The organism is Geodermatophilus saharensis, from assembly GCF_900188205.1.
Lineage (GTDB): Bacteria > Actinomycetota > Actinomycetes > Mycobacteriales > Geodermatophilaceae > Geodermatophilus > Geodermatophilus saharensis.
Window position 1 is genome coordinate 1 of record NZ_FZOH01000012.1, and the last position, 102,045, is coordinate 102,045.

The following is a 102,045-nucleotide window of genomic DNA, read 5'->3' on the forward strand; positions in this document are numbered from 1 at the left end:
CTGGTTCGCCGGGCATGGGGTCACCATCGAGCGGGTGCTCACCGACAACGCCATGAGCTACCGCCGCGGCAACGCCTGGATCACCGCCTGCACCGAGCTGGGCATCGTTCGGCGGTTCATCCAGCCCGGCCGCCCGTGGACCAACGGCAAGGCCGAACGGTTCAACCGCACCCTGCGCACCGAGTGGGCCTACGCCACCGGCTGGACCAGCAACGACCAGCGCACCACCGCCCTGGACGCCTGGCTGAGGCACTACAACACTGCCCGCAGCCACTCCGCCCTCGGAGGCCACCCACCGATCAGCCGACTGGCCGCGTGAACAACCTGTCCGGTCACGACACCTAGCCGTACCGGGCTCCAGCGTCAGACCGCGGCGGTCCCGATGAGCCCCTTGCGGGTGACGAGCGCGGCGAGCTGCTCCTCCGAGAGCCCCTCGGTGCCCTCGGGACGGCGCGGCACCACCATGTAGCGCGACTCCGCGCTGGCGTCCCACACCGAGATCCGCGTCGTCTCGGGCAGCTCGAGCCCGAACTCGCGCAGCACGCCGCGGGGGTCGCGCACCACCCGCGAGCGGTAGGCCTCGCTCTTGTACCAGCCGGGCGAGGGCCCCAGCAGCGCGATCGGGTAGCAGGAGCACAGCGTGCAGACGACGACGTTGTGCTCGTCGGCGGTGTTCGCGACGACCTTCAGCCGCTGCTCCTGCAGGCCGCCGGCCATCGACAGGCCCACCTCGCGGATGGCCTCGTTCGCGTCGGCGAGCAGCCGCTCGGCGAACCCCGGGTCGACCCACGCGCGGGCGGTGATCCGGGCCCCGTTGGCCGGCGAGCCACCGGCCAGGAACTCGTCGATCCGCCCGTCGATCTCGCCCTCGTCGAGCAGACCCCGGCTCTCCAGCAGCGCCTCCACGTGGCGCACCCGGGCCGAGATGACCGAGCTGGGATGGTCGCCGCTCATGCGGGCTCCTCGATCGGGGTCAGGTAGTCGGACCACAGCTCCACGGTGACCGTGTGGTCGCCGGAGCCGAACAGGTCGGCGGCCGCGAACCGCACGTGCCACACCGGCTGGGGAGTGCCGGCGCGGCCCCGGGCCCGGTCGTCGGCCAGCGGGTGCCGCCCGGCCTCCTCGACCAGGACACCCACGGCGCCACGCACGTACCGGGGCAGCCGGGTGTGGCCGTCGGGGTCGGCGGTGCGGGCGCGCACCCGCACGCCGGGTGCGAGCTCAGTCATGCGGCACGTCCAGCTCGTCCGGCGAGGCGACGCCCTTCTCCGCCAGCAGCGTGGTGATCGCGGTGATCCAGCGCTCGTAGTAGGAGGCGGCGAGGTACTCCTCCGGCGGCATCCGCTCGATCGCGTCGCGGAACTCGTCGAGGTTGTAGACGCCCCGCTTGATCAGCGCGCCGTTGAGGGCGAAGACGTGGGCCTCCCAGTCGGCGTGGAACGGCGGCTCGTCCGGTTCCTCGGCGATCGCCGGGAACCCGGCCATCCCACCAACGTCGTTGATGCGGCTCACCCGCCCTTCCTACCGCGCCGGGACGCTCACCCGACAGGCGAGTCGCCCACCGGGCGCGGCGATCCGGACCGGCCCGGCTAGGCGGAGGACCCCCGCGGCTGGGGTGCCACCGGCGTGATGTTCGGGTTCAGCCGGAACAGGTTCCCGGGGTCGTAGCGGGCCTTGAGCAGGCGCAGCCGGTCGAGGTTCGTGCCGAAGGAGGCCCGCACCTTCTCCGGCGGGTCGTCGGTGGCGAGGTGGTTGACGTAGCCGCTGCCCTCCATGTGCGGCTCGGCCGCCGCCCAGTGCGAGCGGAGCCAGTCGGTGTGCCGCCCGGACTCCCCCGCCTCGGTCCACTGCGCGATGACGTCGACGTCCCACTGCACGCGACGGGCGGCGAACGCGGTGTCCCCCGCCGGGACCCGGGCCGCCGCGCCGTGCACGTGGAAGAAGAGGATGCCGCTCAGCGGTGAGCTGAAGTCGGCAGCGGCCGCGACGACGGCGTCGATCAGGCCGTCGTCCAGCTGCTCGGTGAACGCCGAGCGCCAGTAGCGGTGCAGCCCGTGGACGCCGTTGGGCTGGTCGAGCATCGACTGGCGCGCCACGTACGGCATCGGCGCCACGAGGTCGGCCAGCGGCGGACCGAACTCCCGGGCCGGCCGCAGCACCCGCTCCCCCTCGTCGAGCGGGCCGTTGTAGCCGAGCAGCATCGCGATCACCGGGACCCCGGCCTGGGGGTCGGTGAGCAGCGCGCAGTACGCCTCGGCCTCGTCGGGCAGCGTCGGGCAGAAGTCGCGGTAGAAGCGGAGCACCTCACCGGCCCGGTCCAGCGGGTGCACCACCATGCCGCCGAGCACCTCGGGCACCGGGTGCAGCCGGAAGCGCAGCGACGGGACGACGCCGAAGTTGCCGCCGCCACCGCGCAGCGCCCAGAACAGGTCGGGCTCGTTCTCCGCGTCGACGGTGCGCAGCTCGCCGTCGGCGGTGACCACCTCGGCCGACAGCAGGTTGTCGACCGACAGGCCGTGCGTGCCCATGAGCCAGCCCAGGCCACCGCCGAGCGTCAGCCCGGCGACCCCGGTGCTCGAGACCGTGCCCCCGGTGGTGGCCAGCCCCGCCTGCTGCGTCCGCTCGTCCAGCTCCCGCCACAGGACGCCCCCGCCGACCTGCGCGGTGCGCGCGCCGGCGTCGACGGTGATCTCCTCCAGGAGCGACAGGTCGACCACCAGGCCGCCGTCGTTGGTGCCGTAGCCGGGGGCGCTGTGCCCGCCGCCGCGGACGGAGAGCAGCAGCCCCTCGTCCCGGGCGAACCGGACGGCGCGCTGGACGTCGGTGGCGTCGCGGCAGCGGGCGATGGCCGCCGGCCGGCGGTCGACGTTGCCGTTCCACACCTGCCGCGCCGCGTCGTAGCCGTCGTCGCGCGGGCGGAGCAGGGGCCCCTGCAGATCGGCGGCGAGCGCGGTCAGGGCCCCGTCGCGCACGGGTCCCGGCCGGCCGGTGTCGGTGATCGCCATGGTGCCTCCTCCGCGACGCGGGGCTCCCTGCCTCGGCACGGGCACCCTGGCAGCGGTGGCCGCCTCCCGGACAGGGCCGGAAGCCCCCGCCGGTCCCCTCGGCCCGGGTCCCTCACTCCTCCAGCGTCGCGAGGAAGCGGGTGAAGCGGGGGTCGTCGCGCACCGCCGCGGCGAAGTCGCGGACCTCCGCCTCGACGAGGGCAGGGACGTCGACGTCGCCGAACCCGGTGAACTCCGCCTCGGTGAAGCCGGCGTCGCGCAGCGAGGTGCTGACCTCGTACCAGTCGACCAACGCCCGCGCGTCCCACGAGTCCAGACCGAACTGGTACTGGCGGCGCACGGCGTCGATCCACGTCACGTCCTGCCCGTAGCCGTGGAACTGGTCGACGATCCGGCTCAGGTCCCAGCGCGGGTCGCGACGCCGGGCGACGACGGCGACCCGGGCCGCCAGGTCGGGCAGCAGGACGCAGCCGTGCAGCGCCGCCCCGTCGCAGAAGACGATCTGCTCCGCCCGGCTGTACACCGTCAGCTGTTCGTACAGCGAGTGCCGCTCCGGGTGCAGCACGGCGTACCCCTCGCCCCGCAGGTACTCCTCGAACAGCGTCTCGCCCATCGGCCGCCCGAGGCGGCCCGGCAGCGCCGAGCGGGACACGTACACGCGCGTGGCCCCCTCCAGTCCCTCCGGGACGGAGTGCGGGAACGAGAAGCCGCGCACGAACTCGACGAAGGTGTCCGGCGGGTTGCGGCACAGGCCGTAGCCGTACATCTGCTCGGGGACGAGGACGTGCGCCAGACGCACGGGCGAGTCGAGCAGCAACACCCGGTCCATCGGGATGCCCAGCCCCGTGAGGGTCTGCTCGACGAAGCCGCGCTTCCCCAGCAGGTCGAGCCGTCCGTAGCCGGGGTGGAAGGCGACGTGGGGGTCGAGCCCCCGGACCTGCTCGTGGGCCCACAGCCGCCCGAGCGACTCGAGCAGGAAGTGGCCGAAGTGCCCGTGGAGCAGCCCGCCGTACAGGACCGGGACGCGGAACTCGGGCAGTCGGGAGCCCGCGGTCAACGCCAGGGGGTCCGCTTCCTCCTGCTGCGGCTCGCCGGTGTCGAGGTGCACGGCCTCGGGGAGCAGGTGCCGGGTCCGGCCGTCCAGCAGACCCCCGCTGAACGCCCGGTCGCGTCCCGGCACGAGCGGGACGGAGACGACGTCCCGGTGGACGGTGATCCGACCGTCGAGCTCCGAGGGCACGGCACCGGCGTGGTGGAGCCGGCCGGCCAGCCGGGCGCGCACCGCGTTCGCCCGCGGGTGCGCCCACAGCAGCCGCGGGTCCCGGGTCGCCAGCCGGTGGCCGCGTGCGGCCAGGCGGCGCGCGCGGGCGACCGCGCGGCGGGCAGAGAGCCGATCGGTTCGCCCGCGCATCGCCGTCGCGCCCCCCTCACCCCGGACCCCCGTCGGGGAGGTGGACGCTAACAGCGGGCGCAGCCCGCGGCGTGCCGAGACGATCGGCCGGTGGTGCTTGTCGTGTTCCGGGCCGGGTTCGTACAGTTCCAGCGGTGGAGGCCCCCCGCGCCCGCCGAGCCGTCCTCAGCCGTCAGATCCGGCAGGAGCGCGGTTCGCCGGCGGTCGGCGTCTCCGACCGACCCCGGGGAGTCGCCGGAACCGGTCCCTCACCTGCCGACCTGGCCGCCTACCGCAGCGCCGTCGACGACGTCGTGCAGCGGCTCGAGCACGACGGAGCGGTTCCCGCGCCCGACCGGGTCGCCGAGCACCCCGAGGTGCGCGCCGTCCTGGACCTCGTGCCGGGCGGCACGGACGACGTGCTGGCGCGGATCGCCCAGGAGGTCGGCGCCTTCCGCCCCAGTCCCCGCTCCAACGCGCGCACCCCGGCGACCCTGCTCAAGATCCTCCTGCTGCAGCAGATCGACGTGCTGTGGTGGTCCTCGGTCCGCCCCTTCACCGACGACGCCGACGTCCTGGGCTCGCCGGAGATGGCCTGGCTGCCGTCGCTGCGCCGGCGGCGGCAGCTCGCCTTCCGCTACCGGGTGTGCGCCACGCACTTCCCGGCGCGGGCCCGCAACCACGCGGTGCACCGCTGGGCCCCGGGCCGGGAGCCGGTTTCGTCGGGGCTGAGCTACCCCGTCGCCCGCCCGGCGATGGTCGCGCTGCTCAACGAGGTCGCCGACCGGTTCGCCCAGGCCGCCGGGCCCTGGCCGGGCAGCCTGTGGGTGAACTGCATCGTCCGCAGCACCGCCGTCCAGCAGCGGCTGCGGGCGCTCGGGTACTCGGCGCTGCTCCCGAGTGCCCACTGCACCGGTCACGCCGCCGACATCGAGATGGCCTGGCTACGCCGGCACGGCGTGGCCGCCGCCCTGGAGGACGTCCTGACCGCCTACCGGACCGAGGGAGTGCTCAACGTGATCGACGAGGGCCAGGCCTGGCACGTGTGCCTGAACCCCGCCGTGGTGGACCGCTACGAGCGCCTCGCGCCGCTGACGGCCGGCCCGGCGGGGAGCCGCTGATGTGCGGCATCGCCCTGGTGCTCGGGGAGGGGGCCGAGCGCGAGCAGGCGCTCTTCGCCTCGATGCTCGCCGCGATCTCCCCCCGCGGCGAGGTCGACGAGGTCCTGCACGACGACGCCGCCCTGCTGGGCACCTCCCGGCTGCGCATCGTCGACCGCGAGCACGCCGTCCAGCCCTGGACGTCGGAGGACGGGCGCTGGGCGCTGTGCTTCAACGGCGAGGTGTTCAACCACGGCGACCTGCGGACGCAGCTGCACGCCGAGGGCCGGCGCACCCGGTCGGAGAGCGACACCGAGGTCGTGCTCGAGACGGTGCTCGCCTGGGGCGAGGACGCGCTGCTGCGCATGCGCGGCGAGTTCGCCTTCGCGCTCATCGAGCGCGACAGCCGCCGGGTGTTCCTCGCCCGCGACCCGGTCGGCGTCAAGCCGCTGTACTGGGCGCACGCGGGTGGCCGGCTGCACGTGGCGTCGGAGGTCAAGGCCCTCGTCCCGCTCGGCGTGCGGGTGCACGAGGTGCCCCCGGGTCACTGCGGCTGGGCCGCACCCGACAGCCCGCCGGACCTGCACCCCTACATCGACCTCTACCGGCTCGGTGAGGGCCAGCCCGAGCTGGCCGACGTCGACGAGGCCGCGGCGGCGGTCCGGACGACCCTGACCGACGCCGTCCGCATCCGGGTCGACACCGACCTGCGCGTGGGCGTGGTGCTCTCCGGCGGTCTGGACAGCTCGCTGACCCTGCTGCTGGTGCGCGAGCTGCACCCCGACTGCGTCGCCTTCACGGTGGGCGCGGAGGGCAGCGAGGACCTCGCCTACGCCCGCAGGCTCACCGCCGACCTCGGCGTGGAGCACGTCGTCGTCCCCGTCCGGCCGCGGGAGCTCGGCCTGGGCGACGTGCGGGAGGCGATGCGGGTCTCCGAGCTCACCGAGTACGGCGACATCATCAACGCCGTCGTCTCCCAGCGGCTGTTCGCCGCCGTGCACGAGGCGGGCGTCAAGGTGGTGCTCACCGGCGACGGCTCCGACGAGCTCTTCGGTGGCTACGCCATGTACCACCGGATCGGTGACGCCGACCGGCGCCGGCTGTTCCTGCACAAGATCGCCCACCTCAGCCGCACGGAGCTGCAGCGCGTCGACCGCACCTCGATGGGCCACCGGGTGGAGGCGCGGGTGCCCTTCCTCGACGTCACCATGCTCGATCTCGCCATGCGGATCCCGCAGGAGCTCAAGCACCGCGACGGCTACGAGAAGTGGATCGTCCGGCACGCCTTCGCCGACGTCCTCCCCGACTACGTCCAGGCGCGGCACAAGAACCCGATGTCGCACTCCAGCGGGCTGCACGAGCGGATCCGGCTGTTCCGGCCGCTGTTCCCGCGCCTCTACCGCTCCCTCGGGTACGACTGCGCCGCTCCGCTGCAGCGGGACTTCTCCGAGGTGCTCCGGGAGCACGACTACGACCTCGACGCCGCCGTCGACGCCGCCCGGACCCCGCGCGACCTCACCCCGGCCGAGCACGCCCGCGACCTCGCGGGGGCGCTGCGCTGGAACCTCGCCTCGCTGGTGCGCCGGCCGGCCCGCACGACCGGCCCCTGACCGGTCCGCTCGTCAGCCGCCGCGCAGTCCCCGGCGCAGCTCGTCGGGGCTCACGTTCACCTGGAAGTGCATCGCGTCCTTGACCGACCGCCACCGCCCGCCCCAGGCGAGCACCGGCAGACCGTCGACCGTGGTGATCGCCTCCACGGCGGCGACCTGCTGCGGCGTGAACGCGGTGTCGGCGCGTCCTGCCTTCACCTCGGCGCACCGCTGGTCCTGGGTCGGCTGCGCCGAGAAGCGGACCACGGGCCGGTCCGGGGTCACGCGGTAGGGGTTGCACGAGGGGTCGATGTCGGTGGCGATGCCGTAGGCGTGCAGCGAGGGCCCCGACCCGCCGGTGATCGGCCGGTTGACGTAGTTCCACACGCTGCGCGGCCGGTAGCCGGTGGCGGTGAGCGCCCGCTCCAGCGCTCGCCACGCGTCGACCGTGTAGGGGTGCACCGGCGTGGCGCGCAGGCCGAACAGCTGCAGCGGGACCATCCGGACTGTCTTCTCCGCCAGGTGCTCGGCCCACGCCCGGCGCAGCCAGGTCGTCGACCGGGCGACCCGGGTGGCGGCGGGCGGCCCGGCCGGCCCGGCGGCGAACAGCCGGTGGAGGGCCGGGCGGACGACGCCGTCCCGGATCCGCCGCCACTCCTGCGCCAGCGCCGTCTCGTGCCGGGCGATCGGCGTCCCCCGGCGCTCGGGGTGCAGCGCGGTGAAGACCAGGTCGGTGAGCGCGTTCTCGTCCCGGGTCCCCAGGGCGAACGCCGCGGCGATCGCCTCGGGCCAGCGCCGCGCGGCGAGGGCGGCGCGCAGCTGCTGGTCCGGGCCCGGGGCCGGCCCCTGCGTCTCGCGCTCCTCCGCGGCGGCCTCCCAGGCGGCGTCCCGCTCCGGCGGCACGGCCGTCGCCGCGGGCAGGAGCCCGGCCGCACCGCGACCCCGGCTCCCGCCGTAGAAGTACCGGGCACCGGCCCGACGCCGCGCCAGCCGGCCGTCGGCCCGCCGGGTCACCCGGGCCAGGTGGAAGTGCGGCCGCGGCCGGGCGTCGTGGACGACCGTCCAGCCCGGTCCGAGGGCCCGGGCCCGGCGCACCGCGAGGGCCCGGGCGTGCGCCCGCGAAGCGCACCAGAGGTCCTGCCGGTCCCTCCCGTCGACGACGCGGGGAGCGGCGGGCGGGGACGACGTCCGGAGCACGGGAACTCCTCTCGGGCGGTGCGGCGGTCAGCCGAGGGCCAGGTCGCGGCGCGCGGCGGGCCGCACCGGGACCACCGGGCGCGGCCGGCGGTCGTGGACCGGGAGCGCGGTGACCCGTGGGGCCGCCCGGTCGGTGACGACGCCGATCGCCTGGGCGCTGGTCAGCCACTCCTCGGAGTCCTCGGCGACCTGCAGCAGCAGCGCCTCGAACTCGGTCCGGCCGCTCTGCAGGACGTGCGGCTGGGCCAGCCAGCGCAGGATCTCCCGGCCGGTGACGGCCATCCGCTGCCGCGGCGAGGTCATCAGCGGCTCGTGGAAGTAGCGGGTGAGGACCTCCTCGACGACGTCCCAGGCGTTGTCGGCTCCGAAGACGCGCTTGACGTCGTCGGCGTCGAGGATGCGGAACGCCTCCTCCAGCAGCTGCATGACCTCGACGCGCAGCACGTTGATGTTGCCGTAGGACACGAACTTGAGGTTGTTGCGCAGGTCCAGGCCGGCCCGCCGGACGACGGCGATGCTGCCGAACGTCGGGTCGTTGGCGCGGTCGCGGATGACGTCGGAGATGCGCTTGTCCCGCCAGTACTGGGCGACGTGCCGGTTGAACAGCGTGAACAGCGGGTGGAACTCCCGGTTCGGGCGGGCGTCGCCCGGCGGCACCTTGGCGCCGTAGCCGAACGCCCGCCGGTAGGCCGCCGCCCGCTCGTGCCGGGTGCCGCGCAGCACCTCGCGGCGGTCGAACTGGTAGAGCCCGTAGGCCCCCGGGCCCGCCGACAGCCGGACGGCGCCGTTGCGGAACAGCTCCCGCAGCTTGCGGACGACGCGGAACACCCCGACGCGTTCGTGCTGGTAGATGTAGTAGAGGTCGCCGATCGCGATGATCCGCTCGGAGGTGACCGTCTCGTCGTAGTGCTCGACGCCCTGCGGGATGCGGGTCTGCCCGAACTGCCGGGCCGCCTCCGGGCCGAGCCCCACCAGCTGGGCCAGGCCGCTGTCCGGCGGGATCGGTGCGGCCTTGTCGGCCTCCTCCGCCTGGCGCATGTAGTCGTCGATCTGGTCGACGAGGGCGTCGGCCAGCCGCGGGGTCTCCAGCAGGTCCACCCCGAGCTGGTCGATCGCGTCCTGCCGCAGCTGGGCGAACCGGTCCAGGAGGGCCTGGTACTGCGCTTCGGTGGCCATCAGTTCACCTGCCTCACGTCACCGGCCGCGCTGGGGTTCCTCGCGGCCGATCGCGGGTCGAACACGAAGGCGTGCGGTCCCTGGGGCCCGACGACGCGCACGTAGTCCTTCTGGAACCCCTTCTCGGGGTACTCGGTCTCACCGTCGGTCGTGCGACGCAGCACCTTGAAGTGGACGGGACCGACGGGCAGGTCCAGGGGCTTGGACCAGTAGCGGCCGTCCGCACCGCGGTACAGGCGGATCTCCCGCTCCCAGTCGCCCAGGCGGGTGCCACTCCCCCTGATGACGTAGGCGGGTGGGCTCTTCGTGTTCGGTGCCACGCTCGCCGATCCGGCGACGACGTCGTCGAGGTGACGACGCAGTGACTTCAGGGCCTCCTGGACGCGCACGGAGTGGATCCCCAGGTCGCTGCCCGGCTGGTCCTCCTCGTCGTCGACGGCCTGGGCCACCAGGTCGCACAGCTCGGTGGCGGCCGGCAGCAGGGCTCCCGAGATCGCCAGCTTCCCGCCGTCCTTGACCAGGCGCGGACCCTCCTGTGTCGCGAAGTCCACGATCCAGTCCAGCAGGTCCTCGAGGAGGATCGAGCCGCCGCAGATCGGGATGCGGAACGTCCGGCGCTCGTCGGCGTCGATCAGCACCGAGTCCAGCGCCGCGCGCAGCTCGTCGACCGAGCCGGCCACCACGGACAGCTGGCGCTCGAGCTGGACCAACTGGATGCCCAGGAAGGGGTTGCCCTCGCCTCCGCCGAAGAACCGCTTGTCCCGCTCCCAGCTCGTCCTCAGCGACACCAGGTCGTCGACGATGATGCGGAAGCTGGTCAGCTGCTGCTCCTCGTCGGCGTTGTTGACCCGCTCGTCCGACCCCGACTGGCCGAGACCGAGCCGGTCCCGGAGGTCCCCGAGCCGACCGAGGACGTCGTCGGGGTCGGTCACCGAGGCGTCCTCAGGACCCAGGAGGACCCGCCAGAGGTGGTCCACGCGCGGGACGCGGGGTCCGCCCAGCTTGCCGAGTTCGTCGACCAGCTCGCGGAACTCGGTCTCGATGACGCTCTTCAGCGCGGCGCAGACCTCCTCGTCCGTGGTCTCGAGGAGCGGTCGCAGGTCGTGCAGCAGACCGACGGAACGGGTGAGCGACTCCCTGGCCCGCACGTGCAGGCTGGCCTGCGCGCCGACGACGCCGCCCTCGAGCTCGCTGTGGAAGCTCGCGATGTTCGGGCGGCGGCGGTAGAGCACGCGGCCGTGCTTCTCGTAGGGCTCGAAGGCCTGCTCCAGCGCGGACAGGACGCCGTCGATGCGACCCGGCCGGCGCCGCCAGCCCAGGACGTCGCCGATCACGCGGTCGACGGAGTCCTGGAGGTCGCCGCTGCCGCCGTCCTCCCGCTCACGGGCCGGTGCGGTGGCCTGCGTCTGCACGGGGTAGGCGAGGAACTGCCGCAGGGCGTCGGTCAGCTCCTTGTCCCCTCTCCCGTTCCCGGCTGCTGTCGTCATCCCGTCCTCCCCGGCGTGTGTACGTAGACCGGCCCGGCCGAGGCGCGGTCGGCGAGCTCCTGCCAGCACCGGCACTGCGCCTCCTGCAGCGCGGTGACCCGCGGCCGGCACCGGTCGATCCCCTGCCGCACGACCCGCACCCAGGCCGGCCACTCGCGGCCGCGGTGCCGCAGCGCCGTGACCGGTTCGAGCGCCTCGTAGGAGACGACGTCGTCGCGGAACCGCTCGCCCAGCGCGGTCAGCGCCGTCTGCGCCGCGGCCAGCCGGCGCTGGACCTCCACGAGGTCGAGCCGGTCGGCGGCCTCGGCGGCCAGCAGCAGCGCGTGGTGGGCCTCCTCGGCCCGCCCGGTCAGGTCGTCCACGGCCCCGCCGAGCCGGTCGACCACGGACAGGTCCGCCGGGGCGTCCTCGCGCAGCGTCAGCGCGAGCGAGCGCAGCTCGGCCCGGAGCTGCTGGCAGCCCCCGGTGAGGTCGGCGAGCGCGGCCGGGACACTCATCGCCCTCACCGCCGCGCGAGGTCGCGGTAGAAGTGCCGGGTGATGACCTCCGGCGTCGCCAGCCGGCGGTCGAAGGCCAGCCGGGCGGCGCCGATCAGGAACCGCTCGGGCAGGATGCCCGGGTCGATCCCGCGGGCCAGCCGCCCCGCCGCCTCCTCGATCATCTGCTGCTCCTTGGGCGCGAAGCGGACCACCTGCGCCAGCGACCGGCGGCCGAGCGTCTCGTAGCGCCGGAAGCACATCGTGTCGACGACGAGGCGCACCGCGTCGTCGGCCGACTCCAGCACCGCCTTCGGGTAGGGCGCCGCCGGCCGGCCGTAGGCACGCCGCCACGCCCGCCGCGAGCCCTCGGCCTCCTCGGGGAACCCCATCCGCGACAGCAGCTCGGCGCTGAGGAACAGCCGCAGGTACGGCGTCGGGTGCACCGCCGTCGGGTTCCAGGTCCAGACGCTCGCCGGCGCGCGGGCCAGGATGTCCATCAGCGAGGCGACGACGGCCGGGCCGCCCAGCAGCAGGCCGCACAGGTCGGCGAAGGTCTCCCGGTTCCACCGCCGCCACACCCGCGCGACCTGCGGCGGGTGCCCCGCCTCGACCAGCCGGCGCTCGACGGTCTCCGGGACCACCCGCGCGAGGCCGAGCTCGTTCTGCAGGTTGTGGCTGACCTCGTGCAGGACCGCGCCCAGGGTCCACGGGTTCACCAGCCGGTGGTAGGGCAGCTGGATCTGCGGGAACGGGTTGCGCTGGAACCCTAGCCGCCGCAGCCGGACGTCGCGCCGGAAGGTGGCCGGGGTGGGCCCGGACTCCATGCTGCACATCGGCGCCGGCTGCGGCACCGACTTGGCGGTGCCCAGGCCGAGGAAGGCGTCCTGGTAGCAGTCCAGGGCGATCCGGTCGCAGCCGAGCAGCCACTCGCCGAATCTCCCCTGCCGCTGGCCGAAGAAGACGGTGTAGAAGTCCCAGACCCGCTCCACCGCCCGCACGTGCTCGTGGGCCACCTCGCCGGCGGTCACGAGCGCCCGCAGCCGCTCCGGGGTGGGGTCGGTCCGCGCCTGGTCGGCGAGGCCGGCGACCTTCCGGGTGATCGTCAGCAGCGGCTCGCGCAGCCGGGTGATGAGCGCGTTGACCGCCTCCACGTGCCCCTGGGTGGGGGCGGCGTGCCCGCTGCCGAACTCCTCACGGGTGAAGGGGCGCAGGGCCAGGGTGTGGCGCTCGAGGTTGCGCGCCTGTGCGCTGGTCCACCGCGCGAGGACCGCGGGCGGCCGCGGCGGCGACGGGCGGGGTGCACTCCCCCGCCCGCGCTGCGTCGCCGCTGCGGCTGGCGCGCTCATGACCACGCTCCCTGACTGGACCCGGTGGGGTGCTCCTCAGCACCGGCACCAGCGCTGTCCGTTGACGACGATCGACCCGCCCGGGACGGCCGGCGGACGGCCCGGCCCCATCCCGTTCGCCTGCCGGGCCCGGCGCCGGGCGTCGGCGATCCACGCCTGGTCGGCCCGGCGGGCCCGCTGCACCACCCGGCGACGCCGGTGCGGGTCGCGCAGCGCCCGCGAGGCGTGGTGCGCGAAGCGGCGGGTCACCAGGTCCAGGGAGACCGGGGCCCCGCGCGAGTACCGGCCCGCCACGTCGGCCGTCGTGCGGCGGACGACGTGCGGGAGCGCCTGGACGTAGGGCTTGGCCGCCGGGCTGTTCCACAGCTGCCGGCCGAGCTGCACCGCCCGCTTGGTCAGCTCGGGGACCCAGCGGGCCGCCGCGGGCGCGAGCCGCGCCGCGAGGGCGGGCAGCGCGCCGAAGAAGGCCTCGGCCTCCGCCTCGGACTCCGTCTGGGCCGCCATGGCCGCCAGGTGCTCCATGAGCCGGATCTCGGCCGCCGGTGAGGCCGCCGACCCGTACTCGAACTCGGGCTCGCCGTAGAACTCGTCCTCGGGGTCGCCGTAGAGCTCGAGCTCGCGGGCTGCGGGGAGCAGGTCCTCCATCGTCATCGACATCGCCGGTCTCCTCGGACGGTCGTCAGCCGGTCAGCGCGCCGCGGCGGGCGCGGGGCGGCTGGGTGATCCGGCGGACGGCCCGCTGGTTGCGCTGCGCCGCACGGGCGGCGACGCGCGGCTGGGTGAGGGCCCGCCGGGTCTGGGTCTGCACGACGCGGCCGACGGTGCTGCGCGTCACCGGCTGCCCGCGCCGGGCACGGCGCACCAGCGGGCGGACGGTCGCGCGGGTCACCGCGGTGGGCAGGATCGTGACGATCGGCTGCGTGCCCTGCCGGCGGCGTGCCATGCGGGTGAGGATGCTGTTGACCTGCACCAGCTTCGGCACGATGTCGGGGACCAGCCGCTGCAGGACGGCCTGCTCCCGCGGCGTGATCATCATGACCGTCGCCGCTCCGATGAGGGCCTCGGCCTCGTGGGTCGACGGCGTCCGGGCGGCCGCGGCGGCCATCGTCTGGGCGATCGCCTCGTTCTTCGTCATCGGTGCGGCCGGGGACTCGTCCTCGTACTCCAGCTCGTACTCGAGTTCGTCCTCGTACTCCCCCTCGTACTCGCCCTCGCGGCGGCGGGCGCGCCGGCGGCGACGGCCGAACAGGCCGCTGATGGCGCTCATGGCGCCCGGCAGGAACTTCGCCGCCAGGGGCAGCGCCTTGGCGGCGAGGGGTGCGGCGGCGGCCAGCAGCGGCAGGAACTGCTCGTCCTCGAACTCCGCCTGACCGGTCCCGGCCGCGCCGAGGACCTCGTCCTCGAACTCGTCCTCGTACTCGTCCTCGAACTCGCCCTCCCCCAGGCCGAGCGCGCTGCCGAGCCCCTGGACCAGCCCGCCGAGGAAGTCCTCGCCCTCGTCCTCGAACTCGTCCTCGAACTCCCCGAGCGGGCCCTCGGCCGACGGCTCACCGAACAGCTCGTCCTCGAACTCGTCCTCGGGTTCGCCCATGAGTTCCGGGTCGAGCGTCTCGAACCCGACCTCTCCGTCCTGCGAAACGCTCATGAGGCCCTCCCTCATCGTGCACTCCTGGCCCCCGCGACGTTAGGGAGGGAATGGCACCGGCCCCATTCACACGTTCCCGGGTCACGTGTCCCGGTGTCACGTCTCCGGGCGTCGCGCGTCCCGGGGTCGCGTGGACGGGGGACGCGGGTCGCCGTCGGCGAGGAGCCGGGCGACCATGGCGGCGCGCGAGTTGACCTCGAGCTTGGTGAACACCCGCCGCAGGTGGGTGCCCACCGTCCACTCGCTGATGTCGAGGACCGAGGCGATCATCCGGTTGGTGCAGCCGCGGGCGACCATGCGGACGATCTCCTCCTCGCGCGGGCTCAGCGACACCCCGGCCGGCTGCGCCGGCGCGTCCACGACGGTGACCTGGCAGTCCAGGCCGTCGACGTCGAACCGGACGACCAGCCCGCCCTCGGGGGCGGGCCGGTGGCGCAGGATCTCCCGGACCGTGCGGCGCAGGTCGTGCACGGCGCGGTCGACGGCGTCCTCGGCCTCGGAGAGCGGTCCGCGCGCGGCCGCCGCGAGGCCGTCAGCGGACTCCCGGGGCGCCGCCGTCCGGCTGGTCGCTGCGGTCGCTGGCACCCCGGCCTCCGTTCCCCCGGCCCGGTCGGATCGGGCCGACCGTAGACCCGCACGCGCGGTGCACTCGTGTCACACGTCCTGAGGACTGCGGCACCGGCGGCGTCTCCCGACCATTCCGCGCGCCATTCCCGGGGGCAGGGGAAATGGCCGGGCGCAGCTGTCTGCGCCGGTGCGGGCGGCCCCTGGGGAGGATGCCGCCCGCACCGTCACGGCAGCGTCACCGCGGCGTCACGGCTCCCCGCGGGCCGGAGGGACGCGTCGGGTTCAGCCGCCACAGCCGGTACGGCCACGGCAGGTCGTAGACGAGGACGTAGGCGGTGTACGGCGCCAGGGCACGACGCGCGCGTGGATCCCCTGCGACCGCTCGCCGGAGCGCCAGGAGAGGGACCACGAACGCGCACAGGCCGACGAAGCCGGCGCGGGTGCTCCGTCGACCGGAGAAGGCCCCGTTTCAGGTCTCGTTGCCGGCATCGCCGGCGTGCCGATGAAGGCGTTGCCCGCCACGGCGGCCGCGCCCGTGCAGGCGCTCGCCTGGAGGACCGATCGCCGCCTCACGCCGTCCCCGATCCCGTACCGGCCCGCGTGTGCACCGGCTCCTCCGCCCGCCTCCTCAGCGCCTCGTTCATCGCCGCGAAGGCGGGCAGCGTGCCCCGGGTCGAGCGACGCAGCGACCATCGGGACGAGGACGCCGCGGGAGGTCTCCTCCTGGACGAGCCGGGTGCCGCCTTCCTGCGGCTGCAGCACGAAGCCGTGCTCGGCGTCCATCAGCCCGGGCAGCACGAGCCTGCCGCGCCACCGCAGCTCGCGGCCGGGAGCGGCCTCGACGATCCGGGGCCGCAGGGTCATCGTGCGGCCGCCGACCGGCTGCATCCTCAGCGTCAGCCGGCGCCCCGGACCGACGATCCCCTCCGCCGCCACGATGAACGGGTTCCACCGGGGGTGGGCGGCGAGATCCGTGAGCACCTCCCACACCCGTTCCGGCGCCGCTCGGATGTCGACCTGTGCGCACAGCCGTCGGGACACGACGTTCTCCCTCGTGGAGTGGGGGTGGTACGGGGGATGTCGTCCACCGCCGGTGCACCGGGGCGGGAGGGGGCGGTCACGAGGACCTCGCCGACAGGACGGGCGGATCCGCCGTCTCCCCGGTGGGCTGCGACCGGCGCGCCCGCAGCCGCCGCAGCCCCCAGAGGACGGCGGCGTCGCAGAGCGCCAGCCCGACCAGCGCGGGGACCGTCATCGCCCATCCGGTGCCGTCCCCGGCGACGACGCCCCACAGCAGCTTGCCGCCGGCCATCGCGTTGAGCAGCACCAGGCCCCAGACCACCGACCGCCGCCAGAAGGCCAGGCAGTAGACGGCAAGGGCCAGCGGGGCGAGCGTCGCCTGCACGACCTTCCCGAGGTCCCAGGTGCCGGTGAGCCACTCCCGTTCGAAGTCGAGGAACTCCAGGATCTGCGGGTCGGGCCGGGCGGGTGCCGGGAACCAGAAGACGCTGGTGGCCAGGGCGACGAGGGTGGCGGCGATGCCCCAGCCGCTGCGCCGGTGGGCGAACCAGGCGAGCGGGATCAGGAAGAGCGGCCGGATGTACCAGCTCAGCGGGTTGGCGTGGCGGTCGAAGGCCCAGTCGCCGAAGTCGGCGAGGAGCTGAGCGACGTCCATGACGATCTCCTAGGAGTGGGTCGGTGCAGGTGCGCGGGAGTCGGTCACCGGTGCGGCCGAGGGAGGGCCGGCGGGCAGCCGGAAGGCCAGGACCAGCAGGGCGACGGCGGCCAGGCTGACCGCGGCGAGCGTGGTCGACTGCAGGACCTGGTCGGCGGTGGTCGGGAGCACCGACACGTGCAGCTGGTGGTAGAGCTGGTGCGGCAGGTCCAGCACGACCACGGCCAGGCCGGCGGCACGGGCGACCCACACGACCCCGGTGAGCAGCGCGACGAGCGCGACGGTGGCGACGGCGAGGTTGCCGAGGCCGACGTCGCGCAGCAGGTGCTCGTTGTAGGGGCCGTCCGGGCTGACCCAGTGGTGCCCCATCCCGGGGAAGTCGGCGTAGAAGGACTCCGGGAACGCGGCCTGCCAGAGGCCGATCACCAGCCCGAAGAGGACGAACCAGCCCAGCAGGGCCTTGACGGCGAGACGCACGGGGGCCTCCGGGAGGAGTGGGGATCCGACGGAGGGACCGTCGGGCCCGGCCCTTGACGGATCGTGGGCGTCGACTTGACGGGGGACGGCGGCGAGGGGCGGGGACGCGGCCGTCGCACGGCAGGATGGTCCGACGGCGGACCTGGCGGGGCCGGGAGGCGGTGGGCGGTGCAGTTCGACATCCTCGGGCCGCTGCAGGTCCGCGACGCGGGACGACCGCTGGCCCTCGGGCGGCCGAAGCAACGCGCCGTCCTGGCGATCCTGCTGCTCGACGCGGGCAGGGTGGTCCCGCTCGACCGGCTGGTCGAGGAGCTGTGGGGCCCGCAGTCGCCGCCGCAGGCCCTCGCGTCGGTGCAGGCCTACGTCTCCCACCTGCGGCGGCTGCTGGAACCGCAGCGCGCACCCGGCGCCCCGGCGACGGTGATCCTGGCCCAGGCGCCCGGCTACCGCATCGTGGTCGACCCCGGCGACCTCGACGCCGCTCGCTTCGAGGCCCTCGCGCGGACCGGGCAGGACCTCCTGCAGCGAGGGGAGGCACCGCGCGCCGCCGAGACGCTGAGGGAGGCCCTCGGGCTGTGGCGCGGGCCGGTCCTGGCCGACTTCGCCGACGCCCCGTTCGTGCGGGTCGAGCGGACCCGGCTGGAGGACCTCCGGCTGACCGCGCTGGAGGACCGGCTCAGCGCCGACCTCGGCGTCGGCCGGCACGCCCGGGTCGTCGCCGAGCTCGAGCAGCTGACCGGCGAGCACCCCTTCCGAGAGCGCCTCCAGGGCCTGCGCATGACCGCCCTGTACCGGTGCGGACGGCAGGCCGAGGCGCTGCAGAGCTACCAGCGCTTCCGCGTGCGGCTGCGCGAGGAACTCGGCCTGGACCCCGGCCAGGCGCTGCGGGACCTCGAGCGGGACGTCCTCTGCCAGGCCCCGCACCTGGACCGGACGGCGGCGTCCCGCGCGGTACCGGACGTCGCCCGTCCCGTCGTCGTCACCCCGGACGCCGAGGTCCCCGTTCCGTCCGGAGAGCTGGTCGGGCGGGACGCCCACCTGCGGGTGGTCGACGAGGCGCTGGCCGGGACGGCGAGCGGCCGGGGGCGGGTGGTCCTCGTGGCGGGCGAGCCCGGGATCGGCAAGACCCGACTCGCCGAGGAGGCGGCACGGCGGGCCCGCGGCTCCGGCGTCACGGTGGCCTGGGGCCGCAGCGACCAGGACGCCGGGGCCCCGCCGTTCTGGCCCTGGACACAGGTGCTCCGCGACCTGCTGGGGGACGGGCCCGCCGGACCCGCCACGGCGGAACTGGACGTCGACACGGTGGAGCTGTCGCCCCTGCTGCCGGAACTGGCCGACGGTGGACCGCGGGCCGCCGCTCCCGTGGTCGATCCGGAGACCTCCCGCTTCCGCCTGTGTCGAGCGGTCACCGCGACCCTCCTGCGGCTCGCCCGGAGACGGCGGCTGCTGGTGGTGCTCGACGACCTGCAGTGGGCGGACGCCGCCTCACACCGGCTGCTGGGCCACCTCGCCACGGCGGTGGCCGACGCCCCCGTCGTCGTGCTGGTGACGTACCGGGACCGGGACCTCGACGGCGCGGAACCGCTCGCCGACACACTCGCCGAGCTGGCGCGGGCGGCCCCGGTGGACCGGCTGGAGCTGACCGGCCTGGAGGTCACCGACGTCGCCCGGGTCATGGCCTCCCACGCCGGCACGGACCCCGACGGCGAGCTGGCCCGGCGGATCCGCGACCGCACCGGCGGCAACCCCTTCTTCGTCCTGGAGGTGCTCCGCCTGCTCGGCGCCAACGGCTGGCCCGACCGGACCCCGGCCGAGGCGGCGGCGCTGGTCGCCGAACAGATCCCCGCCGGCGTGCGCGACGTCCTCCGTCGACGCCTGGGCCGGCTGCCCGACCAGACCCGCACCGTCCTGCTGGTCGCTGCGGTCGTCGGTCAGGAGTTCGACCTCGACGTCGTGCGCGCCGTGACCGGGGTGGACGACGACGACGTCCTCGGCTCCCTGGAGCTCACCGTGTCGGCCGGACTGGTCGTCGAGGACCCGGCGAGGGTGGGCCGCTTCCGCTTCGCCCACGCCCTGGTCCGCGAGGCCGTCTACGGCGAGATCAGCCGGGCACGGCGGGCCCGGCTGCACGCCCGCGTGGGGCAGGCGCTGCTCGACCACCGTGGCGGCGACGCGGACTCCGTCCTGCAGACGGCCCACCACTGGTGGCTGGCCGCACCCGTGGTGGGCGCCGAGCAGGCGATCCCCCACGTGGTGGCGGCGGCGGAGCTGTGCCTCGAGACCTCCGCGCACGAGGACGCCGAGCGGCAGCTGCGCCGCAGCCTGGAGCTCCTCGCCACCACCCCGGCGTCCGACCACCGCTCGGCCACCGAGCTGCCGATCCAGCTGCGCCTCGGTTCGCTGATGGTCCAGCTGCGCGGCACCGGCATCGAGGCGGCCTGGGCCTGTTTCACCCGGGCGCGCGAGCTGGCCGAGGAGCTGGGCGACAGGGCGGCCCTGCTCGCCGCCTGCCGCAGCCTCTACGAGGTGGCCTTCGCCCGGGCCGACCACTCCGCAGCCGCCGCCCTGGCCGAGGTCATGCTGGACATCGCCCGGATCAGCAACGACCCGGCCGTGCTGGTCGTGAGCCACCTGTCGTTGGGGCGCACCCTCTGGTGCCAGGGCCGGCTGATCGCCGCCCGGGGACACCTGGAGACGGCGCTGCGGGAGTCGACCTCGGTGGACCAGCCGCGCGAGTTCCTGCCGCCCCGTGTGCCGTTGCACCTCCAGCTCGCGGCGGTGCTCGCCCCCCTCGGCGAACCCGACGCGGCAGCACGCCTCCTGACCGTCGCGGTGGAGGAGGCCGAGGAGGGGTCGCCGTTCGCGCACGTCATCGCCGCCACCGGCGCCGCCCTGGTCACCGCCCTCGGACGCGACCTCCCGTCAGCGCGCGCGTGGGCCACCGAGGCGCTGGATCTCGCCGAACGCTGGCGCATCCCCACACCCGGCGGGTACGCGGCCGTGGTGCTCTCCTGGATCCAGGCGCTCGAGGGCGGTCCCGGGGACGCGATCGCCGACCTGCGCCGCCACCTGCACCGGATCGAGGCCGGAGGCGCCCAGCACCTGCTCGCGTGGGGGCTCGGCCTGCTGGCCGAGGCCCAGCTGCGCACCGGCCGGCCCGCCGAGGCGCTGCGCCTGCTCGACGACGCCCTGGCCCGGGTCGACCGCACCGGCGAACGGCTCTACGAGTCCGAGCTGCACCGCCTCCGGGCGCTGTCCCTGGCCGCGCTGACGCCACCGCGGACCGAGCAGGCCCACCGGGCCCTGCAGCGGGCGGCGGCCGTCGCCCGTGACCAGGGATCCCCCGTGCTGCTGCGACGCGCCCTGGAGACCCGCCGCACGGTCGCGCTCGACGATCACAGCGGCAGCTGCGACCACCCCGCCGCGCAGCCCTGACCCTGCTCCCGGGGGACGAAGCCGGCCCCGGCGAGCAGCGCGGCGACCCGGCGGTCGGCGGCGGGCGGTGCGGTCAGCTCCTCGACACCCGCCGCCCGGAGCCGGTCCGCGACCTCGCACACCAGCCGGCGTCCGAGGTGCGGGTCCCGGTGGGCCGCCGACACGGCCAGGCCACACAAGCGGGCCGTGGTGGGGTCCACCGATCGGACCACCACCACCCCGGCGAGACCGCTGGCCGTGGTCGCGGTCAGGTCGCACAACCCGTACCACTGGCAGGTGGCGTCGTGGTCGTCGAGGCGGCAGTCCGGCAGCAGCCGTGCGGCCTCCCCCCGCTCGGGCTCTGCGTCGAGCCGCCGGAAGACGATGCCGGCCGGTGAACCGCGGGCGGTCATCGTGCCTCCAGAGGGCCGGGTGTCTCGACCCCGACGGTGCCCGCGCGGTTTGCCGTCCGCTTGACACGGCGCACGCGCGACGGGGCAACCGGCCGTCAAGGCCCGGTGGCGACGCTCGTTCCCGCCAACCAGACGTGACGGAGGGATGTGCGATGACCAGCGTGCTCGTCACCGGCGGCACCGGACTCCTCGGGCGACGGGTGTGCCGCGCCCTGACCGCCGACGGCCACACCGTGCGGATCCTGAGCCGGGGTCCGGCCGAGCCGCCGCCACCGGGGGTGGACGTGTCCGTGGCGGACCTGAGCACCGGAGCGGGCCTGGCGGCGGCGGTGGCCGGCGTCGGCGCCGTCGTCCACTGCGCCACGGACCCGCGGGCCTCCCGGGCGGTCGACGTGGACGGGACCGAGCGCCTGCTGGAGGCGGCACGTCGGGTGGGCCGCCCGCACGTCGTCCACGTCTCCATCGTGGGCGTCGACCGCATCCCCACGGGCTACTACCGGGCGAAGCTGGCCGCGGAGGCGGCGATCGCGCGGTCCGGGCTGCCGGCGACCGTGCTGCGCGCCACCCAGTTCCACGAGTTCGCCCTCGACCTCGTCGACCGCGTGGCGCGGCTCCCGCTGGTGCCGGTCCCGCGGGGGGCGCGGATCCAGCCCATCGACGTCGACGAGGTCGCCCGGCGGCTCGCGGACGCGGTGGCGTCCGGGTCGGCGACCCGGCTGCCCGACATCGGCGGACCGGAGGTCCTCCCGGTGGCCGACCTGGTCCGGGAGCGCCTCGACGACGCCGGACGCCACCGGCCGGTGCTGGAGCTGCCCCTGCCCGGTGCCGTCGCGGCCGCGCTGCGAGCCGGCGCCAACCTCGCTCCCGGCAACCGCTCCGGCGGTCGCACCTGGCGGGAGTTCCTCGACGGCCGTTCCCCGTCCCGGCTCCCGGAGGGCTGACCACCATGGACACCAGCACCGACGTCCTCGTCGTCGGCGCCGGCCCGACCGGGCTCACGCTGGCCTGCGACCTGCGGCGCCGCGGCGTGGACTGCAGGGTCGTCGACCGCGCGCCGTCGCCGCACACCCGGTCCCGGGGGAAGGGCCTGCAACCGCGCAGTCTGGAGGTCCTCGACGACCTCGGGGTCGTCGCGGCCGCCCTGGCGGCCGGCCGGACCCACCACCACCTGCACCTGTACTCGGGGGGCCGGCCCGCCCTGGACCTGGACGTGCCCGCACGCCCGCCGCAGCCCGGGGTCCCGTACCCGAACCTGGTCGTCCTGCCGCAGTGGCGGACCGAGCAGGTGCTGCGGACGCGGTTGTCGGAGCTGGGCGGCGCCGTCGAGGCCGGGCGGGAGCTGACCGGCCTGGACCAGGACGACGACGGGGTCACCGCCGTCGTGACCGACGGCCCGACCGGCGCGGTCGAGCGGATCCGGGCGGCCTTCGTCGTCGGGTGCGACGGCGGGAGCAGCCGGGTGCGGGCGCTGGTCGGCATCCCCCTGCTCGGCGACGACCACGAGGAGCACTTCGCCCTGGGTGACGTCCGGATCGAGGGCCTGCCCGACGACGGCTCGTCGTTCGCCTGGTTCGACGACGACGGCTACCTCGCCGCCGATCCGCTCGACGGGACGGGGACCTGGCAGGTCCAGACCGGTGTCCGGCCCGACGCCTCCGGCGACCTCGAGACGGCGTCCCCGGAGCTGTTCCAGCACCGGTTCGCCGAGCGGGGCTTCGGGCACGTGCGGGTGAGCGAGGCCACGTGGCTGTCGGACTTCAGCCCCCGCGTGGCCATCGTCGACCGCTACCGGGCCGGGCGGGTGTTCCTGGCCGGCGACGCCGCGCACGTGCACAGCCCCGCCGGCGGGCAGGGCATGAACACCGGGATCCAGGACGCGTACAACCTGGGCTGGAAGCTCGGAGCCGTCCTCCGAGGCCGCGCCGGCGACTCCCTCCTCGACACCTACGAGGAGGAGCGGATGCCCGTCGCGCGTGCGGTGCTCACCGGCAGCGACCTGGGCCACAGCGTCTTGTTCTCCCCGGGTCCGGTCACGACCTTCGTCCGGGACCGGGTGCTCGTGCCGGCCCTCCGGCTGCCGGTGGTGCTGGACCGGCTCCTCGACGGCGTGGCCGAGCTCGACGTGGGCTACCGGGGCGGCTCGCTGGCCGGCGAGGCGGGCACCGTGGTCCTGGCCGGCGACGGGGAGGCACCCGGCCCGGTCGACGCCGTCCGGTTCCGTCGCGGCCCGCGCGCCGGCGACCGGGCACCCGACGCCGAGGGACGCTCGGGCGACGGCGGCGCGCCGACGCGGCTGTTCGACCTCTTCCGGGGCCCGCGTTTCACGCTCCTGCTGTTCGACGGCCCCGCCACGACCGACGCCGGGTACCGGCGGCTGGCCGCGACGGCACGGCAGGTGGAGTCGGCGCTCGGCGACGACGTCCGCGCCCACGTCGTGGTGCCCGGGGACCGCAGGCCCGACGCGCTCGGGGACGTCGACGTGCTCCTCGACCCGGACCGCGACGCCCACCGCCGCTACGGCGCCGCGGCGGAGTCGCTGTACCTGGTCCGGCCCGACGGGTACATCGCCTTCCGCAGCCAGCCGGCGACCGCCGGCCCCGTGCTGCACCACCTCGACTCCGTGGTGCGGCTGTACGCACCGGCCTGAACCGGCGGCTGTCCCCGGGCTCGGGGACCCTCCGGCCCGCACCGGCGGCCGTCCTCCGCGGAGGACGGCCGCCGGTGGCGGTCAGTGGTAGGCGTGGACGACGGCGTGCCCGCGGCCGCGGCCCGTCAGCCACCGGTTGACCGGGGTGGTGACCAGGAAGGCGACGGCGAACGCGCCGGCCGGCGACAGCCAGAACAGCGCCGAGGACAGGCCGGCCGCCATGGCCCCCGGCACCGACACCACGACGGCGTTGTCATCTCGTCCTCCTCGGTCGATGCCGCCCGTTGCACCCCCCAGGGGGTGTACGCGTCGACCACTCCGGGCACGAACGACGACCGCCGCCCCACCCGGTGGGTGGAGCGGCGGTCGGGACGGGCAGACGTCAGGAGCGGGCCTGGTCCAGCTCCTCGGCGGAGGGCAGGCCGAGCCGGCGGAAGAGGTCGTTGTCGAGGTCGAGGAAGCTGGTGATGTGCCGGATCCGGCCGTCCTCGATCTCCAGCACGTGCAGCGCCCAGGGCGCGTGGCCGCCGTCGGCGGTGGGCCGGTACTGGGCCACCGCGGGGCTGCCGTTGGCCTCGATCTGCAGCAGCCGGGACCCCCGGCAGCCGCTGCCGGGGCCCAGCATCCAGGTGCCGATGTCGGCGGCGCTGCCCAGCCACATCTCGAACGGCGGCATGTGCTGGGTGGCGTCCTGGTGCAGCAGCTCGACGAACGCGTCGATGTCGTAGCGCTCGAACGCGTCGAGGTAGCGGGCGAGCAGCTCGCGGTGGTCGGCGTCGAGGGGCCGCTCCTCGGGGGCGCCGCCCATCGCGGCCAGGGTGGCGCGGGCCCGCTGCAGCGCGCTGTTGACCGAGGCGACCGTGGTGTCGAGCAGCTCGGCCACCTCGTCGGCGTGCCAGCGCAGCACGTCGCGCAGCAGCAGCACGACGCGCTGGCGGGGCGGCAGGTGCTGCAGCGCCGCCACGAAGGCCAGCCGCACCGACTCCCGCGCCACCGCCCGCTCGGCGGGGTCGCCGTCCTCGGGGAGGACCTGCCGGTCGAGGACCGGCTCGACCCAGGCCTCGGCCGGCCGCTTGGCGGCCAGCGAGGCCTCCACCGGCGACCAGGACTGGCCCGAGAGGTCCATCGGCAGCGCCCGGCGCTGCCGGCCGGAGAGCTGGTCGAGGCAGACGTTGGTGGCGATGCGGTAGAGCCAGGAGCGCAGCGAGGAGCGGCCCTCGAAGTCGGCCAGGCTCTTCCACGCCCGGACCAGCGTCTCCTGCACCGCGTCGTCGGCGTCGAAGCCCGACCCGAGCATCCGGTAGCAGTACCCGGTCAGCTCGCGCCGGTGCTCCAGCAACCGTGGGTCGATCTCACCGGACACCCCGCTCAGCACGCTGGTCACTCCGGGCTCCCTCCCTGGTCGGCACCCCCGTCGGCGTCCTCCGTCGGCGAGGCGTGCAGTCCACCACGGGGTACCGACCGAACGGGAGACCCGGAGTGCGCTCCCCGCCCGTCCGGGCGGGGAGCGCACCCAGCTCACGGCAGCAGCGGCTGACCGTCGCGCACGAGGCGCCAGTTCTCGACGGCGAAGTCCGCCGGGTCGATGACGCCGGTCGACTGCGCGCGCTCGATGAGCAGCTGGCGGATCTCCTGCTGCTCGTTGTAGACCACGGGCGCGGTCGAGATGCCCGGGAAGCCGCCCCCACCCGAGCGCCGGTAGTTGTTCACCGCGACGACGAACCGGGCGTCGTCGGCCACCGGCTGCCCGTCGTACGACAGGCCCACGATCCGCGACCCGACCGGCCGCGTGACGTCGACGTCGTAGGTGACGCCGGACAGCTGGTCGTAGTTGTAGTCGGGGATCCCGTTCGGGGCCTCGGGGACCACGGCGTTGGTCAGCGTCGCCGGGTCGACCGCGCCGGTGGCCGGCGCCGGCTCGTAGTACCGGGCCGAGTACTCGAGGTACTGCCGCACCTGGGCACCGGTCAGGGTCACCGCCTCGAGGGTGTTGTCGAAGACGTAGAGCCCGGCGATGTCCCGGACCGTGACGTCACCGGCCGGGAAGGTCGCCGTCCGGCTGAACGGCGCGGCGATCGACAGCACCGGCAGGTCGGCGTACTCCGTCCCCTCGAGCGCGGCGTCGACGGTGTCGGTCTGGACGTCCTGGACGAAGTCGAGGATCGGGGTGTCCGCCCAGGGGCTGGTGGCCGCCGACAGGGCCTGCGCCGAGGTGGCGACGACCTGGTTGACGTAGCGGACGGTGGTCTCGTGCGCCTGCGCGGTCGCGGCGAGCACCTCGGGGTCCTCGGGGTGGTCCTTGGTCCGCAGCGCCTCGGCCGTGACGCCGGTGACGTCCCACTGCCCGCGGGTCTTGGCCAGCGCGACGTCGACCCGGCTGACGGTGGCACCCCAGCGGTAGGGCTGGGTGAGCACGACGTCCTCGCCGGTCACCTCGTTGCGCACGGTCTGCGACGGCTTGTCGAGGTGGGTGTGGCCGACCACCATCGCGTCGATGCCGGGCACCGTGCGGGCGATGACGTCGGTCGGGTTCTCGGTCGGGGCGGCGTCGGGCCCGTAGGAGGACGTCCCGCCCACGCCCGCGTGCGACAGCACCACGACGACGTCGGCCTGCCGGTCGACGATCGGCACCCAGTGCTCCGCCGCGGTGACCATGTCCTGGAACTCGACCCGGCCCTCGACGTTGGCGCGGTCCCAGATGGCCGAGCCGGGCGTGGTGAGACCCAGGATGCCGACGGTCACCGGCTTGTGACCGGGCACCTGCACCTTCTGCAGGGTGTAGGGCGGCAGGTACGGCTCACCGGTGGCGGCGTCGAGGACGTTCGCGCCCAGCACCGGGTGGTCGACGTCGTCGGTGTAGGCCTGCAGCAGGTCCAGCCCGTAGTTGAACTCGTGGTTGCCCACGACCTGGGCGTCGTAGCCGATCGCGTCGTAGGCGGCGGCCATCGGGTGCTCGGCGCCGGTCTCGGTGACCGGCTCCTGGCGCGCGTAGTAGTAGCTCAGCGGCGTGCCCTGCAGGAAGTCGCCGTTGTCGACGACGAGGACGCGCTCGTCGCCCTCCTCGGCGCGCACCTGGTCGACGACCGAGCCGACCCGCGCCAGGCCGGTCGCGTCCCCGGAGCGCTCGGTGTAGGGCGCGTTCTTGAAGTAGTCCCAGTCCTGGACCCGGCCGTGCAGGTCCGTGGTGGCCAGCAGGGTGATGTCGAGCTCGTCGGACGGGCCGGGCGGCGCGGCCGCCGCGGGCGTCGTCGCCCCGGCGGCCACGGCCAGCACGGCCACCCCGGCCGAGAGAGCCCAGTTCCTGCGTCGTTGCATGCGGTTGTCGTCCCCTCGCGTTCTCGCGCCCGGCGGTCGCGGGCGCCGGGGGACGGTAACCGGTGACGGATGGTTCCGTCACGCCTCCGGCGTGTTACTGGTAGGTGATCAGCTGGGGACGCGGGGAGACCTGGGCGATCGTCTCCTCCGGGGTGAGCATCGGGACGTCCTCGTCGTAGAAGTTCTTCCAGCCCCAGTTCAGCCCCTGCGGGCCGACGCCCTGCAGCACCCGCCAGGTGTCCTGCTTGGCCGGCTGCGAGCCCTGCCCGTCGACGTGCACCATGACCGCCAGCTCGTCGCGGGACAGGTCGACCTGCGCGCGGTCGGGGATCATGTCCACCCGGAACTGGTGCAGGACCAGCAGCTTCTGCGGCAGCCGCTTCTCGCGGGTGAGGTCGGCCAGCCAGGTGACCACCCGGTTGACCTCCTCGATGCCGACCGAGCCGATCTGGGTCAGGTGCACCTCGTTCGGCGCGAGCCGCCACTCCGGGTCCAGGGCCAGCCCCACGTACGGCAGCTCCAGCAGCGGGCGGTACAGCTCGGCCTGGCTGACGAAGTCGGCGCGGCCGGGCTGCAGGTCGATCACGACGTAGAGGCCCGCGGCGCCGGCGGCCTCCACCCAGGGCCGCAGCTCGTCGACCGGGGTCTCGAAGGAGTAGTCGTTGCCGTCGGTGGGGAACGCCGAGGCCACCGTGGCGATGATCTCGAAGGACGGGACGACGGTGGCGTCGGGCACGAGGGCCTCGTAGGGGGCGGCGTGGTCGCGGGCCCGCTGGATCGACGCCTGCACGTCCTGCTCCCCCAGCACGCCGAGCGAGGCGGTGCCCGGGTGCCCGTAGAGGGCCACCATGAAGTGCTCCGGGAACAGCAGCTGCCCACCGCCGGGCAGCTGCGTGCCGGTCGCGGCGGTCTCCAGCTTCCAGTCCAGCCCCTCCTCGGCGCCGAAGGCGGCACCCAGGGCGACGACGGTGTCCGCGCCGGCCACCGCCTCGACGACGTCCCCGGAGGAGCGCGGGTCGGCCTGCCCCTCGGTGACGTGCACCCGCGCGCCGGCGGCCCGGGCGGTGGCGACGCCGGCCAGCGCGGCGGGGTCGCCGTCGGCGAGGACCACGGTGGTCTCCAGCGGCTCGCCGCGCTCGACCTCGGGCAGCTCCCCGGAGGCCTCGCCGCCGGCCGGCTCCCCGGAGGCCTCGCCGCCGGCCGGCTCCCCGGCGTCCTCGGGGCGCAGCGCGGCGGGCGCGTCCGGCTCGAGGGCGGCGACGGCGGCGGCCTCACCGCCGGCGGGCACCGGGTCGGCGTCGGCGAGGTCGAGGCCGGTGGCCGCGGCGACGGCGTCGGCGGTGGCCGGGACGGACACGACCTCGGCGTCCCCGGGCGCGGTCTCGGTCCCCACCGCGAGGACGGTGCCGGCGCCCAGCCGGTCGAGCTCGGTGGCGACCGCGTCGTCGGAGCCCTCGCCCTCGGGGTCGAGGAGCAGCGGGACGCCCAGGCCGACGGCCGCGGACGAGGCCAGCAGCGTGGCCGCGGTGTCGCCTGCGGGGGCGACCACGGCGACGCCGGACTCCTCGAACAGCGCCCGGCTGGCGCTGACCGCGGCGGCGACGGGCTCGGCGTCGGCGACCACGGTCAGCCGCTCGCCGGGGGCGGCGGTGGCGGCCTTCGCCGGCTCGGCGTCCCCGCCGTCGGCACCGCCGCCGGAGGAGGTGCACCCGGCGGCGAGCAGCAGGGCGCTCAGGGCGAGGGGGGCGGCCCGATGGCGCACGCGCGGCACCTCCGTCCGCCGGGCACCCGGTCGCGGGGAGCGCGACGGCGGCGGCGCGCCCGGCGCCTCGACAGTAGCGACGTCCTGGACACCGCCGCCCGCCGCCGGGACGATCGGCGCTCGACATGGACGGAGACGGAGCGGCTGGGGCAGCGGTTGTCGGGCCAGCCCGACAGCGGATCGACCGGGTGACGGGATCGGCCGGCCGGCGGCGCGTCGGCAGGCTCGGGTCATGACCAGCGAGACCCTCGTGATGCCCACCGCGACCGCTCCCTACCGCTCCCGCGTGGCGCGCCAGACCCTGCTGGACTCCGGCTACGCGCTGCTGTCGCTGCCGATCGGCGTGTTCGCCTTCACCCTCGTCGTCACGGGCGTGGCGGTCGGGGTCGGCACGCTGGTGATCTGGGTCGGGGTCGCCGTCCTCGCCGGGACGCTGCTGGCCGCCCGCGGCCTGGCCACCGCCGAGCGGGCGCAACTGCCGGCGGTGCTGGGCCGCCCGGTGCCCCGGCCGGCCTACCTGATGCCCGACGGCGGCCGGGTGCGCCGGCTGCTGACCCCGCTGCGCGACCCGCAGTCCTGGCTCGACGCGCTGCACGCGGTGCTCCGGCTGCCGGTGGCGGTGCTGGCCTTCTCGGTCACCGTGACGATGTGGGCGCTGGCGCTGGGCGGGCTGACCTACTGGGCCTGGGACTGGGCGCTGCCCGACCCGTCGGCCGACCCGGAGAACTCCGACCTGCTCGAGCTGCTCGGGTTCGACTCCTCCCCGGCCCGGCGCATCCTGCTGTACGTGGCGCTGGGCGTCGTGGCCGCGGTGCTGCTGCCCGTCGTGGTCCGCGGCGTCGCGCTGCTGCAGGCCCAGCTCGGCCGGGTGCTGCTCACCTCCCGGGCCGCCACCCAGGCCGAGATCGGCCGGCTCTCCCGCGGCCGCGACGCCGCCGTCGCCGCCGAGGCCGTGGCGCTGCGGCGCCTGGAGCGCGACATCCACGACGGCCCGCAGCAGCACCTGGTGCGCCTCGGCATGGACCTCTCCCGGGCGCAGCGGCAGCTCGACCGCGACCCCGCCGCCGCCCGCACGACGATCACCGAGGCCGGCGTCCTGGCCCGCGAGGCGCTGGAGGAGCTGCGCGCGCTGTCCCGCGGCATCGCCCCGCCGGTGCTGGCCGACCGCGGCCTGGCCGCCGCGCTGGCCGCGGTGGCCGCCCGCTCGCCGGTACCGGTCGAGATCGCCGTCGACCTGCCGGAACAGCGCCTGGCCCCGGCCACCGAGAACACCGCCTACTTCGTCGTCAGCGAGGCGCTGGCCAACGTCGCCAAGCACAGCGGGGCGCGGGTGTGCCGGGTCGAGGTGGGCCGGTCCGGCGACCTGTTGCGGGTGGTGGTCGAGGACGACGGCGCCGGCGGTGCGCTGACGGTGCCCGGCCACGGCCTGGCGGGGCTGGCCGACCGGCTGCGCGCGGTGGACGGGGTGCTGACCGTCGACAGCCCGCCCGGCGGTCCGACGCGCACGGTCGCCGAGCTGCCGTGGGCGTGAGCGAGGCCGGCCGGCCGCTGCGGGTGGTGCTCGCCGAGGACTCGGTCCTGCTCCGCGAGGGGCTGGTCCGGTTGCTCGAGGAGGCGGGCACCACCGTGGTGGCGGCGGTCGGCGACGGCCCGTCGCTGGTGCGCGCGGTGAGCCAGCTGCGGCCGGACGTCGCCGTCGTCGACGTGCGGATGCCGCCCACCCACACCGACGAGGGGCTGCGCGCCGCCGTCGAGGTGCGCCGGGCGGTGCCGGGGACGGCGGTGCTGGTGCTCTCGCAGTACGTCGAGGTGGCCTACGCCGACGAGCTGCTGGCCGACGGCCGCGGCGGCGCCGGCTACCTGCTCAAGGACCGGGTCACCGACCTCGACCAGCTGCTGGCCGCGCTCGACGACGTGGTCGCCGGCGGCACGGTGCTCGACCCGCAGGTGGTGGCCCAGCTGTTCGCCCGCCGCCGCGCCGACGACCCGGTGCGCCGGCTGACGGCGCGCGAGCGCGAGGTGCTCGGGCTGATCGCCGAGGGGCACTCCAACACCGCGATCGCCCGGGTCCTGGTGGTCACCCCCGGCGCCGTGGAGAAGCACACGCAGCGGATCTTCGCCAAGCTCGGCCTGGCCCCCGACGAGGACCGCAACAGCCGGGTGATGGCGACGCTGGCCTACCTGCGCGGCTGATCGGCCAGCGCCTGCTCGACGTTGGCCACCATCCGCGCCAGCCCGGCCACGACGGCGGCGTACTCCTCGGCGGTCAGCCCGTCGGCCACGCGGCGGCGGAACGCCCCCACAGCGGCGGCCAGCCGCTCGTGCGCCGTCCGCCCGTCCGCGGTGAGCGCGAGCGTCCCGGCGTCGTCGGCCAGCCAGCCGCGGGCGGCCAGGTCGGCGAGCGCGGCGTCGAGGTCCCGCGGGCCGGCGAAACCGGCCAGCGCGGTGTGCAGGTCCGCCCGCGGTACCGGGCCGCCGGCCACCGACTGCAGCAGCTGCCAGTGCCGGCGGGTCAGCCCCTCCCCCGCGACGACGCCGTCGAGGCCCCGCTCGAGCAGCTCGTCGAGCCGCCTGACCCACCACCCGACCGGCCGCCGCTCCTGCACGCGGGCATCGTGGCACCGCAGAACACGGTCGCGGGGCGTCGTCCCCGCCCAGTAGACAGCAGGGGTGACCGACGCCGCCGACCTGCGCCCCGCGACCGCCGAGGAGTGGCCGGCCTTCGGCCGCGCCCTGTTCGACACCTTCGGCGAGGAGCCGCCGGGCTCGTTCCTCGAGAGGGTCCCCGTCACCGCCGAGCTCGACCGGTCGCTGGGCCTGTGGGAGGGCGACCGCGTGGTCGCCACCTCGGGCGTCTACACCCGGGAGCTGACGGTGCCCGGCGGGGTCGTCCCGTGCGCCGCGGTCACGTGGGTGAGCGTGGCGCCGACGCACCGGCGCCGCGGCGTGCTGACGGCGATCATGCGGCGCCAGCTCACCGAGCTGCACGAGCAGGAGCGGGAGCCGGTCGCGGCGCTGTGGGCCTCGGAGTCGTCGATCTACGGCCGCTTCGGCTACGCCCCGGCCACCTGGCGCGGCGGCCTGTCCGGCGACGTCGCGCGGATGCGGCTGCGGCCCGACGTCGACCTGGGCACCGGGCGGGTGGCGCTGGTCGGCGTCGACGACTACCGCGCGGCCGTCGTCGGCCTGCACGACCGGCTGCGCCGCTCGGTGCCGGGCAACCTGGCCCGCGACGAGCGCTGGTGGGGCCGGCTGCTCGAGGACGACCCCGGCCAGCGCCGCGGCGCCACCGAGCGCCGGTACCTGCTGCACACCGAGGCCGACGGGGCGGTCACCGGCTACGCCGCCTACCGGGTCAAGGCGCACTGGACCGACGACGGCCAGCCCGACGGCACGGTCGACGTCGAGGAGCTGCGCGGCGCCTCACCCGCGGCGCACGCGGCCCTGTGGCGGTTCGTGCTGTCGCTGGACCTGGTGCGCACCGTGCGCGCGTCGACCGCCTCGCCCGACGAGCCGCTGCGGCACCTGCTGGCCGAGCCGCGGGCGCTGCGTTCGCAACCCTTCGACGCACTGTGGGTCCGGCTGGTCGACGTCGGCCGCGCCCTGGCCGCCCGCCGCTACCCCGCCGTGGTCGAGCTGGTCATCGAGGTCCGCGACCGCACCTGCCCCTGGAACGACGGCCGCTGGTGGCTGCGCGGTCACCCGGCGGGGGCGTGGTGCGCCCGCACCGAGGCCGACGCCGACCTCGTGGTCGACGTCGAGGCGCTGGGCGCGGCCTACCTCGGCGGGGTGTCGCTGGCGACGCTGCAGGCCGCCGGCCGGGTGACCGAGGTCAGCCCGGGCGCGGTGACCCAGGCCGCCACGGCGTTCCGCTGGCCGGTCACCCCGTGGTGCCCGGACGAGTTCTGATCGACCGAGCCAGGAGCCGGACCACTCCTCGGTCGGTGGAGCTCACTCGATCGGCACCTCTCGGGCCCGTTCGTACTCGGTCTTGACCGCCTCGTAACCGTCGGCGAGGGACAACGTCATCAGGCCGACCACGAAGACCCCGATCAGCGGGATCTCGGGCAGCAGGACCCGCCACACCGTCAGCCCACGCTCGAAGCTCAGTGCTGCAGACCCGGTCTGGGACGCACGCACGTCCTCCGTGATCGCCGAGGCGAGTGGTGCGAGGCGGAGGCTGAGCCATGCACCCGCGACCACCAAGCAGGCCTGAGACACCAATCGGCAAGCCCGCAGCCGACGTTCAGCGAGGCGGCCGTACGCGCCCCAGATGGCAGGAGGCGTTCCACCACCATCCGCCGACGGCCGCGGCCATCTGCGCTTCGACAGCGGCCACTCGGCCGGGAGCCCAGCCAACTGCTCGGCGGTCACGGTGATGAGCGGGCGGCCGCGGCCCTCCTGCCAGCGTCTCGTGTTGCAGACCGCCGCCCAGCCGCAGACGAGGGCCAGCAGCCCGCAGAACGCGGAGAAGAGGCCGAAGAGCCACGGGTTCACGACGCGCCAGGCGTCGAGGGCTCGTACAGAGGGGGAGGAACTGGCCGGGGAGGCAGCAGGCCGCACAGAAGGAGCAGGAAGACGCCCACACTGGTGAGGAGCGGGAAGGCGACGTAGAGCAGGAGCCCCGCCAGGGCGGGCATCACGACAGCCTGCTGAGGTCGCAGGGCCTGCAGGAGAGAGAGCCACCCCAGGGGGACCGACGACAGACCGGCGGCCAGGGTCCACCAGGAGACGGCTCGGAGGAGCTGTTTTCCCGGCTCGTTGAGCATCGGCGCGGAGTCCGGGTGCCCGTGACACGCCCAACCCACTGCCTTGGCGAGCTGCCGCCTCACGACACCTCCGGGCGAAGCGGTTGCGGAACGAGCCGAGTATCGCCGGCGAGCGGGGGTCCGTTGGGGATGTACGCACCGCACCGCGCCGCGCCGGACGCCCGGTTTGCTACGGGGTCGACCTCCTCACGAGTCGTGCCGCAGCGCTGTCCGCCACCGCTGGGTGACCGGACCGGTCCGGGCTAGACGACGTCGCCGCGGGTCGGGAGGCCGCCGGCGGGGCGGTGGCGGTTCTGCTCGTAGTCGGAGATCAGCCCGATCCGCCGGACGTGCCGCTCGTCGCCGCTGAACGGGGTGCGGAGGAACTCCATGACCAGCGCGGTGGCCTCCTCGACGGAGTGCTGCCGGGCGCCGACGGAGACGACGTTGGCGTCGTTGTGCTGGCGGGCCAGCTGCGCGGTCTCGGTGTTCCACACCAGCGCGGCGCGCACGCCGGGCACCTTGTTGGCCGCGATCTGCTCGCCGTTGCCCGAGCCGCCGATGACCACGCCGAGGCTGCCCGGCTCGACCACCACGCGCTCGCCGACCTCGATGCAGAACGGCGGGTAGTCGTCCTGCGGGTCGTAGTCGAAGGCGCCGCAGTCGACCGGCTCGTGACCGGCCTCGGTGAGCGCCTGCTTGAGGTGCTCCTTGAACTCCAGCCCGGCGTGGTCGGTGCCGACGAAGACGCGCATGGGCCGAGTCTGTCAGGGTCGGCCCGTGGCGGTGCTCGGGGTCGACGGCTGGCGCGGGCGGTGGGTGGGGGCGCTGCTCAAGGGGCGGTCGGTCCGCCTGCTGGACCTGCCCGACGCCGCCGCCGTCCTCGCCGTGCCCGGCGTGGAGGTGGTCGCCGTCGACATGCCGATCGGCCTGTCCGACGACGGCGTGCGCGCCTGCGACGTCGCCGCCCGCCGGCGGCTGGGCCGGGCCGGCAGCTCGGTGTTCCCCGCCCCGGTGCGGGCGGTCCTCGGCGCCCGCGACTACGCCCATGCCCGCGAGCTGTCGGTCGCGGCGACCCGCGGGCGATCACTGTCGGCGCAGTCCTTCCAGCTGACGCGGGCGATCCGCGACCTCGACGACGCCCTCGGGGAGCCGGCCGACCCTCGAGTCCACGAGGTGCACCCGGAGCTGGCGTTCCGGCAGCTCGACGACCGGGTGCGCGACCCCAAGTCCACGGCGCGGGGCCAGGGACAGCGGCTGCGCGCGCTCACGCCGGTGATGGACGTCCTGGACGCGCTGTCCGAGGCACCGGAGGGCGTGCCCGCCGTCGACGCGCTCGACGCCTGCGCGGCCGCGTGGTCGGCGCGGCGGGCGTCCGACGGCGCCGCGGAGTGTGTCGGCGACGGGTCGACCGACGCCCGCGGCCGGCCGATGCGGATCTGCTGGTGAGCTTCACCGAAGTCGCCGACGGCGTGTCGGCCCCGTCCCGGGTCCCGCCCCGAGCGTGCGAGGGGTGGGGAGGACGGGGTCCTTCCGCTCGTCGTCGACACCCGCTCGTCCCTGGCCGAGGCCGCCGACCTCGCCGCCGCCGTCCGGCGGGTGACCCCCCACCCGTGGACGGTCGTGAACACCCACGCCCACTACGACCACTGCTTCGGCAACGCGGCGTTCCGGCCGGCGACGGTGTGGGGCACGCGCGGCTGCGCGGCCGCCCTGCGGGCCACCGGGGAGGCGCAGCGGGCGGCGCGGGTCGCCGAGCTGCGCGCCGCCGGCGACGACGACGCCGCCGAGCAGGTGCGGCGCGCGCCGCTGGACCCGCCGGACGCGCTGGTCGACGACGTGGCGGTGCTCGACGTCGGCGGGGTCGAGGTGGTGCTGCGGTTCCTCGGTCGCGGGCACACCGGGCACGACCTCGTCGTCGAGGTGGAGGACGGGACCGTGTTCGCCGGCGACCTGGTCGAGGAGGGCGCCCCGCCCGCCTTCGACGACGCCTTCCCCACCGAGTGGCCGGCGACGCTGGGGCGGCTGCACGCGCTCGCGCGGGGTGCGGTCGTCCCGGGGCACGGCGCCGTGGTCGACGCGGACTTCGTCGGGGCCCAGCGGGAGGAGCTGCTCGCGGCGCTGGCCGCGGTCCGGGCCGGGGACCTGCACCGGGGGCCCTACGACGCGGCGACGATGCGGGTCGCCGCCGCCCGGCTGCGCTGAGGCCCGTGCACTTCCGCGGATGTGCCCGCACCGGCGTGCACTTCCGCGGAAGTGCACCGGGCAGATCCGCGGAAGTGCACGGAGGGAGTCAGCGGCGGGTCAGCTGCAGCGCGTCGGCGGGCACCGAGGACATGTCCGGCCCGGAGGTGCGGGTGCGCTTGAGCTCCCAGAAGTCGGGGAGGTTGGCCAGCAGCACGGCGCCGTCGAAGGCGCGGCCGGCGTCCTCGCCGGTGGGCACCTTGCTGATGACCGGGCCGAAGAACGCGACGCCGTCGATGTGCATCACCGGCGTGCCGACGTCGTCGCCGACCGGGTCCATGCCCGCGTGGTGGCTCTTCTCCAGCGCCTCGTCGTACTCGGTGGAGCCGGCCGCCTCGGCGAGCTCGGCCGGCAGGCCGACCTGCTCCAGCGCCGGGGCGATGATCTCGTCGAGCTCCTTGCCCTCGTGGTGCCGCAGCGCGCCCATGGCGGTGTAGAGGTCGCCGAGGACCTCCTCGCCGTGCTTCTCCGCGGCGGCGATCGCGACCCGGACCGGGCCGATCGCCTGCTCCATCATCTGCTGGTACTCCTCCGGCAGGTCCCGCCCGCGGTTGAGCACCGACAGCGACATGACGTGCCAGTGCAGGTCGATGTCGCGGACCTTCGCCGCCTCGAGCACCCAGCGGCTGGTCAGCCAGGCCCACGGGCACAGCGGGTCGAACCAGAAGTCCACCCGGGCCTTCGTGGGGGCGCTCTGCACTGCCTCGGTCATCGCGGGAACCCGCCCTTCGTCGTCGTCCGGCCGCCGGCCGCGGCGGCCCGTCCACCGCTCGCAAGTGCCCCGGCCGGGCGGTTGTTCCCCCGTCGCCGCCGGGCGTGTCGGACGGCCGTGGGAAGCTGCCGGGCGTGGCCGTACCCAACCTGACCCGCGACGACGCCGCCGCGCGCGCCCGCCTGCTGGCCGTCGACAGCTACGACCTGGCGTTCGACCTGACCGACGGCGAGGGGCGCCCGGGCGCCGGGACCTTCCGCTCGACGACGACGGTGACCTTCACCTGCCGCGAGCCCGGCGCCGGCTCGTTCGTCGACCTGGTCGCCGACACCGTCCGCTCGGCCACGCTCAACGGGGTGGAGCTCGACGTCTCCACCTACACCGAGGAGGGTGGCCTGCCGCTGCCCGACCTCGCCGCGGACAACACCCTCGTCGTCGACGCCGACTGCCGGTACTCCAACTCCGGGGAGGGCCTGCACCGCTTCCAGGACCCCGAGGACGGCCAGGTCTACCTCTACACGCACTTCGAGCCGGCCGAGGCCAAGCGCGTCTTCGCCTGCTTCGACCAGCCCGACCTCAAGGGCACCTACACCGTCCACGTCGTCGCGCCGTTCGACTGGCAGGTCGTGTCCAACACCGGCGACCGCACGATCGAGGCCGGTCCCGGCGGGTCGCAGCTGGTGCACTTCGGCGCCACCAAGCGGCTGTCGACCTACCTGTTCGCGCTGGTCGCCGGCCCCTACGCGCGGGTCACCGACGCCTACGAGGACATCCCGCTCGGGCTGTACTGCCGCGCCTCGCTGGCCGAGCACCTCGACCCCGACGAGCTGTTCCGGGTCACCAAGCAGGGCTTCGAGTTCTTCCAGCGGGTCTTCGACTACCCGTACCCGTTCGACAAGTACGACCAGCTGTTCGTGCCGGAGTTCAACGCCGGGGCGATGGAGAACGCCGGCGCGGTGACCATCCTCGAGGACTACGTCTTCCGGTCGCGGGCCACGCGGGCCACCTACGAGCGCCGCGCGGAGACGGTGCTGCACGAGCTCGCGCACATGTGGTTCGGCGACCTGGTGACCATGCGCTGGTGGGACGACCTGTGGCTCAACGAGTCCTTCGCCACCTACATCTCCACGCTGTGCCAGGCGGAGGCCACCGAGTACACGACCGCGTGGACCACCTTCGCCAACGCCGAGAAGGCCTGGGCCTACGCGCAGGACCAGCTGCCCTCGACCCACCCGATCGCCGCCGACATGGTCGACGTCGCCGCCGTCGAGGTGAACTTCGACGGGATCACCTACGCCAAGGGCGCCTCGGTGCTCAAGCAGCTGGTGGCCTACGTCGGCCGCGAGGAGTTCCTCGCCGGCATCCGCCGGTACTTCCGCACCCACGAGTACGGCAACACCACGCTGGCCGACCTGCTCGACCCGCTGTCGGAGGCCACCGGCCGCGACCTCACCGAGTGGTCCCGGCAGTGGCTGGAGACCAGCCAGGTCAACACGCTGCGCCCGGTGGCCGAGGTCGGCGGCGACGGCCGCTACACCTCCTTCGCCATCGAGCAGACCGCCGTCCCCGAGCACCCCGTGCTGCGCCGGCACCGGCTGGCCGTGGGCCTCTACGACCGCGGTCCCGAGGGGCTGACCCGCACCACCCGGGTGGAGCTCGACGTCGACGGCGGGCGGACCGAGGTGCCCGACCTGGTCGGCCACCCGGCCGCCGACCTCGTGCTGGTCAACGACGACGACCTCACCTACGCCAAGCTGCGGCTCGACGAGCGCTCGCTGGCCACGCTGCGCGAGGCGATCGGCACCCTCCCCGACTCGCTGCCGCGGGCGCTGTGCTGGTCGGCGGCGTGGGACATGACCCGCGACGCCGAGCTGCCCGCCCGCGAGTGGGTGCAGCTGGTGCTGGCCGGCATCGACGCCGAGACCGAGATCAGCGTGGTGCAGTCGCTGCTGGCGCGGGTGCAGTCGGCGCTGACCTCCTACGCCGACCCGGCCTGGGCCCCCACCGGCTGGACGGCGCTGGCCGACAAGGCGCTGCAGGAGCTGGAGTCGGCCGAGCCGGGCAGTGACGTGCAGTTGCAGTGGTCGCGCACCCTGGCCGCCGCCGCGCGGACCGAGGAGCACGCCGCGGTGCTGCGCGGGCTGCTCGACGGGTCGCGGACGGTCGAGGGCCTGGCCGTCGACGCCGACGCGCGCTGGGCCTTCCTCAACGGCCTGGTCGCGATCGATGCGGCCGGCGACGCGGAGATCGACGCCGAGGCCGAGCGGGACGCCACCGCCACCGGCGCCCGGCGGGCCGCGACCGCGCGGGCGCTGCGGCCGACGGCGGAGGCCAAGGAGGAGGCGTGGAAGCGGGCCTTCCACGACCCCGACGTCCCCAACGCCGTGCACGAGGCGCTGGTGGCCGGGTTCTGGCACCCCGCGCAGCGCGAGCTCACCGCCGGGTACGTCGACCGCTACTTCGCCGAGATCGGCCCGATGTGGGAGCGCCGCCCGGGTGAGATCGCGAAGAACGCCGTCCAGTACCTGTTCCCGCCGGTGGTCGAGGAGCGCACGCTGCAGGCCGCCGACGCCTGGCTCGGGCAGGACGGGCAGCCCGCGCCGCTGCGCCGGCTGGTGACCGAGGGCCGCGACGGCATCGCCCGCGCGCTGCGCGCCCGGCAGCGGGACGCCGCCGCGAACTGACCCGCACGGCCACGAGGGCCCGGGAGGACGGCGTCCTCCCGGGCCCTCCGCCGTGTCCCCCGCAGGTGCCTTTGTCGCGACATTGGCAGCTCCGCCGCCCGGGAACGGGAGCCTTTGTCGCGATGAAGGCACCTCCGCCGCCCGGGAACGGGAGCCTTCGTCGCGATGAAGGCACCTCCGCCGCCCGGGAACGGGAGCCGATATCGCGATAAAGGCAGCTCCGCCGCCTGCGGGCGGGAGCCGGGGCGGGGCAGGAACGGCGGGAGCCCGGCCGGACGGTGTCCGGCCGGGCTCCCGGCGTCGGTCGGGGCGCTCGCCCCGGGTGTCAGTGGGTGCGCGCGCTGCGCGGGTGGCCCGCCTGGTCGGACAGCTGCCGCAGGCCGTTGACGATGCCGCCGACGAGGTCGCCGGAGGCGAACGAGTTCGTCATCGACAGCACCGCCAGGGCACAGGCCCGGTCGGGCAGCCGGCGGGCGGACGCGGGGCCGGTGACCACCTCGATCACCCGCTGCCCCGGCGAGACGGCGAGCAGCACCGAGTTCGCCGGGTCGCCGCCGCGGGCGTGCAGCTCCTCGGCGCGGATGCGGGTCTTCGGGCCGAGGTCGCCGATCCAGAGCGTGAAGCGCAGCCCCGTCTCGCGCGAGGCCATCGTCAGCGCCTCGTCGAGCCGGGCGAGCTCCCGGTAGCTGAAGATCGTGTCGTAGCCCTCGTCGGCCCGGTTGGGCGCGGTGTCGACGGTGCCCGTGTCGTGGGCCTCGGCCTGCAGGACGCGGGTCATCGCCGGCCTCCGGAGTGGGTCGTGGGGTGGGTGCGGCTCATCGGGTCACCAGGTCCCGCGCGCGCCGCCGAGCGGGCCGACGGCGGCAGGTGCGGGCGAGGAGTCCGAGGCGATCACGTGGGAACCGATGGTCGACCCGTGGTCCGGGGACCCGGCCGCCGTCGCCCCGTGCGCGGTCGCGACCCCCGCGCCGGGGCCGTGCCCGTCGCCGGAGCCGATCGCCGCGGGCTCGCCGTACAGCGAGGACCCGACCGCCTGGGTGTCACCGTGGCCCGCGGCGTGCGTGGGGGCGTTCGCCGGCTGCGGCTCGTACCAGACCGGCTCGTGGTCCCACGGCTGGCCCGGCTTGTACCGGACGCCCTGGCGCTTGCGTCCGCCCGGCAGGTAGGTCAGCGCCCACAGCAGGAGGTACACGGCCAGCGGCGCGACGAGGAAGACGAGCAGGGTCTCGACGACGGTCACGACCCGGAATCTACCGCCCGGGGTGATCACCTATGCGTCGGCGTCCCAGCACGGCGGGTGCCGGTGCGCCCACGGCCGGGCCTGCTCCAGCTGCGCGGCGAGCGCGATCAGCGTGACCTCGTCGGCCGGGCGCCCGACGAGCATCGTGCCCACCGGCAGGCCGTCGTCGGTCCAGTGCAGCGGCACGCTGACGGCGGGCTGGCCGGTGACGTTGTAGAGCGCGGTGAAGGCGGCGTAGCGCTTCTGGCGCTCGAAGTCGGCCGCGCCGTCGCCGTCGGCGTCGAACCAGCCCAGCGGTCGCGGCGTCATGGTGGTCACCGGCGCGAGCAGGACGTCGAAGGCGTCGGTGGCCTGGACGTAGCGGCGGGAGAACAGCCGCAGCGCGGTGAGCGCCTCCATCGCCGACTGCGCCGTCTGGGCCAGCCCGCGGGCGCGCAGCTCCCGGGTGAGCGGCCGCAGCTCCCCCGCCCGCTCCGGCGGCACCGGCAGCAGCGTCCCCGACAGCGACCACACCCGCTCGAAGGCGCCCAGGACGTCGGGGGTCAGCAGGCCGCCCGGCACGTCGGTGACCTCGTGCCCGAGCGACCCGAGCAGCCGCGCGGCGTCGTCGAGCGCGGCGGCGACCTCCGGCTGCACCACCGCGCCGGGCATCGGGGACTCCAGCACCCGGCCGATCCGCAGCCGCCCCACCGGCCGGTCCGCGGCGCCGAGGAACGTCTCCCCCGGCGGCAGCGGCGGTGCCCAGGCCGCGTCGCCGGTGACCGGCCCGGCCATCGCGTCGAGCAGGGCCGCGGCGTCGCGCACGGTCCGGGCGATCGGGCCGTTGGTGCCCAGCCCCGTGACGTCGCTGCCGAACGGCGCGTTGCTCACCCGGCCGCGGGCCGGCTTGATGCCGACCAGGCCGTTGACGCTCGCCGGGATGCGGATCGAGCCGCCGCCGTCGCTGCCCTGCGCGACGGGCAACATCCCCGCGGCGACGGCCACCGCCGCCCCGCCGCTGGAGCCGCCGGCCAGCCGGGCGGGGTCCCAGGGGCAGCGCGCGGGGCCGACGAGGTCGTTGTCGGTGTAGCAGGGGAACCCGAACTCCGGCGTGCTCGTCTTGCCCAGACTGATCGTCCCGGCGGCGGCGAGCTTGGTGACGACGGCGTCGTCGACGGTGGGGACGAAGTCGGCGAAGACCGTGGAGCCGAACGTGGTGCGCACGCCGGCGGTGTTGTTGAGGTCCTTGATCGCGGTCGGGACGCCCAGCAGCGGCGGCAGCTCGCCCCCGCGCCGCGCCACCCGGTCGGCCCTCGCGGCGGCGGCCAGCGCCCGCTCGGGCGTGACGGTGACGAAGGCGCCGAGCCCGCCGTCGAGCGCCTCGATCCGGGACAGGGCGTGCCGCACCAGCTCGGTGGGGCTCACGTCCCCCGCCCGGACGGCGGCCGCCTGCTCCAGTGCGGTGAGGTCGTGCAGCTGCGTCACGGGGGGCGACGCTAGCCGGGGCCGGTACACAGGACCCGTGGACCTCACCCGCGCCGCCGCCGAGGCGCTCGACGACGCCGACCCCCTCGCCGGGTTCCGCAGCCGCTTCGCCGGCACCGACGACGACGGCCCCGACCGGCTGCTCTACCTCGACGGCAACTCGCTGGGCCGCATGCCGCTGGACACCCCGGCGGCGCTGGCCCGGATCGCCGAGGAGGAGTGGGGCCGCGGGCTGGTGGGCTCGTGGGCGTCGTGGATCGACGTCGGCACGCGGGTCGGCGACGTCATCGGCACCGGCGTCCTGGGGGCCCGGCCCGGCGAGGTGCTGCTGGCCGACTCCACGTCGGTCGACCTCTACAAGCTGCTCGTGGCCGCCGCCGACGCCCGCCCCGGCCGCGACGTGCTGGTGTGCTCCGCCGACGACTTCCCCACCGACCGCTACGTCGTCGCCGGGGTGGCCGCCGCCCGCGGGATGACCGTCCGCGAGGTGCCCGCCGACGTCGACGAGGGCCTCGACCCGGCGGTGCTGGCCGGCGCGCTGGACGAGCGGGTCGCCGTCGTCGTGCTGTCGGTGGTGGCCTACCGGTCCGGGGCGCTGGCCGACGTCGCGGCGGTCACGGCGACCGCGCGCGAGGCCGGCGCGCTGGTGCTCTGGGACCTCTCGCACGCGGCGGGAGCGGTGACCCTGGACCTCGCGGCCACCGGCGTCGACCTCGCCGTCGGCTGTACCTACAAGTACCTCAACGGCGGGCCCGGGGCGCCGGCCTTCCTCTACGTGCGGCGGGAGCTGCAGGAGCAGCTGCGGCAGCCGATCTGGGGCTGGTTCGGTCAGCGCGACCAGTTCGCGATGGGCCCGGCCTACGACCCGGCACCCGGCATCGACCGCTTCGGTGTCGGCACCCCGCCGGTGCTCGCCGCCGCGGCGGTGGAGGTGGGCGCCGCGCTGGTGGCCGAGGCCGGGATCGACCGGCTGGCGGCCAAGGGGCGGGCGATGACCGACCTGCTGGTGGCGCTGGCCGACGCCTGCCTCACCCCGCACGGGACGGTGCTGGCCAGCCCGCGCGACCCGGCCCGCCGCGGGTCGCACGTGACGCTGGCGCACCCGGCGGCGTGGCAGCTGACCCAGGCGCTGGTCGACCGCGGCGTCGTCCCCGACTTCCGCACTCCCCACCGGGTGCGGCTGGGCCCGGCCCCGCTGTACACGCGGTTCGTCGACGTCTGGGACGCCGTCGACCGCTTCCGTGCCCTGCTCGAGGACGGCGCCTGGCGCGACTACCCGCAGGAGCGCTCCCGCGTCACCTGAGCCGTGCACTTCCGCGGAAGTGCACGGGAGGGTCCGGGCACTTCCGCGGAGGTGCCCGGGTCAGACGGCGTCGGGGGCGACGCCGATCGGGTTGCGGTCGGGGAACAGCCCCGCGGCGACGACGGCGCGGCGCACCGGGACGAGCAGCTCGGCCAGCCGGTCGCAGCCGGTGTCACCGAGTGCACGCCAGGGCCCGACGGCGAGACGGTCGGTGTCGGCCTCGATCGCGGTGGTCATCGCCAGCCCCTCGGCGCTCAGCTCCGCGCCGTCGAGCCAGCCTCGGTCGGTGAGCTCGCGGGCGGCGGCGTGCCACGCGTCGTCGTCCCACCCGCGGGCGCGCTGCAGCCACTCCCGGTCGACCCGCCCGGCCGCCGCCACGAGCACGTGCGCGGCCGCACCGGACACCTCGCGCTGCAGCAGCGCGGCGTTGTGCCCGTCGCCGCGGTGCTCGCGCAGCGTCGTCACCGCCTGCCACAGCACCAGGTGCGGCCGGTCGGGCCAGGGCAGGCCGGTGTTGGCCGCGGCGAGCGGGCGCCCGGGCAGGTCGACCGCCTCGGCGGCCCCCCGGGCCAGCGCCGCGGCCTCCGCCGCCTCGGCCGAGTCCACCCACTCCCCCAGCACCCGGCGCACCACGGCGTCGACCGCGGCCAGCCGGGCCTCGAGGGCCTCCGCCGGGGTCACCGCCGACCACACGTCCGGGACCCGGCGGGCGACGAAGGCCGGGGCGAAGTTGTAGAAGGTCGCCGTCACGACCTCGGGCCCGACCGGCCCCAGCGGCGCCGCGCGCAGCGCGAAGTACGTCGCCCAGAAGCCGGTCACGCCGGCCTCCTCGGCCGCCGAGCGGGTCTCGTCGGCGAAGTAGGTGACCGCGTGCAGCGGCTCGGCCAGCGCCCACAGCCGGCGGGCGGTGCCCGCAGACGTCATGCCGACACGCTCTCGGGGACGCCGAGCCACTCCCGCCAGCGGGGGTCCACCGTCCGCGCACCGAGCAGCCGCCACGCCGCCCCGCTGGGCGTGCGGGGCGGGTTCGGCAGCTTCCAGCCGAGCTCGGCCAGGGAGCGGTCGGCCTTGGTGTGGTTGCACCGGCGGCAGGCGGCGACGACGTTGTCCCAGGTGTGCGTGCCGCCCCGGCTGCGGGGCACCACGTGGTCGATGCTGGTCGCCGAGCTGCCGCAGTAGACGCAGGTCTGCCCGTCGCGGGTGAACACCGCCCGGCGCGACAGCGGCACCTGCGCCGGGTAGGGCACCCGCACGTACCGGGTCAGCCGGACGACGACGGGCACCGGCAGGCTCACCCTCTCGGCGTGGACGACCTCGGCGGCGGCGTCGACCGGCACCGCCTTGTCGGCCAGGACCAGCACGATCGCGCGGCGGCTGGAGACCACGCACAGCGGTTCGTAGGTGGCGTTGAGCAGCAGCGTGGCCGACGTCGTGCCGGACGAGGGCACGGGCAGCCGGGGGACGGGGACGGGGTCGCGTCGCGGACCTGGGTGGCCCACCGGCGACGACCCGGACGCGGAACGCGACACGGAGCACCTCCGACGCCCCGGACCGCCATACCAGGGCGGCCCGCGGGCAGGACCATCCTGCCCTGACCTGGGCACCCGGCGCTCGCGGGAAGCCGCGCTCCCCCGGACTCCGGCCGTTACGGTCGTGCGGGTGCGCTACCCCGACGCCGAACGGCTCGACCTGGTCGAGGACCTGCACGGCCACCGCGTGGCCGACCCCTACCGCTGGCTCGAGGACCCCGACGACCCGCGGACGGCGACCTGGACGGCGGCCCAGGACGCCCTCGCCGCCGACGTCCTCGGCGCCCTGCCGCTGCGCCCGGCCTTCACCGCCCGCCTCGAGCAGCTCGTGCACGCCGGCGCCGTCGGCGTCCCGGTGCACCGCGGCGGCCGCGCGTTCTCCACCCGGCGCGACCCGGGCCAGGAGCACGCCGTCCTGCGCGTGCGCGAGCCCGACGGCACCGTGCGCGTGCTGGTCGACCCGGTGGCCGTCGACCCGTCCGGCACCACCACCCTCGACGCCTGGTCGCCGTCGTGGGAGGGCGACCGGCTGGCCTACCAGCTGTCCACCGGGGGCGACGAGGAGTCGCGGCTGTACGTCCTCGACGTCGCCACCGGCGAGCGGCTCGACGGCCCGGTCGACCGCTGCCGCTACTCCCCCGTCGCCTGGCTGCCCGGCGGGGAGGAGCTGTTCTACGTCCGCCGCCTCGCACCGGACCGGGTGCCCGCCGGCGAGGAGCAGTTCCACCGCCGGGTGTGGCGCCACCGGGTCGGCGCCGACCCCGACGGCGACGCGCTCGTGCACGGGGAGGGCCTGGACCCCACCAACTACTACGGCGTGCGCACCAGCGCCGACGGCCGCTGGCTGGTCGTCTCCGCGTCGGCCGGCACCGCCCCGCGCGACGACGTCTGGCTGGCCGACCTGTCCGGGGACGGCGCGCTGCGCGAGTTCCAGGCCGGCGTCGACGCGCAGACCGCCGCCTGGGTGGCCCGCGACGGCCGGCTGTGGCTGATGAGCGACCGCGGCACCCCGCGGTGGCGGCTCGCGGTCGCCGACCCCGCCGACCCCGCGACGTGGGCACCGGAGGCGTGGCGCGACGTCGTCCCCGAGTCCGACGACGGCGTGCTCTCCGACGTCGCCCTCGTCGACGGCACCGACGGGTCGCTGCAGGTGCTCGCCGTCCACTCCGTCGACGCCACCGACCGGCTCTCGGTCTGGGCCGGCGACGGCTCGGGCCGGCTGGCCGAGGTGACCGCGCTGCCGCCGGGCAGCGTCTCGGGCGTGAGCGCGCCGCCGGAGGGCGGCACCACCGCCTGGGTCGGCTACACCGACTTCGCCACCCCGCCGTCGGTGCTGCGCTGGGAGGCCGCCCGGCCGACGGCGCTGGCCGAGGACGAGCGCGCGCCCGTGGCCGGCGAGGTGCCGGACGTGACCGTCGTCGAGACGCACGCCACCTCCCGCGACGGGACGCCGGTGCACCTGTTCGTCGTCTCCCGCGCCGGGGAGCCCGACACCCCGCGCCCGACCGTCCTCTACGGCTACGGCGGGTTCGACGTCTCCCTCACCCCGGCCTACTCGGCGCAGGCACTGGCCTGGGTCGCCGCCGGCGGGGTGTGGGCGGTGGCCAACCTGCGCGGCGGCTCCGAGCACGGCGAGGAGTGGCACCGCGCCGGGATGCGCGAGCGCAAGCAGAACGTCTTCGACGACTTCGCCGCCGCCGGTGAGCACCTCGTCGCGCAGGGCTGGACGACGCACCGGCAGCTCGCGGTGATGGGCGGCTCCAACGGCGGTCTGCTCGTGGGCGCCACGCTCACCCAGCGCCCCGACCTCGCCGCGGGCGTCGTCTGCAGCGCGCCGCTGCTGGACATGGTGCGCTACGAGCGCTTCGGCCTGGGCCGGACCTGGAACGACGAGTACGGCACCGCCGACGACCCGGTGGAGCTGGGCTGGCTGCTGGGCTACTCGCCCTACCACGGCGTCCGCGACGGCACCGCCTACCCGGCCGTGCTGTTCACGACCTTCGAGTCCGACACCCGCGTCGACCCGCTGCACGCCCGCAAGCTCGCCGCCGCGCTGCAGGCGGCCACGAGCGCCGAGGCACCGGTGGTGCTGCGCCGGGAGACGTCGGTGGGGCACGGGGCCCGGGCGGTCAGCCGCACGGTGGGCCTGGCCGCCGACCAGCTCGCCTTCCTGGCGGCCGCCACCGGGCTGACGGCACCGGGCCGATGACACCGGAGTGACGGAACAGGCGCGCCGGGTCTCGGAGAACCGATACCGACCTGACACCATGGAGGGTGATGACTGCCCCACCCTCCGTAGTCGCCGCTGACGGCTTCCTCGCCGAGGCCGTCCCCGACTGCGTCTCGGACCCGACCACCCTCTGCGCGCGGGTGTACGAGCTGTCCGGCATCGACTGGCTGGCCGGTAACGCCGACACGCTGATCGCCCGGCCGGCCCGGATCCTGCTGGTCCTGGTGCTCGCCGCGGTCGTGCGCCTCCTCGTGCACCGGGCCATCCGCCGGCTGACCGAGCGCACCGCGACCGGGTCGATGCCGACGATCCTGCGGCCGCTGCGCAACCGCGGCGGCGCCGGCGACCCCTTCGAGCCGGTGGCGGCCCGGCGCACCCAGCGCGCCGAGGCCATCGGCTCGGTGCTGCGCAGCTTCGCCTCGTTCGTGATCATGGGCATCGCCGTCGTGCTGGTGCTCGGCGAGCTGGGGATCAACCTGGCGCCGATCGTGGCCAGCGCGGGGGTCGTCGGCGTCGCGCTCGGCTTCGGCGCGCAGAACCTGATCAAGGACTTCATCGCCGGGATCGGGATCATCCTCGAGGACCAGTACGGCGTCGGCGACGTCGTCGACCTCGGGGAGGCCAGCGGGACCGTCGAGGCGGTGGGCCTGCGGATCACCCGGCTGCGCGACGTCAACGGCGTCGTCTGGTACGCCCGCAACGGCGAGATCCTGCGGGTCGGCAACAAGAGCCAGGGCTACGCGCAGGTGGTCATCGACATGCCCGTCGCGCACGACACCGACCTGGAGCGCTGCCGCACGGTGATGCAGGAGGTCGCCGACGAGATGTACGCCGAGGAGGACTGGGCCGCGGTGCTGCTGGCCGAGCCCGAGTCCCTCGGCGTGGAGCAGATCCTGTCGGAGGGGGTCTTCATGCGCGTGCAGGTGCGCTCGACCAACGCCGACCAGTGGCGGGTCGGCCGGGAGCTGCGGATGCGGCTCAAGGAGCGGTTCGTCGCCGAGGGCATCCGGACGCCGCCGCCGCTGCTCGGCGCCGCCTCGGCCGCCGCGGCGGGCACGGCCGGCGTCCGATGAGCGGGAACGGGGCCGCCGGCACGGCGGAGGGCCGGCCCTCGTTCCGGGCGGTCTTCGCCGTGCGGGAGTTCCGGCCGCTGTTCGGCACCTACACGCTGTCGACGATCGGCGACGAACTCGCCCGCGTGGCGCTGACCGTCCTCGTCTACCAGCGCACCGACTCCCCGCTGCTGTCGGCGTTCACCTTCGCGCTGAGCTTCCTGCCGTGGGCGCTGGGCGGGCCGGTGCTCGCCACGATCGCCGACCGGTTCCCGCGGCAGCGGGTGCTGGTCGTCAGCGACGTCCTGCGGGCCGGGCTGGTTGCGGCCATGGCGGTCCCCGGCACGCCGCTGCCGGTGCTGCTCGCGCTGCTGTTCGCCGTGTCGCTGTGCGCGCCGCCGTTCGAGTCGGCCCGCTCGGCGCTCATGGCCGACGTCCTGGAGGGCGAGCGGTACGCGGTCGCGACCTCGCTGACCAACGTCAGCCTGCAGGTGGCGCAGGTGGTCGGGTTCGTCGCCGCCGGCGCGCTGGTCACCGCGTTCGACCCGTCGGTGGTGCTGCTCCTCAACGCGGCGACCTTCGTCGTCTCGGCGCTGTGGCTGTCGGTCGGGCTGCAGCGCCGGCCGGCGCCGATCGAGCCCACCGACGAGCCGTCCTCGGTGTGGCGCGAGACCGGCGAGGGACTGCGGCTGATCGGGCGCAGCCCCCGGCTGGTCGCGATCATCGGCCTGCTGTGGACCGGCACGCTGTTCGCCAACGCCGCCGAGGGCATCGCCGCACCGCTCACCGACGACCTCGGCGAGGGCGCCGTCGCGCTCGGCGTGCTGCTGGCGGCCAACCCGCTGGGCGTGACCGTCGGCGGCCTCGTCGTCGCCCGCCTGCTCGGGACCACCCGCGCCGAGCGGCTCATGCCGGTGCTCGTCGTCCTGTCCCTCGCGCCGGTGCTGCTCGCCGGGCTGGTGGCGCTGGCGGCCGGGCCCGGGCGGGGGGCGTACGGGCTCGTCGTCGCCCTGCTGTTCGTCGCCGGCCTCGGCGCCTCCTGGACCATCCCGCTCAACGTCGCCTTCGTGCAGGCGGTGCCGCCGGCGGTGCGCGGGCGGGCGTTCGGCGTCGCGGTCAGCGGCCTCTACGGCGTGCAGGGGCTGGGCGCGCTCGGCGCCGGGCTGGCGGCCGAGCGGGTCCCGGCCGCCGCCGTCGTCGCGATCGCCGGCGGCCTGGGCCTGGTCGCCGTCGTCCCCCCGCTGCTCGCCCTCGCCCGCACCCGACCCGCCGTGGCGGGCCGGCACCGGACTGCGGGACCATCGGTGTCATGAGCGAGGCGAGCCGGTCCCTGCCCTCGGCGCGGACCTTCTACGAGGAGGTCGGCGGCGAGCCGGTCTTCCGGCGGCTGGTCGCCCGCTTCTACGAGGGCGTCCGCTCCGACCCGGTGCTCGCGCCGCTGTACCCCCAGGACGACTGGGACGGCGCCGAGACCAGGCTGCGCGGCTTCCTCGAGCAGTACTGGGGCGGTCCGACGACGTACTCCCAGCAGCGCGGCCACCCGCGGCTGCGCATGCGCCACGCACCGTTCGCCATCGGCCCGGCCGAGCGCGACGCGTGGCTGCGGCACATGCGCGACGCCGTCGACTCCCTCGGGCTGACCGCCGAGCAGGACGCCACCCTCTGGGGCTACCTGACGATGGCCGCCCGCAGCATGCAGAACCGCTGGCCCGACGACGCGCCCGGCGACCTCTCCCTCTCCTGAACCCGCGCGCAGCCGGCCGTCGACGACGACGGCGCTGCGAGCGCGCCCTCCGACACCCGAGGAGCCCGGTGACCCCGGTCGACCCTGCCCTGCACCCGTTCCGCCGTGCCGACACCGACTGGTGGCGCGACGCCGTCTTCTACCAGGTCTACGTCCGCAGCTTCGCCGACGGCAGCGGCGACGGCGTCGGCGACCTCGTCGGCATCCGCTCGCGCCTGCCGTACCTCGCCGAGCTCGGCGTCGACGCGCTGTGGATCACGCCGTTCTACCCCTCGCCGATGGCCGACCACGGCTACGACGTCGCCGACCCCCGCGACGTCGAGCCGGTCTTCGGCGACCTCCCCGGGTTCGACGCCCTGCTGACCGACGCGCACGCCCTCGGGATCCGCGTGACCGTCGACCTGGTGCCCAACCACACCTCCGACCGGCACGCCTGGTTCCAGGCCGCGCTGGCCGCCGGCCCCGGCTCGCCCGAGCGGGCGCGCTACCTGTTCCGCGACGGCCGCGGGCCCGACGGCGCGCAGCCGCCGAACAACTGGCCCTCGGTCTTCGGCGGCCCGGCGTGGACGCGGGTGCCCGACGGCCAGTGGTACCTGCACCTCTTCGCCCCCGAGCAGCCCGACCTGGACTTCACGAACCCCGAGGTCGTCGCCGACCTGGAGACGACGATGCGGTTCTGGCTCGACCGCGGGGTCGACGGCTTCCGCATCGACGTCGGCCACGGCATGGCCAAGCCCGAGGGCCTGCCCGACATGGTCCCGATGGAGGACACCGGCCTGCTCGACGACCACGGGCCCGGGGACCTCCGGTTCGACGACGAGGGCGTGCACGACGTGCACCGCCGGGTGCGGGCCGTCCTCGACGAGTACCCCGGCACCATGGCCGTCGGCGAGGTGTGGCTGAAGGACGACGACCGGCTCGCGCGCTACCTGCGCGCCGACGAGCTGCACCTGGCCTTCAACTTCAAGCTGCTGACCGCCGACTGGGACGTCGAGGACCTGCGCGACGCCGTCGTCCACTCGCTGGCCACCGTGGCGACGACGCCCGCGCCGGCGTGCTGGGTGCTGTCCAACCACGACCGCCCGCGGCACGTGACCCGCTACGGCGGCGGCGAGGCGGGCACCCGGCGGGCGCGGGCGGCGGCGCTGCTGCAGCTGGCGCTGCCCGGCTCGGCCTACGTCTACAACGGCGACGAGCTCGGCATGCCCGACGTCGACCTGCCCGACGAGGCGCTGCAGGACCCGATCTGGGAGCGCTCGGGCCACACCGAGCGCGGCCGCGACGCCTGCCGGATCCCGGTGCCGTGGTCGGGCACCGAGCCGTCCTACGGCTTCTCCGCCCGGCCCGACACCTGGCTGCCGATGCCCGCGGGCTGGGGGCCGCTGACCGCCGAGGCGCAGGCCGCCGACCCGGCGTCGGTGCTCTCGCTGTACCGGGCGGCGCTGCGCCTGCGCCGGTCCTCGCCGCTGTTCGCCGGGGAGTCCCTCGAGTGGCTGCCGGCTCCGGAGGGCTGCCTGGCGTTCCGCCGCCCGGGCGGGCTGGTGTGCCTGGTCAACGCCTCGGCGCGCGCCGTGCCGCTGCCGGAGGGCGCGGTCCTGCTGGCCAGCGAGGACGTCTCCGGGGGCGTCGTGCCGGCCGACACGGCGGTCTGGCTGCACGCCTGATGAAGGGCCTCCCTGCACCCACCCCTCGCTGTCGCTCGGGGCGGGACCGTGCAGGGAGGCCGTTCCAGCACCTCACCGGCCCCTCCGCTCGGGGGGTCGGTGAGGTCCGCCACGGGTAGGATCGGTCCCGGTACCCAGCGTCGCGGGGACGCTGCCAGCACGGTCCCTCGGCCCTGGTCGCGGGACCCGGTCCGGGGGAGGCCCGCCCGCTCATGACGTTGCTGCAGGTCCAGGGACTGACCAAGTCCTACGGGGCCAGGCGGGTCCTGCGCGAGGTCTCCTTCGCCGTCGACGAGGGCGAGGTCGTCGGGCTCGTCGGCACCAACGGGGCGGGCAAGTCCACCCTCGGCGACATCGTCGCCGGCATCACCCCGGCCGACGGGGGGTCGATGACCCTGCAGGGCTCCCCGTACGCGCCGCTGTCGGCCGACGACGCCCGCCACCTCGGCGTCGGCGTCGTCGAGCAGCTGGTCCGGATCGACCCCGCCCTCACCGTCGCCCGGGCGGTCTTCCGCGGCACGCCCCAGGCCGGCCGCCCGCAGGCCGAGCTGCGCCGGCAGGCGCAGGTGCTGCTCGCCGAGGTCGCCCTCGACGTGGACCCCGACACCCTGGTCGGCGACCTGCCGCACTTCGTGCACGGCCTGGTGGAGACCGCCCGCGTGCTCGCCGAGGACACCCGGCTGGTCGTGCTCGACGAGGTGTCGGCCGCGCTTCTGCCCCTGGAGGTCTCGCGGCTGCACGCCGTCACCGGCCGGCTGCGCCGGCAGGGCCGCGGCGTGCTGTACATCAGCCACCGGCTGCCCGAGATGCTCGAGGTGGTCGACCGGGTGCTCGTCCTGCGCGAGGGCCGGATCGCCCTCGACAGCCCGAGCGCCGACCTCGACCCCGAGCGGCTGGCCGCCGAGACGGTCGGCGCGCCGGTGGCCCCGCCGGCGCCGCGGGTCGCGTCGGTGGCCGCGCCGGTCCTCCAGGACGACGTCCCGGTGCCCGCCGACACGCACCCGGCTCCCTCGGGCGACGACGTCGCCCTGCAGGTGCGCAACCTGCGGGTGCCGGGCCGGGTCGAGGGCGTCGACCTGGTGCTGCGCCGCGGCGAGGTGGTCGGGCTGACCGGGCACCGCGCCTCCGGCGTCGCCGAGATCGCCGACGCGCTCTCCGGGGAGCTGCCCGCCGTCACCGACGAGCTGCTCCTGCACGGCGAGCCCCGGTCGCTGGGCCCGGCCGACGAGTGCCCGCTGCGGCTGCCGGCCTACCACCCCGACCAGGACGCCTACGGCGTCGACCCCGGCGAGACGATCGCCCGGACCCTCACCCAGGAGGCCTGGGGCGCGCTCACCGACATCCGCACGGAGATCGCGACGCTGCGCGGGGTCATCCGCACCGTGCACCAGTTCGACGTGAAGACGCTGAGCATCCGCACCGTCTTCGGCGCGCTGTCCGGTGGCGACCAGCACAAGCTGGCCCTGGCCCGGTGGATGGCCTCGGCCCGCGACGTCGTCGTGCTGCACGAGCCCACCCGCGGCCTCGACGTGCGGGCCCGCGCGCAGGTGCGCCGGCTGCTCGACGAGGCCACCGCGCACGGGACGTCGGTCGTCGTCGTCTCCGTCGACCCCGACGAGCTGGCCGAGTGCTGCGACCGCGTCGGCATCGTCTCCGGGGGCCGGGTCGCGCGCTGGATCGACACCCGCGAGCTCGCCGTCGACGCCGTCCGCGAGCGCATCGTCGAGGCGGCCACCGCCGCGTGACGGAGCACCCCACCGAGCGGTCCTGCGCCCGGTGAGGTGCTCTCGTCCTCGCTAGACGCTGACGGTGCCGGCGACCGCCCGCAGCTTGTGCCGGGCGAGAGCGAGGTTCGCCGTCACGCGGTTGAGCGCCAGGTAGATGAACAGGCCGGAGTTGCTCTGGCCCTTGAGCACGTTGATCAGGTGGTACTGGTTCTGCAGCGTGATCAGGATGTCCTCGATCTCGTCCTTGAGCTCGAGGTCCTGGATGGTGCGCAGCTTGGCGCGCACCACGTTCGAGTTCCCGGCGGCCGCGACGTTCAGGTCGAAGCCGGGCGTGCCCCCGCTGGCGAGGGCCATGCCGCTGTCGATGTCCACGATCGCGGCGCCGCTGGCGCCCTCGATCGCGAGCAGGTCGGCGATGATGTTGTCCAGCTGTGCCACGGGGATGGCTCCTGTCGTCTCGATGGGAGGACGCAGCAGCGGGCTGCTGCGCGCCGGGTCGGGAGGTGACCCGGATCGGCCGGAGGGACCGGACGTCTGTGTGTGCACGGGGCGCGGATCGGGCGCCGCCGCGTCCTGCGGTGCACCGGCGGGAGCGCGGTGCGCGGCCCTCCCGTCGACGACGGGTGGAGCACCGGGTGGTGCCGCCGGCCGGGACCCGTCGTCCGGGGCCCGGGCGCGAGGCTCCGTGGGCCGTTCGCCTGGTGTGGCGCGTCCCCACGTCCACAGCGACGCCCACCACCCGGTTGCCATGCCTGTCGTTCCGCCTTCGCCGAGGGGCTCAGGACCCCAGACAACACGGGTCCCCGGGGCCCGGCAAACCGGCCGGCATTCCTGCAGGTGAGTGGACCGACACCCTCGGCGACCGTCTCCGGGGGTCCCCCGTCCGGTCCGGAGCCCGCCCGGCCCGCCGCTCCCGCGCCGTCCTCCGGTACCTTCCGCCGAGACCGCGCGGGCCGCCGCCCGCTGCCTCTCGGAGGAGACACCGTGAAGACCCGGGACCTCGCCTACGTCGCCCTCTTCGCCGCGATCATCGCGGTGCTGGGCACACTGCCGGCCATCCCCGTCGGCCCGGTGCCGATCACCGCGCAGACGCTCGGCGTGATGCTCGCCGGTGCCGTCCTGGGGGCCCGCCGCGGCTTCCTCGCGGTCCTGCTGTTCCTGGTCCTGGTGGCCGTCGGGCTGCCGCTGCTGGCCAGCGGCGCGGGCGGCCTGGCGCCCTTCGCCGGACCGACGGCGGGCTACCTGTTCAGCTGGCCGGTGGCCGCCTTCGTGATCGGCTGGCTGACCGAGCGCACCTGGGACCGGTACAACGTCCTGGTCGGCACGGTGGTCAACGTCGTCGGCGGCATCGTGGTGATCTACGCGATCGGGGTCCCCGTGCTCAAGGCCGTCGTCGGCCTGCCGTGGGCCGAGGCGTTCTGGTCCGGTGCCGCGGTGTTCGTCCCGGGCGACCTGTTCAAGGCCTTCGTCGCCGCGGCCGTCGCCGACGTCGTCCGGCGCAGCTACCCGGTCATCGAGCGTCCCCGGCGGGCCGCCGGCGCCCGGTGAGGTTCCGCCGTCCCGGTGCGGCGCCGCCGGCCGACGACGTCGCCGACCCCGCGCGCGGCATCGAGCTGCGCGGCGTGGGGCACCGGTACGGGGAGCGGGTGGTGCTCGACGGCGTCGACCTGACGCTCACCGAGCGGCGCGTCGGCGTCATCGGGTCCAACGGCTCGGGGAAGAGCACGTTCGCCCGGCTGCTCAACGGCCTGGTGGTGCCCAGCGAGGGCCGGGTGCTGGTCGACGGGCTGGACACCCGCACCCAGGTGCGCGCCGTGCGGCGGCGGGTCGGGTTCGTGTTCCAGGACCCCGACGCGCAGATCGTGCACCCGACGGTGGCGGAGGACGTCGCCTACGGGCTGGAGAACCAGGGCGTCCCGCCCGACGAGCGGGCCGCCCGCACCGCCGAGGCGCTGGACCGCTACGGCCTGGCCGGGCACGCCGACCACCCGGCGCACCTGCTCTCCGGTGGGCAGAAGCAGCTCCTGGCCATCGCCGGCGTGCTGGTCATGCGCCCGGCCCGGGTCGTGTTCGACGAGCCCACCACCCTGCTGGACCTGGTCAACGCCCGCCGCGTGGCCGAGCTGATCGCCGGGCTCGAGCAGCAGGTGGTCGTGGTCACCCACCAGCTGGACCTGCTCGACGACTTCGACCGCGTGCTCGTCGTCGACGGCGGCCGGGTCGTCGAGGACGCCCCCCCGGGTCCGGCCGTGGCGGCCTACCGGGCGCTGATGGCGGTCCGGTGACGCTCACGCTCTACGTCCCCGGAGCCGGGGTGGTGCACCGGCTCCCGGCCGGGGTCAAGCTGCTGGCCCTGGTCGTCCTCGCCGTGGCGCTGTTCGCCCTGCCCTCGGTGACGGCGGCCGCCGCCGCGCTGGCGGGGGTGGTGGCCGTCGGACTGCTGGTGGCCCGGCTGCCGGCGGCCGTGCTGACCCGGCAGGCGCGGGCGGTCGTGTGGTGGCTGCTGGTGCTGCTGCTGGTCCACGCCGTGACCACCGACCTGCGCACCGGCACCCACGTCGCGCTGCGCCTGCTCACGCTGGTGCTCGCCGCGGCCGTGGTGACCGCGACGACGCGGGTGAGCGAGATGGTCCGGGTGGTCGAGCGGCTGTGCGCCCCGCTGCGGCTGGTCGGCGTCCGGCCGGCGCGGGTCGGGCTGGCCATCGCCATGGCACTGCGGTTCATCCCCGTGCTCGTCGAGCGCGCCGACCGGATCCGTGCCGCCCAGGCCGCTCGCGGCGGCACGGCACGCGGGGTCCGCGCCCTGCGGACGACGGTGGCGCCGTTGCTGGTGCAGGTGCTGCAGATGGCCCACGACGTCAGCGAGGCGCTCGACGCCCGCGGCGCCGACGACGACCCGCCCCCTCGCCGCCGCTCCCCGGAGGTCCCGTGACCGGCACGCTGACCGAGATCTGGCTGACGCCGACGGCGGCCGCGCCGATGCGGCGGGTGACCGCCGCGCGGCTGCTGGCCGGCCGGGGGGTCGAGGGCGACCGCTACGCCCTGGGCGGCGGCACGTGGGCGCGGTACCCGGACCTGGAGAAGCAGCTCACGCTCATCGACTCCGCCGACGTCGCCGCGGTCGCCGCCGAGGTGGGCGTCCCCCTGACGCCCGGGGACACCCGCCGCAACCTGGTCACCACCGGCATCGAGCTCCCGTCGCTGGTGGGCCGCTGGTTCGCCGTGGGGGACGCGCTGCTCTTCGGCGCCAAGCGCTGTCCGCCGTGCACCCACCTCGAGCGGCTGACCGGCGCGCGGCTGGTGAAGGCGATGGTGCACCGCGGCGGGGTCAACGCGGGGGTGTTCGCGGGCGCGGAGGTCACCGAGGGCGCCGTCGTCCGGCTGGTGTCGGAGGAGGAGGCGGCCGAGCGCGGGATGCCCACCGGCGCCGGCCGGCCGGTGCCGCGGGTCGTGTGACGGGCCGGTCGGCCGCCGCGCGCCGGTGGCGCCGCCCGGCCGGCGACCTCCGTGGAACCTCCGCGCCGTGCGGCCCGTGGTACCGGTGTGGACACGCTCCGGACACTGCTGAACCTGGTCTGGCTCGTCCTGCACGGCTGGATGCTGGCGCTGGCCTACGCCCTCGCCGGCCTCGTCGCCTGCCTGCTGGTGGTCACCATCCCCTTCGGCATCGCCGCGTTCCGGCTCGCCGGGTTCGTGGTGTGGCCCTTCGGGCGGACGACGGTGCGCGCACCGGGCGCCGGGGTGGCCTCGGCCCTGGGCAACCTGCTGTGGTTCCTCGTCGCCGGGTGGTGGCTGGCGCTGGTGCACGTCGTCGCCGGGATCGCGTTCTGCCTCACGGTCATCGGCATCCCCTTCGGCGTCGCGTCCTTCAAGCTCGCCGCCGTCGGGCTGTTCCCGCTGGGCAAGCGGGTGGTCGAGACCGCGCCGCCGCGCGACTGGATGCACGCGGGCAGCACCGTGGCGTACGCCACGGTGCGCTGACCCCCGGGCGTCACTCCCCCGGCTCGTCGGCCCAGCGCTCGAGGAACTCCTTCTCGTCCGCGCTGAGCCGGCGCGGCCGGTTGATGGTGAAGTCGAAGGGCACCAGCAGCGTGCTGCCGGTGACGGCGAGCCGGTCGTGGTCGAAGACCTCGTAGTGGCAGGTGAAGGAGGCCGCCCGCACCCCCGACACCCACAGTTGGACGTCGAGCGGGCGGGCGGAGTAGACGACCGGCAGCTTGTAGCGGATCTCGTGCGCGGCGACGACGGTGCCGCGGCGCAGGCCGGTGCGCTCCTCCAGGGAGGCGCGCTCGAAGAACAGGGCCACGCGGGCCATCTCGAAGTACTGCAGGTGGACGACGTTGTTGACGTGGCCGTAGGCGTCCATGTCCGACCAGCGCATCGGGACCTGCACCGTGTACCGCACGGTGCGACACCCTGCCGCACCGCCGACGGTGCCGTCGACGCGGCCGGGCGCCGCGCGGTGTGTGCACACACCGCGTCCCGGGGCGCCCTCCGGCCGCGCTGCGTGCACATCCGGTGCTCGCGGCCCCGCGGGCGCCCGGGGAGGTGCACACCGCCCTACCGTCCTCGGCGTGGACGGGTGGGACGACGGCGCGCCGGGCGTCGTCGTGCTGCCCTCGGGGCGCCGGGTGCGCGGTCGCGGCCTGCGCGCGCCCCTGCCCGCCGGGCCGCTGCCGTCCTTCGGCGTCTACCTGCTGGGGCGGCCGCCCGCCGATCCGGGCTGGGACGCCCGCTGGGTGCGCTGGCCGGACTTCCGGCTGCCGGCCGACCCCGGCGCGCTGCGCGCCGCGCTGGGCGAGGCGTGGGAGCGGTCGGCGAGTGAACGCGTGGAGGTCGCCTGCGGTGGCGGGACGGGGCGGACCGGGACGGCGCTGGCGTGCCTGGCCGTCCTCGACGGCGTGCCGGCCGGCGAGGCCGTGGCGTTCGTCCGCCGCGTGTACCGGCCCCGCGCGGTCGAGACGCGCCGCCAGGCCCGCTTCGTCGCCGCCTTCGGCGGGTGAGACGCCGTCGCCGCCGTCGGCGGCTGAGCACGTCGTCGCCGCCTTCGGCGGGTGAGACGCCGACGGCCGGCCGGAGCACATGGCTCCGGCCGGCCGTGGTGAGGTGCTGGACCGGCCCCGGTGCAGGGCCCGGTCCTGTGCTAGTCGCGGGTGAGCTTGCGGTAGGTGGCCCGGTGCGGACGCGCCGCCTCGGGGCCCAGCCGCTGCACCTTGTTCTTCTCGTAGTCGGCGAAGTTGCCCTCGAACCAGAACCACTTCGAGTCGCCCTCGTAGGCGAGGATGTGGGTGGCCACGCGGTCGAGGAACCACCGGTCGTGGCTGACGACCACGGCGCAGCCGGGGAACTCCAGCAGCGCCGACTCGAGGCTGGTGAGCGTCTCGACGTCGAGGTCGTTGGTGGGCTCGTCGAGCAGCAGCAGGTTGCCGCCCTGCTTGAGGGTGAGCGCCAGGTTCAGCCGGTTGCGCTCACCGCCGGACAGCACGCCGGCCGGCTTCTGCTGGTCGGGGCCCTTGAACCCGAACGCCGCGACGTAGGCCCGCGAGGGCATCTCGACGTTCCCGACCTTGATGTGGTCCAGGCCGTCGGAGACGACCTCCCACAGCGTCTTCTTGGGGTCGATGCCGCTGCGGGTCTGCTCGACGTAGGAGATCTTGACCGTCTCGCCGACCTTGATCTCGCCGTCGTCGGGCTTCTCCTCGCCGACGAGCATCTTGAACAGCGTGGTCTTGCCCGCGCCGTTGGGGCCGACGACGCCGACGATGCCGTTGCGGGGCAGCGTGAAGGACAGGTCGTCGATGAGGATCCGGTCGCCGAAGCCCTTGGTGAGGTCGTGGCTCTCGACGACGACGTTGCCCAGCCGCGGGCCCGGCGGGATCTGGATCTCCTCGAAGTCCAGCTTGCGGTACTTGTCGGCCTCCGCGGCCATCTCCTCGTAGCGGGCCAGGCGGGCCTTGCTCTTCGCCTGCCGCGCCTTCGCGCCGGAGCGCACCCACTCCAGCTCCTCGGCCAGCCGCTTCTGCCGCTTGGCGTCCTTGGCGCCCTCGACCTTGAGGCGGGTGGCCTTGGTCTCCAGGTAGGTGGAGTAGTTGCCCTCGTAGGGGTAGGCCCGGCCGCGGTCGAGCTCGAGGATCCACTGGGCGACGTTGTCGAGGAAGTACCGGTCGTGGGTGACCGCGACGACGGTGCCGGCGTACTTCTCCAGGTGCTGCTCGAGCCAGGCCACGCTCTCGGCGTCGAGGTGGTTGGTGGGCTCGTCGAGCAGCAGCAGGTCCGGCGCCTCCAGCAGCAGCTTGCACAGCGCCACGCGGCGGCGCTCACCGCCGGAGAGGACGGTGACGTCGGCGTCGCCGGGCGGGCAGCGCAGCGCGTCCATGGCCTGCTCGATGCGGGCGTCGAGCTCCCAGCCGTCGTGCTGCTCGATGACCTCCATCAGCTCGCCCTGCTCGCCCAGCAGCGCGTCGAAGTCGGCGTCGGGCTCGCCCATCGCCGCGCTGACCTCCTCGAAGCGGGTCAGCGCGTCGCGCAGCGGCTTGACCGCCTCCTCGACGTTGCCGCGCACGTCGAGCTCCTCGTTGAGCGGCGGCTCCTGCTGAAGCATGCCGACCGTGGCGTCCGGGGCCAGGACGGTGTCGCCGTTCGACGCCGTCTCGAGGCCGGCCATGATCCTCAGGACGGTCGACTTGCCGGCGCCGTTGGGCCCGACCACGCCGATCTTGGCGCCGGGCAGGAAGGACAGGGTGACGTCGTCCAGGATCACCTTGTCGCCGTGCGCCTTGCGGGCACGGACCATGGAGTAGATGTACTGAGCCACTGGGCGTTCGAGCCTTCCGTCGGTGCGGTGTCGATGCACTGCGTCGATGCGCAGGGAGGGGCGGGCCGGTGACGTCCACCGGCCCGCCCCCGTGCGTTCTCGGTCCCGATCCTCCCAGTCCGCGGGCGGCTAGTGCAGTGCCGGTTCCGGCAGTGCGCCCAGCTCCTCGTCGAGGTCTCCGCCGAGGTCTCCGCCGAGGTCCCCGTCGAGGTCTCGGTCGAGGGCGGGGCCGGCCGCGGAGGTGTCGGGATCCACGACGTACAACGGCTCGACGGCCCCGGGATAGTCCCGGGCCGGGAGGGTCGTCCCGTCCGGGACCGGCTCGTGCTGCGGCGCGGGGTCCTGGGCGGCCGTCGCCGCGCGCTGGGTGCGGAGGAACTCCGCCGTCCCCCGGGCGAGGTTGGGCCCCACGGCGGCGGCGCGGACGACCGGCCGGCTGCGGCGGCCGGTCTCGGAGTCCCACTCGCGGGTGCGGATGGTGCCCACGACGACGACCGGGTCGCCCTTGCTGAGGCTGTGCGAGACGTTGCCGCCCAGCTCGTTCCAGCACTCGACGTCGACGAAGAACGTCGCCCCGTCGACGAAGCCCTGGACCGTGCTGTCGTAGCGGCGCTCGGTGGAGGCGACGCGGAAGTTGGTGACGCTGCCGTTCTGCGTGCGGACGCGGCTGGGTGAGGTGACGACGTTGCCCGTCACGGTGATCTCTGTGGCGCTCACGGTGCTCCTCGGGTCGGTGCGGCCGGCACGGTGCCGGTCCGCGGCGACCCTCGCCCTGCCGCGACCCCGGGGAGGCACGTCCGCGCGGCCTGTGGAGGGGCCCGGCCCCTGTGGACGCGCCCGTGCCCGCACGTCACCCCTCCGTGCCGCGGCGGCACCCGGGGCGCGGGAGGTGTCATCATCGGCCGAGAGCGCCCGTAGCTCAGCGGATAGAGCAGGTGCCTTCTAAGCACTTGGTCGCAGGTTCGATCCCTGCCGGGCGCGCTCGACCGGACGGCGGGCACCCGCGGCCGTCCGCCGGCGCGGCGGAGCCCCTCCCCCCTTTCCTCACGGCTCTGCCTCCGCCACCGTGGACGAGGTCGGCTCCCCTCGCAGGAGGTCGCGGTGGCACACAGCTTCTTCACCACCGAGCAGTTCGACTTCGCGTTCCAGTGCGCGCTCGGCGGGGTCGTGTCCGGCTGCGGGGACGTCGGCGAGATGCTGTCGACCGCCGACCGGATCCGCGACGGTGACGCGGCCGGCTGGTGCACGGAGTGGACCGCCACCGCCGACCGCGTCGAGGCCGTCGCCGACGGCTGCGCGGCCGCCGGCCACCCGGTGAGTGCGCGGTCGGCGTACCTGCGGGCGAGCGCCTACCACGCCCTCGCACTCTCGGCGGTGGACGGCACACCCGATCCCGACGCGCTGCTGCTGCCCACGTTCCGGGCGCACCGGCGGTGCTTCGCCGCCCACGCCGCGCTGCTGGACCCGCCCGCCGAGACCGTCGAGATCCCCTACGCGGACGCTCCCCTGCCCGGCTGGTTCTTCACGCCGCCCGGCGGCGGGCGGCGACCGACGCTGGTGCTCAACAACGGCAGCGACGGGCCGGTCACCAGCCTCTGGCCGTCGCTGGGCGCCGGCGCGGTGGCCCGTGGCTACAACGTGCTGGTCTTCGACGGGCCGGGGCAGCAGTCGATGCTCTTCGAGCGGCACGTGCCCTTCCGGCACGACTGGGAGGCCGTCATCACGCCGGTCGTCGACTTCCTCACCGCGCGCCCGGACGTCGACGCCGGCCGCATCGCGCTCTACGGCATCAGCCAGGGCGGCTACTGGGTACCGCGCGCGCTGGCCTTCGAGCACCGGATCGCCGCCGGCATCGCCGATCCCGGCGTGTACGACGTGTTCGCGCCGTGGTGGGCGGCGCTGCCGCCACCGCTGCGGGACTGCCTCGACGCGGGCGACCGCGAGACGTTCGACCGGTCCATGGAGGAGGGGCTGCGTCAGGCCCCGGCGGCCGAGCAGCGGGACTTCGCGTGGCGGGCCAAGCCCTACGGCCTGACGTCGCCCTTCGACGTGTTCACCGCCGCCCGCCGGTACACCCTCGACGGCGTCGTCGGCTCCATCACCGCCCCCGTGCTGGTCACCGACCCGGAGGGCGAGCAGTTCTGGCCCGGACAGTCCCAGCGGCTCCACGACGCGCTGCCCGGCCCGAAGCGGCTGGTCCGGTTCACCGCGGCCGAGGGCGCCGACCGGCACTGCGAGCCGATGGCGCGCGCGCTGCTGGAGCAGCGGGTGCTCGACTGGCTCGACGAGACCCTGGCCCGCTGACGGCAGCACACCCACCCGAGCGCGGGGGCGGCGTCCTGACCTCGACGCCAGCGACACCAGTGGCCGCTTGCAAGTGACGTCGAAGCGATCCGCAAGCGGCAGGCGGCACGGTGCTCACGAGCACCCGGGACGGACCCGGGACCGATCGAGGAGCCCGCCATGACCCAGGTCCACAACGCCGGCCAGCCCCACGGCACCGGCCCGTACGCGCCGCCGGCCTTCCCCGCCCCCGGCGCCCCGAACGGCTACGGCGCCCCCAACGGGTACGGCGCCCCGAACGGCTTCGGCGCCCCCGCCGGCTTCGGTCAGCCGCCCGCCCCGCCGAAGAAGCGCACCGGCGCGATCATCGGCAGCATCCTCGCCGCCCTCGTGGTCGCCGGCCTCGGCGTCGGCGCCTTCTTCCTCTTCAGCGGCTCGGTCCTCGACACCGCCGAGGCCGAGCGCCAGATCGTCGCCCTCACCGAGGAGCAGGCCGGCGTCACCGTCACCGACGTCAGCTGCCCCGAGGACGTCGAGCTCGCCGCCGGCACCGTGAGCACCTGCACCGCGCAGGTGGAGGGCCAGGAGGTCACCTACACCGTCGAGCAGACCGACGACGAGGGCAACGTGACCATCTCCAGCGACGCCGTCTTCGTGCAGGTGACCGACGTCGAGGCCTCGCTGACCGAGCAGTTCACCGCCAGCACCGGCCTGGACGTGGAGTCCTCCTGCGACGCCGGTGACCGCAGCGTCCTGGTGGCCTCCGACGGCCTGCAGGTGCCCTGCGTGGTCAGCGCGGTCGGTGACCCGACCGACTCCGCCGACGTCACCGCCACCATCGACGCCGAGGGCAACGTCTCCTTCGAGGCCGTCTGACGAAGGACCCCTCTGCCCCCGCAGAGGGCCGCCCCACACGAGTGGCCCAGGACCGCACCGGTCCTGGGCCACTCGCTACCGGCCTGGGCGCCGGGCTCCTGCGGGAGCCCGGCGCTCAGCGCTGTCCGGCCGGCACCCAGCCGATCGCCGGCGCCACGTACCGGACGACGTTCTCCAGCAGCGTGGCGTTGTACTCGACGCCGAGCATGTTCGGCACGGTCAGCAGCAGGGTGTCGGCCTCGCGGACGGCGGCGTCCTTGGCCAGCTCCTCGGCCAGCCGGTCGGGTTCGCCGACGTAGCTCTTGCCGAACCGGGCGCGCACGCCCTCGAGCAGACCCACCTGGTCCTCGCCGGAGCGGTCCCCGAAGTAGGCGCGGTCGAGGTCGGACACGACCGGGACCACGCTGCGGCTGACCGACACCCGCGGCTCGCGGTCCCAGCCGGCCGCGGCCCAGGCGGCGCGGTAGCGCTCGATCTGCTCGGCCTGCAGCTCGTCGAAGGGCACGCCGGTGTCCTCGACCAGCAGCGTCGAGCTCATGAGGTTCAGCCCCTGCTCGGCGGTCCGGACGGCGGTGGCGCGGGTACCCGACCCCCACCAGATCCGGTCGGCCAGGCCCGGCGACTGCGGCTGCACCGCGAGCCGGGCGGGCGTCCCGCCGGTCATCGCGGGGTCGGCGTCGACGACGGCCGCCCCGCGCACGGCGGCGAGGAACAGCGCCGTCTTCTCCCGGGCCAGGTCGGCGTCGGTCGTCCCGGGGGGCGGCACGTAGCCGAAGGCCTCCGAGCCGCGCAGCGCCGTCTCGGGTGACCCGCGGCTGATGCCGAGCTGCAGGCGACCGCCGCTGAGCAGGTCGGTCGCCGCCGCCTCCTCGGCCATGTACAGCGGGTTCTCGTAGCGCATGTCGACGACGCCGGTGCCCACCTCGATGCGCGAGGTCCGCGCGGCCATGGCCGACAGCAGCGGGAACGGCGAGGCCAGCTGCCGGGCGAAGTGGTGCACGCGGACGAAGGCGCCGTCGAGGCCGAGCTCCTCGGCGGCGACGGCCAGCTCCACCGACTGCACCAGCGCGTCGCGCGCGGTGCGCACCCGCGACCCGGCGATGGGCTGCCAGTGACCGAAGGAGAGGAACCCGATGCGCTTGTCCGTGCCGGCCGTCATGGACCACACCAGCGCGCCGGACGGGGCGGGTGTTCCCGGTGGGACGGCGCCGTCACCAGGTGTGACCGGGTGACCACGACATTCCGGGTGCCGGTTCCGCGGTTCCGGCGGCGGTGTCGGCCACCCTGTCGAGGTGACTCTCAGCGCCTCCCACGCGCCGCGGCCCGGGGCCGGCCAGCCCGCCGGGCGCGCGCAGGCACCGGCGGGGACGAGGCTGCGGGCCATCGACACGCTGCTGGCCGACCGCGGCCAGATGTTCCGCGCCCTGTTCCTCTCCTCCCCCGTCCCGCAGGCCCTCGTCGACCTCGACGGCCACCTGCTCGTGGTCAACGACGCGCTGTGCGCGCTGGCCGGGCGCGGCATGGACGACATGGTCGGCCGGCACGTCGACCTGCTCGCCCACCCCGACGACGCCCCCCTGTCCGACGGTGCCTCCGGTGAGCAGGCCGGCGTCGACGGGGACCTCGACCCGTGGCTGCGCCGGGACGGCGAGCGCCGGCTGCGCCGCGCCGACGGCAGCGAGCTGTGGGTGCAGCAGTCCCACGACGTCGTCCACCGCAGCACCGGCGAGCCGCAGTTCGCCGTCCTGTCGCTGGTCGACGTCACCGACCGTCGCCGCGCCGAGGAGGACCTGGTCCGCCGGGCGTTCACCGACCCGCTCACCGGGCTGCCGAACCGCCGGGCGCTGACCGACCGGCTCGCCCACGCCCTCGCGCTCTCGCGCCGTCGCGGGCTGCAGGTGGGTCTGGTGCACCTCGACCTCGACCGGTTCCAGGCGGTCAACGACACCCTGGGCACCGAGGCCGGTGACCAGCTGCTCAGCCAGGTCGCCGACCGGCTGCGGTGGAGCACCCGGGTCGAGGACACCGCGGTGCGGCTGGGCGCCGACGAGTTCCTCATCCTCGCCGAGGACGTCGAGGACCTCGACGGGCTGCGCGCCCTGGCCGACCGGCTGCTCTCCGTCCTCGACGACCCCTTCCAGCTCGGCGGCCGCGAGATCGTGCTGTCGGCCAGCGTGGGGCTCACCCTCGGGTCCGACGTGGGCCCCGACGAGCTGCTCAAGCGGGCCCACAGCGCGCTGGCCCGCGCCAAGCGCGACGGCAGCCGGGCGCGCATCGAGGTGCACGACGGCGGCCTGACCGACGACGAGGTCGACCTGCTGCAGCTGGAGACCGACCTGCGCCGGGCGCTGGACGCCGACGAGCTGCGGCTCTTCTACCAGCCCATCGTGTCCCTCACCGACGAGACGCTGCTGGGCTACGAGGCGCTCATCCGGTGGCAGCACCCCACCCGCGGGCTGCTCCCGCCGGGCGCCTTCCTCGACGCCGCCGAGAACAACCGGCTCACCTCCCGGCTGGGCGCGTGGGTGCTCCGCCGCGCCTGCGACGACGCGGCCGGCTGGCCGGCCGGGCTGCGGGTGCACGTCAACGTCTCGGCCCGCCACCTGGCCGAGGAGGGCTTCAGCGACCTGGTCGCCGCCGCGCTCGACGAGTCCGGCCTGCCCGCCGAGCGGCTGGAGCTGGAGATCACCGAGTCGACGGCGCTGTTCGCCGCCGAGGCCACGCTGCAGGCCGTGCAGGAGGTCACCGCCCGCGGGGTGACCCTGGCGCTCGACGACTTCGGCACCGGCTACTCGGCGATCACCGCGCTGCACCGGCTGCCCATCCACACCGTCAAGATCGACCGCTCGTTCGTCGCGGGGGTCGTCCGCGAGCCGTCGTCGGCGGCGCTGGTGCAGGGGCTGCTGCAGCTCGGCCAGGGCATGGGGCTGCAGGTGATCGCCGAGGGCATCGAGGACCTCGAGCAGGCCGAGTGGCTGCGCCGGCACGGGTGCGCCATGGCCCAGGGCTACGCCTTCGGCCGGCCCGCGCCGCTGCCCAGCCGGGCCGACACCACCGCCACCGAGGCGCTGGTCGAGCGGGCCGCCGAGGAGGCCGCGGCGGTGCTCGAGGCGGTCACCGGCGAACTGGAGGCCGTCGTCGACGAGCTGCCGGTGGCCGGCGGCGACGGGACGGACCTGCTGCCCCTCGACGACGACGAGCGCCCGCTGCCGCCGCGCCCGTTCCTCGTGGTGGTCGAGGACCTGCCCGACGAGACGCCCGACGACGACGGGCAGACCCCCCGCCCCTGACCCGTGCACTTCCGCGGAAGTGCACGGTCAGGGCGCTACGGGCGGGGCAGCGCCAGCGGCACCGGCCGCTTGGGGGCCCGCCCGTCACCGGAGGACCGGCCGCGCAGCCGACGGGCGATCCACGGGGCGACGAAGCCGCGCACCCAGGCGGCCTCCTCGGCCAGCGCCGCCCGCAGCGCCCGCGGCGGCGCGGGCGGCAGCGGGGTGCGCCAGTCGCCGGCACCGTCGGCAGGGACCGGGACGCCGAGCGCCGCGGCGGCGGCCAGCGCGGTGCGGCGGTGCCCCTCGGCGGTGAGGTGGATCCGGTCGCTGTCCCACAGCCGCCAGTCCAGCAGCCAGTCCGCGCCCCACTGGTCGAGGACGACGGCGCCGTGCCGAGCCGCGATCGACCACAGCGAGGCGTTGAAGACCGCCACCCGGCCGCGGGTGCGGCGGATGATCGGCGTCAGCCGCGGGTCGACGCCGGTGGCCAGCAGCACGTCGGCGCCGTCGGCGCGGAAGCCGGCCACCGCCTCCTCCAGCGCGGCGGCCAGCCGGTCGGGGTCGGCGCCGGGGCGGAGCAGGTCGTTGCCGCCGGCGACCAGGCTGACCAGGTCCGGCCGGGCGGCCCGCGCGACGGGCACCTGCTCGGCGAGCACCTGCGGCAGCAGCCGGCCGCGGACGGCGAGGTTGGCGTACTCCAGGTCGACGCCGGGCTGCGTGGCCGCCAGGTGCCCGGCGAGCCGGTCGGCCCAGCCGCGGTACTCGCCGGGACGGTCCGGGTCGGGGTCGCTGAGCCCCTCGGTGAAGGAGTCGCCGAGGGCGACGTAGCGGCGCCAGGAGGTGCGGGTCGGGGCGGGCACGGACCCACTGCAGCACGCGAGGCGGGCGCGCGGAGCACCGGGGTCAGGCCGGCGGCGGGTCCTCCTGCAGCCGCTCCTGCAGCTCGGGCGGCAGGAACTCCAGCAGCTCGCCGGGCAGGAACGGCAGGTCGAGCAGCGACAGCTTGGCCCGGCTGCGCGCCGCCGAGCGCGAGCCCTCGATGCGGACCAGCTGCCCGGCGCCGGGCCGGTAGGTGACGACGACGGCGTCGCCCGGTGCCAGCCGCGGCCCGAGGACGCCGTCGAGCTCGATGGCCGGGGAGCCGCTGCTGATGGTGAGCGCCAGGGTCTCGCGGGGGCCGAGCAACACCGTGCGCGAGATGCCCTGCGCGGGCGCGGCCGGGGTGAGCAGGATGCACTCGACCTCGGGGCTGACGACCGGGCCGCCGGCGGCGTAGTTGTAGGCGGTCGAGCCCTGCGCGGTCGCCACGATCACCGCGTCGCAGCGCACGTGGGCGTAGCGCATGCCGCCCACCGCCAGGTCGGCGGTGACCATCCCCTCCCCCGGGACGCGGGCCAGCACGGCGTCGTTGAACGCCGGCCACTCGTGCTCGCCGTGCTGCACCACCAGGCAGCCGCGGGACTCGGTGTGCACCCGGCCCTCGGCCATCGCGGCCAGCGCCTCGCCGAGCTCGCGGCCCTCGACCTCGGCGAGGAACCCGAGGTGGCCGAGGTTGACGCCGAGCACGGGCACCGGCCGGGCGCTGACCAGCCGCATCGCGCCGAGGATGGTGCCGTCGCCGCCGAGGGCGATGATCCCGTCGGCGGTGCCGGCCAGCTCCTCCGGCGTCACCGCGCTCACGCCGGTCAGGCCCAGCCGCTCGACGTCGGCCCGGTCGGCGAGCAGCTCGACGTCGGTGCCGGCGGTCCACGCGGTGACCTGCCCGACGGCGGCCGAGGAGTCCCTGGTCGGGTGCAGGACCAGGCCGAGGCGGGCCACTCAGCCGCGCCAGGTCTCGAGCAGCCGCAGCCAGACCTCGCTGACCGTGGGGTAGGCCGGGACCGCGTGCCACAGGCGGCCGATCGGTACCTCCCCGACGACGGCGACCGTCGCCGCGTGCAGCAGCTCGGCGACCGCCGGGCCCACGAAGGTCACCCCGAGCAGCACCTCCCGTTCGGGGTCGACGACGGCGACGGCCGTCCCCTCGTAGCCGTCGGCGAACAGCTCGGCGCCGGCCACCGACCCGATCGGGTACTCGACGACGCGGTGCGGCAGGCCGGCGTCGCGCGCCTGGGCGCTGGTCAGGCCGACGGAGGCCACCTGCGGGTCGGTGAAGACCACCGAGGGGGTGGCGGCGTGGTCGGCGGTGGCGGTGTGCGGTGACCAGTCCCCGGCGCGCACCTCCTCGCCGCGGGCGCGGGCGACGATCGCGGCGCCGGCCTGGCGGGCCTGGTACTTGCCCATGTGGGTGAGCAGCTGCCGGCCGTTGACGTCGCCGACGCCGTAGAGCCACGGCACCCCGCGCACCTGCAGGGTGTCGTCGACGTCGAGGTACTCGCCGGGCTCGAGGCCGACCGTCTCCACCCCGATGCCGGTGGTTCGGGCGCGCCGGCCGGTGGCCAGCAGCACCTCCTCGCCGCGCACCTCCTGGTCGGCGGCGGTGAGCACCACCTCGTCGCCGTCGCGGCGGGCGGCGGTCACGTCGACGTCGAGGCGGACGTCGACGCCGCGGTCGCGCAGCGAGGCCAGCACCGCGTCGCTCGCCTGCGGCTCGGCCTCGGGCAGCAGCCGCGGCATGCGCTGCACCAGCGTCACCCGCGACCCCAGGGCGTGCCACGCGAAGGACAGCTCGCAGCCGACGTAGCCGCCGCCGAGGACCACCAGGCTCCGCGGCGGCGTCTTGGCCCCGGTGGCCTCGCGCGGGGTCCACGGCCGGACGTCGGCCAGGCCCGCCACCGGCGGCACCATCGCCTCCGACCCGGTGCAGACGGCGACGGCGTGCCGGGCGGTCAGCCGAGTCCCGCCGCCGTCGGGGCCGGTGACGACGACGGAGCGCTCGCCGTCGAGCCGGGCGGTGCCGCGCAGCAGGTCGATGCCGGCGCCCTCCACCCAGGCGACCTGGTCGGAGTCGTCCCAGTGGTGGGCGAAGGTGTCCCGCCGCTCGAGGGTCGCGGTGACGTCCAGCTCCCCGGTGACCGCGGCGGCCGCGCCGGAGACCGCCCGCACCTCGTCGAGCGCCTCGGTGCCGCGGATGAGCGCCTTGCTGGGCATGCACGCGTAGTAGGAGCACTCGCCGCCGACGAGGTGCTCCTCGACCAGCACCGCGGACAGCCCGCCCCGGACGACGGTGTCGGCGACGTTCTCCCCGGTCGAGCCCGCTCCCAGCACGACGACGTCGTAGGTCCCGTCTGCGCTGCTCACCGGGCCATCCTGGCGGGTGTGGTCGACTGGCCGCCATGCCTCCAGGAGCAGGGCCCGTGTCGCCGTCCGACTTCGCCACGGCCCTGCGCCAGTACCCGGCCGGGGTGGCGCTGCTGACGGTCCGCGACGACATCGACGACGTCGGCACGACGGTGACCTCGGTGACCAGCGTGTCGGCCGACCCGCCACTGGTCGCCGTCGGGCTGGCAGCCGACGGCTACCCCGCCGAGGTGCTCGAGGCGGTCGGCACCTGCGCGCTGACCGTGCTCGCCGCCGGGCAGGCGATCCTCGCCAGCCGGTTCTCCTCCGCCGGGCGGCCCTCGGCGCGGCACCTGCTGGAGTCGGTGCCGTGGTCGCGGGCGCCCGGCAGCGGCGCGATCGTCCTGGACGGCGGCGTCGTCGCGCTGGACTGCCGGCTCGACCGCCTGGTGCCGGCCGGTGACCACGTGCTGGCGCTGCTCGCCGTCGAGGCGGTGCCGGTGCTGCACGACGGCGCCGCTCCCCTGCTGCGGCTGCGCGGCCGCTACGTCGACACCCCTAGCGGCCATTAGCGCGACAAAGGCACCGGTCCCGTGCAGGTGGGACGAGGGATAGCGTGCGGGGCGATGAGCGAGCCGCAGACCCCCGTGCCGTCCGCGCTGCGGCGTGCGCTCGCGCGCGCCGAGCGGGGCGTGACCCTCGACGCCGGTGAGGCGGAGACCCTGCTCTCGGCCCGCGGGCTGGCCGAGGGCGAACCGCTGGACCGGCTGCTCACCGCCGCCTCCCGGGTGCGTGACGCCGGGCTGGCCTCGGCCGGGCGCCCCGGCGTGGTCACCTACAGCCGCAAGGTCTTCATCCCGCTCACCCACCTGTGCCGCGACCGCTGCCACTACTGCACGTTCGTCACCACCCCGGGCCAGCTGCGCCGCGAGGGGAGGGCGCCCTACCTCTCCCCCGACGAGGTGCTCCGGATCGCCCGCGACGGCGCCGCGCTGGGCTGCAAGGAGGCGCTGTTCACCCTCGGCGACCGCCCCGAGGAGCGCTGGCCGGTGGCCCGCGAGTGGCTGGAGGCGCACGGCTTCGACTCCACCCTGGCCTACCTGCGGGCCATGGCGATCCGGGTGCTGGAGGAGACCGGGCTGCTGCCGCACCTCAACCCCGGCGTGCTGACCTGGGAGGAGGTCCAGCGGCTCAAGCCGGTGTCGGCGTCGATGGGGATGATGCTCGAGACCACGGCGACCCGGCTGTGGTCCGAGCGCGGCGGCCCGCACTTCGGCAGCCCCGACAAGGAGCCCGCCGTGCGGCTGCGAGTGCTGGAGGACGCCGGCCGCTCCGCCGTCCCGTTCACCACCGGCGTGCTGCTCGGCATCGGCGAGACGCCGGCCGAGCGGGTCGACGCCGTCCTGGCGATCCGCGCCGCCCACCAGCGGCACGGGCACGTGCAGGAGGTCATCGTCCAGAACTTCCGCGCCAAGCCGCGCACCGCGATGGCCGCCCACGACGACCTCGCGCTGCAGGAGTACGTGGCCGCCGTCGCCGTCACCCGGCTGCTGCTCGGCCCGGCCGCGCGGGTGCAGGCGCCGCCGAACCTGTCCGACTCCACCGAGCTCGGGCTGCTGCTGCGCGCCGGCGTCGACGACTGGGGCGGGGTCTCCCCGCTCACGCCCGACCACGTCAACCCCGAGCGCCCCTGGCCCAACACCGACAAGCTGGCCGCGCTGACCGCCGAGGGCGGGTTCACCCTGCGCGAGCGGCTGGCCGCCCAGCCGCGGTACGTGCTCGAGCCCGAGCCGTGGCTGGACCCGCGGGTGCGCCCGCACGTGGCCGCCCTCGCCGGACCCGACGGGCTCGCCGTCGAGGGCCGGGTCCCGGCCGGGCTGCCGTGGCAGGAGCCCGACGAGGCGTGGGTGTCCTCGGGGCGCACCGACCTGCACGTCGAGGTGGACACCGTCGGGCGCACCGGCGACCGGCGCAGCGACTTCGACGCCGTCTACGGGGACTGGGCCGACCTGCGTGCGCGCACCGAGCGGGCCCGCGACGGCTCCTCCACCGCGCTGGCCGCCGGTGACCCCGAGGTGGCCGCCGCGCTGCGCGCCGCCGAGCGCGACCCCGCGGGCCTCACCGACGCGCAGTACCTCGCGCTGCTCGGCGCCGACGGTCCCGATCTCGAGGCGCTCGCCGCGCTGGCCGACGACGTCCGCCGCGACACCGTCGGCGACGACGTCACCTACGTCGTCAACCGGAACGTCAACTTCACCAACGTCTGCTACACCGGTTGCCGGTTCTGCGCGTTCGCCCAGCGCCGGACGGACGCCGACGCCTACACGCTGTCGCTGGCCGAGGTCGGCGACCGGGTCGACCGCGCGTGGGCGGCGGGTGCGACGGAGATCTGCATGCAGGGCGGCATCCACCCCGACCTGCCCGGCTCGGCCTACCTCGACCTGATCGGCGAGGTGAAGCGCCGGCAGCCGGACATCCACCTGCACGCGTTCAGCCCCATGGAGATCGTCAACGCCGCCGCCCGCACAGGGCTGTCGTTCGAGGACTTCCTCGTCGCGGCGCGGGAGGCCGGGCTCGACTCGGTGCCGGGCACGGCGGCGGAGATCCTCGACGACGACGTCCGCTGGGTGCTGACGAAGGGCAAGCTGCCCGCCGCCACCTGGCTGGAGATCATCGGCACCGCGCACCGGGTGGGCCTGCCGACGACGTCGACGATGATGTACGGCCACGTCGACACCCCCGCGCACTGGGTCGCACACCTGCGCACCCTCGCCCGGCAGCAGGACGAGACCGGCGGCTTCACGGAGTTCGTGCTGCTGCCCTTCGTGCACCACAACGCGCCGATCTACCTCGCGGGCGTCGCCCGGCCCGGGCCCACCGTGCGGGAGAACCGGGCGGTGCACGCCGTTGCCCGGCTGCTGCTGCACGGGCGCATCCCGAACGTCCAGACGTCGTGGGTCAAGCTCGGCGAGGCCGGCACGCGGGCGGTGCTGCAGGGCGGGGCCAACGACCTCGGCGGCACGCTGATGGAGGAGACGATCAGCCGGATGGCCGGCAGCGAGAACGGCTCGCTGAAGACCATCGCCGAGCTGGAGGCCATCGCCGCGGCGGTCGGCCGGCCCGCCCGCCAGCGCACCACCGACTACGGCATGCCCTCGGCCGAGCGCCTCGCCACCGCGCGCTCCGACGCCGGCCGCCGCGCGCTGACGTTGTCCATCACCCCGGTCTGAACCCGGCGGGAGCAGGGATCGCGCGACGGCTCCTCTCGCCTGCATCGCTCCTGCTCCGAGCGGCTCCATCTGCGTCGTCGCGCCACCGGAGCGGCGGCGCGGTGGAGCCATACCGTCAGCGCCTGGCCGGACGACCGGTGAGTCGCGTCGGGTGTCGGCCCGTAGGCGGAGCTCGAGGACACGACCTCGGAGGCGGGCTCAGGGAAACCTGCACGCCCTGCGGGATGCCTCCGTCTCCTCCGGCCGTGATCCCCGCGGGATCGTGGCTGTGGAGCCGCGGGACCGTGGCCGTGCGCGGCACCCGAACGTGAGGAGTCCGGTGACATCGCGTTGACGCCGCGGTGACGCTCTCGGGGCACCATCCTGCCCCGAGCGTCTGAAGACGACGCGAGGCCCCCGGGCAGGTGGTCGTTCGATGACGACAGTGGACGCTTCATGAGTCCGTATCTCCCCGTGCTTTACGCACTGGTCGGGGCTCTGGCCGGCGGAGCCTTCTCCTACTGGCTCCAGCGGCCTCGTGTCGTGCTCGTCGTGGACAACATCCGCCTCACCGCCGACTTCTCCAGCGACCGGGAACAGACGAAGGTCAACCAGGCTCTCGGCCAGTTGCTGACGCAGTACGAGCGAGATCTGGGATTTCAAGCCATCGCGAGCAAGGGATCGGCGACGGAACGAGAGTACGTCGAGGCCCTGGTGAAGGCCACAGCCGCCCTAGAAGACGAGATACACTACCTCCTGCCGCGCGTGCTCGATACTGCTCAACAGTTCCGCGACCATCTCCTCAGCGAGGACTATGACTTGGCGGGCCAGACCTTCGCCCGCAACTCCGACATTCTCTGGGATCCCTTCGCCGAAGCCTTTCTCCGAAGCCAGTTCGACCTCCTCCCCCAGGGATGGGGCGACAAGCTCCCTGATCCACCCGACGAGCGGACGTCGGAGGGCACGTACCACCGGATTCGATGGCATTCGAATCCTGACTACTACAGCGTAGAGATGCCCGGAGCGTTCCACGCCCGGTTCGTGATCCGAGGTCCGGGACTGAAGAGCCTCGCATTCCGCCTAGCCAGTGCACTCGCCACGCGAAACAGATCCGAACTCTTCGCAGTGGCACTCAAGTTGCGAACCATCGCCCAGACGCGGATGAAGACGGCGGCCGACCTCGCCGCACTGGTAGCGCAAGAACTCGACCCCTACCGACGGTTCGTGGTCGAGGGGTTGGTTGGCAATCCCGGACGATCCTCCTTCTCGGTGTCCAATCGCTCCAAGCTCATCGTCGAGATGCGGGGATATCGATCCCAGGCCGGAACCCTGTCGCGCGATGTCGAGATGATGTTGACCTTGGGCACGGCTCCGGCTGGCGCAGTCGAGGGCACCATCGATTACTCCACACCAGTCATGGTGCAGCCCGGCCAGTCCCGCCGCTTCACGTGTGTCTCGAGTCAGTACGCGAGGAACATGGAGGCAGCCGAGCAGTTGCTGAGGTCGTTCGAGGGCGGCGATCGGCAGTGCTATCTCGTGGTGGCGTCCATCAGGCGTCGGGGTGACTACCGGCCCATCTACTCCAGGCGTCTCCTGTTCCGCGATCTCGTCAACGCAGCGAAGCTGCCTCCTCGACGCTCCCTGACGAGGGGTGTCGTGCGGAGCAGATGAGAGCAGGGCGCCTTCGACTGCGGACCTCCAGCGGTCCTCGCGTCCCCGAGTGGGCCGCGCGAGGCGACACGCCGTACGCCCGCGGTCGGGGACGGGCTGCCGACCCAGGCGTCCAGTGACGCGATGGTGACGACCCGGTGCAACTGTCGTCGGTGCTCGTCGCCCCGTCACCTCGGGCAGCCCGGCCCAGGGCGATCCATACGGCAGGAGGACCGATGAGCACCTCGACCGGCGCGGCGAAGGCCGAGCCCCTGAACGACCTGACCTGGGCGGAGTCTGCGCAGGCCCTGGGACCCCGGATCGGCCTGGCCGATCTCCTCCAGTCACTGCAGTTGCTGGCCAAGGACGCGGACAGGGATGCGGCCGTCCAGAAGAAGTGGAGGGACGACACCCCGGCGTCCATGCAGGTCATCAGGTCGGGTGCACTCGGGATCACCAAGGGAGCAACAGCGTGGGTGGCCGGTGCCGGCGGTCTCGGGGCTGTGCTGTCCGCCGTCGCCGCTGCCTTGGCCGGGTTCTCCGCCCAAGCCGGCGAGGCCGTCGTCGCCACGCTGATCGGTGCGGCTGCGCTTACCTTCAGCGGGACGGCGATCGCATGTGCCATCTTCATCGCTGGGGACCTCCACGCCCGTGGGCAAGCCACGGCTGCACGGCACTCCGGCCGCGCCGAGGTGGCGTCGGCCTTCCTGCGGGCCACCTCCACCATGCCTCCGGGCGTCGAGGCCACCGCTGCGGCAGCGCGAGGAGCGGATCTGCGACAGCAGGTGCTGTTCGCTCTGGCCGCCTTTCCGGACAAGGTCCACTTCAAGACCGACGGCGACCAGAACTGGTCCCTCGCGACAGGTGCGAGACGACATGAGCGCTATGACATCCAGATCCGGGACGCCGCCGGCAGCTGGACCGCGATCGGGGACGTCGTCGACTACACGACCAACCCCTGAAGGGTCGGTGTCGACGGATACCGCGCCGTCGACGTCGCAGGCGGGGACGCGGGTGGTGGCCGGCCTCGGCGACAGCCTGCATCCGTGACCCGCCCGAGCCGCTGAGGGGAGCCCGGGGACGTGTCCTGGTTCGACCGGGACCGGGAGGCACGGCGACGAGGGTCCCCGCAATCGTGGAGCGGCAGACGCCATCCCTCCGACGACCGGGACCGTGCCCGGTTCCACGCGAGTCATGTCGCCACGTCGCTCTGCTGCGGAGTTCCCTGGCGGGCGTCCCCGTCCCTGGCGTCCCACCGCTGCCCGGCCGATCCCAGCCGGGGCGAGGACCGGCATCGGATCAGCCCGTGTTCGGCCGCATCACCGCGCGGGGCCGGCGGCACAGGGCGGGCATCCGGTGCACCTGGTCCGGCAGGGTCCACCACCCGCCCAGCCAGGCGTCCAGCCCGGGCTCGAGGCGGCTCAGCCCCGCGCCGGGGTAGGGCGTGAGCTCGCCGCCCCAGAGCCGGCCGCCGGAGCGGTAGAGGTCCACGCGCAGCATGTCGAAGCCCTCGGCGGCCGCGGCCGCGGCCGCCAGCAGGTCGGGCAGCCACGGCGGGCGGGGGACGTCGGGCCCGGGCGGGTAGCCCCACGTCCAGGGCAGCGGCTCCCAGTCGTCGGTGTAGAGCCGCCCGCGCAGCCCGTCGCGCCGGTCGGTGTGGACGCCGACCAACCGCGGCACGCCGTCGAAGACCAGCACCTTGAGGTCGGCGGGCACCTCCCCCGGCCCGCCGACGTGCTCCTCGACCAGCAGGCACGGCCGCGCGTGCCGGTAGGCCCACTCCTCGCTCTTGCGCCAGTAGCGCTCGGCGACCCAGCCGGCCGTCCGCACGGCGAGGTCGGCCGAGTCGGGCCGGCCCTCCCCCAGCAGCACCCGGCGGCAGGAGTGGTTGGGCTTGAGCACCCACCGGTCGGGCAGCTCGACGCCGGCGAGGTCGGTCACGTCGGTGCCGGTCCAGTAGGTGTGCGGCACGTGCAGCAGCCCGGCCGCGCGCCGGGCGAAGTGCTCCTTCATCGCCAGCTTGTCGCAGGTGGGCGCGAGCAGCGGCCGGCGGTCCCGGGTGATCCGGCGGTTCAGCTTCTCGGTGAAGGTCCGCGGCTCACCCCACGGCGGCAGCCGGCCGTGGTGCCGCCGGTAGGTCCGGGCCCGCCGCCACGACGGGGGCAGCAGCCGGGTCCAGGCCGGCGGGAACTCCTCCACGCCACCCCTGGTACCGCGGCGTGCCCCATCCGGAACGGTGCCGTGCGGCACCCGCGGTGTCGCACGGCACCGTTGCGCGAATCAGCGGGGCGCGCGGCGCCGCCGTCCGGACTCCGCCTCGGCCGCGGCCCGCGCGCGGGGCAGCCGGGCGCCGTCGGCGCCCGCGTCCTCGTCGGGCACCTGGGCACCGGTCTCGTCGAGGGTGACCTCGGGACCGGCCTGCGCGACGGTCAGCGTCGGGGCCGACAGCGCCCGGACGACGAGGACCGCCAGCACGGCCCCGACCAGCGGCGCCACGATGAACAGCCACACGTGCGCCAGCGGGTCGCCCCCGGCGAACAGGGCCGGGCCCAGGGAGCGGGCCGGGTTGACCGAGGTGCCGGTGAGCGGGATGCCGACCACGTGCACCGCGGCGAGCGTCATGCCGATGGCCAGGCCGGCGAAGCCGGGGGCCGCGGCCTTGCCGGTGACCAGCAGCACCACCGCCACGAGGACGAACGTCAGCAGCACCTCGACGACGAAGGCGCCTCCGCCGCTGACGGTCGCGCCCCAGTCGTTGGCGCCCAGGGCACCGGTCTGGTCGGTGACGCCGCCGAAGTCGCTGGTGAGCAGTGCGAGGACCGCGGCCCCGGCGATGCCACCGGCGAACTGGGCGACCCAGTAGTAGACCGCCTCGGTGGCGGTCATGCCCTTGGACAGCAGCACGCCGAGGGTGACCGCGGGGTTGACGTGGCACCCCGAGATCGGCCCGATCGCGTAGGCCAGGGCGAGGAGGGTCAGGCCGAACGCCAGGGCCACGCCCAGCGGGCCGACCTCCTCGAAGCCGGCGACGGCGGCGCCGACCGCGACGACGACCAGCAGGGCCGTGCCGAGGAACTCGGCGAGGACTTGGCGGAGCAGGGAGGGAGACACCGACGACCTCCGGGGCGTCCGCAGCCGTTCCCCCGCGCCTCCCCCTGGCGGCCACGGTGCGGGCCACCCCGAGGGTGACGCGGCCGTTCCCCCGGGCGCAAGGCCCGTTGCGGAACAGTCGTGCACCACTTGACCGCGTAGAACGGTGTCGTGCGGGCACCCGCGGACCGGGGTAGACGGGACGGGTGCGCGCCATCACCTACACCCGCAACGGCGGTCCCGAGGTCCTCGAGCTGACCGACCGCCCCACCCCCGAGCCGGGCCCCGGCGAGGTCCTCGTGCGCCTCGCGGTCGCCGGGGTCAACCCCACGGACTGGAAGTCCCGCACGAACAGTCCGCCCGGGCCGGAGGGCCAGGTGCCCGGTCAGGACGGCGCCGGCACGGTCGAGGCCGTCGGCCGCGGCGTCGACCCGGCCGTGACCGGCCAGCGGGTGTGGGTCTGGGAGGCGGCCTGGCAGCGGCCGTGGGGCACCGCCGCGGAGTACACCGTCGTCCCGCTGCGCCAGGCGGTGCTGCTCGGCGCCGAGGCGCCCTTCGAGCTCGGCGCGGCGCTGGGCATCCCGTTCCTGACCGCGCACCGCTGCCTGACCCTCGGCGAGTCGGTGCCCGACCGCATGGGTCCCGGCTCGCTGACCGGGCGCACCGTGCTGGTGCAGGGCGGCGCCGGGGCGGTCGGCAACGCGGCGATCCAGCTCGCCCGCTGGGCCGACGCCACCGTCGTCGCCACGGTGAGCAGCCCGCACAAGGCGCAGCTGGCGGCGGCCGCCGGCGCCTCGCACGTCGTCGACTACCGGCAGCAGGACGTCGTCGCCGAGGTCCGCAAGGTGGCCCCGCGGGGTGTCGACGTCGTCGTCGAGGTGTCGGCGGCCCGCAACGCCGCCGTCGACGCGCAGGTGGTCGGGATGCACGGCGCGGTGGCGGTGTACGCCGACGACGGCGGCGCCGAGGTCACCATCCCGGTGCGTGCCCAGATGGGGCCCAACGCCCGGTGGAACTTCGTGCTCGTCTACACCGAGCCCGAGCGCGCCAAGGTGATCGGCGTCGAGGACGTCAACGCCGCGGTCCTCGACGGCGCGGTGCGCGTGGGCGACGCCGCGGGGCTGCCGCTGCACGTGTACCCGCTGGCGCGGACCGCCGAGGCGCACCGCGCGGTGCAGGACGGCGCCGTGGGGAAGGTGCTGGTCGACGTCACCGCGTGACGGGAGCGGGCATCGGCAGGGCGAGGCCCGCGCCGGCGACCAGGTCGAGGTCGGCGAGGTCGCCGGGGCCGCCGTCGGCCCAGGCGGTCTCGACGACGGTGACCAGGCTGCCCCCGGCGGCGCTGGCGTACTCGGCGCCGGAGAGCCCCGCCGGGGCGCCCGGGTAGGTGACGCCCTCGCGCAGCAGGTCGCTGACGTTGCCGCTGCCGTTGGTGTCGGTCAGCGCGCGCAGCGCCCGGGCGGCGGTGCTGTCGCCCATGTCGACCTTGGACACCGACACGACCACCGCGCGGCCGTCGACGTCGGTGGACCACAGCGCCCGGGCCAGCCCCCGGCAGTCGGTGGCCTCGAAGAAGTCGGCGACCTGGCCGTAGGAGTTGCCCACGCAGGTGCCCTCGACCTGCACCTGCTGCAGGAGGAACGTCCGCCCGTCCAGGACGGTGGCCGTCCCCGGCGTCGGCCCGGTGGAGGTCGGCGCGGCCGGTGTGCCGGCGGCCGGGCGCGGCTCCTGGGCGGCGGCGTCGCCGTCCCCGCCGCCGGCGAGCCCGGCGACCAGCCCCAGCAGCACGACGACGGCGAGCAGGGCCGCGGCCGCCAGCAGGACCGTCCGGCGGGCCGGGCGGCGGCGCGGTCCGACCGGCGGAGCGGCCGGCGCGGGCTCCCCGGGCGCCGGGGCGGCCGGCGGGAGGACGGGCGGCGCGGGCTCGGCGAGCGGGGCGGGCGCCGGCCAGGACGCGGAGTCGGCGCCGTCGCCGCCGAAGAGGCCACCCAGCCCGCCGGTGTCGTGGGCCGGGACCGGGGGCAGCGCGGGACCGGGCTCGACGAGGGCGGCGGGGGCCGGGCGCGGCTCGGGCGCGCCGAACGCGGCGGGCGGCGCCACCGCAGGCGCCGGCGGCGCGGCCGCCAGACCGGCGGCGGCCCGCGCGGCGGCCTCCTCGTCGGCCCGGATGGCGGCCACGGCGACGGCGGCCGCGGCCACCGGGTCGACCAGCGGCCCGGCGGGCGGGCCCGCCGGTGCGGGCACGCCCGCGAACGCCGGCGCGACGGGCGGGACCGGCGGCGGGGCGGCCACGGGCTGGGCGGGAGCCGGAGCCGCGCCGAGGGCCGGTGAGGCGGCCATCGCCGCGGGTGCCAGCAGCTCCCGGCGGCGCAGGACGTAGGGCGAGTACGGGAAGCCCTCGCCGTTGAGCTCCTCGACCGTGGGGCCGCGGCCCTCGTAGCCCAGCGCCGCCAGCGCGGCGCGGACGTCGGCGGTGGTCCACAGCCGCGGGTTGTCCACGCCGGCGTAGCGGGCCGCGCGGGAGATGCCCAGCAGCAGCGAGCGCGTCTCCAGGATCGCCACCTGGTCGCCGTCGCCGAGGTCGCCGTCGGCGGGGTCCAGGCCGGTGAGGTCCCCGACGAGGACGGTCAGCCGGGCGATCCGCCCGGGCTCCAGCCCGGCGCGGCGCAACCGGACGGCGGTGTCCATGCCGGCCCGCATGAGGCCGTCGAGCGGGGTCGAACCGCCGCCGGACAGCTGCAGCACCTCGCCCGGCCCGGCGCCGGGCCCGATCGTCCACGACCCGTCCGGCGACGCGGTGACCACGCCGCTCTGCCGCACGACCTCGGCCACCCGCACCACCGCCAGGCCCTCGGGCACGAAGAGGACGGCGTCGGAGATCCGCCGGCCCATCGGCCCGTCGCCGACGGGGATCGAGGCGACGACCGCGCCGCGGATGGCACCGCCGCGGTCCCAGCGGGTCAGCTCGGCGTGGAGCGCACGCTCCCCCGCCGTCTGCAGCGGCACCGGGGTCAGGGGCAGCACGGGTCCTCCGGGAGCGGGTGGGGCGCAGGGGCGCACGGTCGGGCACGCGATCGGGCACGGGGCGCGGCGCGGGTCGGACGGCCGCGGGCGACGCTACGTCATGTGACGGGACGGTCCCGCTCTCCTCAGCGGGTCGGCGCGCCGCCGTCGGCCGGGGCGCCGGCGAGGGCGGGCCCGGCCGTGCGGCCGGGCTCCACCGGCCGCAGCCAGGCGGCGTACGCGCGACTGCCGGCGACCAGGTCGCCCGCCGTCCACAGTGCGGTGGACCCGGCCACCACCAGGGCGATCGACCACCAGGACCAGTTCCACGGAGGCAGGAGCCCGGCCGCGTCCTGCAGCCAGGCGGCGGCGTAGACCGCGGCCGCGGTGGCCGGGGCGGCGCTCCAGCCGGGCAGCCCGCGGGTGACGGCCAGGTCGACGCACACCGCGCCGACCAGCAGGACCAGCGGCAGCACCGAGGGCGGGAAGCCCAGGGCGACCAGGCCCAGCCACACGGCGGCGCGGTAACCGAGGTAGACGGCCGCGACGGTGGTCGCCGCCCAGCGCAGGCCGGTCGCCCGGCGGGCCACGACCAGCGACAGCAGGCCGGCGCAGACCAGCCACGCCGGGTGCACCCACGACGGGACCGGGAGCATGAACGTCGTGGGGGTCTGCCCCTGGGCGGCGGCGAAGTCCAGCAGCTGCTGCTCGGCGGTCGTCGCCCCGGCCTCGTAGGCCCGCAGCGACAGGACGCCGTACTCCTGGTGCTGGTTGGGGAAGACGACGTTCTCGACGAAGAACAGCCACAGGCCCAGCGACACCAGGTCGCGGACGCGGCCGGGCGCCGCGTACAGCCACCAGCCGCGGACGGCGCCGGCGAGCATGACCGCCGTCCCGACGTAGAGCAGCGCGTGGCTGGGGCTCCAGCTGGTGATGTCGAGCCCGTTGACGCGGTGGTTGACGATGTCGATCGGGATGGCGACCAGGAAGGTGGCGATCCCCCACTGCATCAGCCGCAGCGCCCGCCGGTCGACGCCGTAGCCGGTGTAGCTGTGGAACAGCACCAGGCCGATCACCACGGCGGTGCCCGCCGAGTTGAGCAGGTGCGGCGGGGCGAGGTCGTCGCGCAGCCACTTGAAGTGCCACGAGACGTCCCACGACGAGCCGACCATCTTCAGCAGGAAGGCCCCGAGCCAGGCGGCGTAGACCCAGCGCAGCTCCGACTCCCCCGTCGGGCGCCCCGGCGCGCCCGGTGTCCCGTAGGCCGCCCACAGCCAGCGGACGAGGGCGACGGGGTGCCGGAGCCCGGCGGCCGGAGAGCCCGGCGCCGGCGGCACCGTCCGGGCGGGCGCTGCGGGGGCGGGTCGGGGCACGGCAGGACTCCAGGGGATGCGGAACGGGATGCGGCGAGGCTACCTGCGCGAACGGGTGATCCGATGCCCCCGAGTGGCGCCGGTGTGGCGGCCGGGGTAGACGCGGACGCGCGGACGGCCGGGACGGACGGGACGCGCGGACGCGACGTAGGGTCGGGCGTCGTGGCGGAGAGCGGCGGGCACCTGGTCTGGATCGACTGCGAGATGACCGGGCTGGACCTCACCAAGGACAAGCTCATCGAGGTCGCCGTCGTGGTGACCGACTCCGAGCTGCGGGTCCTCGACCCGGGCCTGGACCTGGTCATCCACGCCGACGACGCCGACCTCGACGACATGGCCGACGTCGTCACCGAGATGCACGCCAGGTCGGGCCTGACCGAGGCGGTGCGCGCCTCCGCCCTCACCGTCGCCGAGGCCGAGCAGCAGGTGCTGGCCTACGTGAAGCGGTGGGTGCCCGAGCGGCGCACCGCTCCGCTGTGCGGCAACTCCATCGGCACCGACCGCGGGTTCCTCGCCCGCGACATGCCCGAGCTCGACGATCACCTGCACTACCGGATGGTCGACGTCAGCTCGATCAAGGAGCTGGCCCGCCGCTGGTTCCCCCGGGTCTACTTCGCCCAGCCGCCCAAGGGGCTGGCGCACCGGGCGCTGGCCGACATCGTCGAGTCCGTCCGCGAGCTCGCCTACTACCGCCGGACGCTGTTCGTCGACGCGCCCGGCCCGTCGACGACGCAGGCCCAGCGCGCGGCCGGCGAGGTGACCGGGTCCTTCGCCGACGTCCTCGCCGCCGCCGACGCCACCCCGCCGGACGCCGCCGAGGACGACGCGACCGACGCCGCGTCGGGGAGCTGAGCGGGCTCCGGTATCGTCGTCGTCGTCCCCGGTGCCGCGAGCGCCGGGAGGCACGCGGTGGGTGTAGCTCAGCTGGTAGAGCACCAGGTTGTGATCCTGGGTGTCGCGGGTTCGAGCCCCGTCACTCACCCCACGCAGAGGAGGCCCTGGCCGGTTCGCCGGCCAGGGCCTCCTCTCGCTCCGCCGCCGGCCGGGCGCCCGGCCGGATGTGCCCCCGTGGCGCTCCTGTGCCCGGTAGGCTCCGCCCGTCCGTCGCCAGGGGGCGCTGATCGAAGGACCAGGTGACGTGGTGAGCCAGCCCGCCGCGGCCCGGATGACGTCGGCGTGGCTGACCGCCGCGCTCGACCGGTCGCCCAGCGGGGTGGCCGCCTTCGACGCCGACTGGACCTTCGTCTACGCCAACCCGGCCGTCGCGCGGCTGCTGGGCCGGTCCGGCGGGGCCCTGACCGGGTCGAACCTGTGGATCGCCCTGCCCGAGCTCGGCGGCACGCCGCTGCACGGCGTCCTGGTGCACGCGCGCACCGCCGGCACTCCCGTCACCTGGCGCGGCCGGTACGCACCGGCGCGCCGCTGGCTGTCGGTGACCGCCGAGCCGGTCCAGGACCTGCTGCAGGTGCACGTCCACGAGGTCGCCGCCCCGCGGGCGGAGGAGGCCGGTCCCGCCTATCCCGGTGGCCCCGACGAGCCCGACGCCGACCGTGAGCGGCTGCGCTTCCTGGCCGAGGTCTCCGAGACCATGATCAACAACCTCGACGTGCACGAGTCCGCCACGCAGCTCGCCGAGGTGGTCCTGCCGCGGCTGGCCGACTGTGCGGTCGTCGCGCTCATCGGCGAGGACCGGAGCCGCGCCGGTGAGGCCTGGGCCCACCGCGACGCGGCCGGGCGCGCCGATCTCGACACCTACATGCGCGGCCGCCTCCACGGCACCGGCGACGACGGGGCGATGGTCTCCGCCCTCCTGTCGGGCCGGCCGGTGCAGCTCACCTCGATCGACCAGCAGCAGGTGGCGCCCTCCCTGCCGACGCCGCAGGTGCGGGCGGCGTGGGAGCGGCTGGACCTCACGTCGTGCACGATCGTGCCGCTGCGCGCCCGCGGGGACACCTTCGGCGTGCTGGCGCTGCTCAACGCGGGCACCCGCCCCCCGCACACCGAGCTGGAGATCGCCACCGCCGTGGAGGTGGCCCGACGCGGCGCGCTCGCCCTGGACAACGCCCGGCTCTACGGCCGCCAGCACCGGGTCGCCGAGACCCTGCAGCGCAGCCTGCTCACCCCGCCGCCGCGGCCGGACCGGCTGCAGATCGCCGTCCGGTACCGGCCGGCCACCAGTCACGCGCTGGTCGGCGGTGACTTCTACGACGCCTTCGTGCTCCCCGACGGCGCCACGGTGCTGGTCATCGGGGACGTCGTCGGGCACAGCGTCGAGGCAGCCGCGGCCATGTCGCAGCTGCGCAGCACCGTCCGCGCCCTGGCCTACGACCGTCCCGACAGCCCCGCGCAGACCCTCACCCGGACCGACCGGGCGCTCTCCGGCCTGCGCTTCGGCACGCTGGCGACCGCGCTGCTGGCCCGCATCGAGCAGCCGGCGGAGCAGGCGCGCGACGGGCTGCGCACGCTGCGGTGGTCCTCCGCCGGGCACCCGCCGCCGCTGCTGGTCCGGCCCGACGGCGCGGTGCAGCTGCTCGACTGCCCGCCCGAGCGACTGCTCGGCACCGACGAGCCCGGCCGGCGGACCGACCACACCGCCGTCCTGCAGCCCGGGACCACCGTGCTGCTGGTCACCGACGGGCTCATCGAGCACGGGCGCACCGGCATCGACGAGGGCCTCACCCGCCTGGCCTCGACCCTCACGGGGCTGCGCGACCTGCCCCTCGAGGAGCTGTGCGACCGGCTGCTCGACCGCGTGCTCACCGGTCGTGCCGACGACGACATCGCGCTGCTCGCCGTCCGCTGCTGCACCCGGGACGCCTGACCGCACGAGCACGGGGCCGGGGCCCGGCGCGTCTCACGGCGCCGTGGCGTCCCCGGCGCGATCGGCGGTGCGGACGACGGCGTCGACGAGGGTGGGCCACAGCGCGCGCGGCAGCGAGTGGCCCATCCCCGGCAGCACGAGCAGCTCGGCTCCGGGCACGGCCTCCGCGGTGGCGCGCGCCCCGGCGACGGGGACGACGGGGTCGGCCTCACCGTGCACCACCAGCGTCGGCACCCGGATCGCGCGCAGCGTGCCGGTGCGGTCACCGGAGGCCGCGACGGCCAGCAGCTGGCGCACCGCACCGGCCGGATCGTGGGCGCGGTCGTAGGACCGGCCGGCGACGTCGGCCAGCCACTCCTCGTCGCCCGGGTACCCGGGTGACCCGACGAGCCGGAACATCTGCAGCACCTGCGCCACGTGCTCGTCTCGGCCGGCCGGCGGCCGCCGGGCCGCCACCGCCTGCCAGTCCACCGCCAGCACCGGGGCCGCCATGGCCGAGGTCAGGCTGAGGACCCGATCGGGGTGCCGGACGGCGAGGACCTGGGCGACCATCCCGCCCAGCGAGACGCCCACGACGTGCGCGGCGGTCAGTCCCAGGGCATCGAGCAGCCCGGCGACGTCGTCGGCCATGTCCTCCAGGGTGTAGGCCGCCGAGGACAGGTCCCCGGCCGCGGCGGCCGCGACGTCGGGCACCGCGTCGTGGACGTGGGTCGACAGCCCGACGTCCCGGTTGTCGAAGCGGACGACGAGGAAGCCGCGGTCGGCGAACGCCCGGCACAGGTCCTCGTGCCAGCCGAGCATCTGCACGCCCGCGCCCATCACCAGGACCAGCGGTCGGCCCGACCGGTCGCCGAAGGTCTCGTAGGCGATCTCGATGCCGTTGGCCCGCGCGGTCCGCACGTCCGCGACCTGCGCACCCCTGCCGGCCGCGGTGGCCTGGTCCGCCATGGCCGCCCCTCCCCCGGATGTGCCCGCCCCGCCCTCCCACGGTGACGCGCGGCCTCGGCGCCGGGGAGGGTCGAACTGCCCCGCGGCGCAGGGGCACCCGTCACCGGGTCCTCGACCGGGTCCTCGACCGGGTGGTCGTACCGGTGCGGCGGGCCACCCGCGCGGGCGCCAGGACGGACGGTCGTCGTCGAGGAAGACCGCGGCGGCCCGCCACGGCGGTGAGCCCGGGGGCGCGACGAGGGTGACCGGCCCGTCGGCGGAGGGCAGGGACAGCAGGTACGGCTCGGGGTCGACCGGGCCGGCCGCCGCCTCCGCACGGCGGGGCGCGGCCAGCAGCCAGTGCGCCGTCCGGGCCAGCGACAGCGCGCCGTGCCAGCCGCCGCCCTCCTCCCGCTGCCGCGCCAGCGCGGCGAGCACGGTGGCGGCGGCGAGGTGGCCGGTGGCGTGGTCGAGCGCCTGGGCCGGCAGCACGCCGGGCTCGTCGGCCGTCCCGCAGATCCGCGCGATGCCCGTGGCCGCCTGGACCAGCGAGTCGAAGCCCCGCCGGGCGCCCCACGGGCCGGCCGTCCCCCACGCCGACAGGCTCACCACGACCAGGTGGGGGTGCCGCTCGGCCAGCGCCCCGGGGTCCAGCCCGAAGCGGGCCAGCGCCCCGGGCCGGTAGCCCTGGACGACGACGTCGGCGGTGGCCAGCAGGTCCTCGACGGTGCGCCGTCCGGCCGGGGTCGCCAGGTCCAGCCGCACGTGCCGCTTGCCGGGCCCGGTGTCCACGAGCTGGCCGGGGTCGTCGGGCAGGTGCGGGCTGTCGACCCGCAGCACGTCCGCGCCGTGCGAGGCGAGCGTGCGCGTGGCGACGGGACCGGCGATCACGCGGGTCAGGTCGAGGACCCGCGGCCCGGCCGGGGAGGGGCGCCGGACCGGGCCGGCCGCGGTGCGGCGCAGGTCCACCAGCGGGACGGCGGCCACGGCCCGCCCCGGCTCCGACGCCGCCCACCGCCCGGGCGACCGGACCGCGGCCGCCGCACCGCCGGCCTCGACGACCGCCGTCTCCAGCTCCTCCGCCCGCCAGTCGAGTGCCGCCTCCGCGACGTCCTCCCCCAGCACCCGCAGCGCCGCCGACCGGTGGGTGGGGACGTTGCCGTGCAGCCGCAGCCAGCCGTCGGCGGTGCGCCAGAAGCGCGACAGCGGCGCGAAGCCCGGCGCGACCGGGCGGCCGGCCACGCGGGCGTGGCGCTCGCTGCGGAAGGCCAGGCCGACGGCGGTGGCGTCCACCTCGAGCCGCCCCGGGACCGGGTCGAGCAACCGGGCGGCCGCCAGCTGGGCGACCACGGAGCCGACCGCCAGGTCCGGCACCGGCAGCGGCCCCGACAGCCCGGTGGCGCCGGTGACGGCCACGGCGGGCAGCGGCGCGGCGGTGAGCAGCGGCCACACCTCGGCCAGCACGGGGACGGCGTCCACGGCCGGATCGTAGGAACGCCGTGCCGGTGGGAGAACGCCGCGGAGTGCCCGCCGGTGAGGTGGTGCGCGAACCCGGGCAGGACCACTCGGAGGGAGCCCGCTCGTCAGCCGATCCGGCCGCGCCGTCGAGCCAGCGGGCGAGCTCGCCGGCGCACCCGGGCCCGGGCGGCGCGGACGGGGTCAGCGGCGGTGGGTCTCGGGGAACAGCAGGTCGAGGACGCGGGTGACCGGCCGGCGCCCGTGCGCGGACAGGTCCGGTCGCGCGTCGACCCGGACCAGGACGCACGCCGGCCCGTCGAGGTCGGGCACGCGGAGGTCCACGCCGGCCACCGGGACGCCGAGGGCCCGGGCGGCGCGGGCGGCCGCCGCGGCGACCTCCCGGTGCAGCCGGTCGGTGAGGTCCCCGCCGGCGTGCCGCTCCCCCGCCGGCCGGACGGCGGCGGCGACCACCTCGCCGTCGACGACGACCACCCGCACCTCCTCCCCCGCCGGCTCGGCTCCGACCGGCACGCGGACCCCGGCGGCGGCCGCCAGCCGGCGGGTCACCCGCTCGTCGTCGCAGCGGCTCAGCGCCACCGCCGTGGTCAGCTCCGACAGCGAGCCGCGGGTCAGCACGCTGCGGGCACCGAGGGTGAGCCGGAGCTCCCCCGCGTCGGCGTCGGTCACCTCGACCCGGATCCCCCGGCGCAGCGCCTCGTCGGCGAGGACGCGGGCACCGGGAGGCAGCCGGTCGAGCCCGGGCGGGGTGGGGACGAACAACCGGGCGTTCACGGCGGTGCGGCGCTTGACCACCAGCGCGGGCACCTGGCGGAAGCCGAGCCTGCGGTAGAGCGCGATCGCGCGGGCGTTGTCGTGCAGCACCGACAGGTCGAGGTAGTTCCGTCCCCGGGCCAGGTACCGCTCGGCCAGCACGCGCACGAGGGCCTCCCCGGTGCCTCGCGGGGCCTCGCCCGGGTCGGCCGCCAGGGACCACAGGCTGCTGCCGCCCTCGGGGTCGCCGAACGCCCGGACGTGGTCGACCCCGGTGACCGTGCCCACGACCCGCCCCGTGCGCCGGTCCTCCGCCACGAGGTACCGCACCGTGCGGGTGGAGTGGCCGTGCCAGACGGTGGCGGGGTCCCCCGGGACCATGCCGACGACCCGGAGGACGCGCTCCATCCCGACGACGTCGCCCGGGCAGGTCATCGTCCGCACGAAGACGTTCTCGACCAGCTCCCGCCGGGGTCGGTAGCGGTGCAGGTCGAGCCGGAAGGTCAAGGACGGGTCGAGGAACAGCTCGTCGGGCGCCAGCCCGAGCAGCACCTGGGGGTCGCGCGGGTAGATGCAGATGTCCCGGCGGCCCTCTGCCTCCTCCCGCAGCACCTCGACGAGCCGCCGCGGGTCGGCGAAGGTCTGGCCGAACACCAGCCGGCCCCAGCCCAGGTCAAGGGCGGCCTCGGTGTCCATGCCGCGCAGCTGGTGCTCGGACGGCGGCTGCCAGGGGGTGCCGGTGATCGTCGGTACGGCCGCCAGCGGACGGGTCCGGTGGTTCCTCACGGTGCGCTGCCACCCGGGGGTCGTGTCCGGCCCGTCGGGCGCCGCGTTGCACCCCGGCCGTGCCGGGAGGACGTGCCCACTGCGACGCGGACGAAACGGATCCGGAACGTCAGCGGGGAACCGGGACGCGCCGGGCCGGGCCCGCGGGTGCGGAGGACGTGCCCGCCCGCAGGAGCTCGAAGACACCCTGACCGGCGGCCGCCCACCGCCCGGCCGCCGGCTCCCCGCGCAGCCACGTGGCCGCGGCGGTCAGCAGCTGGAGCCCGGCCGAGGCCTCGAGGTTGAGGTGCACGGGCACCGGCAGCACGCGCAGCAGCCCCGCCGGGTGGTCGGTGAGCAGGGTGTCGGCCAGGCCGGCCGCACCGGAGGCGGCCAGCAGCAGGCGGGTCCGCGGTCCCCACGGCCGGGTCCACGGCACGGTGAGCAGCGCGAGGGTGGTGACCACGTCGAGCGCCGCGTGCGCCCGCGGCGGCAGCGGCCGAGCCGCGGCCAGCGGGTCCCCGGGCGCCGACCGCGGGACGACGACGCCGTCACCGGCCGGGCCGCCGCCGTCGGGGCCGTCGAGTCGGCCGGCGAGGAACGCCGCCACCAACCGGGCGGAGACGTCGGGTGCCGACCAGTGGGCGTTGTGGGCCGCGCCCTCGATGACGACGAGCCGGCCGTCGGGCAGCAGCCGGGTGACCTCCTCGGCCCACTCCTGGGTCAGCGTCCGGTCGTGCCGGCCGCGCACCACCAGGGTCGGCGCCGCGACGCGGGGCAGCCGCTGCTCGATCGGGTCGTCGCAGCTGCGGACCAGCTGCTGCACCATGCGGGCCACGCCGGTGGACAGGTACTCCACCTGCAGCACCGGCTGCAGGCCGGGGACCTCGAAGACCATGTTGCGGAGCACCTGCGGGTACTGCTTCCACGGCCGCCGGTAGCGGGGGTCCGGGGTGGACCCGGACAGCACCACCCGGTCCACCCGGTCCGGGTGGCGGGCGGCCAGCTCGACGGCGACCTGCGCGCCGATCGAGTTGCCGAAGAAGCTCGCCCGGCCGATCCCGGCGGCGTCGAGCCACTCCACGAGCTGTCCGGTCTGCGTGGCCACGTCGGGCCCTCCGGGCCGGCGCAGCCGCCGGTCGCGGGGCGAGCGGCCGAAGCCGGGCAGGTCGGGGGCGACCACGTCGTGGCCGAGGGCGGCCAGCCGCCGCCCCAGGGGGATGAGGTACCGGCTGGACAGGCCGAGCCCGTGCAGCAGGACGACCGGCGTGCGGCCGGTGCCCGTCCCGGGGTGCCACGCGCGGGAGTGGACGCGCGTGCCCGGGCCCGGCACGTCGGTCCACACGTGCTGCGGGGCGGGGCCGGCCGGGCGGAGGGAGCTCAGGACGGACACGGGGCCTCCGGAGAAGGGAGGAGGCCCCGGCTGCTCGGGGCCCCGTCCCCCTACCCGCGTGACGCGTCCTGCACCACACCGCCGCCGTTCCGGATTGACCCGGTACGCCGCTGGGCACCGGGGTGGGGCGGTCACGGGTGAGCAGCCACCCCGGGCCGCCCCTCCATCCCGAGAGATCCCGATGACGTCTGCCCCCACCCGGGCCGCGGCTTCCGCCGTCCCCCTGTCCGACCGGACCCTCGCCGACCTCCCGACCGAGGTCTCCGTCCCCTCCTACGACCGGGCCGCGCTGCGTCCCGGGATCGTGCACATCGGCGTCGGCGGCTTCCACCGCGCTCACCAGGCCGTCTACCTCGACGAGCTCGCCCGCCGGGGCGAGACCGGCTGGGGCGTGGTCGGCGTCGGCCTGCACAGCCGCGAGATCGGCGAGGTCCTCGCCGGCCAGGACCGGCTCTGGACCGTGGTCGAGCGGGCCGCCGACGGCGACCGCGCCACCGTCGTCGGCGCGCTGACCCGGTACCTGTACGCCCCGGACGACCCGGAGGCGGTGCTCGCGGCGCTCGCCGACGAGGGCACTCGCGTGGTGACGCTGACGATCACCGGTACCGGCTACCGCATCGACGCGCACAGCGGCGAGTTCGACGCCGACGACCCCCACGTCGCCCGCGACCTGGAGGACCCCGGCACCCCCGAGACGGTCTTCGGCTACCTCGTCGAGGCGCTGCACCGGCGCCGGGAGGCCGGCCTGCCGCCCTTCACGGTGCTCTCCTGCGACAACATGCAGTCCAACGGCGCGGCGGCCCGCACGGCGGTGGTGTCCTTCGCGCGGCTGCGCGACGAGGACCTCGCCGACTGGATCGACGCGCACGTCGCCTTCCCCAGCAGCATGGTCGACCGGATCACCCCGAACACCAGCCCGGAGGACCGCGACGCCATCGCCGAGGCGACCGGCGTCGACGACCGGTGGCCGGTCGTCACCGAGCCGTTCCGCCAGTGGGTGGTCGAGGACTCCTTCTGCAACGGGCGGCCCCCGCTGGAGGAGGTCGGCGTCCAGCTCGTCGAGGACGTGGCCCCCTACGAGACGGTGAAGACGCGGCTGCTCAACGCCGGGCACAGCGCGATCGCCTACCTGGGCTACCTCGCCGGCCTCCGGACGACGGACGAGGTCCTCGCCGACCCGGTGTTCCGCACGTTCCTCACCCGGCTCATGGCCGAGGAGATCGCCCCGCACCTGCCCGAGGTCCCCGGCGTCGACCTCGACGAGTACCAGGCGACGCTGCTCGACCGGCTGGCCAACCCCCGGATGGCCGACCAGCTGGCGCGGCTGTCCCGGCGGGGCTCGACGAAGATCCCCAGCTACCTGCTGCCGTCGGTGCGGGCGGCGATGGACGCCGGCACCCCGCACCAGCTGCTGTGCGTCGCCGTGGCCGGCTGGCTGCGGTTCCTCCGCGGGCACGACTACGCCGGCGAGGAGGTGCCGATCCAGGGCCCGCGCACCGACCTGGTGCCGGTCGCGCAGGAGGCCGGCAGCGACGCCGCACCGCTGCTGTCGGAGGAGTCGGTCTTCGACCACGTCGGCCGCGACCCCCGCTTCGCCGAGTGCGTGCAGCGGGCGCTGTCGGCCCTCGAGCGGCAGGGCCCGCGCGAGGTCGTCGAGGAGTTCCTGGCCGAGGGTGGGGACGCGTGAGCGCCCCCACCCTCGACCCGGCCGCGGTGACCACGCTGCTGTGCGACGCCGACGGCACGCTGTTCCCCTCCGAGGAACCGGCCTACGCCGCGTCCGCCGACGTCACCAACCGGTTCCTCGCCGGGCTGGGGGCCGACCGGGCCTTCGCCCCGGAGGAGCTGCAGCGCATGACCAACGGCAAGAACTTCCGGGCCGCCGCCGCCGAGCTCGCCACCGGTTACGGCCGGGAGCTCACCCGCGCCGACCTCGAGGACTGGGTGCTCGAGGAGAAGGACGTCGTCACCGCGCACCTGCGCACCGTCCTGCGGCCCGACCCCGCCGTGCGCGGACCGCTGGAGCGCCTGGCCGGCCGGTTCGCGCTGGCGGCGGTCACCTCCAGCGCGTCCTCGCGGCTGGCCGCCTGCCTCGAGGTGACCGGCCTCGAGGCGCTGTTCGACCCCGGCCGCCGGTTCAGCGCGGAGGACTCGCTGACCGAGCCGACCAGCAAGCCCGACCCGGCCGTGTACGTCTACGCCGGCGCCACCATCGGGGTCGGCCCGGCCGAGGCGGTCGCCGTGGAGGACTCGGTGAACGGCGCCCGTTCGGCGGTCGCCGCGGGGTTCCCGACGATCGGGCTGCTGCAGTTCGTGCCCGAGGCCGACCGGCGCGACCGCACCGGGGCACTGCACGAGGCCGGGGTCGCGGTGGTCGCCGGGTCGTGGTCGGAGGTGGAGCAGCTGCTGCGCTGAGACGTGACCTGGGTCGCATCTCGTGGCCGGGTGTGTTCCGATGCCCGCGGGGATCGGACGAGGACACCGGGAGCGCACGTGGACCCGAGCCAGGGCACCGTCGCGGTCATCGGGGCCGGCACCATCGGGCTCTCGTGGGCGGCGCTGTTCGCCGCCCACGGGCGCACCGTCCGCGTGCAGGACCCGCGGCCCGACGTCGGTCCCGAGGTGGTGGCGGCGGTGCGCCACCACACCCGGCTGCAGCCGCGGGCCGGGGACCCCGAGGAGCTGCTGACTCGCATCGCGGTGGTCGCCGACGTCGAGGCCGCGGTCACCGGCGCCGACGTCGTCCAGGAGAACGCCCCCGAGCGGCTGCCGCTCAAGCAGGAGCTGTTCGCCCGGATCGAGGCCGCCGCACCGGAGCGGGCGCTGATCGCCTCGTCGACGTCGGCGCTCATGCCCAGCGACCTGGCCCGGGAGATGCGCACCCCGGAGCGGTTGGTGGTCGGCCACCCGTTCAACCCGCCGGAGGTGCTGCCGCTGGTCGAGGTGGTGCCCGGCGAGCGGACCGCGCCGTGGGCGGTGGAGGCGGCGGTCGCCTTCTACCGCTCGGTGGGCAGGAAGCCGGTGGTCCTGCACCGGGAGATCGGCGGCTTCGTCGCCAACCGCCTGCAGTCGACCCTCTTCCGCGAGTGCGTGTGGCTGGTGTCCCAGGGGGTGGTGAGCGCCGCGGAGCTCGACGAGATCGTCACCGAGTCCATCGGCGTCCGGTGGGCGACGGCCGGCCCGTTCGAGAGCTTCCACCTCGGCGGTGGACCGGGCGGCATGCGGCACTTCCTCGAGCACCTGGGCCCGGGCATGGCGCGGCGCTGGAAGGTCGTCGAGCAGCCCGAGCTCGACGAGGCGACCGTCGAGCTGGTCAGCAACCAGGTGGAGGAGCGCTTCGCCGGGCGCACCTACGAGCAGCTCACCGAGGCCCGCGACCGCGCCCAGCTGGCGGTCATCCGGGCGCGGGACGCCGCGCGCGACGGCGAGGGCTGATGGACGCCGACGAGGTCCGCCGGCAGTCGACGACGCCGCTCGGCGCGCCCGCCTACCCGGCCGGGCGCTACCGGTTCACCGGCCGCGAGTACCTCAACATCCTGTACCGCACCGACGTCGAGGCGATGCGGCGCGTGGTGCCCGAGCCGCTCACGGTCGGCGACCCGCTGGTCAAGTTCGAGGTCATGCGGATGCCCGACGTCACCGGGCTGGGGTCCTTCACCGAGTCCGGGCAGGTGCTGCAGGTCCAGTACGAGGGCGAGAGCGCCGACTACCTGCACGCGATGTACGTCGACAGCCTGGCCTCGATCGCCAGCGGCCGGGAGATCAGCGCGTTCCCGAAGAAGTCGGGGACGCCCCGCCTCTACGTCGACTCCGACACCCTCGTCGGCACCCTCGACTACGGGACGCTGCGGGTGGCCACCGCGACCATGGGCTACAAGCACGCGCCGATGAGCGACGAGGACGCCGTCGCCGAGATCGGCCGGCCCACCTTCGGCCTGAAGATGCTGCCCGGGTACGACCGGCGGCCACGGATCCTGGAGCTGGTGCGCAGCCAGATCACCGACATCACCGTCCGCGGGGCCTGGACCGGCCCGGCGCGGCTGCAGCTGTTCGAGCACGCGCTCGCGCCGCTCGCCGACCTGCCGGTGCGCGAGATCGTCTCGGCCAGCCACCTCCTCACCGACCTCACCCTGGGCCGGGCGAGCCCGGTCTTCGACTACCTGCAGGACTGAAGGGGGAGCAGGCAGTGACCGCACCGCTGGCGGGCGTGCGCGTGGTCGAGGTGGCCAACTGGATGGCCGCTCCGGGTGCCGCCGCGCTGATGGCCGACATGGGCGCCGACGTCGTCAAGGTCGAGCCGCTGCGGGGCGACGCCATGCGCGGGGCCACCCGGCAGCCGCACGTCCCCGAGGGGCAGGACCCGGTCGACGCCGCCTTCGAGATGGACAACCGCGGCAAGCGCAGCATCGCCGTCGCGATCAACGAGGCACGGGGTGCCGACCTGGTGCGCCGGCTGGCCACCGGCGCCGACGTGTTCCTCTGCAACCTGCTGCCCGCCCGGCAGGCGCGCTTCGGCCTGGACGCGGCGACCCTGCACGGCCTCAACCCGCGTCTGGTGCACGCCACCCTCACCGGCTACGGCCCCGCCGGACCCGACGCGACCCGCCCCGGCTACGACCTCACCGCCTTCTTCGGCCGCGGCGCCGTCCTCGACGCGATGAGCGAGCCGGGCAACCCCGCGCCGCCCCGGCTCCGCCCGGCCCAGGGCGACCACGTCGCCGCGCTGGCCCTCTTCGGCGGCGTGCTCGCCGCGCTGCGCGTGGTCGAGGCCACCGGGGAGGGGCAGGTGGTCGACGTCAGCCTGCTCGGGTCGGCCGCGTGGACGATGTCCAGCGACCTGTCGGCCACCCTCGTCGACGGGGTCACGCCCACGCCGCAGGGCCGCGTCGCCCGGCCGCACGCCCTGCACGGCGGGTTCCGCTGCGCCGACCGCCGCTGGATCCTGCTGTTCATGCCCGAGCCGCACTGGTGGCCGCCGTTCTGCGAGGCGGTGGGCCACCCGGAGTGGGTCGCGGACGAGCGCTTCGCCGACCGTGCCGCCCGCGCGGCGAACATGCCGGAGCTGACCCGGCTGATGGACGAGGCCTTCGCCACCCGGCCGCTGCCCGAGTGGGGCGCGATCTTCGACGAGCGGGGCTTCATCTGGGGACCGGCGTCCACCGTCGCGGAGTTCGCCGCCGACGAGCAGGCCGCCGCCGATGGGCTGTTCCCCGAGATCGGCGACGCGTCCGGGCGGCGCTTCCGCACCGTCCGCGCGCCCCTGCGGCTGCGGGGTGCCGACGTCGGGCCGCGCGGGCGCGCGCCGCGGGTGGGCGAGCACACCGCCGCCGTCCTCACCGGTCTCGGGGTCGGGGCGGACGACCTCGCCGCCCTGGTGCGCGACGGCGTCGTCGCGGGGCCTGCGGCCTGAGGGCCGGGTGGTGCGGGTGGGGCGGCCGTGGCCGGCCGTGGCGGACACGCGGCGGCCGGTGCTCGTCCGATCCCCCCACGCCTCGGACGCTGGCGCCATGACGACGACCGCCTACTCCTACGGGACAGCCCACGCCGTCGTGATGGTGGGCTCGGTCGGCTCGCCCGACGGGCTCCAGCCGCGGCAGATCGGGCCGGCGCACGCCACCATCGGCCGGGTCCAGGGCCGCAGCCGCAAGTCCCTGTGCGGCTCCTACGTCGCCGTCGACGACGAGACGGTCTGGCCGCCGGAGGGCTACGAGGACCACCAGCTGTGCCCGGAGTGCGCCGAGCTCGCCCGCCTCTGACCGCCCGCCTCTGACCGGCCGCTCGGTCCCGGGGCGCTCAGCCCCCGGCCACGGAGGGCAGCACCTCGACGACGGCGCCGTCGCGCACCGCGGTGTGCACGCCGGCCGCGAAGCGCACGTCGTCGCCGTCGACGTAGACGTTGACGAACCGGCGCAGCGCCCCGGACTCGTCGCGGATGCGCCGCTCCAGGACGGGGTGCTCGGCGGCCAGCGCGTCGAGCAGGCCCGCGACCGTCGCCGGCGGCGGGTCGACCCGCAGCCGCCGCCGGCCGCCGGCGAGGTCGGCGAGCACCCCCGGCAGCAGCACCTCGACGCTCACGGCAGCCGGGCCGCGCGCACGCACAGCACGTCGGGCAGGTGGGCGGCGACCCGGGTGAAGGACCCGCCCTCGTCGGCGCTGGCGTAGACGCAGCCGTCGCGGGTGCCTACGTACACCCCGGTCGGCTCGGCCTCGTCGACGCAGACGGCGTCGCGCAGCACCGCCGTCCAGCAGCCGTCGGGCAGCCCGGCGCCGAGCTCGGTCCAGCTCGCCCCGCCGTCGCGGGTCCGGTGGACCCGCAGCCGGCCGCCCGGTGGCGTCCGGTCGGCGTCGGCGACCAGCGGGACGACCCAGGCGGTGCCCGGGGTGCGCGGCGAGGCGGCCACCGGGAACCCGAAGTCGGCGGGCAGCCCGCCGGCGATGGAGGTCCAGGTGCCGCCGGCGTCGTCGGTGCGGAAGACGCCGAAGTGGTTCTGCGCGTACAGCCGGTCGGGGTCCCCGGCGTCGACGGCGACCTTGTGCACGCACTGGCCGTACTCCGGCGGCGGCCCGGGGAGGAACGAGGTGGTGATGCCGGAGTTGCGCGGCTGCCACGTGGAGCCGCCGTCGTCGCTGACGTAGACGCCGCCGGTGCTCATCGCCACCACGACGCGGTCGCCGGTCGGGTGCGGCAGCACGGTGTGCACGGCACCGCCCCCGCCGCCGGGCTCCCAGGTGGGCCGGTGCGGGTGGTCCCACAGTCCCCGGACCAGCCCGAAGCTGCGGCCGCCGTCGTCGCTGCGCCACAGCGAGTGCGGCTCGCAGCCGGCCCAGACGACGCCGGGCCGCGCGGCGACGTCGGGGCGCAGCTGCCAGACCCGGGCCAGCGCGGCGCCGGTGCCGGCCGGGAAGCGGATCGCGCCGTCGTCGGTCTCGTGCCAGCTGCCGCCGAGGTCGTCGGACCAGGTGACCGTGGGCCCCCAGTGCCCGTACTGGACGCCGGCCAGCACGCGCGGCACCGCCTCCCGGGTGTCGACGGCGACCGCGGCGACCTCCTGGGCCACCAGGTGCGGCCCGTCGAGGCGCCAGGTGCGGCGGTCGTCGTCGCTGCGGGCCAGCCACAGCCCCTTGCGCGTGCCGATGGCGATCAGGTCGGCCACGGCGTCCTCCGGTGTCCGGGGGCCCGGCCGGCCCCGCCCACCAGGACCGACCGCGGCGGCGCCCGGAACTGAGCGGTGCCCCGCTCAGCGGCGGGTGGCGCCCCCGGGGCCGTCGCCGGGGACCCCGGCGCGGCCGTCGCGGTCGGCCAGGCCGGGCGCGAGCTTCTCGGCCTCGGCCCGCAGCTTCTCGGCGGCCGACGCGTGCTCCTTCGCCGAGGCCGCCCGCTGGCGGGCCTCCTGCTCGGCCAGGCGGGTGCGCTCCTCGACCTCGGCCCGCTCGCGGCGGGCCCGGGCCGCCTGCTCCTCGGCCAGCGCCTGCTCCTTCTCCGCCTGCGCCCCGCGCAGGCGTGCCTCCTCGAGACGCTCGCGCGCCTCCAGGCGCTGCTGCTCGCGGCGCCGGGCGCCGGCCACCCGGCTGCGCTTGGCCAGGGCCAGCGCGACCAGCGCCAGCACCACCAGCGCGACGACGACGATGAGGACGATCACCCAGGTGTCCACGACGCATCTCCCTCCCGAAGACAGCCGGGAAGTGCCCTGGTCAGGCGGTCAGGAAACGGAGATCACGCGAGCGCGCTGCCGGCCCGCCACTGGTCCCACGGGACCGTCCAGTCGTCGATGTCCGAGGCCAGCGTGCCGGCGCCGGAGTTGACGATCTCGACGACGTCGCCCGGCTGGGAGAAGTCGAAGAACCAGCGGGCGTTCTCCGTCGAGAGGTTGATGCAGCCGTGGGAGACGTTCTCCCGGCCCTGCTGCGCCACCGACCACGGGGCGCCGTGGACGAACTCGCCGCTGTCGGACAGCCGCACGGCCCACTGCACCGGGGTGCGGTAGCCGCCGGGGCTGTCGACCGGCACGCCGTAGGTGCTGGAGTCCATGATCCGCTCGGCGTTGAGCTCGGTGACCACGTGCGGCCCGTTGTAGCTCGGGTTGTCCGGGCTGCCGGCGCTCATCGGGAAGTCCTGCACGAGCTGGTCCCCGTCGAAGACCTGCAGCCGGTGGGTGGCGGCGTCGGCGATCGAGACGTGCCGCGCGCCGACGTGGAAGGAGACCGTGCGGTCCTTCTCGCCGAACACGCCGCCGCCGAGGGGGACACCCTGCAGGTCGGCATCGAGGGTCACGTCGGTCTCGGCGGGCCAGTACTGCGAGGGCCGGAAGTGCACCTCGGTGTCGCTGATCCAGCTCCACACGCCGTCGGTCGGCGTCGAGCTGGTGACCCGCAGGTGGCTCTCGACGGCGGCCTGGTCGGTGACCGGCTGCTCGAAGTAGACGCGGATCGGCATGCCGACACCGACGGTCTGACCGTCCAGCGGGCCGATCGCGGGCGTGGCCAGCGCGTCCGGGACGGCGGTGGTGAAGGTGCTGGTGGCCTCGGCGCGCTCGTCGTCGGCGTTCGTGGCGGAGGCGGTCACGGTGTAGGTGCTGCCGTAGGCCAGCGCCCCGTCGGCCGTCCAGACCTCGGTGCCCTCGGTGTCGCCGTCGGCGACCTGCCCGGGGACCTCGGTGCCGGCGTCGTCGGTCACCGTGACGTCACCCAGCTCGCCGTCGGTGACGGAGATCTCCAGCGGGAGCCCCGGGGCGACGTCGACGGCGCCGTCGGCGGGTGCCAGCTGCAGCCGGGGAGGAGGCGCGTCGGCGGGCGTGGTGGCCGAGGCCGAGGACGAGGAGGCCGAGGCCGAGGCCGAGGAGGACCCCTCGCCGTTCCCCGCGGTGCACCCGCTGAGCAGGGCCAGGACCCCCGCCGTGACCAGCGCCGCTGTCCGTCGCACGCTCGCTGCCCGCCCTTCGTCCCGACCGCCCGCGCCCGGCCGGGCGCGACTCCAACCCGTCCAGTGTCCACGTCCAGGGCGGGCCGTGGCCGTCTGCTCGTCGCGCCCCCGGCGGCGAGCGCCTGCCGGGCGCTGGTATCGTCGTCGCTCGGAACCCGGTCACCCGGGCGACACGCGCCATTAGCTCAATTGGCAGAGCAGCTGACTCTTAATCAGCGGGTTCGGGGTTCGAGTCCCTGATGGCGCACCAGGACGACAGGTCTCTGACCTGCGCGTTCGCTTCCTCCCGAGGCCCGGTCCTGCCGCGCCGCTGCAGTCTCCATCCGTGGTCCGCAGGGGCCCCGCGCTCAGCGCGCGGCCAGGCGGTGGCGCCGGAGCAGCGGGAGCCCGGCGACGAGGGCGCCGGCGCCCACCGAGGCCCGCAGAGCGACACCGGGACCGCCGTGGTCGATCAGGGCGCCCCCGGCGGCCGGGCCGAGGGCGATCCCCGCGAAGACGCTCACGCCGAGCCAGGTGTAGGCCTCGGTCAGGTCCGGGGCCGGCACGACCAGCGGCACCAGCGTGTTGCCCGTGATCAGGGCCGGGGCGTCCGCCGTGCCCCGGCGATCAGCGCCGCATCGACCAGGAGCCAGGTCGGCGCGCCCGCCAGGCCCGCAGCCACCGGCCCGCTCATCGCCGCGGCGTGCGCGAGGACCTGCGGCAGCACGACCGCTCGCTGCCCGTGCACGTCGACCAGGGGCGAGACCTGCGGACCGACGACGCCCTGCGCGACGGAGACCGCACCGGCCAGCAGCCCCGCGACGGCGTCGGACCGGCCGAGCAGCACCTGCAGCAGGACCGACCCCAGGCCGAGCACCGCCTGCGCCGGCCGCACCGGCGTGGCCGACGCACCGAACGCGAACGCGCCGGGCACTCGGAGCACCGCCACGTAGCTCGCCAGCCCGGCAGCGGCCACGCCGCACTCCTCGCTCCGTCGTCCTCCCGCACGCGGCAGCCGCCCGGCGTGGTGGTCGGCCGGCCCTCGGTGTGGCCCACCGATGATTCCTCCGCGTCGTGCCGGTCCGTACGCCGAGCACCGACCCTCGGGAGGCCACGCCATGCGGAGACTGACCGTCGGCATGAACCTGAGCCTGGACGGCTACACCGCCGCGCCCGGCGACGACCTCGGCTGGGGTGTGCCGAGCGACGAGCTGTTCCAGTGGTGGTCCGACCGGGTGGGGGCGACGGGCCTGGCGCTGTACGGGCGCAGACTCTGGGAGGCGATGAACTCCCACTGGCCGACCGCCGACCAGCAGCCTGGCGCCACACCGGCGGAGATCGAGTACGCCCGCCGCTGGCGGGACATGCCGAAGGTGGTGTTCTCCTCGACGACCAGCACGGTCGACGGGAACGCCCGCCTGGTCACCGGCGACGCGGTCACGGAGATCACCCGGCTCAAGGCCGGGGACGGCGGTCCCATGGACGTCGGCGGTGCCACGCTCGCCGCGGCGGCCATGCGGGCGGGGCTGGTCGACGAGTACGCGGTCGTCACCCACCCGGTCCTGATCGGCGGTGGCACGCCGTTCTTCACGGCCCTGGACGCCTGGGTCACCCTGGACCTGGTGGAGACCCGCGAGTTCCCCGGCGGCGTGCTCCTGACCAGGTACGCGACCAGGCACTGAGTGCCCGACGTCGGATCGGCGCGGGCTCGGGCGCCTGAGGACCTCGTGGCGCCGTGCTCCGAGGCGGTGCCCTCGACCGGCGCTGTCCGCGACCGGCGCTGTCAGCGGCCCGGCGCCCGGGGCAGCCGCTCCGATCCCACGCGAGCTCGCGGACGACGCAGGCGGCACGATCGCCGAGCAGGATGGTCAGGCGCTGGGCCGTCTCACGACCGGCCGGCCTCCCGCGGTCCGTACCTCGGGCGACCGGCCGGGCCGGCGGACGGGACGCCGTCACGCGGGGGCGCCGAGCGGCGGGTGCTCGAGCACGCGGGGCTCGTACTCGACCAGCTGGATGCGACCGTCGAAGGTGCGGTGCTCGATCATCTCCAGGGCGACGTCCGGATAGCCGTCGTAGATGCGTTCTGCGCCCGTGGCCCCGGTGATCACCGGGAAGATCCCGACCCGGAAGCGGTCGACGAGTCCGGCTCGCAGCAGGGACCGGCTCAGGCTGAGGCTGCCGATCGTGCTGAGGAGCCCCGAGCCGTCCTCCTTCATGGCGCGGACCGCCTCGACGGCGTCGTCGCGGACGAGCGTGCAGTTGGCCCACGTCAGCGGCTCCTCGAGCGAGGAGGAGAACACCACCTTGGGCGCTCGCGTGAGCTCGTCGACGGACGCCTCCTCCTCGGGCCGGAACTCGTCCTGGCCATCCGGGACCTCGCCGGCGGCGAAGCCCGACATCAGCCGGTAGGTGTTCGCTCCCATCAGGTAGGTGACCTCGGGCTGCTCGCCGAGCCATGCGAGGTACTCCGGGCCCTCGAGGCCCCAGAACCCGGGCCAGCCCTCGCCCGACGCGTAGCCGTCGAGGGAGGTGATGAAGTCGACGAGAAGCTCCGACATGGCGGTGTCCTTTCCTCGGGCGTTCCGAGGAAAGGACCGGCCGGGAGCCGTGAACTCATCGGCCGCGCGGTGGGGCGACCAGGGGACCCACCGGCAGCGTCCCGAGGTCCAGCGGGTGGATCCCGGCACGGAGCAGGTGGGGGTCACCGAGGGGGTCGAGGACCAGCAGACCCGGGACCTGCCCGCCGGGAGGAGGTGCCACGCCGTCCAGGGGTGGCACCTCGGCAGGCCGGTGCCGTCGCCGTCGTGCAGTGGCTGCGCGGACGGCGGCCGGCGGGACTCCCTCCCCGAGCTGCAGCCGGCCTGAGCCGCTAGAGAGTGTCTGACGGTTCACGGGAGCCAGGTGAGTAGCGCGGCGAGGTTGAGCGCGCCGGCGTAGTTGCGGGCATGCTTGTCGTAGCGGGTGGCCAGTCCGCGCCACTGTTTGACCTGGCAGAAGCTGCGTTCGACGACGTTGCGGCGGGCGTAGCGGGCCTTGTTGAAGCCGACCGGGCGGCCACCGGCTGAGCCCTTGCGACGCCGGTTGGCGGCCTGGTCGCTGGGCTGAGCGATGGTGTGCGAGATGCCCCGACGACGGAGGAGTGCCCGGTTGGCGCGGCTGCTGTAGCCCTTGTCGGCGACGAGGTAATCCGGGCAAGT

Annotated in this window: 95 protein-coding genes and 3 tRNA genes; 45 read left to right on the forward strand and 53 right to left on the reverse strand. The window is 75.5% G+C overall.

All coding sequences use genetic code 11. The features are described from left to right. Positions 1–319: integrase core domain-containing protein (locus tag CHC04_RS21880; RefSeq protein WP_141233802.1), on the forward strand; the 319-nt coding region annotated here is incomplete at its 5' end. Positions 320–363: 44 nt separating this feature from the next. Here CHC04_RS21880 and CHC04_RS21885 read toward each other — a convergent pair. The 5 genes from CHC04_RS21885 to CHC04_RS21905 all read right to left on the reverse strand — a co-directional run bounded on the left by CHC04_RS21885 (position 364) and on the right by CHC04_RS21905 (position 4,416). Beyond that, positions 364–954, reverse strand: a complete 591-nt coding sequence (locus tag CHC04_RS21885; RefSeq protein WP_089406085.1) for a nitrile hydratase subunit alpha — start codon at positions 952–954, stop codon at positions 364–366. Beyond that, positions 951–1,229: an SH3-like domain-containing protein gene (locus tag CHC04_RS25445; protein ID WP_342743520.1), complete on the reverse strand. Its 279-nt coding sequence runs from the start codon at positions 1,227–1,229 to the stop codon at positions 951–953. Before CHC04_RS25445 ends, CHC04_RS21885 begins: the two co-directional genes overlap by 4 nt. Further along, entirely contained in the window at positions 1,222–1,512 is a 291-nt protein-coding gene (locus CHC04_RS25450) for an SH3-like domain-containing protein (RefSeq protein ID WP_089406086.1), read from the reverse strand. The genes CHC04_RS25445 and CHC04_RS25450 overlap by 8 nt, the downstream gene beginning before the upstream one ends. Before the next feature lie 77 nt (positions 1,513–1,589). Further along, positions 1,590–3,005: an FAD-binding oxidoreductase gene (locus CHC04_RS21900; RefSeq protein ID WP_089406087.1), complete on the reverse strand. Its 1,416-nt coding sequence runs from the start codon at positions 3,003–3,005 to the stop codon at positions 1,590–1,592. A 112-nt stretch (positions 3,006–3,117) separates the two neighbouring features. Beyond that, a complete protein-coding gene (locus CHC04_RS21905; protein WP_089406088.1) occupies positions 3,118–4,416 on the reverse strand; it encodes a glycosyltransferase 61 family protein in 1,299 nt (432 codons plus the stop codon). A gap of 134 nt (positions 4,417–4,550) precedes the next feature. Between CHC04_RS21905 and CHC04_RS21910 the strand changes: the two genes are divergently transcribed. Both CHC04_RS21910 and CHC04_RS21915 read left to right on the forward strand, forming a co-directional pair. Continuing rightward, on the forward strand, positions 4,551–5,516 hold the full coding sequence (locus tag CHC04_RS21910) for a DUF5715 family protein (protein ID WP_089406089.1): 966 nt from the start codon (positions 4,551–4,553) through the stop codon (positions 5,514–5,516). Beyond that, a complete protein-coding gene (locus CHC04_RS21915) occupies positions 5,516–7,105 on the forward strand; it encodes an asparagine synthetase B family protein (protein ID WP_089406090.1) in 1,590 nt (529 codons plus the stop codon). Before CHC04_RS21910 ends, CHC04_RS21915 begins: the two co-directional genes overlap by 1 nt. Before the next feature lie 12 nt (positions 7,106–7,117). Here CHC04_RS21915 and CHC04_RS23750 read toward each other — a convergent pair whose 3' ends face one another. The 11 genes from CHC04_RS23750 to CHC04_RS21970 all read right to left on the reverse strand — a co-directional run bounded on the left by CHC04_RS23750 (position 7,118) and on the right by CHC04_RS21970 (position 17,133). Continuing rightward, entirely contained in the window at positions 7,118–8,281 is a 1,164-nt protein-coding gene (locus CHC04_RS23750; protein ID WP_141233887.1) for a M15 family metallopeptidase, read from the reverse strand. 27 nt (positions 8,282–8,308) lie between these two features. Further along, the gene (locus tag CHC04_RS21925) at positions 8,309–9,457 is read right to left on the reverse strand and encodes a hypothetical protein (protein WP_089406091.1); all 1,149 of its coding nucleotides are present in this window, start codon (positions 9,455–9,457) and stop codon (positions 8,309–8,311) included. After that, entirely contained in the window at positions 9,457–10,944 is a 1,488-nt protein-coding gene (locus tag CHC04_RS21930; protein ID WP_089406092.1) for a hypothetical protein, read from the reverse strand. The genes CHC04_RS21925 and CHC04_RS21930 overlap by 1 nt, the downstream gene beginning before the upstream one ends. Next, entirely contained in the window at positions 10,941–11,441 is a 501-nt protein-coding gene (locus CHC04_RS24380) for a hypothetical protein (RefSeq protein ID WP_089406093.1), read from the reverse strand. Before CHC04_RS24380 ends, CHC04_RS21930 begins: the two co-directional genes overlap by 4 nt. Positions 11,442–11,446: 5 nt before the next feature. Beyond that, the gene (locus tag CHC04_RS21940; protein ID WP_141233888.1) at positions 11,447–12,769 is read right to left on the reverse strand and encodes a hypothetical protein; all 1,323 of its coding nucleotides are present in this window, start codon (positions 12,767–12,769) and stop codon (positions 11,447–11,449) included. Positions 12,770–12,805: 36 nt separating this feature from the next. After that, a complete protein-coding gene (locus CHC04_RS21945) occupies positions 12,806–13,426 on the reverse strand; it encodes a hypothetical protein (protein ID WP_089406095.1) in 621 nt (206 codons plus the stop codon). A 22-nt stretch (positions 13,427–13,448) separates the two neighbouring features. Further along, positions 13,449–14,414, reverse strand: coding sequence for a hypothetical protein (locus CHC04_RS24385; protein ID WP_089406096.1), 966 nt, complete (start codon positions 14,412–14,414; stop codon positions 13,449–13,451). 96 nt (positions 14,415–14,510) lie between these two features. Next, a complete protein-coding gene (locus tag CHC04_RS24650; RefSeq protein WP_217897506.1) occupies positions 14,511–14,999 on the reverse strand; it encodes a helix-turn-helix transcriptional regulator in 489 nt (162 codons plus the stop codon). A gap of 264 nt (positions 15,000–15,263) precedes the next feature. After that, positions 15,264–16,022, reverse strand: coding sequence for an SRPBCC domain-containing protein (locus CHC04_RS21960; protein ID WP_176450144.1), 759 nt, complete (start codon positions 16,020–16,022; stop codon positions 15,264–15,266). Between the two features lie 76 nt (positions 16,023–16,098). After that, positions 16,099–16,656, reverse strand: coding sequence for a hypothetical protein (locus CHC04_RS21965; RefSeq protein ID WP_089406098.1), 558 nt, complete (start codon positions 16,654–16,656; stop codon positions 16,099–16,101). A 9-nt stretch (positions 16,657–16,665) separates the two neighbouring features. Further along, on the reverse strand, positions 16,666–17,133 hold the full coding sequence (locus CHC04_RS21970) for a hypothetical protein (protein ID WP_089406099.1): 468 nt from the start codon (positions 17,131–17,133) through the stop codon (positions 16,666–16,668). A gap of 168 nt (positions 17,134–17,301) precedes the next feature. Between CHC04_RS21970 and CHC04_RS21975 the strand changes: the two genes are divergently transcribed. Continuing rightward, on the forward strand, positions 17,302–20,568 hold the full coding sequence (locus tag CHC04_RS21975; protein WP_141233889.1) for an ATP-binding protein: 3,267 nt from the start codon (positions 17,302–17,304) through the stop codon (positions 20,566–20,568). Here the strand turns inward: CHC04_RS21975 and CHC04_RS21980 are convergent. After that, positions 20,529–20,960: a GNAT family N-acetyltransferase gene (locus tag CHC04_RS21980; RefSeq protein ID WP_089406101.1), complete on the reverse strand. Its 432-nt coding sequence runs from the start codon at positions 20,958–20,960 to the stop codon at positions 20,529–20,531. The genes CHC04_RS21975 and CHC04_RS21980 overlap by 40 nt on opposite strands. 152 nt (positions 20,961–21,112) lie before the next feature. On the opposite strand from CHC04_RS21980, the gene CHC04_RS21985 reads away from it, so the two are divergent. Together CHC04_RS21985 and CHC04_RS21990 are read left to right on the forward strand one after the other, a co-directional pair. Beyond that, the gene (locus CHC04_RS21985; protein ID WP_089406102.1) at positions 21,113–21,901 is read left to right on the forward strand and encodes an SDR family oxidoreductase; all 789 of its coding nucleotides are present in this window, start codon (positions 21,113–21,115) and stop codon (positions 21,899–21,901) included. 5 nt (positions 21,902–21,906) lie between these two features. Next, positions 21,907–23,607 (forward strand): FAD-dependent monooxygenase, encoded by a 1,701-nt coding sequence (locus tag CHC04_RS21990; protein WP_089406103.1) that lies wholly within the window; start codon positions 21,907–21,909, stop codon positions 23,605–23,607. Positions 23,608–23,688: 81 nt separating this feature from the next. Here the strand turns inward: CHC04_RS21990 and CHC04_RS23765 are convergent, their stop codons facing one another. From CHC04_RS23765 to CHC04_RS22005, 4 genes are all read right to left on the reverse strand, one after another. After that, entirely contained in the window at positions 23,689–23,850 is a 162-nt protein-coding gene (locus CHC04_RS23765; RefSeq protein WP_245817646.1) for a DUF4396 domain-containing protein, read from the reverse strand. Between the two features lie 139 nt (positions 23,851–23,989). After that, complete coding sequence (locus CHC04_RS21995) at positions 23,990–24,991, reverse strand: sigma-70 family RNA polymerase sigma factor (RefSeq protein WP_089406104.1); 1,002 nt, start codon at positions 24,989–24,991, stop codon at positions 23,990–23,992. Between the two features lie 134 nt (positions 24,992–25,125). Further along, positions 25,126–26,922 (reverse strand): bifunctional metallophosphatase/5'-nucleotidase, encoded by a 1,797-nt coding sequence (locus CHC04_RS22000; protein WP_089406105.1) that lies wholly within the window; start codon positions 26,920–26,922, stop codon positions 25,126–25,128. A 94-nt stretch (positions 26,923–27,016) separates the two neighbouring features. Then, positions 27,017–28,684 carry a hypothetical protein gene (locus tag CHC04_RS22005; protein WP_089406106.1) on the reverse strand — a complete coding sequence of 556 codons (1,668 nt, stop codon included), beginning with the start codon at positions 28,682–28,684 and terminating at the stop codon, positions 27,017–27,019. A gap of 232 nt (positions 28,685–28,916) precedes the next feature. Here CHC04_RS22005 and CHC04_RS22010 point away from each other — a divergent pair, with 232 nt between their 5' ends. Both CHC04_RS22010 and CHC04_RS22015 read left to right on the forward strand, forming a co-directional pair. Then, on the forward strand, positions 28,917–30,215 hold the full coding sequence (locus tag CHC04_RS22010) for a sensor histidine kinase (RefSeq protein WP_089406107.1): 1,299 nt from the start codon (positions 28,917–28,919) through the stop codon (positions 30,213–30,215). Continuing rightward, the gene (locus CHC04_RS22015) at positions 30,212–30,877 is read left to right on the forward strand and encodes a response regulator (protein WP_245817649.1); all 666 of its coding nucleotides are present in this window, start codon (positions 30,212–30,214) and stop codon (positions 30,875–30,877) included. The genes CHC04_RS22010 and CHC04_RS22015 overlap by 4 nt, the downstream gene beginning before the upstream one ends. Here CHC04_RS22015 and CHC04_RS22020 read toward each other — a convergent pair. Beyond that, complete coding sequence (locus CHC04_RS22020; protein ID WP_089406108.1) at positions 30,862–31,290, reverse strand: hypothetical protein; 429 nt, start codon at positions 31,288–31,290, stop codon at positions 30,862–30,864. The two genes, CHC04_RS22015 and CHC04_RS22020, sit on opposite strands and share 16 nt — an antisense overlap. 64 nt (positions 31,291–31,354) lie before the next feature. Between CHC04_RS22020 and CHC04_RS22025 the strand changes: the two genes are divergently transcribed. After that, on the forward strand, positions 31,355–32,593 hold the full coding sequence (locus CHC04_RS22025; RefSeq protein WP_089406109.1) for a GNAT family N-acetyltransferase: 1,239 nt from the start codon (positions 31,355–31,357) through the stop codon (positions 32,591–32,593). Between the two features lie 42 nt (positions 32,594–32,635). Here the strand turns inward: CHC04_RS22025 and CHC04_RS22030 are convergent, their stop codons facing one another. Then, on the reverse strand, positions 32,636–33,181 hold the full coding sequence (locus CHC04_RS22030; RefSeq protein ID WP_089406110.1) for a hypothetical protein: 546 nt from the start codon (positions 33,179–33,181) through the stop codon (positions 32,636–32,638). 514 nt (positions 33,182–33,695) lie between these two features. Continuing rightward, positions 33,696–34,187 (reverse strand): ribose-5-phosphate isomerase, encoded by a 492-nt coding sequence (locus CHC04_RS22040; RefSeq protein WP_089406112.1) that lies wholly within the window; start codon positions 34,185–34,187, stop codon positions 33,696–33,698. A gap of 25 nt (positions 34,188–34,212) precedes the next feature. Between CHC04_RS22040 and CHC04_RS22045 the strand changes: the two genes are divergently transcribed. After that, positions 34,213–34,881: a DUF429 domain-containing protein gene (locus CHC04_RS22045; RefSeq protein WP_089406113.1), complete on the forward strand. Its 669-nt coding sequence runs from the start codon at positions 34,213–34,215 to the stop codon at positions 34,879–34,881. Positions 34,882–35,031: 150 nt separating this feature from the next. After that, positions 35,032–35,637 (forward strand): MBL fold metallo-hydrolase, encoded by a 606-nt coding sequence (locus CHC04_RS22050; RefSeq protein ID WP_245817651.1) that lies wholly within the window; start codon positions 35,032–35,034, stop codon positions 35,635–35,637. Between the two features lie 88 nt (positions 35,638–35,725). On the opposite strand, the gene CHC04_RS22055 is transcribed toward CHC04_RS22050, so the two are convergent. After that, entirely contained in the window at positions 35,726–36,388 is a 663-nt protein-coding gene (locus CHC04_RS22055) for a mycothiol-dependent nitroreductase Rv2466c family protein (protein ID WP_089406115.1), read from the reverse strand. A 134-nt stretch (positions 36,389–36,522) separates the two neighbouring features. Between CHC04_RS22055 and pepN the strand changes: the two genes are divergently transcribed. Next, on the forward strand, positions 36,523–39,072 hold the full coding sequence (gene pepN, locus CHC04_RS22060) for an aminopeptidase N (protein WP_089406164.1): 2,550 nt from the start codon (positions 36,523–36,525) through the stop codon (positions 39,070–39,072). A gap of 325 nt (positions 39,073–39,397) precedes the next feature. Here the strand turns inward: pepN and CHC04_RS22065 are convergent, their stop codons facing one another. From CHC04_RS22065 to CHC04_RS22075, 3 genes are read right to left on the reverse strand one after another with little or no spacing between them, the layout of a single operon-like run. Next, complete coding sequence (locus CHC04_RS22065; protein ID WP_089406116.1) at positions 39,398–39,850, reverse strand: DUF5130 family protein; 453 nt, start codon at positions 39,848–39,850, stop codon at positions 39,398–39,400. 45 nt (positions 39,851–39,895) lie between these two features. Next, positions 39,896–40,312, reverse strand: a complete 417-nt coding sequence (gene ctaJ, locus CHC04_RS22070; RefSeq protein WP_089406117.1) for an aa3-type cytochrome oxidase subunit CtaJ — start codon at positions 40,310–40,312, stop codon at positions 39,896–39,898. A gap of 30 nt (positions 40,313–40,342) precedes the next feature. Beyond that, the gene (locus CHC04_RS22075; RefSeq protein ID WP_089406118.1) at positions 40,343–41,776 is read right to left on the reverse strand and encodes an amidase; all 1,434 of its coding nucleotides are present in this window, start codon (positions 41,774–41,776) and stop codon (positions 40,343–40,345) included. A 37-nt stretch (positions 41,777–41,813) separates the two neighbouring features. Between CHC04_RS22075 and kynU the strand changes: the two genes are divergently transcribed. Continuing rightward, positions 41,814–43,079, forward strand: a complete 1,266-nt coding sequence (gene kynU / locus CHC04_RS22080; protein ID WP_089406119.1) for a kynureninase — start codon at positions 41,814–41,816, stop codon at positions 43,077–43,079. 60 nt (positions 43,080–43,139) lie between these two features. Here the strand turns inward: kynU and CHC04_RS24390 are convergent, their stop codons facing one another. Together CHC04_RS24390 and CHC04_RS22090 are read right to left on the reverse strand one after the other, a co-directional pair. After that, a complete protein-coding gene (locus tag CHC04_RS24390) occupies positions 43,140–44,003 on the reverse strand; it encodes an SCO6745 family protein (protein ID WP_089406120.1) in 864 nt (287 codons plus the stop codon). After that, positions 44,000–44,527, reverse strand: a complete 528-nt coding sequence (locus CHC04_RS22090) for an HNH endonuclease (protein ID WP_089406121.1) — start codon at positions 44,525–44,527, stop codon at positions 44,000–44,002. The genes CHC04_RS24390 and CHC04_RS22090 overlap by 4 nt, the downstream gene beginning before the upstream one ends. 211 nt (positions 44,528–44,738) lie before the next feature. On the opposite strand from CHC04_RS22090, the gene CHC04_RS22095 reads away from it, so the two are divergent. The 6 genes from CHC04_RS22095 (at position 44,739) to CHC04_RS22120 (ending at position 53,043) form a co-directional block, all read left to right on the forward strand. After that, positions 44,739–46,817, forward strand: coding sequence for a prolyl oligopeptidase family serine peptidase (locus CHC04_RS22095; RefSeq protein WP_089406165.1), 2,079 nt, complete (start codon positions 44,739–44,741; stop codon positions 46,815–46,817). 68 nt (positions 46,818–46,885) lie between these two features. Further along, positions 46,886–47,911: a mechanosensitive ion channel family protein gene (locus tag CHC04_RS22100; RefSeq protein ID WP_089406122.1), complete on the forward strand. Its 1,026-nt coding sequence runs from the start codon at positions 46,886–46,888 to the stop codon at positions 47,909–47,911. Next, positions 47,908–49,203: an MFS transporter gene (locus CHC04_RS22105; RefSeq protein ID WP_089406123.1), complete on the forward strand. Its 1,296-nt coding sequence runs from the start codon at positions 47,908–47,910 to the stop codon at positions 49,201–49,203. The genes CHC04_RS22100 and CHC04_RS22105 overlap by 4 nt, the downstream gene beginning before the upstream one ends. Next, positions 49,200–49,634 (forward strand): globin, encoded by a 435-nt coding sequence (locus CHC04_RS22110; RefSeq protein ID WP_089406124.1) that lies wholly within the window; start codon positions 49,200–49,202, stop codon positions 49,632–49,634. Before CHC04_RS22105 ends, CHC04_RS22110 begins: the two co-directional genes overlap by 4 nt. 68 nt (positions 49,635–49,702) lie before the next feature. Continuing rightward, entirely contained in the window at positions 49,703–51,298 is a 1,596-nt protein-coding gene (locus CHC04_RS22115; RefSeq protein WP_089406125.1) for a glycoside hydrolase family 13 protein, read from the forward strand. A 212-nt stretch (positions 51,299–51,510) separates the two neighbouring features. Further along, entirely contained in the window at positions 51,511–53,043 is a 1,533-nt protein-coding gene (locus tag CHC04_RS22120) for an ATP-binding cassette domain-containing protein (RefSeq protein ID WP_089406126.1), read from the forward strand. 51 nt (positions 53,044–53,094) lie between these two features. On the opposite strand, the gene CHC04_RS22125 is transcribed toward CHC04_RS22120, so the two are convergent. After that, positions 53,095–53,463: a hypothetical protein gene (locus CHC04_RS22125; protein ID WP_089406127.1), complete on the reverse strand. Its 369-nt coding sequence runs from the start codon at positions 53,461–53,463 to the stop codon at positions 53,095–53,097. A gap of 546 nt (positions 53,464–54,009) precedes the next feature. Between CHC04_RS22125 and CHC04_RS22130 the strand changes: the two genes are divergently transcribed. The 5 genes from CHC04_RS22130 to CHC04_RS22150 all read left to right on the forward strand — a co-directional run bounded on the left by CHC04_RS22130 (position 54,010) and on the right by CHC04_RS22150 (position 57,006). After that, the gene (locus tag CHC04_RS22130) at positions 54,010–54,573 is read left to right on the forward strand and encodes a biotin transporter BioY (RefSeq protein ID WP_089406128.1); all 564 of its coding nucleotides are present in this window, start codon (positions 54,010–54,012) and stop codon (positions 54,571–54,573) included. Then, positions 54,570–55,310, forward strand: a complete 741-nt coding sequence (locus CHC04_RS22135) for an energy-coupling factor ABC transporter ATP-binding protein (protein ID WP_217897508.1) — start codon at positions 54,570–54,572, stop codon at positions 55,308–55,310. The genes CHC04_RS22130 and CHC04_RS22135 overlap by 4 nt, the downstream gene beginning before the upstream one ends. Beyond that, entirely contained in the window at positions 55,307–55,957 is a 651-nt protein-coding gene (locus CHC04_RS22140) for an energy-coupling factor transporter transmembrane component T (protein WP_089406129.1), read from the forward strand. The genes CHC04_RS22135 and CHC04_RS22140 overlap by 4 nt, the downstream gene beginning before the upstream one ends. Next, complete coding sequence (locus CHC04_RS22145) at positions 55,954–56,481, forward strand: MOSC domain-containing protein (protein ID WP_176450145.1); 528 nt, start codon at positions 55,954–55,956, stop codon at positions 56,479–56,481. The genes CHC04_RS22140 and CHC04_RS22145 overlap by 4 nt, the downstream gene beginning before the upstream one ends. An 87-nt stretch (positions 56,482–56,568) precedes the next feature. After that, positions 56,569–57,006: a YccF domain-containing protein gene (locus tag CHC04_RS22150; RefSeq protein ID WP_089406130.1), complete on the forward strand. Its 438-nt coding sequence runs from the start codon at positions 56,569–56,571 to the stop codon at positions 57,004–57,006. A 10-nt stretch (positions 57,007–57,016) separates the two neighbouring features. On the opposite strand, the gene CHC04_RS22155 is transcribed toward CHC04_RS22150, so the two are convergent. Beyond that, positions 57,017–57,430: an acyl-CoA thioesterase gene (locus CHC04_RS22155; protein WP_176450146.1), complete on the reverse strand. Its 414-nt coding sequence runs from the start codon at positions 57,428–57,430 to the stop codon at positions 57,017–57,019. 169 nt (positions 57,431–57,599) lie between these two features. Between CHC04_RS22155 and CHC04_RS22160 the strand changes: the two genes are divergently transcribed. After that, a complete protein-coding gene (locus CHC04_RS22160) occupies positions 57,600–58,028 on the forward strand; it encodes a protein-tyrosine phosphatase family protein (protein WP_089406131.1) in 429 nt (142 codons plus the stop codon). Between the two features lie 140 nt (positions 58,029–58,168). Here the strand turns inward: CHC04_RS22160 and ettA are convergent, their stop codons facing one another. Both ettA and CHC04_RS22170 read right to left on the reverse strand, forming a co-directional pair. Continuing rightward, complete coding sequence (gene ettA, locus CHC04_RS22165) at positions 58,169–59,839, reverse strand: energy-dependent translational throttle protein EttA (protein ID WP_089406132.1); 1,671 nt, start codon at positions 59,837–59,839, stop codon at positions 58,169–58,171. A 129-nt stretch (positions 59,840–59,968) separates the two neighbouring features. Then, a complete protein-coding gene (locus CHC04_RS22170) occupies positions 59,969–60,556 on the reverse strand; it encodes a single-stranded DNA-binding protein (RefSeq protein WP_089406133.1) in 588 nt (195 codons plus the stop codon). A 191-nt stretch (positions 60,557–60,747) separates the two neighbouring features. Here CHC04_RS22170 and CHC04_RS22175 point away from each other — a divergent pair. The 3 genes from CHC04_RS22175 (at position 60,748) to CHC04_RS22185 (ending at position 62,998) form a co-directional block, all read left to right on the forward strand. Beyond that, a tRNA-Arg gene (locus tag CHC04_RS22175) sits at positions 60,748–60,820 on the forward strand. 120 nt (positions 60,821–60,940) lie between these two features. Then, positions 60,941–62,143: an alpha/beta hydrolase family protein gene (locus tag CHC04_RS22180; protein ID WP_089406134.1), complete on the forward strand. Its 1,203-nt coding sequence runs from the start codon at positions 60,941–60,943 to the stop codon at positions 62,141–62,143. A gap of 159 nt (positions 62,144–62,302) precedes the next feature. Beyond that, positions 62,303–62,998, forward strand: coding sequence for a DUF4333 domain-containing protein (locus tag CHC04_RS22185; RefSeq protein ID WP_089406135.1), 696 nt, complete (start codon positions 62,303–62,305; stop codon positions 62,996–62,998). A gap of 115 nt (positions 62,999–63,113) precedes the next feature. On the opposite strand, the gene CHC04_RS22190 is transcribed toward CHC04_RS22185, so the two are convergent. After that, the gene (locus CHC04_RS22190; RefSeq protein WP_089406136.1) at positions 63,114–64,157 is read right to left on the reverse strand and encodes an LLM class flavin-dependent oxidoreductase; all 1,044 of its coding nucleotides are present in this window, start codon (positions 64,155–64,157) and stop codon (positions 63,114–63,116) included. A 133-nt stretch (positions 64,158–64,290) separates the two neighbouring features. On the opposite strand from CHC04_RS22190, the gene CHC04_RS22195 reads away from it, so the two are divergent. Next, the gene (locus tag CHC04_RS22195; RefSeq protein ID WP_281252269.1) at positions 64,291–66,288 is read left to right on the forward strand and encodes a putative bifunctional diguanylate cyclase/phosphodiesterase; all 1,998 of its coding nucleotides are present in this window, start codon (positions 64,291–64,293) and stop codon (positions 66,286–66,288) included. Positions 66,289–66,323: 35 nt separating this feature from the next. Here the strand turns inward: CHC04_RS22195 and CHC04_RS22200 are convergent, their stop codons facing one another. The 3 genes from CHC04_RS22200 to CHC04_RS22210 are packed head-to-tail and all read right to left on the reverse strand — an operon-like array spanning position 66,324 to position 69,510. After that, a complete protein-coding gene (locus CHC04_RS22200) occupies positions 66,324–67,130 on the reverse strand; it encodes an SGNH/GDSL hydrolase family protein (protein WP_089406137.1) in 807 nt (268 codons plus the stop codon). Between the two features lie 43 nt (positions 67,131–67,173). After that, on the reverse strand, positions 67,174–68,088 hold the full coding sequence (locus tag CHC04_RS22205; RefSeq protein WP_089406138.1) for an NAD(+)/NADH kinase: 915 nt from the start codon (positions 68,086–68,088) through the stop codon (positions 67,174–67,176). Further along, positions 68,089–69,510 (reverse strand): dihydrolipoyl dehydrogenase family protein, encoded by a 1,422-nt coding sequence (locus CHC04_RS22210; RefSeq protein WP_089406139.1) that lies wholly within the window; start codon positions 69,508–69,510, stop codon positions 68,089–68,091. It lies immediately after the preceding gene. Between the two features lie 56 nt (positions 69,511–69,566). Between CHC04_RS22210 and CHC04_RS22215 the strand changes: the two genes are divergently transcribed. The 4 genes from CHC04_RS22215 to CHC04_RS22230 all read left to right on the forward strand — a co-directional run bounded on the left by CHC04_RS22215 (position 69,567) and on the right by CHC04_RS22230 (position 75,310). After that, positions 69,567–70,061, forward strand: a complete 495-nt coding sequence (locus tag CHC04_RS22215; RefSeq protein ID WP_245817657.1) for a flavin reductase family protein — start codon at positions 69,567–69,569, stop codon at positions 70,059–70,061. A gap of 54 nt (positions 70,062–70,115) precedes the next feature. Next, positions 70,116–72,719: a bifunctional FO biosynthesis protein CofGH gene (locus tag CHC04_RS22220; RefSeq protein WP_089406141.1), complete on the forward strand. Its 2,604-nt coding sequence runs from the start codon at positions 70,116–70,118 to the stop codon at positions 72,717–72,719. A 435-nt stretch (positions 72,720–73,154) separates the two neighbouring features. Next, positions 73,155–74,369 (forward strand): hypothetical protein, encoded by a 1,215-nt coding sequence (locus CHC04_RS22225; RefSeq protein WP_217897509.1) that lies wholly within the window; start codon positions 73,155–73,157, stop codon positions 74,367–74,369. A gap of 215 nt (positions 74,370–74,584) precedes the next feature. Continuing rightward, positions 74,585–75,310, forward strand: a complete 726-nt coding sequence (locus CHC04_RS22230) for a hypothetical protein (protein ID WP_089406143.1) — start codon at positions 74,585–74,587, stop codon at positions 75,308–75,310. A gap of 337 nt (positions 75,311–75,647) precedes the next feature. Here CHC04_RS22230 and CHC04_RS22235 read toward each other — a convergent pair whose 3' ends face one another. Continuing rightward, on the reverse strand, positions 75,648–76,547 hold the full coding sequence (locus CHC04_RS22235) for an ATP-grasp fold amidoligase family protein (protein ID WP_176450147.1): 900 nt from the start codon (positions 76,545–76,547) through the stop codon (positions 75,648–75,650). Between the two features lie 81 nt (positions 76,548–76,628). Beyond that, entirely contained in the window at positions 76,629–77,459 is an 831-nt protein-coding gene (locus tag CHC04_RS22240) for an aquaporin (protein WP_176450148.1), read from the reverse strand. Positions 77,460–77,644: 185 nt separating this feature from the next. On the opposite strand from CHC04_RS22240, the gene CHC04_RS22245 reads away from it, so the two are divergent. After that, positions 77,645–78,658: an NADPH:quinone reductase gene (locus CHC04_RS22245; protein ID WP_089406145.1), complete on the forward strand. Its 1,014-nt coding sequence runs from the start codon at positions 77,645–77,647 to the stop codon at positions 78,656–78,658. Here CHC04_RS22245 and CHC04_RS22250 read toward each other — a convergent pair. After that, a complete protein-coding gene (locus CHC04_RS22250; protein WP_089406146.1) occupies positions 78,648–80,462 on the reverse strand; it encodes a hypothetical protein in 1,815 nt (604 codons plus the stop codon). The two genes, CHC04_RS22245 and CHC04_RS22250, sit on opposite strands and share 11 nt — an antisense overlap. Before the next feature lie 125 nt (positions 80,463–80,587). After that, positions 80,588–81,814, reverse strand: coding sequence for a hypothetical protein (locus CHC04_RS22255; RefSeq protein ID WP_245817660.1), 1,227 nt, complete (start codon positions 81,812–81,814; stop codon positions 80,588–80,590). 162 nt (positions 81,815–81,976) lie between these two features. Here CHC04_RS22255 and orn point away from each other — a divergent pair, with 162 nt between their 5' ends. The 3 genes from orn to CHC04_RS22270 all read left to right on the forward strand — a co-directional run bounded on the left by orn (position 81,977) and on the right by CHC04_RS22270 (position 84,635). Continuing rightward, positions 81,977–82,666: an oligoribonuclease gene (orn, locus tag CHC04_RS22260; protein WP_217897510.1), complete on the forward strand. Its 690-nt coding sequence runs from the start codon at positions 81,977–81,979 to the stop codon at positions 82,664–82,666. 57 nt (positions 82,667–82,723) lie between these two features. Next, positions 82,724–82,799 (forward strand) — tRNA-His (locus CHC04_RS22265). Positions 82,800–82,955: 156 nt separating this feature from the next. Beyond that, positions 82,956–84,635, forward strand: a complete 1,680-nt coding sequence (locus CHC04_RS22270; RefSeq protein ID WP_089406170.1) for a SpoIIE family protein phosphatase — start codon at positions 82,956–82,958, stop codon at positions 84,633–84,635. Positions 84,636–84,668: 33 nt separating this feature from the next. Here CHC04_RS22270 and CHC04_RS24655 read toward each other — a convergent pair whose 3' ends face one another. From CHC04_RS24655 to CHC04_RS22290, 3 genes are all read right to left on the reverse strand, one after another. Beyond that, positions 84,669–87,041 carry an alpha/beta fold hydrolase gene (locus tag CHC04_RS24655; protein ID WP_217897511.1) on the reverse strand — a complete coding sequence of 791 codons (2,373 nt, stop codon included), beginning with the start codon at positions 87,039–87,041 and terminating at the stop codon, positions 84,669–84,671. 180 nt (positions 87,042–87,221) lie between these two features. Next, positions 87,222–88,577 carry a GNAT family N-acetyltransferase gene (locus CHC04_RS22285; protein ID WP_245817662.1) on the reverse strand — a complete coding sequence of 452 codons (1,356 nt, stop codon included), beginning with the start codon at positions 88,575–88,577 and terminating at the stop codon, positions 87,222–87,224. A 109-nt stretch (positions 88,578–88,686) separates the two neighbouring features. Further along, positions 88,687–89,949 carry an alpha/beta fold hydrolase gene (locus tag CHC04_RS22290; protein WP_176450149.1) on the reverse strand — a complete coding sequence of 421 codons (1,263 nt, stop codon included), beginning with the start codon at positions 89,947–89,949 and terminating at the stop codon, positions 88,687–88,689. A 181-nt stretch (positions 89,950–90,130) separates the two neighbouring features. Here CHC04_RS22290 and CHC04_RS22295 point away from each other — a divergent pair, with 181 nt between their 5' ends. The 6 genes from CHC04_RS22295 to CHC04_RS22320 all read left to right on the forward strand — a co-directional run bounded on the left by CHC04_RS22295 (position 90,131) and on the right by CHC04_RS22320 (position 95,705). Beyond that, positions 90,131–91,636: a mannitol dehydrogenase family protein gene (locus CHC04_RS22295; protein ID WP_089406149.1), complete on the forward strand. Its 1,506-nt coding sequence runs from the start codon at positions 90,131–90,133 to the stop codon at positions 91,634–91,636. Beyond that, positions 91,633–92,364, forward strand: a complete 732-nt coding sequence (locus CHC04_RS22300; protein ID WP_089406150.1) for an HAD family hydrolase — start codon at positions 91,633–91,635, stop codon at positions 92,362–92,364. The genes CHC04_RS22295 and CHC04_RS22300 overlap by 4 nt, the downstream gene beginning before the upstream one ends. A 78-nt stretch (positions 92,365–92,442) precedes the next feature. Beyond that, positions 92,443–93,384 (forward strand): 3-hydroxyacyl-CoA dehydrogenase NAD-binding domain-containing protein, encoded by a 942-nt coding sequence (locus tag CHC04_RS22305; RefSeq protein WP_089406151.1) that lies wholly within the window; start codon positions 92,443–92,445, stop codon positions 93,382–93,384. After that, complete coding sequence (locus CHC04_RS22310) at positions 93,384–94,121, forward strand: acetoacetate decarboxylase (protein WP_089406152.1); 738 nt, start codon at positions 93,384–93,386, stop codon at positions 94,119–94,121. Before CHC04_RS22305 ends, CHC04_RS22310 begins: the two co-directional genes overlap by 1 nt. 14 nt (positions 94,122–94,135) lie before the next feature. Continuing rightward, complete coding sequence (locus CHC04_RS22315) at positions 94,136–95,359, forward strand: CaiB/BaiF CoA transferase family protein (RefSeq protein ID WP_089406153.1); 1,224 nt, start codon at positions 94,136–94,138, stop codon at positions 95,357–95,359. Between the two features lie 97 nt (positions 95,360–95,456). Next, complete coding sequence (locus tag CHC04_RS22320) at positions 95,457–95,705, forward strand: hypothetical protein (protein ID WP_089406173.1); 249 nt, start codon at positions 95,457–95,459, stop codon at positions 95,703–95,705. Between the two features lie 37 nt (positions 95,706–95,742). Here the strand turns inward: CHC04_RS22320 and CHC04_RS22325 are convergent, their stop codons facing one another. The 4 genes from CHC04_RS22325 to CHC04_RS22340 all read right to left on the reverse strand — a co-directional run bounded on the left by CHC04_RS22325 (position 95,743) and on the right by CHC04_RS22340 (position 98,869). Next, complete coding sequence (locus CHC04_RS22325) at positions 95,743–96,024, reverse strand: ubiquitin-like small modifier protein 1 (RefSeq protein WP_089406174.1); 282 nt, start codon at positions 96,022–96,024, stop codon at positions 95,743–95,745. Then, complete coding sequence (locus tag CHC04_RS22330) at positions 96,021–97,103, reverse strand: WD40/YVTN/BNR-like repeat-containing protein (protein WP_089406154.1); 1,083 nt, start codon at positions 97,101–97,103, stop codon at positions 96,021–96,023. The genes CHC04_RS22325 and CHC04_RS22330 overlap by 4 nt, the downstream gene beginning before the upstream one ends. Positions 97,104–97,187: 84 nt before the next feature. Beyond that, positions 97,188–97,601 (reverse strand): hypothetical protein, encoded by a 414-nt coding sequence (locus CHC04_RS22335; RefSeq protein WP_089406155.1) that lies wholly within the window; start codon positions 97,599–97,601, stop codon positions 97,188–97,190. Positions 97,602–97,663: 62 nt separating this feature from the next. Beyond that, positions 97,664–98,869 (reverse strand): L,D-transpeptidase, encoded by a 1,206-nt coding sequence (locus CHC04_RS22340; protein WP_245817665.1) that lies wholly within the window; start codon positions 98,867–98,869, stop codon positions 97,664–97,666. A 174-nt stretch (positions 98,870–99,043) separates the two neighbouring features. Here CHC04_RS22340 and CHC04_RS22345 point away from each other — a divergent pair. Continuing rightward, positions 99,044–99,119 (forward strand) — tRNA-Lys (locus tag CHC04_RS22345). A 97-nt stretch (positions 99,120–99,216) separates the two neighbouring features. Here the strand turns inward: CHC04_RS22345 and CHC04_RS22350 are convergent. Beyond that, on the reverse strand, positions 99,217–99,414 hold the full coding sequence (locus CHC04_RS22350; RefSeq protein WP_141233891.1) for a hypothetical protein: 198 nt from the start codon (positions 99,412–99,414) through the stop codon (positions 99,217–99,219). A gap of 29 nt (positions 99,415–99,443) precedes the next feature. Beyond that, entirely contained in the window at positions 99,444–99,824 is a 381-nt protein-coding gene (locus CHC04_RS22355; protein WP_089406157.1) for a hypothetical protein, read from the reverse strand. A gap of 142 nt (positions 99,825–99,966) precedes the next feature. Here CHC04_RS22355 and CHC04_RS22360 point away from each other — a divergent pair, with 142 nt between their 5' ends. Then, a complete protein-coding gene (locus CHC04_RS22360; protein ID WP_089406158.1) occupies positions 99,967–100,530 on the forward strand; it encodes a dihydrofolate reductase family protein in 564 nt (187 codons plus the stop codon). Between the two features lie 270 nt (positions 100,531–100,800). Here CHC04_RS22360 and CHC04_RS22365 read toward each other — a convergent pair whose 3' ends face one another. Continuing rightward, entirely contained in the window at positions 100,801–101,406 is a 606-nt protein-coding gene (locus CHC04_RS22365; protein WP_089406159.1) for a dihydrofolate reductase family protein, read from the reverse strand. Between the two features lie 330 nt (positions 101,407–101,736). After that, on the reverse strand, positions 101,737–102,045 hold a 309-nt coding region (locus tag CHC04_RS22375; protein WP_141233892.1), incomplete at its 5' end, for a transposase.

What these genes read in the sequence shown, in the direction of transcription:
- CHC04_RS22220 (WP_089406141.1), top strand. Translation starts at nt 70,116, where the DNA reads ATGAGCGAGCCGCAGACCCCCGTGCCGTCCGCGCTGCGGCGTGCGCTC.
- CHC04_RS22010 (WP_089406107.1), top strand. Translation starts at nt 28,917, where the DNA reads ATGACCAGCGAGACCCTCGTGATGCCCACCGCGACCGCTCCCTACCGC.
- CHC04_RS24380 (WP_089406093.1), bottom strand. Translation starts at nt 11,441, where the DNA reads ATGAGTGTCCCGGCCGCGCTCGCCGACCTCACCGGGGGCTGCCAGCAG.
- CHC04_RS21885 (WP_089406085.1), bottom strand. Translation starts at nt 954, where the DNA reads ATGAGCGGCGACCATCCCAGCTCGGTCATCTCGGCCCGGGTGCGCCAC.
- CHC04_RS21990 (WP_089406103.1), top strand. Translation starts at nt 21,907, where the DNA reads ATGGACACCAGCACCGACGTCCTCGTCGTCGGCGCCGGCCCGACCGGG.
- CHC04_RS22360 (WP_089406158.1), top strand. Translation starts at nt 99,967, where the DNA reads ATGCGGAGACTGACCGTCGGCATGAACCTGAGCCTGGACGGCTACACC.
- CHC04_RS22120 (WP_089406126.1), top strand. Translation starts at nt 51,511, where the DNA reads ATGACGTTGCTGCAGGTCCAGGGACTGACCAAGTCCTACGGGGCCAGG.
- CHC04_RS22000 (WP_089406105.1), bottom strand. Translation starts at nt 26,922, where the DNA reads ATGCAACGACGCAGGAACTGGGCTCTCTCGGCCGGGGTGGCCGTGCTG.
- CHC04_RS22225 (WP_217897509.1), top strand. Translation starts at nt 73,155, where the DNA reads ATGAGTCCGTATCTCCCCGTGCTTTACGCACTGGTCGGGGCTCTGGCC.
- CHC04_RS22295 (WP_089406149.1), top strand. Translation starts at nt 90,131, where the DNA reads ATGACGTCTGCCCCCACCCGGGCCGCGGCTTCCGCCGTCCCCCTGTCC.
- CHC04_RS22310 (WP_089406152.1), top strand. Translation starts at nt 93,384, where the DNA reads ATGGACGCCGACGAGGTCCGCCGGCAGTCGACGACGCCGCTCGGCGCG.
- CHC04_RS21965 (WP_089406098.1), bottom strand. Translation starts at nt 16,656, where the DNA reads ATGGACGTCGCTCAGCTCCTCGCCGACTTCGGCGACTGGGCCTTCGAC.
- CHC04_RS24385 (WP_089406096.1), bottom strand. Translation starts at nt 14,414, where the DNA reads ATGAGCGTTTCGCAGGACGGAGAGGTCGGGTTCGAGACGCTCGACCCG.
- CHC04_RS21930 (WP_089406092.1), bottom strand. Translation starts at nt 10,944, where the DNA reads ATGACGACAGCAGCCGGGAACGGGAGAGGGGACAAGGAGCTGACCGAC.
- CHC04_RS21945 (WP_089406095.1), bottom strand. Translation starts at nt 13,426, where the DNA reads ATGTCGATGACGATGGAGGACCTGCTCCCCGCAGCCCGCGAGCTCGAG.
- CHC04_RS22040 (WP_089406112.1), bottom strand. Translation starts at nt 34,187, where the DNA reads ATGCGCGTCTTCGTCGGCACCGACCACGCCGGGCTGGAGTTCAAGGAG.
- CHC04_RS22110 (WP_089406124.1), top strand. Translation starts at nt 49,200, where the DNA reads ATGAGCGAGGCGAGCCGGTCCCTGCCCTCGGCGCGGACCTTCTACGAG.
- CHC04_RS21905 (WP_089406088.1), bottom strand. Translation starts at nt 4,416, where the DNA reads ATGCGCGGGCGAACCGATCGGCTCTCTGCCCGCCGCGCGGTCGCCCGC.
- CHC04_RS22185 (WP_089406135.1), top strand. Translation starts at nt 62,303, where the DNA reads ATGACCCAGGTCCACAACGCCGGCCAGCCCCACGGCACCGGCCCGTAC.
- CHC04_RS22365 (WP_089406159.1), bottom strand. Translation starts at nt 101,406, where the DNA reads ATGTCGGAGCTTCTCGTCGACTTCATCACCTCCCTCGACGGCTACGCG.
- CHC04_RS21940 (WP_141233888.1), bottom strand. Translation starts at nt 12,769, where the DNA reads ATGAGCGCGCCAGCCGCAGCGGCGACGCAGCGCGGGCGGGGGAGTGCA.
- CHC04_RS21985 (WP_089406102.1), top strand. Translation starts at nt 21,113, where the DNA reads ATGACCAGCGTGCTCGTCACCGGCGGCACCGGACTCCTCGGGCGACGG.
- CHC04_RS21925 (WP_089406091.1), bottom strand. Translation starts at nt 9,457, where the DNA reads ATGGCCACCGAAGCGCAGTACCAGGCCCTCCTGGACCGGTTCGCCCAG.
- CHC04_RS22105 (WP_089406123.1), top strand. Translation starts at nt 47,908, where the DNA reads ATGAGCGGGAACGGGGCCGCCGGCACGGCGGAGGGCCGGCCCTCGTTC.
- CHC04_RS25445 (WP_342743520.1), bottom strand. Translation starts at nt 1,229, where the DNA reads ATGACTGAGCTCGCACCCGGCGTGCGGGTGCGCGCCCGCACCGCCGAC.
- CHC04_RS21900 (WP_089406087.1), bottom strand. Translation starts at nt 3,005, where the DNA reads ATGGCGATCACCGACACCGGCCGGCCGGGACCCGTGCGCGACGGGGCC.
- CHC04_RS22100 (WP_089406122.1), top strand. Translation starts at nt 46,886, where the DNA reads ATGACTGCCCCACCCTCCGTAGTCGCCGCTGACGGCTTCCTCGCCGAG.
- CHC04_RS22055 (WP_089406115.1), bottom strand. Translation starts at nt 36,388, where the DNA reads ATGACCGAGGCAGTGCAGAGCGCCCCCACGAAGGCCCGGGTGGACTTC.
- CHC04_RS21980 (WP_089406101.1), bottom strand. Translation starts at nt 20,960, where the DNA reads ATGACCGCCCGCGGTTCACCGGCCGGCATCGTCTTCCGGCGGCTCGAC.
- CHC04_RS21915 (WP_089406090.1), top strand. Translation starts at nt 5,516, where the DNA reads ATGTGCGGCATCGCCCTGGTGCTCGGGGAGGGGGCCGAGCGCGAGCAG.
- CHC04_RS22190 (WP_089406136.1), bottom strand. Translation starts at nt 64,157, where the DNA reads ATGACGGCCGGCACGGACAAGCGCATCGGGTTCCTCTCCTTCGGTCAC.
- CHC04_RS22320 (WP_089406173.1), top strand. Translation starts at nt 95,457, where the DNA reads ATGACGACGACCGCCTACTCCTACGGGACAGCCCACGCCGTCGTGATG.
- CHC04_RS24390 (WP_089406120.1), bottom strand. Translation starts at nt 44,003, where the DNA reads ATGACGTCTGCGGGCACCGCCCGCCGGCTGTGGGCGCTGGCCGAGCCG.
- CHC04_RS22230 (WP_089406143.1), top strand. Translation starts at nt 74,585, where the DNA reads ATGAGCACCTCGACCGGCGCGGCGAAGGCCGAGCCCCTGAACGACCTG.
- CHC04_RS22065 (WP_089406116.1), bottom strand. Translation starts at nt 39,850, where the DNA reads ATGACCCGCGTCCTGCAGGCCGAGGCCCACGACACGGGCACCGTCGAC.